The following is a 94,167-nucleotide window of genomic DNA, read 5'->3' as shown; positions in this document are numbered from 1 at the left end:
TATGGCCCTGGTACGAGCGCTGAACAAAATGACGAAAGCAGGTATGCCTGAAAGCGTGCGTATTGCCTGAAAACACAACCCGCTACGGGGGAGACTTACCCGAAATCTGATTTATTCAACAAAGCCATCGAAACAGGCAAATCCAATGGACAAAATAGCCATAACCACTCCTGATTATTTGTCAGCGGCGGGAAGCGTGACCTTCCCGCAGGGAAAAATGATCTCGCTTATTCATTTTTCTGCTTGGCAGTAAGCTCCTCATAGCTGAGCGTGTTGCCCACTACCCGTACCTGACGGAAGCAGAAAGGCACCAGCAGCGCGACGAGCAGCGCCAGACAAATCAGGTAGATAGTGACCTGGCCAAACTGGGTGAACGCGTTACCAATAATGATGCCCCATACTGCGAAGTCGAAATCGGCGAAGGTGCTGTTTTCAAACCCGAGGTTGCCGAGCGCCGGCAGCAGCATCGCCGGCAGGAAGGCGAGGAAGATCCCGCCGATAAACGCGGCGATGATACACCCGCGCTTACCGCCCAGCTTGTCGGCAAAGACCCCGGAGGTGCCGCCGCAGAAGAAGTGCGGCACCATGCCGGGAATAATCAGCGCCATGCCCAGTCCGCCGAGCATGAGCATCCCGACCAGACCGCCCACAAAGGAGCTGATGAATCCCACCACCACCGCGGTGGGGCTAAAGGTGAAGAACACCGCGCAGTCAACGGCCGGGATGGAGTCCGGGATCAGTTTCTGGCTGATGCCCTGGAATGCCGGCACCAGATCGCCGAGGATCAACCGCACGCCGTTGTAGACAATGGCTACGCCAACGGCGAACTGCAGACCGGTCAGCACGGAGAAGATCAGCATATTCTGGTCGGTGATGGTGCTCAGGTACGCCGACCCGGCGACAGCGCTGCAGATGAAGTAGATAACAAACATCACGATACCGGTGGTGACGGTGGTATCGCGCAGAAATCCCCATTTCTCTGAGATTTCGGTATCGGCGAAGGAGTTTGCCGGATTGCCGGTCCGGCTGGCGATCCACGCCGAGAGGTAGTAGCCCAGGGAGCCGAAATGGCCCATGGCGATCCCGCCGTCTTCGGTTACCTGCCTGGTGTAACGCTGGCCAATGGCCGGGGAAATGGCCGACCATGAGCCCAACAGGAATCCGCCGATCAGGATCAACATCCAGCCCTGGAACTCCGCCGCCTGCAGGACGGCGGAGAACAGGCAGGCGAGAAAGAACGAATGATGGCCGGTGAGAAAGATATATTTATATTTGGTGCAGCGGGCTATGATCAGGTTGAAAATAAAGCCCAACAGCAAAATACTCATGGTTTCCACGCCCAGCATTTTCTGGGCGACGGAGACAATGGCTTCATTGTTAGGAATAACGCCGCGGATATTAAATCCAGCTTCGATAATACCGCCCAGCGGGTTGAGATTGGCAACGATAACGCCTGCGCCAGCGCTCAGCATCAAATAGCCTAAAATCGGCTTTAATGTGCCGGTAAGGAGTTTGTTGCCGGGGGAGCGCAGCGCCACTAAGCCAACGAAGGCGATAAGCCCCATCAAAAAAGCGGGTTGACTGAATATTTCCGTTAAGAAACTAAGAATAGCCTGCATGGTCGTTCCCTCTATGCTGATTAAGAGTGAGTCGCAGCAATTTTCATCAGCGCGTCGGTAATATCCTCGGCGATTTTTGCTTTATGGACGTAGCTGCGAATAATGGCGACATGACAGTGGGCCGGAAATTGATTTGCCAGTTCTTTGATCGTGACGTAAAGGTCGGCTTTTTCCCCGACGGCGTTAGCAAAATCGACCGAAGCGACGTCCGCTTTGATACCTAATTCTTCACAGATCTTCTTCACATTATTCGCAGCCATCAATGAACTGCCAATACCGTTACCACAAACCGTTCTGATAACTAACATAATGACTACTCCATTTGTTTTTGGATGAAATGTAAGACTGAATTCACGTCATTTTCCTGCTGAAGAAAAGTCACGATATCTGACTCGATCAGCGAGGCAATCAGTTGGATCATTTTGATATGACTGTCAGCATCGGCGCCGGCGATCGCGATGACGACGGTAACCGGATCGAACTCATCGTGGCCGAAGGTCACTGGTGTGGCGGTGGTGACAAGCGAAAATCCGGTCTGCAATGCCCCTTTTTCCGGGCGGGCGTGCGGCATGGCAATCCCGTCATCTATCACGATGGCGGCGCCAAAATCCTCGTATACTGTCAGCATCTCGTTGACATATTCGGCGCTGCAAATCTGGCGCCTGGCGAGTAATGAACCCGCCAGTTCGATGGCCTCCTCCGCATGGGAAATATTCTGCTTCAGGGCGATTAACGTCGGGTCAAAAATAATATCCATTCTCTTCTCCTGAACGTATTCCTGTTCCTGAGTAAAATCATGACCAAATACATTGATAAAAATGATGGATGAGATCACATCCGCGGTTTTAAATATTGATGGCGATCACATCGACGGCAAAGTGCTGGCTGAAAATCATATAATTAATTTATTTGTTTTTCAGACTGTTATGAAGTGGTTGAGATTTAACGCTGAAATTTGACAGAGAAAAAATGAGAGGCAGAGCGAAATTTTTCAGCAGAAGTGTATTGCTGGTCACAAATATCAGCGGGTCATTTTCTTAAATTTTGACGCCGCTAACAAAAAAGGCCCGCTTGAGCGAGCCTTTTATAAAAACGTGTGCCGATTACAGGCTGGAGACGTTTTCGGTCAGGTATTTTGCCACGCCTTCCGGAGAGGCAGCCATACCTTCTTTTCCTTTTTCCCACTGCGCCGGGCAGACTTCGCCGTGCTCTTCGTGGAACTGCAGCGCGTCAACCATGCGCAGCATTTCGTCGATGTTACGGCCCAGCGGCAGGTCGTTAACCACCTGGTGGCGAACCACGCCGTTGGCGTCGATCAGGAAGGAGCCGCGCAGCGCTACGCCTTCGTCCGGATGCTCGATACCGTAAGCTTTCTGGATTTCACGTTTGATGTCGGCAACCATCGCGTATTTAACCGGGCCGATACCGCCCTGGTCTACCGGGGTATTACGCCATGCGTTGTGCACGAACTCGGAGTCGAAGGAAACGCCAACCACTTCCACGCCGCGTTTCTGGAATTCTTCGTAACGTTTGTCGAACGCGATCAGCTCAGACGGGCAAACGAAGGTGAAGTCCATCGGCCAGAAGAACAGAACGGTAGGTTTACCGTTGGTGTGCTGTTTGAAATTGAATTTCTCAACGATCTCACCATTACCCAGCACAGCGGCTGCAGTAAAATCCGGCGCTTGACGAGTGACCAGAACCATTTGATTCTCCTGTAATTACTAAGGTTATTTGGAACGCAACGCGGGCAAGTATAGAGCCTGTCCGCCAATAACACAAAGAGGCGCTGACAATCGTTCAGCCAGCTTTTACCTATCAATGTCGCAGCGATTACAGCTGTTTGTTTTTCGCCTGACGCATCATCTGCGGATAAAAGCGCCAGAACTGCCCCTCCAGCCGGTCGTAGTGAGTATCCAGATCCTGCCAGGAGTCGCGCAGCGCCTCGAGACGCGGGCGGCGGCTGGCCATGCCATTGAGCACGCGCTGAATAAAATCCATCTCCTGATAGCGCTCCAGCCAGCGCTCCGACCACAGGTATTGATTGAGATTGACGAAGCGGGGCGGCGAGTCGGGCAGGATCGGCACGATCTGCCGCTCGGCGTAGCGCACGAACTCGTCCAGCGGCAGGTCAGGGGAGAGTTGCGCCCAGTGCTGCGACAGGAAATGATCCCACATGACGTCGAGGGTGATGGGGGCGACGCGGCGGGTCTGCGGGCGAAACCACTCCCGCGCCTCTTTGACTTCCGCCAGGTTGTCAGTCAGCACGTCAATTCGCCGATGCATATAGATGCCATCGACGATCGCCGCCGGATAGTCGCCCTGCGGGTTGCCGCGCACAAAGTCGGCCATCAGATTGCCGGGCAGCGAACTGTCGGCGAGATGGGCCAGGTGCAGGTGGGCGAGAAAATTCATAGCGACGACATCCTTTAAATACTTTATGGCGAGCAGAGTGAGCGGTGTAGCGCTGCGCGTCGCCCTGAACGGCAGCCCCGGTGCCCGAATGGCGTGCTGTCTGGCCGCGCGCGGCCCTCTGCCACCGGTGATGCATTCGGCTGCCGCATGGCGGCATTCGGAATGATTTGGAATATAGATTATGTCATTCGTCCGGAGGGGTAAAGGTTGCAGGCAGAACGCCCCGGCACTAGACTACCCGCCTCTTTATTCAGTCTGAGTTACCGTCATGCGCGTTACCGATTTTGCTTTTGAACTACCCGAATCTCTGATCGCCCACTATCCGATGCCTGAGCGCAGCAGCTGCCGCTTACTTTCCCTGGACGGGCCGACGGGCGCGCTGACGCATGGCACCTTCACCGACATCCTCGATAAGCTCAATCCTGGCGATCTGCTGGTGTTTAACAACACCCGGGTGATCCCGGCGCGTTTGTTCGGTCGTAAGGCCAGCGGCGGCAAGATCGAAGTGCTGGTGGAGCGGATGCTGGATGATAAGCGCATCCTCGCCCATATTCGCGCCTCGAAAGCGCCGAAGCCGGGCGCCGAGCTGCTGCTGGGCGACGACGAGAGCATTCAGGCCACCATGCTGGCGCGTCACGGCGCGCTGTTTGAAGTGGAATTTAACGACGAGCGCCCGGTGCTGGAGATCCTTAACGGGATTGGCCATATGCCGCTGCCGCCCTACATTGACCGCCCGGATGAAGACGCTGACCGCGAGCTCTATCAAACCGTCTACGGCACCAGGCCGGGCGCGGTAGCCGCCCCGACCGCTGGTCTGCACTTCGACGAACCGCTGCTGGATAAACTGCGCGCCAAAGGCGTTGAGATGGCGTTTGTCACCCTGCACGTGGGCGCGGGTACCTTCCAGCCGGTGCGCGTCGACAGCATTGAAGAGCACACCATGCACTCTGAATATGCGGAAGTGCCGCAGGAGGTAGTCGATGCGGTGCTGGCGGCGAAGGCGCGCGGCAATCGCGTGATCGCGGTGGGCACCACCTCGGTACGCTCGCTGGAGAGCGCGGCGCAGGCGGCGAAAGACGCCCTGATTGCGCCGTTCTTCGACGATACGCAGATTTTCATCTACCCGGGTTATCAGTACCAGGTGATCGATGCGCTGGTAACCAACTTCCATCTCCCTGAATCCACATTGATTATGCTGGTGTCGGCGTTTGCGGGTTATCAGCACACCATGAACGCCTATAAGGTAGCGGTGGAGCAGAAATATCGCTTTTTTAGCTACGGGGATGCGATGTTTATCACGTACAATCCGCAGGCTATTTCTGAGCGTCCCTGAAGAGGCCGGCCCGCCGGCTTTTTGGACGCCATGACGCATTTTTTTAGCCACGGAATCATTCCGTGGCGAGTATGAAAACGTCGGACTGTTTTTCTGACGCAGGAGCAAGCATGAAATTTGAACTGGATACCACCGACGGTCGCGCCCGCCGCGGTCGCCTGGTGTTTGAGCGCGGCGTGGTGGAAACACCGGCCTTTATGCCCGTTGGCACCTACGGCACCGTCAAAGGGATGACGCCGGAAGAGGTGGAAGCCACCGGCGCGCAGATTATTCTCGGCAACACCTTCCACCTGTGGCTGCGCCCGGGTCAGGAGATCATGAAGCTGCACGGCGATCTGCACGATTTTATGCAGTGGAAAGGACCGATCCTGACCGACTCCGGCGGCTTCCAGGTGTTCAGCCTTGGCGATATCCGTAAGATCACCGAGCAGGGCGTGCATTTCCGCAACCCGATCAACGGCGATCCGATTTTCCTCGATCCGGAAAAATCCATGGAGATTCAGTACGATCTCGGCTCTGATATCGTGATGATCTTCGACGAATGTACGCCGTATCCGGCGGACTGGGATTACGCCAAGCGCTCAATGGAGATGTCTCTGCGCTGGGCGAAGCGCAGCCGTGACCGTTTCGATAGCCTTGGCAATAAAAATGCGCTGTTCGGCATCATTCAGGGCAGCGTTTACGAAGATTTACGTGATATCTCGGTGAAAGGTCTGGTAGAGATTGGCTTTGATGGCTACGCTGTCGGCGGTTTGGCGGTCGGCGAGCCGAAGGAAGACATGCACCGTATTCTGGAGCACGTCTGCCCGCAGATCCCGGCCGATAAACCACGATACCTGATGGGCGTCGGGAAGCCGGAAGATCTGGTGGAAGGGGTACGTCGCGGTATCGATATGTTCGACTGCGTCATGCCGACGCGCAACGCGCGTAACGGCCACCTGTTCGTCACCGACGGCGTGGTGAAAATCCGCAACGCGAAGCACAAAAGCGATACCGCGCCGCTGGACGCCGAGTGTGATTGCTATACATGTCGCAATTATTCACGCGCTTACTTGCATCACCTTGACCGTTGCAACGAAATATTGGGCGCGCGTCTCAATACCATTCATAACCTGCGCTACTATCAGCGTTTAATGGCTGGTTTACGCAAGGCTATCGAAGAGGGTAAATTAGAGAGCTTCGTGACCGATTTTTACCAACGTCAGGGGCGCACCGTGCCTCCTTTGAACGTTGATTAATTTTAATAATGAGGGAATTTCAATGAGCTTTTTTATTTCTGATGCGGTAGCGGCAACGGGTGCACCGGCGCAGGGCAGCCCGATGTCTCTGATTCTGATGCTGGTGGTGTTCGGTCTGATTTTTTACTTCATGATCCTGCGTCCACAGCAGAAGCGCACCAAGGAACATAAGAACCTGATGAACTCCATCGCCAAAGGTGATGAAGTGCTGACCAACGGCGGTCTGGTCGGTCGCGTGACCAAAGTAGCGGAAACTGGCTACATTGCTATCGCGCTGAACGATACCACTGAAGTGGTTATCAAACGTGACTTCGTTGCTGCCGTTCTGCCGAAAGGCACCATGAAGGCGCTGTAATCTAACTTTTCCCAAAGGGAACTGCCGTGTTAAACCGTTATCCTTTGTGGAAGTATGTCATGCTGGTCGTCGTCATTGTCGTCGGCCTGATCTATGCGCTTCCCAACCTGTATGGTGAGGATCCGGCTGTTCAAATCACTGGCGCGCGCGGCGTCGCCGCCAGTGAGCAAACGCTGATCCAGGTCCAGAAAACTTTACAAGAAGAAAAAATTACCGCGAAGTCTGTGGCACTGGAAGAGGGCGCTATTCTTGCGCGCTTCGACACCACTGATACCCAGCTGCGCGCGCGTGAAGCGCTGCTTACCGTGCTGGGTGACAAATACGTCGTGGCGCTAAACCTTGCTCCGGCAACCCCACGCTGGCTGGCGGCACTCTATGCCGAACCGATGAAGCTGGGTCTTGATCTGCGCGGCGGCGTGCACTTCCTGATGGAAGTCGACATGGACACCGCGTTAGGCAAACTGCAGGAACAGAACATCGATAGCCTGCGCAGCGAGCTGCGCGACAAAGGCATTCCTTACGCGACCGTGCGCAAGGAAGACAACTACGGTCTGAGCATCGTCTTCCGCGACAGCGCGGCGCGCGACCAGGCTATCTCTTATCTCAGCCCTCGCCATCGCGATCTGGTGATCTCCTCTCAGGGTGACAACAGCCTGAAAGCGGTGATGACCGATGAGCGCCTGAAAGAAGCCCGTGAGTACGCGGTTCAGCAGAACATTAACATTCTGCGTAACCGTGTGAACCAGCTAGGCGTCGCCGAACCGCTGGTTCAGCGTCAGGGCGCTGACCGCATCGTCGTTGAGCTGCCGGGTATCCAGGATACCGCGCGGGCGAAGGAGATCCTTGGCGCGACCGCGACCCTCGAGTTCCGTCTGGTCAATACCAACGTTGACCAGTCCGCCGCCGCCTCTGGCCGCGTACCGGGCGACTCGGAAGTGAAGCAGACGCGTGAAGGCCAGCCGGTGGTGCTGTACAAGCGGGTGATCCTGACCGGTGACCATATCACCGACTCGACCTCCAGCATGGATGAGTACAACCAGCCGCAGGTCAACATCTCGCTGGACAGCGCGGGCGGTAACATCATGTCCAACTTCACCAAGGACAATATCGGCAAGCCGATGGCGACCCTGTTCGTGGAGTATAAAGACAGCGGTAAGAAAGACGCCAACGGTCGGGCTATCCTGGCGAAAGAGGAAGAGGTGATTAACATCGCCAACATCCAGTCGCGTCTGGGTAACAGCTTCCGTATTACCGGTATCAGCAACCCGAACGAAGCGCGCCAGCTGTCGCTGCTGCTGCGTGCCGGCGCGTTGATTGCGCCGATTCAGATCGTCGAAGAGCGGACTATCGGCCCAACCCTTGGTATGCAGAACATCAAGCAGGGTCTGGAAGCCTGTCTGGCCGGCCTGGTGGTCTCCATCCTGTTCATGATCCTCTTCTATAAGAAGTTCGGTCTGATTGCGACCTCGGCGCTGATTGCCAACCTGGTGCTGATTGTCGGCATTATGTCCCTCATCCCGGGGGCGACGCTGACCATGCCGGGCATCGCGGGTATCGTGTTAACCCTTGCGGTGGCGGTCGATGCTAACGTTCTGATCAACGAGCGCATCAAAGAAGAGTTGAGCAACGGGCGTACCGTTCAGCAGGCGATTGACGAAGGTTATCGCGGCGCGTTCAGCTCGATCTTCGACGCCAACGTGACGACGCTTATCAAAGTGATCATCCTGTACGCGGTCGGTACCGGTGCCATTAAAGGGTTTGCGATTACTACCGGTATCGGTATCGCGACCTCAATGTTTACCGCTATCGTCGGCACCCGTGCCATCGTGAACCTGCTGTACGGCGGCAAGCGCGTTAAAAAGCTGTCTATCTGAGGAGTGCGTTGTGGCACAGGAATATACTGTTGAACAATTGAACCACGGCCGTAAAGTCTGGGACTTTATGCGCTGGGACTACTGGGCCTTCGGCATTTCAGGTTTTCTGCTGATTGTGTCGATCGCCATCATCGGCGTCCGCGGCTTTAACTGGGGTCTCGATTTCACCGGCGGTACGGTGATCGAAATTACCCTTGAGAAGCCGGTCGATCTCGACCAGATGCGCGATTCCCTGCAAAAAGCGGGCTTTGAAGAGCCGCAGGTGCAGAACTTTGGCAGCAGCCGCGACATCATGGTACGTATGCCGCCGGTGCATGACGCCAACGGCAGCCAGGAGCTGGGCAGTAAGGTCGTGACGGTGATTAACGAATCGACCAGCCAGAACGCGGCGGTGAAGCGCATTGAGTTTGTCGGCCCGAGCGTCGGTGCGGACCTTGCGCAAACCGGCGCCCTGGCGCTGATTGCCGCGCTGGTCTGTATCCTGATCTACGTCGGCTTCCGCTTCGAATGGCGTCTGGCGGCGGGGGTGGTTATCGCCCTGGCGCACGACGTGGTGATCACCATGGGCGTGCTGTCGCTGTTCCATATCGAAATCGACCTGACCATTGTGGCCTCGTTGATGTCGGTTATCGGCTACTCGCTGAACGACAGTATCGTGGTATCGGACCGTATCCGTGAAAACTTCCGTAAGATCCGCCGCGGTACGCCGTACGAGATCTTCAACGTGTCGTTGACCCAGACGCTGCACCGTACCTTGATCACCTCCGGGACCACCCTGATGGTGATCCTGATGCTGTTCCTGTTCGGCGGCCCGATTCTGGAAGGCTTCTCGCTGACCATGCTGATCGGTGTTTCCATCGGTACGGCTTCTTCTATCTACGTCGCCTCCGCGCTGGCGTTGAAGCTGGGCATGAAGCGCGAGCATCTGCTGCAGCAGAAGGTGGAAAAAGAAGGGGCGGACCAGCCGTCAATTCTGCCGTAATACGGTTCAGTTGAAATAAAGCAATCCCGGCCCAGGCGGCCGGGATTTTTTTTGCCCGCGACAAAACCTGCTGACAGTATGCTGTCAGGAGCCCTCCCATACACTCCTTTTGAACTCAATAACGAGCAGGAGGAAGTATGAATAACGTGATTAACTGGTTTGAAATTCCGGTCGCCGATATGGATCGCGCCGTCGCGTTTTATGAGCCGGTGATGCAGGTGACGCTGCGTCGCGAAACCATGGACTGCGCCGAGCTGGCGGTGTTCCCGCATCAGGACCCGGCCCCCGGCGGCGCGCTGGCCAAATTTGAGGGTATCGCGCCTTCAGCGCAGGGCGCTATTATTTACCTGCATACAGACCATCTTGCCGCCACACTCGACCGCGTCGCCTCGGCGGGTGGGGCGTGTGTTTTCGGGCCGCTGACGCTGCCGAATAATATTGGCACCATCGCGCTGTTTACTGACAGCGAGGGCAACCGCGTCGGCCTGCATCAACCGGCTTAACCTGAACTTTTTGTGAAGTGAAACATGACCCGACGCGCCGACCGTTTATTTCAGATTGTGCAGATCCTGCGCGGCAGGCGGCTCACCACCGCCTCGCTGCTGGCGGAGCGGCTGGGCGTGTCGGAGCGCACCGTGTATCGCGATATTCGCGATCTCTCCCTCTCCGGCGTGCCGGTGGAGGGGGAGGCGGGTAGCGGCTACCGGCTGCTGGCGGGCTACGATCTGCCGCCGCTAATGCTGACCACCAAAGAATCCGAAGCGCTGATCGCCGCGATCCGGCTGCTGAAAACCTGGGGCGGCGAGGCGCTGTCGCAATCGCTGGAATCCGCACAGGAGAAGATGCTGGCGATCCTGCCGGAGGCGCGCCGACGCCAGGCGGAGCAGACCCGCCTGTTTGCCCCCGATCTCGGCGCCCATCGCTATGCCAAAACCTTCTTTGACATCATTCATCAGGCGGTCTCCGGCCAGCAGGTGCTGGCGTTGCGCTATCAGGATGAGTCCGGTCGGGTGACCGAGCGCGACGTGCTGCCGCTGGGGCTGTTTTTCTGGGGGGAGCGCTGGCTGCTGGTAGCCTGGTGTGAGCTGCGCAATGATTATCGCAACTTTCGCCTCGACCGCTGTCTGGCGGTCAGGGCGACCGAGCGTCGATTCAGCGAGTGCGCCGACCGCTCGTTAAATGATTTTCTGCGCAAGGTTCGGTGCGACGTGTGGGAGAAATAAAAACGCCCGGATGGCCCGGGCGTTGTCTTGCCGTTTCAGCAATTAGAAGTTGTAACCAACCACGAAGTAACCACCCCAGCCGGTTGAGCGGACGCTGAAATCGCCATCGCCGAAGTTCAGCTTGGCATCGTCAGCCCACTGGCCGCCGTTATGGAAGTAACGGGCCACTACCGAGTAGTGCCAGTGCGCGTAGTTCAGCGCCAGGATGTGGCTGGAGGCGATGGAGTTGCTGGTGCGCGCGTGCTTCCCGTTCAGATCGTAGAAGTTGTCATCGCCGAGGTCAGAACCCCAGTCGAAGTTGGTGAAGCCGATGTAGCTCAGCGAACCGCCCCACAGGTCGGTCAGCGGCACAAAGTATTTCACTTTGAAGCGGTAGCCGTCCCACTCGTTCTCATTGGACGCGCCGTAGTTCTGCCACTGGTATTTGGCGTAGACGTTCAACGACAGGCTCATCGGCAGGCCGGTGTCGATATCGGTACCCAGACCCATATACCAGGTGCTCTGCTCCTGGGAATCATTGCGGCCCATATCGTAGATATAGTTGTTCGCGAAATACCACTCTTTGAACGGCCCGAAGCTCAGATCGGTGTTGGTCAGCTTGTCGATAGAGAAGCGCGGTTCGATCTCCATAAACAGCGGAGAACCGTTGTTCCAGATACCTTTTGCCGTGCTATTGCCGCCGAAGAACACCGGAGCATCGATATAGCCGTAAAAATCAAACCAGTCTTTTTTGGCGAACGCTTCGTATTCCAGATAGGTATCGTTACGGATCTGCGGTCCGAAACGGGTGTGGTAGCTCCCTACCACGTTAACACTCTGGTGCCACCAGTCAGACAGATACTGCGGTTTGTCGTTTTCTGCCGCGCCCGCGGTAAAAGAAGTGGAGAGCGCCACAACCGCACCCGCTGCCAGTAATGTTTTTTTCATAGTAATGCCACTGTTTAAATTGAGCCTGAAGGCGTTAAAAGAAGTGCCGAAGCGTTTCTAAATATTTCGTCTTTCTGTGGAGGTCTATTATAGGAATCATTGCTCACAAAAATACGTGTTGTTTCACATAACCAGAACATGCGTAATCGATTGCGTTCACGATTCTATGCATTTCTTGACAAAATGCTACTGAAAATCGCGATGCAGAACGATTTCTAATGAACTCTTGTGAAAAGTTGTAAGTGGAGAAGAATGACGGGGCAGGATGTCGCCGGGCAGGGGAAAGCCCGGCGCAAAGGCTTACTGTGCGGCGGCGGGCTGGATATCGTGGACGCGAATAAAACCGACTTTGTCCGGCGTTACGTTCAGGCGCAGCGGGATGTTGACATCGCTGGGGGCGAGGATGCTGGCCGGGGCGCTGATCAACTGATCCTGAACATTCACTTCCTGGTAGCTGTGGGTAGTGCCGGTGATCTGTCCGGAGGCGACGGTGGCGGTAAAGGCCGGCAGCGGATCGTTGGATTCGCCCTGAATACGTAACGTCAGGCGTGACCCGTCGCCATCCGGCGTAATGCTCGCCACCGACATGCGCAGGGTGCCGATCTGGCTCTCCAGCCGCGCCGGGGTTTTCGCCTCCGGCAGCAAATAGACGCCGCGGGTAGATTTCGCGTTCAGCGCGTTTTGCTGGGTAATTTTGATCGTTTGCTGATTGAGCTGGGTCATCTCCTGGCTCAGGGTGCTCACGCTCTGGTGCATCTGGCGGATTTCGCTTTGCTGGGCGCAGGCGGTAAGGGTAAACAGGCTGCCCGCGATGGCGAGTTTCAGGTAACGTCTTGTCATGGTCAGGATTCCGTTTGCAGAGGATGCTTAATGGTAGCCAAACCGCCTGTCTCTCCCATAGATCCTTTGTCTCAAAAGCTCTTTCTTTGTAGTCAGGTCACTTCGCGGTAAACTACCCTTCAGTTTAACTACCTGTCAGGACGCGCTATGCATTGCCCTTTCTGTTTCGCCGTGGATACCAAAGTGATTGACTCTCGTCTGGTGGGGGAAGGCTCTTCCGTGCGTCGCCGTCGGCAGTGTCTGGTCTGTAATGAGCGCTTTACCACCTTCGAAGTGGCGGAGCTGGTGATGCCCCGGGTGGTGAAGAGTAACGATGTGCGTGAACCCTTCAACGAAGACAAGCTGCGCAGTGGGATGCTGAAAGCGCTGGAGAAACGTCCGGTCAGCGCCGATGACGTCGAAATGGCGGTCAACCATATCAAAACCCATCTGCGCGGAACCGGCGAGCGCGAAGTGGCCAGCAAAATGATCGGCAATCTGGTGATGGAACAGCTGAAAAAACTGGATAAAGTCGCCTATATTCGCTTCGCGTCGGTCTATCGCAGCTTCGAAGATATCAAAGAATTCGGCGAAGAGATCGCCCGCTTACAGGACTAAGCCATGCAGGACGAAATGTACATGGCGCGTGCGCTTAAGCTCGCCGCCCGCGGTCGCTTTACCACCCATCCTAACCCTAACGTTGGCTGTGTCATTGTAAAAGACGGCGAGATCGTCGGCGAAGGGTTCCACTATCGCGCCGGCGAGCCGCACGCCGAAGTGCACGCCCTGCGGATGGCGGGGGAACAGGCGCGAGGCGCCACCGCCTATGTCACCCTTGAGCCCTGCAGCCACCACGGCCGTACGCCGCCGTGCTGCGATGCGCTGATTGCCGCCGGCATCAGCCGCGTGGTCGCCGCGATGCAGGATCCGAACCCGCAGGTGGCGGGGCGCGGCCTGTACCGTCTGCAGCAGGCCGGTATTGAAGTCAGCCACGGGCTGATGATGAACGAGGCGGAAGCGCTGAACAAGGGCTTCCTGAAGCGGATGCGCACCGGTTTTCCCTGGGTGCAGCTCAAGCTGGGTGCTTCGCTGGACGGCCGCACGGCGATGGCCAGCGGCGAAAGCCAGTGGATCACCTCCCCGCAGGCGCGACGCGACGTGCAGCGTCTGCGCGCACAGAGCCATGCCATCCTGACCAGCAGCGCCACCGTGCTGGCGGACGATCCGGCGCTGACCGTGCGCTGGCAGGAGCTGAGCGCCGATACCCAGGCGCTGTATCCCCAAGAGAATTTGCGCCAGCCGCTGCGCGTCGTCATCGACAGTCAGAACCGCGTCACGCCTGAGCATCGTATTGTGCAGCAGGCGGGGGAAACGCTGTTTGCCCGCCTGGGCGCCGATGAGCGCCAGTGGCCGGACAGCGTGCGCACGCTGCTGGTTCCGGAACATAACGGCCATCTCGATCTGGTGCTGCTGATGATGCTGCTTGGCAAACAGCAGATCAACAGCGTCTGGGTGGAGGCGGGGGCCACGCTTGCCGGGGCGCTGCTGCAGGCGGGGCTGGTCGACGAGCTTATCGTCTATATTGCGCCTAAACTGTTAGGCAATGCGGCGCGTGGATTATGCGCGCTGCCGGGGCTTGAAGAACTGAGCCAGGCGCCCCATTTTAAATTCAATGAGATACGTCAGGTTGGCCCGGATGTCTGCCTGCATTTAACCACTGCGTGAGGCTTTCCTGATTATTAGGAAGCAGCGCTCAGAATAATATGATAAAATCCGCCCCCCTTGCGGGGCACATGAACCCGAAGGAAGAGTATGAACATTATTGAAGCTAACGTTGCTACCCCGGACGCTCGCGTCGCCATCACCATTGCGCGTTTCAACAACTTTATCAATGACAGCCTGCTGGAAGGTGCGATTGACGCCCTGAAACGCATTGGTCAGGTAAAAGATGAAAACATCACCGTTGTTTGGGTTCCAGGCGCGTATGAGCTGCCGCTGGCGGCTGGCGCACTGGCGAAAACCGGTAAATATGACGCGGTGATCGCGCTGGGTACGGTGATTCGCGGCGGTACCGCCCACTTTGAATATGTGGCAGGCGGTGCCAGCAATGGCCTGGCGCACGTCGCTCAGGACAGCGAAATCCCGGTAGCCTTTGGTGTTCTGACCACTGAAAGTATTGAACAAGCCATTGAGCGCGCTGGCACCAAAGCCGGTAACAAAGGCGCAGAAGCTGCGCTGACCGCGCTGGAAATGATTAACGTATTGAAAGCCATCAAGGCCTGATTTTTGTAAGGGGAATTCCGTGAAACCTGCTGCTCGTCGCCGCGCCCGTGAGTGTGCCGTTCAGGCGCTCTACTCCTGGCAGTTGTCCCAGAACGACATCGCTGATGTCGAATACCAGTTCCTGGCGGAACAGGACGTAAAAGATGTTGATGTTCTGTATTTCCGCGAACTGCTGTCCGGAGTGGCGACTAACAGCGCGTACCTCGACGGCCTGATGAAGCCCTACCTGTCCCGTCAGCTGGAAGAGCTGGGTCAGGTGGAAAAAGCGGTGCTGCGTATCGCGCTGTTTGAGCTGTCCAAACGCGATGACGTACCGTATAAAGTGGCCATCAATGAAGCTATCGAACTGGCGAAAACCTTCGGCGCTGAAGATAGCCACAAGTTCGTCAACGGTGTGCTGGACAAAGCGGCTCCGGTAATTCGTCCCCACAAGAAGTAAACTGCAGGCCGGGTTTTGCGAGGGTCGTCTCGCAACCCGGCCTTATTTATTATTTTGCTGAGGCATAACGTATGGCATGTGGCGAATTCTCCCTGATTGCCCGTTATTTTGATCGCGTTAAAAGCGCTCGTCTTGATGTCGAGACCGGTATCGGCGACGACTGCGCTCTCCTGAATATTCCCGAGAAAAAAACGCTGGCAATCAGCACCGACACTCTGGTGGCGGGCAATCACTTCTTACCCGATATCGACCCGGCCGACCTCGCCTATAAAGCCCTGGCGGTGAACCTGAGCGACCTCGCAGCGATGGGCGCGGAGCCGGCGTGGCTCACCCTGGCGCTGACCTTGCCGGAGGTGGATGAAGCCTGGCTGGAAGCCTTCAGCGACAGCCTGTTTGTCCAGCTTGACTACTACGATATGCAGCTGATTGGCGGCGACACCACCCGTGGCCCGCTCGCCATGACTCTGGGTATCCACGGCTTTGTGCCGCCTGGGCGCGCTATGAAACGTTCAGGTGCGAAGCCGGGAGACTGGATCTATGTCACCGGTACCCCGGGGGACAGCGCCGCCGGCCTGGCGCTGTTGCAGAACCGGCTGACGGTGGATACGCCGACTGACGCCGACTATTTGCTGGCCCGTCACCTGCGTCCGATGCCCCGCGTGCTGCAGGGCCAGGCGCTGCGCGACCTGGCGACGTCGGCGATCGATCTCTCCGACGGCCTGATCTCCGATCTGGGTCATATTCTCAAAGCCAGCGGCTGTGGCGCGCGCATCGATCTTGATGCCATGCCGTACTCTGACGCGATGCTACGCCAGGTTGATTCTGAGCAGGCGCTGCGCTGGGCGCTCGCCGGTGGCGAAGACTACGAGCTGTGCTTTACCGTACCGGAACTGAACCGTGGGGCGCTGGACGTGGCCCTTGGCCATCTTGGCGCGCGTTTTACCTGTATCGGACAGATTGCGCCGGAGAGCGAAGGTCTGCAGTTTATCCGCGACGGTAAGCCGGTCACGCTTGATTTAAAGGGATACGATCACTTTGCGTAGTCGAGACGAGGCGCTTAGCCGCCTGAGTATGCGTAATCCATGGCATCTGCTGGCGACCGGTTTTGGCAGCGGCTTAAGCCCGGTGGTGCCGGGCACGATGGGGTCGCTGGCGGCGATCCCGTTCTGGTATCTGATGACTTTTCTCCCCTGGCAGCTCTACTCGCTGGTGGTGATGATGAGCATCTGTATCGGGGTCTATCTGTGCCATCGCACGGCCAAAGATATGGGCACCCATGACCACGGCAGCATCGTCTGGGACGAGTTCGTCGGGATGTGGATCACCCTGATGGCGCTGCCGACCCTGGACTGGCAGTGGGTGGCCGCCGGCTTCGTCATTTTCCGTATCTTCGATATGTGGAAACCGTGGCCGATTCGCTGGTTTGACCGTAATATTCACGGCGGAATGGGGATCATGGTGGACGATATCGTCGCCGGCGTGATCTCCGCCGGCGTGCTGTATGTTATTGGCCATCACTGGCCCATCGGTCTGCTTTGACCGCTTCTCCCCGGCAGCGCCATGCTGTCGGGGAAACCACGCCCGTCACTTAAATCCCACCACCGGATGCGGCTGATAGGGCGCCTCCAGTTTGTCGATCTGTTCCGGAGATAGCGTCAAATCCACCGCCTGCAACAGGTCATCGAGCTGTTCCTGACGCGACGGACCGATAATTGGCGCGGCGACGCCGGGCTTGCTTAACAGCCAGGCGAGGGCGACCTGCGCGCGACTGGCGTCGAGCTCTTCCGCCACGTCCGCGAGATTCCCGGCGATCTGCGCGTCGTTCTCTTCGCTGGTGCTGTAAAGCGATTTGCCGAACTCATCCGAGACCAGCCGGGCGGTGGTCTCACCCCATGGGCGGGTCAGCCTGCCGCGCGCCAGCGGGCTCCACGGGATCACCGCCACGCCGTTACGCTGGCACAGGGGCAGCATCTCATTCTCTTCTTCCCGGTAAATCAGGTTGTAGTGATCCTGCATGGTGACGAAGCGCGCCCAGCCGTTCTGCTGCTGAAGCGCCAGCGCCTGGGCAAACTGCCGGGCATGCATGGACGAGGCGCCGATATAGCGCGCTTTGCCGGCTTTCACCACCTCGTCCAGCGCTTCGAGCGTCTCTTCAATCGGGGTGCTGTAGTCCCAGCGGTGGATCTGCAACAGGTCGACATAGTCCATACCGAGACGGCGCAGGCTGTCGTCGATAGAGCGCAGGATCTGCTCCCGGGAAAGCCCTTCCGCCAGATCGCCGACCTGGTGATAGACCTTGGTGGCGACAACCACCTCGTCGCGGCGGGCAAAGTCGCGCAGAGCGCGGCCGACGATCTCTTCGCTACTGCCGTCGGAGTAGCTGTTTGCGGTATCGAAGAAGTTGATGCCGCCTTCAATGGCGTGCTGGATGAGCGGGCGACTGCTCTCTTCCGGAAGCGTCCAGGCGTGTCTGCCGCGGTCCGGCTCGCCGAAGGTCATGCAGCCGAGGCAGAGTCGGGAAACACGTAAGGCAGTATCGCCGAGGGGGATATAGTGCATGGTGCGCTCCTGCTATTCATCAAGGGTATCCCTTAAGCATAGCAGGAGCGGGAGGGGCGATTATGCCAGCCAGTCGAGGATTTTGGCTTCAATACCGGCGGCATCGAGGCCGAGGTCGGCGCGGATCTCTTCCTGAGTGCCCTGCGGAATAAAGACGTCCGGCAGGCCAATATTGAGCACCGGTACCGCCCGGCGATGGGCCATCAGCACTTCATTCACGCCGCTGCCGGCGCCGCCCATAATGGCGTTCTCTTCCAGCGTCACCAGAACGTCGTGCTCGCCTGCCAGCTGCAGGATCAGCGCGGTATCCAGCGGCTTCACAAAGCGCATGTCCACCAGGGTGGCGTTGAGTTTGTCCGCCACCGCTGCGGCCTCCGGCAGCAGGGTGCCGAAGTTGAGGATCGCTACCTTCTCGCCCTGGCGTTTCACTACCCCTTTGCCGATCGGCAGCGATGCCAGCGGCTCCAGCGTCGCGCCGGTGCCGCTGCCGCGCGGATAGCGCACCGCGCAGGGGCCGTCGCTGTAGTGGTAGCCGGTGTACAGCATCTGGCGGCATTCATTTTCATCGCTCGGCGTCATCACCACCATATCCGGAATACAGCGCAGGAAGGAGAGATCGAACGCCCCCTGATGCGTCTGGCCGTCTGCGCCGACAATCCCGGCGCGGTCGATGGCAAACAGCACCGGCAGCTTCTGAATAGCCACATCGTGGATCACCTGATCGTAGGCTCGCTGCAGGAAGGTGGAGTAGATGGCCACCACTGGTTTGTAGTCGCCAATCGCCAGTCCGGCGGCGAAGGTGACTGCATGCTGCTCGGCGATGGCGACATCAAAGTACTGATCGGGGAATTTCTTCGAAAATTCCACCATCCCTGAACCTTCGCGCATCGCCGGGGTGATGGCCATTAGCTTGCTGTCTTTGGCCGCCGTTTCGCACAGCCAGTCGCCGAAGATTTTCGAATAGGAAGGGAGACCGCCGCTGCTTTTGGGCAGTACGCCGCTGGTATGGTCGAACTTTGGCACCGCGTGGAAAGTGATCGGGTCTTTCTCGGCGGGCTCATAGCCGCGGCCTTTTTTGGTCATAATATGCAGGAACTGCGGGCCCTTCAGGTCGCGCATGTTCTTCAGGGTGCTGACCAGACCGAGCACATCGTGGCCATCCACCGGGCCGATGTAGTTAAAGCCCAGCTCTTCAAACAGCGTCCCAGGCACCACCATGCCTTTGATATGCTCTTCGGTCCGCTTAAGCAGTTCTTTAATCGGCGGTACGCCGGAAAAGACCTTTTTGCCGCCTTCGCGCAGGGTGGAGTAGAGCTTACCGGAGAGCAGCTGCGCCAGATGATTATTCAGCGCCCCGACGTTCTCGGAGATCGACATTTCATTGTCATTCAGCACCACCAGCAGGTCGGGTTTGATATCCCCGGCGTGGTTCATCGCTTCAAACGCCATCCCGGCGGTGATCGCCCCGTCGCCAATCACGCACACCGCGCGCCGCTGTTTATCCTCTTTCGCGGCGGCGATAGCCACCCCGATGCCAGCGGAAATGGAGGTGGAGGAGTGACCGACGCTCAGCACGTCGTACTCGCTTTCACCGCGCCACGGGAAGGGGTGCAGGCCGCCTTTCTGGCGAATGGTGCCGATTTTGTCGCGGCGGCCGGTCAGAATTTTATGCGGGTAGGCCTGGTGACCGACGTCCCAGATCAGGCGATCGAAGGGCGTGTTATAGACGTAGTGCAGCGCCACGGTCAGTTCCACCGTGCCGAGGCCAGAGGCAAAGTGACCGCTGGAGCGGCTGACGCTGTCCAACAGGTAGCGCCGCAGCTCATCACACAGCTTCGGCAGGCTCTCTTTTGGCAACAGGCGCAACTCCTGGGTGGAATCTACCAGCGCCAGGGTCGGGTATTTGGCAATATCAAAACTCATCAGAGACTCATTTATTGTTTATTTATCGCGCTGAATAATGTAATTCGCGAGCGCTTCCAGTGCCGAAGTATCCAGAGATTGTGCGGCCAGTTCATCTAACGAACGGCGGGCATCAGCGATCAGGTCGTGCGCTTTCTTCCGGGCTTGCTCAAGACCCAGGAGGGCGGGATAGGTGCTTTTACCCAATTGCTGGTCGGCACCCTGACGTTTGCCAAGAGTCGCAGTATCCCCTACCACGTCGAGAATGTCATCCTGGACCTGGAAGGCCAGGCCGATATTTTCCGCATAGCGATCCAGCGCGGGCAGGGCGGCACGCCCGCGCTCGCCGGCGCTCAGCGCCCCCATGCGGACGGCGGCGCGGATTAGCGCGCCCGTTTTGTGGCGGTGGATACGTTCCAGCGCCTGCAGATTCACCTGCTGTCCTTCCGCCTGTAGATCCAGCGCCTGGCCGCCGCACATGCCCGCCACGCCGCTGGCCTGCGCCAGTTCGGAAACCATCGCCAGACGATCCCGGTCAGGGACGTCCGTCATCGGCGCATCACTGAGTATAGAGAACGCCAGCGTTTGCAGGGCATCTCCCGCAAGAATTGCGTTGGCTTCGCCAAATTTAATATGGCAGGTCGGCAGTCCGCGACGCAGATCGTCATCATCCATCGCCGGCAAATCATCATGCATCAGAGAATAAGCATGAATGCATTCGACCGCGGCGGCAGGGGCATCCAGCGTGGTGCGGCTCACGCCGAACATCTCGCCGGTAGCGTAGACAAGGAAGGGACGCAGGCGTTTACCGCCTAAGAGTGCGCCATAATGCATCGCTTCCACCAGCGGAGTGTTCTGAAAGGGCTGCGGCGCGATAAAACGGCGCAGCGCCTCGTTAGCCTGTTCCACACAGGCCTGCAATTGTTGCGGGAAATCCATTTATTCAGCGTCCGGCGTAAAAGGCGTGGTCGGGGAATCTTCACTATCCGCCAGCAGGATCTGCACGCGCTGTTCGGCCTGCTGCAGCTGGCTTTGCCCCTGGCGGGCCAGCTGGACCCCGCGCTCAAATTCGCTGAGCGCTTCTTCTAACGGCAAATCGCCGCTTTCCAGACGGTTTACGATCTGCTCCAGTTCGCCCAGTGCAGTTTCAAAGCTGGCCGGGGCCTCATTTTTCTTTGGCATAGTGAATATAGACTCTTGTTATTTCGCGACGGCAATACCGGGTATGGTAACGAAGTCACGCGTGTAAGCAAATAACGCGCAATGGTGATATAATCCGCGCCCAGGATGCAGGCACCGGTGTGCGCTGCTTTACAACTTTTGCTTAAAGCCCCGTCGGGCTTGCCAACGAACTATTGTCGCCATGAAGTTTATCATTAAATTGTTCCCGGAAATCACCATCAAAAGCCAATCTGTGCGGTTGCGCTTCATTAAAATCTTAACCGGGAACATTCGTAACGTTCTCAAAAACTATGACGAGACGCTGGCCGTCGTTCGCCATTGGGATCATATCGAAGTTCGCGCGAAAGATGAAAATCAGCGCCCGGCTATTCGCGATGCGCTGACCCGTATTCCCGGCATCCACCATATTCTGGAAGTCGAAGACGTACCGTTCACCTCGCTGCACGATATTTTTGAGCAGACGCTGCCGCTGTGGCGCGAGGCGCTGGAAGGCAAAACCTTCTGCGTGCGGGTGAAGCGTCGCGGCAAACATGAATTCACCTCAATTGAGGTGGAGCGCTACGTCGGCGGCGGCCTGAATCAGCATATTGAAACGGCGCGCGTGAAGCTGACCGACCCGGACGTTACCGTCAATCTTGAGATTGAAAACGATCGCCTGCTGCTGGTGAAAGGCCGCTATGAAGGTATCGGCGGTTTCCCGATCGGCACGCAGGAAGATGTGCTGTCGCTGATTTCCGGCGGCTTTGACTCCGGCGTCTCCAGCTACATGCTGATGCGCCGCGGCTGCCGCGTGCACTACTGCTTCTTTAACCTTGGCGGCGCCGCCCATGAGATTGGCGTCCGCCAGGTCGCGCATTACCTGTGGAACCGCTTCGGCAGCTCTCACCGCGTTCGCTTTGTGGCGATTAACTTTGAGCCGGTGGTCGGCGAAATCCTTGAAAAAGTGGATGACGGCCAGATGGGCGTGGTGCTCAAGCGCATGATGGTCCGCGCCGCGTCAAAAGTCGCGGAACGCTACGGCGTGCAGGCGCTGGTCACCGGCGAAGCGCTGGGCCAGGTCTCCAGTCAGACTCTCACCAACCTGCGCCTGATCGACAACGTTTCCGATACCCTGATCCTGCGTCCGCTGATTTCGCATGATAAAGAGCACATCATCGACCTGGCCCGCGAGATCGGTACGGAAGATTTCGCCCGCACGATGCCGGAGTACTGCGGCGTGATCTCCAAGAGCCCGACCGTGAAGGCGGTGAAGGCGAAGATTGAAGCGGAAGAAGAACACTTCGATTTCAGCATCCTCGATAAAGTGGTGGAAGAGGCGAGCAATATCGATATCCGCGAAATCGCCCAGCAGACGGAAGAGACGGTGGTGGAAGTGGAAACCGTGAACGGCTTTGGTGCCAACGACGCGATCCTCGACATTCGCTCCATCGACGAGCAGGAAGACAAGCCGCTTAAGGTCGAGGGGGTTGAAGTTGTTTCTCTGCCGTTCTACAAGCTGAGCACCAAGTTTGGCGATCTCGATCAGAGTAAAACCTGGCTGCTGTGGTGCGAACGCGGAGTGATGAGCCGTCTGCAGGCGCTTTATTTGCGCGAGCAGGGCTTCAGCAACGTGAAAGTTTATCGCCCGTAACAGGTTGTTATGATGCAAAAGGCCTTCCCTGATGGAAGGCCTTTTTACTATTGGCAGGGGAGTGTATTAGCGCAGGGTCAGCGCCAGGTCATTGAGTTGATCGATGACAATATTCCAGCCCTCGAAAAATCCCATCTGCTCATGCTGCTCGCGGGTTTCATCATCGGCATGCAGCACCGTAGCCGTATAGCGACACCCGCCCTGTTCATCGGCAAAAGTGATGATGGCCGTCATCGCGAAGGGGGAAACGGCGGGGCGATAATCCGCCGTCAGCATCGAGGTCATGACGATTTTTTGTTGCGGGATAACCTCAAGAAAACAGCCGGGGTTATCGCTGCGTTCACCGTCAGGGCCGTGCATCACGGTGTGAAAGGCCCCGCCGGCGCGAAAATCAAAGGTCAGAACCTCGGTTTGCCAGGGCTTCGGGCACCACCAGGTTCGGAGTAATGCCGGGTCGGCCCACGCGCGCCACAGGGCTGCGGCGGGCGCGCTGAGCAGGCGGCTGATAACAAGATCGCGAGAATCGGTTGCGCTACGGGACATGCTACGACTCCTCAGGAAAAGGGGGAGCCAGTCCGCGGCGCGGACCGGCTATCAGGCTTCGTAGTAATTATAGATGCCGGCGGCCATCACCAACTGTGAGGCGACCTCATACGCTTTCTCGCGCCCCACCAGCAGATCGATCATTTTCAGGGCGAAATCAATCGATGTCCCTGGACCCTGGCTGGTTAACAGATTCACCCGCGGATCCCAGACCACCCGCTTATCCTGCCACTGATCGGCGGGGATCTGCGCCTTCAGCGCTGGAAAACCGGTCATGTTGCCGATCGGGAACAGATGATGAGGTACCAGCACGGTCGCCGGAGCGGCGCAGATAGCGGCCACAATGCGCCCAGAGAGATGAAACTGGCGGACGGTTTCCACCAACAGCGGGCTGTCGCGAAAGCACTCCGCTCCCTTGAGGCCGCCCGGGAGGACGATAATATCGAAATCGCCATCGGCCACCTCGACCAGAGGAGCATCCGCCAGCAGCTTGACGCCGCGCGAGCAGACGATGGTCAGGCCGCCGTCGCTGGCGACGCTGGCGGTGGTCACCTTCACCCCGCCGCGGACCAGCAGGTCGATAGTGGTGACCGCTTCGGTCTCTTCGCTACCAGGGGCGAGGCAAATCAGTGCCGACGCGCTCATATTCATTCTCCTTACGCTTGACCAGTTCAAATAAGCGGGCGTTTTCCGGTACGGCAACGCCGTGGGCGCGGGCGCGGTTGAGCAGAAAACCGGTGATATAGTCGATCTCCGTGTGCCGCTGGGCGCGAACGTCCTGCAGCATGGATGAGATATTTTCTGCCGTACTTTCAATCACCTGTTCGACATAAAATAGCAGGTTTTCCGCCGAGGTATGAATACCTTCGCGCTCCATCACTGCCGCCACCTCGCGACAAATGGCCGCAACTTCCTGCGGATAGTCGCGCAGATCGCCATTTTTACACCCTTTTATCGCGGTCAGGGGGTTAATCACGCAGTTAACCGCGAGTTTGCGCCAGGTGGCCGAGAAAATATTGTTGTGCCAGGCGACATCCGGCAGCACGTTCTGCAGCACTTCAGCGAGGTAGCTGTAGTCCTGTTCGTAGCTTTTCGCCGGCCCGATATGCGTGGTGCCCTGGGCGACGTGGATGATGACATTCCCGTCCCGGCGAGCCGCCTGGGTGGTGGAGGCCAGCAGCAACGGCTGTTTCACGCTGCGCAGCTCCTCGACGGTTCCCATGCCGTTATGCACCAGCACAATCGGCGTGGTGTCCGGCAGGATCGCGGCCAGGTGCTTCACCGCGTTTGAAACCTGCCAGGCTTTTAAAGTGACAATCAGCAGCTCGCTGCTGGCAAGAAAATCGGGATCGTTGGCCGTCAGCGACTCGTTGAACACCGAGCCGTCGGTTTCAATGACGTTGACGCTACAGAATGGCTGCGGCACGCGCAGCCAGCCCTGGACTTCATGTCCCTGTTTGCACAACGCGGTCAGCCATAGTTGCCCCAGTGCACCGCATCCCAGTACGGTTACTTTCATTGTTCCTCCTCATCTGCCGCTACCCCAGGCGCTGATGACTAAAGTCTATCTCGTCGCTTTTCGCATCGTCGCACGGAAAGGGAGTTTCGGCGTCGTCGGGCAGCATGGGGAAAATAGCGCGAGCGTTGCGTAATCAGCTAAGCTTCCGGGATAACAAGTTGAGTTATGCCGCGTTGCAGGTATTATGCAACGCAAAAGAAACGGAAGGAGAGGAAAAGATGCCATCTTTCGATATTGTCTCTGAAGTTGATCTTCAGGAAGCCCGTAACGCGGTAGACAACGCGAGCCGCGAAGTTGAGTCGCGTTTTGATTTTCGTGGCGTTGAAGCCACGTTTGAATTAAACGACGCCAACAAGACCATTAAAGTACTGAGCGAGTCTGACTTCCAGGTGAACCAGCTGCTGGATATCCTGCGCGCCAAGCTGCTCAAGCGCGGCATTGAAGGCACCTCCCTCGACGTGCCGGAAGATATCGTACACAGCGGTAAAACCTGGTTTGTTGAAGCGAAGCTGAAGCAGGGCATTGAAAGCGCGGTGCAGAAGAAGATCGTTAAACTGATCAAAGACAGCAAGCTGAAAGTGCAGGCCCAGATTCAGGGCGAAGAGATCCGCGTGACCGGTAAGTCCCGCGACGATCTGCAGTCGGTGATGGCGCTGGTGCGCGGTGGCGATCTGGGACAACCGTTCCAGTTCAAAAACTTCCGCGACTAAGGCGGCCGACAGACAGCAAAAAGCGGGGAATTCCCCGCTTTTTTTATACCCCTTTGATGAGCTGCTCTATCTCGAAGCGGTTGGTGACTTTGCTGTCGATTTTGATATACACCGAACGCTCCTCGGGCACCACCAGCGCCTGATGAACCCCGCTGGCATTCAGCAGACGCGCCTGCAGCGCGCTGTCGACCACCACGCCGTCCGGTACCTCTACCCGCAGGCTGCTGACGTAGGGCGGCTCGCTCATGGTGCTGGCCACCAGCAGCCACAGCATCGCCAGCAGGGCGCCCAGCAGAAACACAGTCTGCGAATCAAAGAAACCATCGACCCAACCGCCAAGGGCGCCGCCAATCGCCACCCCGAGGAACTGGCTGGTGGAGTAAACGCCCATCGCGGTGCCTTTGTAGCCCGCCGGCGACTCTTTGCTAATCAACGACGGCAGCAGCGCTTCCAGCAGGTTAAACGCCAGGAAGAAGAGCTGAACGCCCGCCACCAGCTCCCAGAAGTAGCCTCCGGCGCCCCAGAGGACAATCTCCGCAATCAGCAGGATGGCGACGCAGAGCAAAAAGACGCGCTTCATCTTACGCTTCACTTCGGCGTAGATGATAAACGGCACCACCGAGATGAAGGAGATAACCATGGTGACCAGGTAAATCTTCCAGTGCTCGGCGGCCGGGAAGCCGGCGGCCTCCAGCTGTCCGGGCAGCGCGACAAAAGTGGACATCAGCATGATGTGCAGGCACATGATGCCAAAGTTGAGCTTCAACAGGCGCGGCTCCGCCAGCACCTTGCTAAAGCAGCCCTTCACCATCCCGGATTCGCGGTTAAGCACGTGGTTCTGGCTGTTGGGAACCACCCACAGGGTGAGCAGAATGCCGACGGTCGCCAGGATGGCGATCATCCAGAACAGGGCGTGCAGACCCAGCTGATGGGTAATAATCGGCCCCAGCACCATGGCGATAGCGAAAGTGACGCCGAAGCTGACGCCAATAAACGCCATCGCTTTAGTGCGGTTCTGTTCGCGGGTGAGATCGGAGAGCAGGGCCATGACCGCGGCGGCGATGGCGCCGGAGCCCTGAAGGGCGCGGCCAAGAATGATGCCCCAGATGGAGTCGGTGAGCGCGGCGATGACGCTGCCGAGCACGAAAATAAGCAGGCCGCCGACGATCAACGGCTTACGGCCAATACGGTCAGATAACAGTCCAAAGGGGATCTGGAACACCGCCTGCGCCAGACCGTAGATGCCGATCGCCAGGCCAATCAGCGCTTCACTGGCGCCCTGCAATGCCATGCCATACGTGGTCAGAACCGGCAGGACCATAAACATGCCAAGCATGCGCAGGGAGAATACCGTCCCCAAACCCCAGGTCGCGCGCAGTTCCCCTGGCGTCATTTTGTTATCGTTCATTACCACCTCAATATAAAAACTGCGCCTAGTGTAGCGGCGGGGGTAAGAAGCGTAAATAAATGTTTGTTTAACAGATATTACGGGGCTGTTGCGCGATGCGACAAGTTGGTAAAAATCAATAAACCAGTGGAGGAGGACTCCACTGGCGAGGGGGAAAATTAAGGTAAAGTAAAGTCAACCCACTGGCTGCCGGCATCAGCCGATTTGACGCATTGCTCGACCCAATAGACGCCGTGCAGACCGGCTTCGACGTCCGGATACCAGAAGTCTTGCAGGAAGGCGCGATCGTCACGGTCCGTAGCGTCAATCGCCTGCGCATAGCGGCGATAGAGGTTGGCCCAGGCTTCAAACAGCCCTTCCGGATGACCGCCGCCGATGCGATCGTCCGCCAGCGCGTTTGCGCTCAGGTAGGGCATCCCGCGTTCCAGAATGCGCGCCGGCTCGCCCTGCACCTCATAGCTGAGCTGGTTAGGATGCTCATCCCACCATTCGATACTCGCTTTTTCGCCGACGATGCGTACTTTTTGCGAGTGCATGGCGCCGCTGTTCACCGCGCTGGTCCACATCGAGCCAACCGCGCCGTTGTCATATTCCATCAGGACAAAGGCGTTATCTTCCAGCGGCGCGCGAGAGGGAACAAAGCTCTGGCGGGAGCACATCAGCCGTTTGATATTGAGCTGTGGCGCCATGGTTTCGGCGACAAACAGCGGATGGGTGGCCAAATCTCCCAGCACATAGCTGGGCCCGGCGAACTTCGGCGTCACGCGCCAGCGGGTGGATTCTGCCTGCAGCTCCACGGCCTGGTTATGAAAGCCGTGGGCGAACTGCATATTGACGATGCGGATCTCGCCGAGCAGCCCATCGGCAATCATCTGCCGCGCCTGCTGGATCATCTGATAGCCGGCATAGCCGTAGGTGACGCCGACGATTTTGTTCTGTTTTTTACTCAGGTCCACCAGTTCGCGTGCCTCTTCGGCGGTAAAACAGAGGGGCTTTTCACAGATGACATGGAGGCCCGCTTCCAGCGCCGCTTTGGTGATGGCGAAATGGGTATTATTCGGGGTGGTGACCGAGACGACCTCGATCCCGTCAGGACGCTGAGCCTCTTCACGAAACAGGGTCTGGTAGTCGGCGTAGCAGCGCTCCGGCGCGATGCCAAGCTGCTCACCGAACGCGCGCCCGCGCTCGGCATCGACGTCAAGCGCGCCGGCCAGTAGGGTGTAAACATTGTCACGCAGCGCCGCACAGCGGTGGCTGTAGCCGATCTGGCTGGTTCCCCCGCCGCCGACCATGCCCCAACGCAGGGAACGGGATAAGGGTTTCAGACCGTTTAACATGGTGCTCTCCTTTTTGAAATCATTCGCACTCTGAGGCGCTCAATGCCGACGCCTGCGGCAACGCGCATCCGGATAGACTGACCTAAACTTAAGGAAATATTTGTTCTGTTTCAATTGCATTGTGGAATTTATTTTTCATATATGCGAAGGGGATCGAATAAGCAGAAGTTTATTTTCCGCTGGGTTGGAAAGGAGAGGGGAATCAACGGCGACGGGTACAGGCCGGAATGTGGCGGAATGCTTTTCGTTACAGAGCAAGATGAAATAAATTTTCTTTTTAACCTCAACGTGCGGTGCAATCCGCAGATTGCACCGGAGGAAGACGACGACATTACGCTCCGCGCACAGATGCGGGGGCTGGCGAAGCGGCGGGAGGATTACCGGCCGCAAAGATACCCTTCGCCGCCAGGCCTGCGACGGTGAGGGCTGCCGGGATGCCGAGGATCAAAAAGACGCTTTCGAAGGGCAGGTTGAGCGCCATCATCTCAGCGCCAGCAAAGGCGCTGAGGATCGCGCCGATCCGCCCGACGCCGTGCATCCAGCTGGATCCCGTCGCTCGCGCCTGCGTGGGGTAGTAACGGGCGGAGAGGGCGTTCATGCCGGTATTGGCGCCGTTCAGGCAGGCGCCGCTGATAAACGCCAGCATACAGAGCAGGGCAAAGCTGCCCGCCGCGTAGCCCATCGCCATGGTAAACAGGCCGCCGACGGCGTAGATCATCCCCAGCGCGCGATGGGGATTGATGCGGTCCATCAGCCAGCCGGCAAACAGCGAGCCGAGGGTACCTCCCGCCTGGTAGATGGCCGTCATGACGGCCGCCTGGCTGACGGTAAGCCCGACCTCCTTAACCAGCGTTGGCAGCCAGCTGCCGAGAATATAGACGAGGAACAGCCCCATAAAGTAGACCAGCCATAGCATCAGCGAGCCAAAGCCATACTGGCGGGAGAGCACAATGCGCATCGCATTCCCGGCCGCCGGCTGCGCCGGCAGGATAAACGTCACGTTGTCGCTGATTTGTCCGGGATAAAGACGATTGAGGATGGCGCGAATGCGCGCCGCAGGCGCTTGTTTTATCACCAGAAAACGAACCGATTCCGGCAGCCGCCAGATAAGCAGGGGGGCAAACAGCAGCGGCAGAATGCCGCCGAGCGCCATCAGCGAGTGCCAGCCAAACTGCGGGATCAGCCATGACGCGGTAAATCCTCCGGCCGCCGCGCCGAAGGTGAAGCCGCAGAAGATGACGGTAATAATAAATGAGCGCTGGCGTTCCGGAGCGTATTCCGACACCAGCGTCCCGATGTTCGGCATCGCGGCGCCCAGTCCGAGGCCGGTCATAAAGCGGAAGAACATCATCTGCTCAATGTTGTGCGAGAAGGCGGTGGCGATGGTCCAGAAGCCGAAGAAGAAGACGCTGTTGATGATGATCTTCTTGCGTCCCAGCCAGTCGGCGAGCGGGCCAGAGAAAATCGCGCCCAGCGCGAGGCCGATCAGCGCGGCGCTAATCACCAGGCCCAACTGGTGGTTGCTTACCCCCCACTCCAGCTTCAGCGTCGGGGCGATAAAGCCCATGATCGCGATATCAAACCCATCAAGAGCGATAACGCAAAAGCCGAGAAAAATAATCTGCTTTTGAAAGCGGCTCAGAGGATTACGGTTAATTAACTCTCTGACATCCAGGCGTTGAGTCTGTGTCATAGCGTATTCCTTATGCGCAGGAGCGCAGGTAGGGCTGCGCGGCATTGAACAGTAATTGCGCCCGCTGGAGGGGCGGCAGGGCGCCCTGCTCACTGTCCAGCGGCACTTCGAGGGAGACCGGTAGCGTTGCCGGCAGTGCCGCCATCAGACCGTGCAGATCCAGACCGCCTTCCCCCGGCACGTTGCGCGCTGAGCGGGCCTGGCGGATGAGCTCCTGCTCGCTTTCCGGCCGCTGCGCCGCGCCATCGCAGAGTTGCATATAGTTCAGATGATGCGCGGGCAGGCTGGAGAGGGCGGCGAGCGATTCCCCCGCGCGCCAGAAATGAAGGGCGTCCACCAGGATGCCGATATCTTCCCGCCCGCTGGCGGCGATCAGCGCCTGCGCATCGGCGATCGTGCGCAGCTGGGTCCAGGGCATCGGCTCAAGGTTCATGGTCAGGCCAAATGAGCGACCGGCTGCGGCGAGAGTGGCCAGGTTGTCGGCGCTGCGCTGCAGGTTGTCGTCATTCCCGGCGACTAACACCTGTCCGGCGCCAAGCCGCGCGGCGGTCTCCATAAAGCGCTGCAGCCGATCGTCGAGGGTAAACCCCGGGCTGAGGCGGACGATCTCCACGTCCGAGACGCGGATGCCGGTTTCCATCAGCGCGGCCAGGGTCGCGCGGACGGCGGGGGTATCGCCCAGCATGTTGTAGTCCGGGTCGGCGGGTGTGGCGGGCAGCAGCCGCAGTCCCACGTGGGTAAAACCGGTTCTGGCCGCTATCCGCACCTGTTCGGGGGGAGGGACATCGAGCAGGCTCAGCGCGGCGAGCGATAGGGTACGCATGTTCATAAAGGGCTCCGGTACAGTTGCAGGTGAAGTTAGCCAGGGGTGTTGCCGTCCCTGGTTTTTATTGCTTTGTTTTTATTGTGTTTGCCGCCAGATTTTTGCCCACCAGGTAGCCGAAGGTCATAGCCGGCCCGAGGGTGATCCCTCCGCTGGGGTAATAGCCGCGCATCACGCTCGACATGTCGTTGCCGATGGCGAACAGACCCGGTATCGGCTGCTGCTGCCCATCCAACACCCGAGCGTGCTCGTCGGTTTGTAACCCGCTAAAGGTGCCCAGCGAGCCGGGCAGAATGCGCACCGCGTAGAACGGCCCTTCGCGCAGCGGTCCGAGCGTCACCTGATGGTCACCCTGCGCGCGGTTATAGGCCGATGCGCCGCGGTGAAAATCGATGTCTTCACCGGTGCTGGCAAAATGGTTAAAGCGTGCAACGGTTTCCGCCAGCGCATCGGTATCGATGGCGCACCGCTTCGCCAGCTCGGCAAGGGTGTTTCCTCGCCGCAGATAGCCGGTACGCAGCCAGGCGGTAGGGGAGAACGGAAAGGGCCTGGCGTGGCCCAGGCCATAGCGGCGCAGCGCGCGCCGATCGGCCAGCAGCCAGGCCTGCGGCGTGTCGCCCGCGGGCGTCGCCGCCAGCAGGGCGGCGATAAAGTCGTGATAGGAGTCGGCCTCGTTAACAAAGCGTTTGCCGTTAGGCAGGACGGCGATCACCCCGGGCTTGGCGCGTTCCACCAGATGGGGAAACATCAGCTGCTGGCCGCTGGCGAGGGTGACGCGGGACACCGGCGCCCAGGCCAGCGGGTGGCGCAGGCGGGTATCGAACTGGCCGCCGGCGGATTCGCCAAGGCGGATCCCCTCGCCCTGATTGTCAGGCGGCGCGGCGGAGAAATGGCCGTAACCCTCCGCGGCATGAGGCACCACCTGCGCCAGGCGCTGCCGATCGTGGGGAAAACCGCCGCAGGCCAGCACCACGGCGCCCGCTTCGACGAGTATCTCCCCGCCGTCGCTGCGCAGCACTGCACCGGACACTCCCTGCGGACCCTGCAGCAGTCTGACCGCCGGGGCGTTGAGCTGAAAACGCACCCCGGCGTCGAGGGCGGATCGCAGCAGACGGGCGACCAGCGCATTGCCATTGACCAGATGCAGCCCTCGTCCGGCGCGCAGCCGCTGCCAGCCGTGGCGCAGCAGGCGGCGGGCGGCATACAGCGCAGAGTGCGGCGAGCGGGTCGCGTTGAAAAAATGCGCCATGTCCGCGCCGCCGGCGATGCCCATCCCGGCCAGGCTGATGGTCTCCAGCGGCGGGCGCAGTCGGTGGAGCCAGTCGCCGAGCAGGCGGCCATCGTAGGGCTGAGCGGTGACCGACCGCCCACCGTTCGCCGCGCCCGGCGACGCGTGAAAGTCCGGCATGGCGCTGCCCGACAGAAACTTCACCGCCGTCCGTTGATGAAAAAAATCCACCATTTCCGGCCCGTAATGCAGGAAGGTCTGCAGGCGAACGTCGGCGGCTTCTCCCCCCATCTCATGCTGCAGATAGGTCAGCGGGGCATCGGCCGCTTCGTCGATGCCCTCCGCTCGCGCCAGCGGGTTGCGGGGGATCCACAGCCAGCCGCCGGACCAGGCGCTGGTCCCGCCGAGCACTGACGCTTTCTCCGCCACCATGACGCTGGCGCCGTGCACTGCCGCGGTGACCGCGGCAGAGAGTCCCGCCGCGCCGGATCCGACCACCAGCACATCCACCTTCACAGGCCCGCTCATGATGGACTCCTTATTGCAATGGTGAAAAAGCGGTGGGGCGCATCAGCACCGATTCGAGGCGCTCCACGGCGGCCAGTTCGCGGTTTTTCCGCGAGAAGGTCTGCCAGCGCTCGTCCTGGGCCATCCGTGCGCGGCGTACCAGGCGATCGTCCAGGCTTTCGTAAGCCCAGATGTGCACTACCTGATTGACCACGCCGATCTCGGTAAAAAAGAAGCCGATCAGTTTGCCAAGATGGTCAGTTTGCACCGCCAGGGCATCGCTTTGGTACAGCGCCAGCCAGTCGGCCATTTTCAGCGGATTGATGGTGTAGGTGCGTTTTTCGTAGATCATGATGTTTTCCTGATTAGTGGGTGGCGGGTTGCACCAGATGGCAGGCGGCGAGGTAGCCAAACGTCAGCCCCGGGCCAAGGGTGATGCCGGGACCCGGGTAGGTGCCGGCCATCAGCGAATCCATGTCGTTTCCCACCGCGTACAGACCCGCAATGGGGTTGCCTTCAGCGTTGACGACCTGGGCATCGGCGGTGGTGACCAGACCTCGAGAAGTCCCCAGATCGCCGGTATAGAGTTTGATGGCATAGAACGGCGCGCTGAGTAGGGGAGCGTTGCAGGCGTCAGGATGACGGCCCGGATCGCCCATCGCCCGGTTATAGCTGTTGCCGCCTTTGGCAAACTCACGGTCCACACCCTGCGCGGCGTCACGATTGTAGCGGGCGACCGTCTCGCTCAGGGCGTGGGCATCCAGCCCAAGCTGCTGCGCCAGCGCGGCCAGGGTATCGGCTTTATGCAGATAGCCAGCGGCGATCAGGGCGTCATTGTTCACCGGCGCCGGGCGCGCCAGCCCGAGGCCGTAACGCTTCATCGCCTGCGCGTCGCACAGTAAAAAGCAGGGGGCATTCTCCGCTGCACGCTGCATCGCGCTGGCAAAATGGTGATAGGAGCTGGACTCGTTAACGAAGCGTACCGCTTGCTGATTGACGGCAATCACGCCCGGCTTGGCCCGGTCGGTCACCAGGTGGGGGAAGCGCTCCTCGCTACCGTCGGCCCGGGTCAGCACCGATACCGGCGCCCAGAAAAAGTTGGACGCGCGATCGGCTCCCTCGCGAGCGTTAAGTGCCGCCGCAAGACGCAGCGCAGCGCCATCATTGGCTGGCGGCGACATGGTGAAGTGCTCTCGGGTGTGAGGCCGATAGCGCGCCGCCAGCGCGCCAGCGGCAAAGCCGCCTGCGGCTAGCACCACCCCACGGCGGGCGTGTAGCGTCTCTTTTTGCCCCTGATAGTCAATCTCTACCCCGGTGACCGCGCCTTGCGATTCGCACAGCGCCAGCACATTGACATTCAGCCGAAGGCTCATGCCTTTACGCAGCGCCGTGGTCGCCATGCGGGCAATCAGCGCATTGCCCATCGCCAGGCGGGTGCCGCGAGGATATTTCACCCGGTCGCGGGCGTAGCGCAGCAGCAGCCGGGTGCAATGGGCCAGGGAGCGCAGCGAGCGACGCATATCGAGAAAATGTTGAATGTCGACGCGGTTGACCATCATCCCGCCAAACAGCAGCATCCCCGGCGGAGGCGAGCGCAGGTCGCGAAACGCGTCCCCCAGTTCACGGCCGTCATACTCGACCACCTCCAGCGCCCGACCGACGTCGACGGCGCCGGGCTCATCCGGATAGTAATCGGGTGAGAGCGGGCGCAGGCTATATTTCACCGCCCCCTCGCGCTCCAGAAAGGAGAGGGCCTCTCGCCCGGCGCGGACAAACGCCTCGGCGATATCTTCGCGGTAGTGGGCCTCGCCGATAATGGTTCGTAGATAGGTTTTGATCGCTTCGGCGCTACCGCTTTTGCCCTCGGCGCGCGCCTGGTCGGTATCGTGCAGCCACACGGCGCCGCCGGAGATGGCCGAGGTGCCGCCGAACTGACCGGCTTTCTCCAGCATCAGCACCGACAGCCCTTTGCAGCTGGCGGTGACCGCGGCGGCAAAGCCAGCGGCGCCACTGCCGATGACGATCACATCCCAGCTTTTCATGCCGCCGCTCCCTGCGCCGACGGGATGGCGCCGATAAACTGGCCCATCAGCGTCATCTGCGCCAGCGCCATTTCCGGCCCAGTCTGTACCCGGCAGCCGCGGGCGGCGGCGAAGGTGAGCAACGGCGTCATCACCGGAGCGGTGACAACGTCGGCCACGTGGGTGGCGCTGTCGAGCGTCTCCAGCAGCGCCTGGGGTAGGGGCAGTGCATCAAACCCGGCCATGCCGGCCGGCGAGCCGTTGATCAGCAGATCGACACCGTGCAGGCTGTCCGGCAGCGTGCTCAGTTGCACCGCCGGAAAGGCCTCAGTCAGAAGATCGTGCAGGCGTTGCCGGGTGGCCGGGTTTTGATCGTGCAGCGCCAGTTGGCGGATCCCCGCCTCGCACAATCCCCAGGCGATGGCGCTGCCGACGCCGCCGCAACCGGAGAGCAGCGCCTGCTTATCTGCCGGCTGAAAACCCTGTGCCTCGGCGGCAAGCTGAAATCCGACGCCGTCCAGCATATCGCCCTGTAACCGGCCATCCGCCAGCTTGCGGATCACATTGATGGCGTTGAGTCGGCGAGCGCGCGGCGTAAGTTCGTCGACCAGCGCGGCGGCGCGTTGTTTATGCGGTACCGTCACCAGCACGCCGCTCATGTTCTGCCAGCCGCGCAGGGCGTTGAGGTAGGCGGCCACCGCGTCCGGGACGATATCCACCGGGATCATGACGCTGTCCATGTGCTGTTCGGCAAAGTAGCGGTTGAAGTTATCCGGTGATTTCACCTGGGCGATCGGATGACCAATCACGGCGACAACCTGGGTAGTTCCACTGACCATTTCAAACCTCATTTGTTAAATGAATGTTGTGAAAGTATTTCAGCGGAAGCTGGGAGCGACAACGCAGAATTCGGACATGTTGGTTGTTAATCGCACCATCGCTGCGATAATCGCAGGAAATCGATAATGATGTTGCAAAAATGTGAGCGAATATGCAAAACACCATTCATCCACGCGATCTGATCGTCGGTTTACAAAAAGGGTTGGCGTTGATCCAGCTTTTTTCCAAAAACTGCCCAAAGCTCACTGTTGCCCAAGCGGCGAAAATGAGCGGTCTGACGCAAAGCGCGGCACGACGTTTTTTGTTGACGCTGCTGCATGATCGTTATTTGCAAACCGATGGGCGCTATTACTGGCTTACCCCGAAGACCCTGCGGCTTGGCCAGGCCTATGTTGATTCGGCGCAGTTTCCACGCATGGTGCGACCGATTGTCGAATACATCGCCAGCCGGACCGAAGAGCACGCCTCGGTGGGGGTGGTGGATGAAGATGAGCTGGTCTATATCGCCCGCAGCCGGCATACGCCGTTTAACTCCACGTCGGTTCGGCTAGGGGAGCGGGTGCCCATCTTCTGTACCGCCGGGGGGCGATTATGGCTGGCTTCGCTGCCGGAAGCAGAGTGTGAAGCGGTTCTGCAGCGCATTACCCGGGAACAACGCACGCCCTATACGGTGACCGACGTCGCGCCGCTGATGGAGAAAATCGCTCAGGTGCGGCGTCAGGGATACGCCACTATTGAACAGGAGTTTGAGATTGGCATGCTGGTGCTGGCGGTACCGTTAACCGACAGGGAAGGAACCTGGTGGGGAGCGCTAAGTCTGACCAGCCATCAATCGCGGACCTCGCTGGAAGCGTTATGCCGTGATCATCTCGATCTGCTCTACAGCGCGCAGGCGATGCTGGTGGGGTAAACAGGGCAGCCGATGCGCTGCCCTCGGCAAGATGTCGCTTAGGCTGATGCTTTGTTCAGGAAACTGCTCCAGTCGCTGGCGGCGTTATCGACAAAGGTGTTCCAGCTGTTGCCGGCGGTATTGACGAAGCTTCCCCAGTTATCCTTACCAGCGGTCACAAAAGTTTCCCAATTTGACTGACCGGTCAGGAAGGAACCAAACGCCATTGTGCTGTCGCAGACGAACGAGGCGAATGCGTTGCCAGAGGTGAGGACAAATGAGGTGAAACCGATGCCCGAGTTGGCGACGAAGCTGGCGAAGCCGCTGGCCGCGCCGAACAGGTTAAAGCCGCCGGAGATGTAGTCCATTTCGTTCAGTGTTAACTCTTTCATTGCAATTCCTTGTATTGAATATTTCCAAAACGGGCGTAAGCCCGAGGCGAAAGGTAGCACCGTAGAGCTGAACGGGGCGAGCGACGTCCGGTTGGTATAAGCTCATTTTTTCCTCATTTATTAGCGGGTAGCTACGAAAACGGTGTGGGGGAGGGGAGGGAAGTATGAATTGAGAAAGGAAAAAGACGTGAAACAGAAAAGAATAAGCCCCGTAAAAACGGGGCTTTATATCATACTGGAGCCGGTGATTATCTCACATAAGCCAGCAGACTATGTGAATCCGGCACCATAAAGTCAACGGACATCATCACGGACAGCGCAGTGATGGCGACGATGGAAAAGACGAAGAGCTTACGCGCCCAGACTTTATCATCTGCCACTTTGTAGCCGCGCAGCGCCATGCCCAGCCACCAGACGCTGACCGCTGCCGCTACGACCAGGTATTTGTACCCGGCATAGCCGCCCAGCGAGAGCATCAGGGTCGCAACGGCAAAGGCGACGATGTACAGCGTAATATGGTTTTTGGCGACCGATATACCTTTCACTACCGGCAGCACCGGAATATTCGCCGCCTGATAATCCTTGAAGCGGAAAATCGCGATGGCGTAGGAGTGAGGCATCTGCCACAGGCTAAAGATAGCCAGCAGGATAGCCGCACCGCTGTCGAAATCACCGGTCACTGCGCAGTAGCCAATCACCGGCGGCGCTGCGCCGGAGAGTGAGCCAATCAGCGTGCCATAGACGGAGTGGCGTTTCATGTACAGGCTGTAGACGCCGACATAAACCACGAACCCCATCACCCCCAGCCAGCAGGCCAGCGGATTTGCGCCGAACCACAGCAGCATAAAGCCAGCAATACCCAGCAAGGTGGCGTACACCAGCGAAGCTTCTGGCGAGATCAGCCCTTTGACCAGCACCCGGTTTTTCGTCCGTTCCATCTTACGATCGATGTCCCGGTCGATGTAGTTGTTGAATACACAACCCGAGGCGACCACCAGGGATACTCCAAGGAGCGTCCAGACGAACAGCGGATAGTCGATGTGGCCTTTGGAGGCCAGCAGGAAACCGCCGATCACGGAGATCAGGTTGCCAAAAATAATGCCTGGTTTCGTAACTTGCAGGTATTGCTTAAACATACTCGCCGCTCTTAGTGCATCATCATGTTGTAGTTCAGGTTCCACATAATCCAGATGGAGCCGACAACCACGATCGCAATGATGATTACGGTGAAGATAAATGCGGTCAGGTTCCAGCCTTCATCGGACTTGCTGTTCATATGCAGGAAGTACACGAGATGTACCACGATCTGCACCACAGCGGTCACCAGAATGGTGCCAAGGATAACCGCATGCGAGGCGGAGCCACTCATCACCATGGCGAACGGAATGACCGTCAGGATGATGGACAGGATAAATCCTGTCATGTAGCTCTTCACGCTGCCGTGAGAAGCGCCGCTATGATCGGTAGAATGACTCATTACATCGCCCCCATCAGATAGACAACCGAGAACACGCAGATCCACACCACGTCCAGGAAGTGCCAGAACAGGCTCAGGCACAGGATACGGGTGCGGTTAGTGCTGGTCAGGCCACGGCGTGAAACCTGGAACATCAGCACCGCCATCCAGATAAGACCGGAGGTCACGTGCAGACCGTGGGTGCCGACCAGCGCGAAGAACGCGGACAGGAAGCCACTACGATCCGGACCAAAGCCTTCCATGATCAGGTGATGGAATTCATAGATTTCCATCCCGATAAATCCGGCGCCAAACAACCAGGTCAACGCCAGCCAGGAAACCACCTGGCTCTTGTTGTTTTTGTACATGGCGATAGCCGCCATGCCGTAGGTGATGGAGCTGAACAGCAGCAGTGCGGTTTCAACCAGAACGAACGGCAGTTCGAAAATATCTTTGCCAGTTGGTCCGCCGGCCGTGCCGTTCACCAGAACGGCATAGGTAGCAAACAGCGTAGCGAAGATAATGCAGTCGCTCATCAGGTAGATCCAGAAACCGAATACCTTCATCGGTCCTGTATCATGGTGCCCGTGTTCATGCGCGTGGGCAGTATGCGCAAGAGTATCAGTTGCCATTTTTCAGCCCTGCTTTGTTAATCTCATCGAAATGCTGTTTTTCCAGTTTTTCGACTTCTGCAACCGGTACGTAGTAATCCACGTCCTCGTCAAAGCTCTTAATAATCCATGTCGCTACGATGCCGATGAAGCTGGCGATCGCCATCCACCAGATATGCCAGATCATGGCGAAACCAAATACCGTAGCGAAGGCGGCAATGACGATGCCGGCGCCGCTGTTCTTCGGCATATGAATTTCTTCATAGTGAGCAGGCTGTTTGTACGCTTCACCTTTCTCTTTCATTTCCCAGAAGGCGTCACGCTCGTGAACCTGAGGAACGATAGCGAAGTTGTAGAACGGCGGTGGAGAAGAGGTTGCCCACTCCAGCGTACGGCCACCCCATGGGTCACCGGTCAGGTCACGGTTCTGATCGCGGTCGCGAATAGAGACGTAGAACTGAATCAGCTGGCACAGGATACCGCAGGCGATCAGCGCCGCACCGCAAGCTGCAACAACCAGCATCGGGTGGAACTGCGGATCGATCTGCTGGCTCAGACGACGGGTCATCCCCATGAAGCCCAGCACGTACAGCGGCATAAACGCCACGAAGAAGCCGATGATCCAGAACCAGAAAGCGCGTTTGCCCCAGGTTTCGTTCAGGGTGAAGCCAAAGGCTTTCGGCCACCAGTAGGTCAGACCGGCGAAGCAACCGAACACCACACCGCCGATGATAACGTTATGGAAGTGCGCGATCAGGAACAGGCTGTTGTGCAGAACGAAGTCTGCGCCCGGTACCGCCAGCAGCACACCGGTCATCCCACCGACGGAGAAGGTGACGATAAAGCCGATAGTCCACATCATCGCCGAGTTGAAGACGATGCGGCCCTGATACATGGTGAACAGCCAGTTGAAGATCTTAACCCCGGTCGGGATCGCGATAATCATGGTGGTAATACCGAAGAAGGCGTTTACGTTCGCGCCAGCACCCATGGTGAAGAAGTGGTGCAGCCAAACGATGAACGACAGAACGGTAATACAGACGGTTGCCCACACCAGAGAGGTGTAACCGAACAGACGCTTACGCGAGAAGGTCGCGGCGATTTCGGAGAAGACCCCGAACACCGGCAGAACCAGGATGTACACTTCCGGGTGACCCCAGGCCCAAATCAGGTTGATGTACATCATCATGTTGCCACCCATATCGTTGGTAAAGAAATGGGTGCCCAGGTAACGATCCAGGGTCAGCAGCGCGATGGTGACGGTCAGAATTGGGAAAGAGGCGATAATCAGGATGTTAGCGCACAGAGATGCCCAGGAGAATACCGGCATCTTGAACATGGTCATGCCCGGGGCGCGCATCTTGATAATGGTCACGAAGAAGTTAATACCGGTCAGGGTAGTACCGATACCGGAGAGCTGCAGCGCCCAAATCCAGTAGTCGACCCCTACGCCAGGACTGTATTCAATTCCCGACAGCGGCGGATAAGCCAGCCAACCGGTCTGCGCGAACTCACCGACGCCCAGAGACAGGTTAACCAGAATCACGCCCACAACGGTGAACCAGAAGCTCAGGTTGTTGAGGAACGGGAAGGCTACGTCGCGTGCGCCGAGCTGAAGCGGAACCACCAGGTTCATCAGACCGATAACGAACGGCATCGCCACGAAGAAGATCATGATAACGCCGTGGGCGGTAAAGATCTGATCGTAGTGATGAGGCGGCAGGAAGCCTGCTTCCCCGGCCGAGGCCAGCACCTGCTGGCTACGCATCATGATGGCGTCAGCAAAGCCACGCAGCAGCATGACGATTGCCACGATAACGTACATGATACCGAGACGTTTGTGGTCGACAGAAGTCAGCCACTCGTTCCATAGGTAGGACCACTTACCGAAGTAAGTGATGGCTGCCAGAAGCGCCAGTCCCCCAATGATAATCGCAGCCACCGTTACCACGATAATAGGTTCGTGGTAGGGCACTGCATCCAGTGTAAGTTTTCCGAACATCGTTTTCTTCCTCGGCCCCTTAGTGAGCGGTTTCCGCGTGGCTCATGTCCATGCCTTCCATCCCGTCGTGAGCGGCATGCTCGCCTTCAGGTTTGGACATGTTCATGCTCTCGTGAGACATGAATTTGTTCACAACATCTTTGAACAGATCCGGTTTCACGTTAGAGAAGTATTCCACTTTGTTGTATTCGCTAGGCACAGCCACTTTCTCGAACGCGGCCATAGAGTCCATGGCGTTCGGAGACTGTTTCGCTTTTTCAACCCACTGATCGAAAGTTGCACGATCCGGGGTAGCAATCGCTTTGAACTTCATACCAGAGAAGCCCGGGCCACTGTAGCTAGCGGAGATACCGTCATAAGTACCAGCTTCGTCAGCAATGAGGTGCAGCTGAGTCTGCATCCCGGCCATTGCGTAGATCTGGCTGCCTAAGCGCGGAATAAAGAACGAGTTCATCACCGAGTTAGAGGTCACTTTGAAGTGTACCGGTACGTTCGCCGGGAAGGCGATTTCGTTAACGGTAGCAATACCCTGTTCCGGATAGATAAAGAACCATTTCCAGTCCATCGATACGACTTCGATGGTGATTGGTTTCTCGTCATGGACAAGCGGTTTGCTTGGCTCCAGTGCGTGAGTGGTTTTCCAGGTCAGAACGGCCAGGAACAGGATGATCAGAATAGGTACCGTCCAGACCACAGCTTCCACTTTATTGGAGTGTGACCAGTTCGGGCTATACTTCGCATCTTTATTGCTCGCGCGATACTTCCAGGCAAATCCTACTGCCATCAAGACGGCGGGAATAACGACAATCATCATCAGGCCGAAGGCCGTCAGAATCAAAGAGCGTTGCTCCAGTCCAATCTGTCCTTTTGGGTCAAGGAGTGCAGAATCACAACCACTGAGTAATACAGTACCTGCGATTAATGACATCCATCCCAAACTTTTATTGTATTTCCTGAGTCTCATTGAACGACCTCAATTCCACGGGATCTGGTGGCGTTTAAAGTGTATGGGCATTTTACGGTAAGGTTGCATTACTGTAAACATGATTGGATCTCTGTCAGTTCTGTGTTAGCGGCTTCTGCTTGGTTTGTCACATATGTTACGTAGTGTTACGTAATCGCTTGCAAAGCCTGATTTTCGTGGGATCGATAACGAAAGGGATAAGAAAAGGTGTACTTAGCGGCGAATGGGCATAACCACCCAAAAATTAGAACAATTGTTTAACATTTAATTATCAAATAAAAGACATTGTGGAAACGTGAAATAAAAACGGCGTAGCTGAATCGGTTAAATTATTTAAAGAATCGAATGAAAACTGTCAATAATTTCCAGAAAACAAAAACGCACAAAACAACAAATAGCGCGGCGGGCAATATAAAAGCGTTAATAAGCCGTTATAATTACGTTTCGTAATTACAACGGCTAATAATGATGCAGCGTCCTTAAATCAGGTGGGTTTTACGCAGCGCCAGGTAGTCGAGCAGGCCGCCGAACAAAATACCGCCAACGGCGGTCAGCGCGGCAACCTCCAGCAGGCCGGACAGGAAGCTGAACGACGTATAATCCAGCGCGTTGAGGATCAGCAGACCCAGCCATACCGCCAGCAGCAGGCAGCCCAGCGTCAGGATCCCCAGCGCCAGCGCATAGGCCTGCGGATATTCGCTACGCGGTATAAAGCTTGCCGTGCGTTGGGTATGCTCGAGCGTTTGTCGGCACAGCAGCAGCAGCGCGATCCCCGGCACCGCCGCGACCACGGAGAAGAGATAGAAGGCGGACCAGCCGTGGGCCTCGACAAACCAGCCGGCAATCGGCCCGACGTACACGCGGCCAACCGCGGACAGCGCCGAGAGCAGCGCGAACTGGGTGGCGGAGAACGACTTGTTGCACAGCGTCATCAGCAACGCCACAAACGCCGCCGTCCCCATTCCCCCGCACAGATTTTCAAAGAATACCGCGGTCGCCATGGAATAGAGGTGCTTATCGGTAATCGACAGCAGCCAGTAGCCGGCGTTGGAAACCCCCTGCAGCAGACCGAAGATCAGCAGCGCCCGGAACAGCGTCAATCGCTGCATCAGGACGCCGCCGTACAGGGCGCCAAGAATGGTGGCGAACAGGCCTAAGGTTTTGTTCACCATTCCCACCTCGCCGGCGTCAAAACCGACGCCGCGGATGAGAAAGGTGGTGGTCAGACTCATGGCAAACGCATCGCCAAGCTTATAAAGAACGATGAGCAGCAGAATCAGCCAGGCGTTGTTACGGCCGAAAAAATCGCGCAGTGGTTCAGCTACCGCCTGCTCCAGCGACCGGGGAACCGGGATAACATCGCTTGGCTCGGGCGCCAGCAGCGTGGCGATGATGCAGGGCACCAGCAGCGCCGCCATCAGCCAGTACATGCCCTGCCAGCCGAGATAGCGGTCGGCGATCCACAGGGCCAGACCACCGGAGACCAGCATCCCGAGGCGATAGCCCAGCACGCTGATCGCGGCGCCAGCGCCGCGCTCTTCCGCTGGCAGAACGTCGGTTTTCCAGGCGTCAAAGACAATATCCTGCGACGCCGAACAGAAGGCGATCACTACCGCCAGCGCCGCCATCCAGCGCAGCTGGGAGGCAGGTTCGAGAAAACCCATCGCCGCGATGGCCAGCAGAAGCAGGACCTGGGTGGTCACCAACCAGCCGCGACGGCGCCCGAGAAACGGCGGCGTGTAGCGGTCCATCAGCGGGGACCAGAGGAATTTAAAGACATAGGCCTGGCCGACAAGCGATAAAAAACCGATCGTTTTCAGATCGATGTTTTCCACCGTCATCCAGGCCTGCAGGGTACCGGAGGTGAGGGCCAGCGGCAGACCGGAGGCGAAGCCGAGGATCAGCAAAATCGCTGATTTAGGCTGCTGAAAAATGCGTAAGTAGTGACTGGACATAGCATAAAGCACGAACCCGGCGGAGGCCGGGTTCGTGGTGGCATTAACGCGCGTTTTGCTTGATGAAATCGTGGATGCTGGTGTCCTGCGCCATATCGGCGATGGTATCAGTCAGGACGCTGTTGACGGCATCAGCGATGTTTTTGTTCGAGGCCTGGAAGGCACCTTCAACCGAGTAGCTGGCGCGGTAGTTTTTGGTCATCTTCGTGCCGTTTGCCGCGGTGGCGATGATGGCGATATCGGCTTTGGTGGCGATGTTGTAGCGCACGTTGCCCTGGGAGACGTCAGCGTAGAGTTTGTTGACGATGATCTGCAGATCGACTGCGCCGTTCGGGCCAATCATGTAGCCGCGCGCGGTCATTTGTTTCTCCAGCACTTCCTGCAGCAGGAAGCGCAGATCGCGGGAGGCGGTAAGGGTGACCTGTTGGTTGTCGCGCGTCACTTTCGCCAGCGCCTGGTCCGGACGCTGGTCGGCGCCGTTGATGCTGACGGTCACGCCCATAAGGCTAGGATCCTGCTGCGGCAGCGTGATTTTCGGCGATACTTCAATGGTGGTCGGCGGCGTGGCGCATCCTGCCAGCATAAACATGGCGACCAACGGGAAAAGGATCTTCTTAAGCATGTTCAGGTCTCAACGCATGGTGTTGTTATAAGGAAAATTACCGCCATCATAGCATTGCCAACGGCAAGGGGAAGTGGCAACGCGTGTAAATCCATCGCCCTGGCGGTTTTCTGAGCGTCCCGCCACGGTTAATCGCTCTTTCCCCGGCGGATCTGGCGACCAGAGCCAGTAAACGTGATACTTTTGAATGAAAATATCAGAACAATGCTAATTTTTTGTTGTTTTCTCCTAATGGAAGCGGTAAAAGCGGCTAACATTTAAATGGAGTGGCGGCATCTCAGCGTTGTCGGAGGAGAAAATTCATGATGATACGTGAACAGATCGAAGCAAAACTTAGAGCAGCGTTCGACCCGATGTATCTCGAAGTCGTGGATGAAAGTTATCGTCACAACGTCCCAGCGGGCTCTGAAAGTCATTTTAAAGTGGTGTTAGTGAGCGATCGCTTCACTGGCGAGCGTTTCCTAAATCGCCACCGTATGATCTACGGCACGCTAACCGAGGAGCTGTCGAATACGGTGCACGCCCTGGCGCTGCACACCTACACGATTAAAGAATGGGAAGCGCTACAGGATACGGTTTTCGCCTCGCCGCCGTGCCGCGGCGCGGGGAGCATCGCCTAGAAATCCCATTTGCAACCGCTGGCGCTTTTCCAGTATGTTGCTTGCAGATTTAGCAAAAACGGCCTACGGGCCGTTTTGTTTTGCCTGGAAAATGCGCAAACTCAGCGCTTTTGCGGACAAAATTGAGCGGGAAATGTGAAAAATGCCGCAGCACCAGGCGACAACCGTTCTCGACTCACAAAAGTGATGCCGCTATAATGCCGCGTCTTATATATGAATGTCTTCGGGATGATTCTGACGACAGGGAATGTGTTTCTGATTTGAAGAGGGCATCCCGGTTCTGCGAAGCCACCTACACGTGCTTCCAGAGTTGACCGAGCACTGTGATTTTTTTGAGGTAACAAGATGCAAGTTTCAGTTGAAACCACTCAGGGCCTTGGGCGCCGTGTAACGATTACTATCGCCGCTGACAGCATCGAGAATGCTGTCAAAAGCGAGCTGGTCAACGTAGCGAAAAAAGTTCGCATTGACGGCTTCCGTAAAGGCAAAGTGCCGATGAATGTTGTTGCTCAGCGCTATGGCGCTTCCGTTCGTCAGGACGTGCTGGGCGACCTGATGAGCCGTCATTTCGTTGACGCGATCATCAAAGAAAAAATCAATCCGGCCGGCGCGCCGAACTACGTTCCGGGCGAATACAAACTGGGTGAAGACTTCACCTACGCGGTAGAGTTCGAAGTGTATCCGGAAGTTGAACTGCAGGGTCTGGAAGCGATCGAAGTAGAAAAACCGGTTGTTGAAGTGACCGACGCTGACGTTGACACCATGCTGGAAACCCTGCGCAAGCAGCAGGCAACCTGGAAAGAAAAAGAAGGCGCGGTTGACGCTGAAGATCGCGTAACCATCGACTTCACCGGTTCCGTAGATGGTGAAGAGTTCGAAGGCGGCAAAGCTTCTGACTTCGTACTGGCGATGGGCCAGGGTCGCATGATCCCGGGCTTCGAAGACGGTATCAAAGGCCACAAAGCGGGTGACGAGTTCACCATCGACGTGACCTTCCCGGAAGAATACCACGCAGAAAACCTGAAAGGTAAAGCGGCTAAGTTCGTTATCAACCTGAAGAAAGTTGAAGAACGTGAACTGCCGGAGCTGACCGAAGAATTCATCAAACGTTTCGGCGTGGAAGATGGTTCCGTCGCTGGCCTGCGCGCTGAAGTGCGTAAAAACATGGAACGCGAGCTGAAAGGCGCTGTGCGTAACCGCGTGAAGTCTCAGGCTATCGAAGGTCTGGTTAAAGCTAACGACATCGACGTTCCGGCAGCTCTGATCGACAGCGAAATCGACGTGCTGCGTCGCCAGGCTGCTCAGCGTTTCGGTGGCAACGAGAAACAGGCTCTGGAACTGCCGCGCGAACTGTTCGAAGAGCAGGCTAAACGCCGCGTAGTGGTTGGCCTGCTGCTGGGCGAAGTGATTCGCACCAACGAGCTGAAAGCTGACGAAGAGCGCGTGAAAGGCCTGATCGAAGAGATGGCTTCTGCTTACGAAGATCCGTCAGAAGTGGTTGAGTTCTACAGCAAGAACAAAGAGCTGATGGACAACATGCGCAACGTGGCGCTGGAAGAGCAGGCTGTTGAAGCCGTGCTGGCGAAAGCCAAAGTGTCTGAAAAAGCCACTTCCTTCAACGAACTGATGAACCAGCAGGCGTAATTTCGCCGCGATTGTTCAAGGTTCGGGCAAAAACCCGTTGCCGAAAGGCGGCGGGTTTTTTTTTTAGCTAATGATAGCCTCAGGCACGGTGCTAAAACGCATTTACCATGATAGCGTTACAGCAAAAGCTTGTTATGCTTGAAATATGGCAACGCCATCCCCATTACCGAGGGAGGCAACTGCATCCGCAATCGCACGCGTGTTGAAGAGGCGGTGACGCGTTCAGCGGATAGAAACTGTGGCTGATAATCCGTCCGTAAGGTTACAATCAGTGCAGCAGGTATTTTAAAATTACTCCAGGAGACGGAAATGTCATACAGTGGCGAACGAGACAACTTTGCACCCCATATGGCCCTGGTGCCGATGGTCATTGAACAGACCTCACGCGGTGAACGTTCTTTTGATATCTACTCCCGTCTGCTTAAGGAACGCGTCATTTTTCTGACCGGCCAGGTCGAAGACCACATGGCAAACCTGATCGTGGCGCAGATGCTGTTTCTGGAAGCGGAAAACCCGGAAAAAGACATTTACCTGTACATTAACTCTCCGGGCGGGGTGATCACCGCCGGGATGTCGATTTATGACACCATGCAGTTCATCAAGCCGGACGTCAGCACCATCTGTATGGGCCAGGCCGCGTCCATGGGCGCGTTCCTGCTGACCGCCGGGGCGAAGGGCAAGCGTTTCTGCCTGCCGAACTCCCGCGTGATGATCCACCAGCCGCTGGGCGGCTATCAGGGGCAGGCGACGGATATTGAGATCCACGCCCGTGAAATCCTGAAGGTGAAAGGACGCATGAATGAGCTGATGGCGCATCATACCGGCCAGTCTCTTGAGCAGATTGAGCGTGACACCGAGCGTGACCGCTTCCTGTCTGCTGCGGAAGCCGTGGAGTACGGACTGGTCGACTCTATTTTGACCCATCGTAATTGATGCCCTGGGCGTAAGGGTGCCGCTTTACGCTTCATCCTTCTCGCCACGTTTGCTGAGCGGTTGGCATTTTTCCGGACGCTTGCCGGGCAGGCAGGCGGCCGGTCGCTTCGCTACCGCCGCGATGTAGCGCGAAGGATTTTGTGTATATACTAATGAAGGGCGGCACAACGCTATATGGCGGCTTGCGCCTGAGAATGGCATTTGCGTCGTCGTGTGCGGCACAAAGAACTTAAAAAGAGGTTTGGACTCATGACAGATAAACGCAAAGATGGATCGGGCAAATTGTTGTATTGCTCTTTTTGCGGCAAAAGCCAGCATGAAGTGCGTAAGCTGATCGCCGGGCCATCCGTGTATATCTGCGACGAATGCGTTGATTTATGTAACGACATCATTCGCGAAGAGATTAAAGAAGTTGCGCCGCACCGCGAGCGCAGCGCGCTGCCGACGCCGCACGAGATTCGCCACCACCTTGATGACTACGTCATCGGTCAGGAACAGGCGAAAAAAGTGTTGGCGGTCGCGGTATACAACCACTACAAACGTCTGCGCAATGGCGATACCAGCAATGGCGTAGAGCTGGGTAAAAGTAACATCCTGCTGATCGGGCCGACCGGCTCCGGTAAAACGCTGCTGGCGGAAACGCTGGCGCGCCTGCTGGATGTGCCGTTTACCATGGCGGACGCCACCACCCTGACCGAAGCCGGTTATGTGGGTGAGGACGTCGAAAATATCATTCAGAAACTGCTGCAGAAGTGCGATTACGACGTGCAGAAAGCGCAGCGCGGCATCGTCTATATCGACGAAATCGACAAAATTTCGCGTAAGTCCGATAACCCGTCGATTACTCGCGATGTCTCCGGCGAAGGCGTGCAACAGGCGCTGCTGAAGCTTATCGAAGGCACCGTCGCCGCCGTTCCACCGCAGGGCGGGCGTAAACACCCGCAGCAGGAGTTCCTGCAGGTTGATACCTCCAAGATCCTGTTTATCTGCGGCGGCGCGTTTGCCGGTCTGGACAAAGTGATTTCCCACCGTGTGGAAACCGGCTCCGGCATTGGTTTTGGCGCGACGGTTAAAGCGAAGTCCGACAAAGCGAGCGAAGGCGAGCTGCTGGCCCAGGTCGAGCCGGAAGATCTGATCAAGTTTGGTTTGATTCCGGAATTCATCGGCCGTCTGCCGGTCGTGGCGACCCTGAACGAGCTGAGCGAAGAAGCGCTGATCCAGATCCTGAAAGAGCCGAAAAACGCCCTGACCAAGCAGTATCAGGCGCTGTTTAGCCTTGAAGGCGCAGAGCTTGAATTCCGCGACGAAGCGCTGGATGCCATTGCCAAGAAAGCGATGGCGCGTAAAACCGGCGCCCGTGGCCTGCGTTCCATTGTGGAAGCGGCGCTGCTGGACACCATGTATGATCTGCCTTCGATGGAAGATGTCGAAAAAGTGGTCATTGATGAGTCGGTTATCGCCGGTCAGAGCAAACCGCTGCTGATCTACGGCAAACCGGAAGCGCAGCAGGCATCTGGCGAATAATTAGCCATTTCACTCAAGCAGTTAACAAAAAGGGGGGATTTTATCTCCCCTTTTATTTTTCCTGCATTCCCGCCGTTGAATGTGTGGAATACATCCCCATATACTGGATTACATATTAACGACGATGCAGTGGAGTGTGGCGTCGTCGGCTACCTGGCGGACTTTAAACTAAGAGAGAGCTCTATGAATCCTGAGCGTTCTGAACGCATTGAAATCCCCGTATTGCCGTTGCGCGATGTGGTGGTTTATCCGCACATGGTCATACCCCTGTTCGTAGGGCGGGAAAAATCTATCCGTTGCCTCGAAGCGGCCATGGACCATGATAAAAAAATCATGCTGGTTGCGCAGAAAGAAGCGTCGACGGATGAGCCGGGTGTAAACGATCTTTTCACCGTTGGAACCGTGGCGTCTATTTTGCAGATGCTGAAGCTGCCAGACGGCACCGTGAAGGTGCTGGTCGAAGGGCTACAGCGTGCACGCATTTCTGCGCTGTCTGATAATGGCGAGCATTTCTCGGCGAAAGCGGAGTATCTCGACTCGCCGGCGATTGACGAACGTGAGCAGGAAGTGCTGGTTCGTACCGCTATCAGCCAGTTTGAAGGCTATATCAAGCTGAATAAGAAGATTCCACCGGAAGTGCTGACGTCGCTGAACAGCATCGACGATCCGGCGCGCCTGGCGGATACCATCGCGGCGCATATGCCGCTGAAGCTGGCGGACAAGCAGTCCGTGCTTGAGATGTCCGACGTCAACGAACGTCTGGAATATCTGATGGCGATGATGGAATCGGAAATCGATCTGCTGCAGGTTGAGAAGCGCATTCGCAACCGCGTCAAAAAGCAGATGGAGAAATCCCAGCGCGAGTACTATCTGAACGAGCAAATGAAAGCGATTCAGAAAGAACTCGGCGAGATGGACGACGCCCCGGACGAAAACGAAGCGCTGAAGCGCAAGATCGACGCGGCGAAAATGCCGAAAGAGGCGAAAGAGAAAACCGAAGCGGAACTGCAGAAGCTGAAGATGATGTCGCCGATGTCTGCGGAAGCGACCGTCGTGCGTGGCTACATCGACTGGATGGTGCAGGTGCCGTGGAATGCGCGCAGTAAGGTCAAGAAAGACCTGCGTCAGGCCCAGGAGATCCTCGATACCGATCACTATGGTCTGGAGCGCGTGAAGGATCGCATCCTTGAGTATCTCGCGGTGCAGAGCCGGGTGAACAAAATCAAGGGGCCGATCCTCTGCCTGGTGGGACCGCCGGGGGTAGGTAAAACCTCGCTGGGGCAATCTATCGCCAAAGCGACCGGCCGGAAATACGTCCGCATGGCGCTGGGCGGCGTGCGCGATGAAGCGGAAATTCGCGGTCATCGTCGAACCTATATTGGCTCGATGCCGGGTAAACTGATCCAGAAAATGGCGAAAGTGGGGGTAAAAAACCCGCTGTTCCTGCTGGATGAGATTGACAAAATGTCTTCCGACATGCGCGGCGACCCGGCTTCTGCGTTGCTTGAGGTGCTGGATCCGGAACAGAACGTGGCCTTTAACGACCACTATCTGGAAGTGGATTACGATCTCAGCGACGTGATGTTCGTGGCGACTTCCAACTCCATGAACATTCCGGCGCCGCTGCTGGACCGTATGGAAGTGATTCGCCTCTCGGGTTACACCGAAGATGAAAAACTGAACATCGCCAAGCGTCACCTGCTGCCGAAGCAGATCGAACGCAACGCGCTGAAGAAAGGCGAACTGACCGTCGACGACAGCGCCATTATCGGCATTATTCGTTACTACACCCGTGAAGCGGGCGTTCGTAGCCTGGAGCGTGAAATCTCCAAGCTGTGCCGTAAGGCCGTTAAGCAGCTGTTGCTGGATAAATCGCTGAAACACATCGAAATTAATGGTGAGAATCTGCATGATTATCTCGGCGTGCAGCGCTTCGACTATGGCCGCGCCGATAGCGAGAACCGTGTCGGTCAGGTGACCGGTCTGGCGTGGACGGAAGTGGGCGGCGATCTGCTGACCATCGAAACCGCCTGCGTACCGGGCAAAGGCAAACTGACCTACACCGGATCGCTGGGCGAGGTGATGCAGGAGTCGATTCAGGCTGCGCTGACCGTGGTACGTTCGCGGGCGGACAAGCTGGGCATTAACGCCGACTTTTACGAGAAGCGTGATATTCACGTCCACGTACCGGAAGGGGCGACGCCGAAGGACGGTCCGAGCGCGGGGATTGCCATGTGTACGGCGCTGGTCTCCTGCCTGACCGGCAACCCGGTACGCGCCGATGTGGCGATGACCGGGGAGATTACGCTGCGTGGACAGGTGCTGCCGATCGGCGGTCTGAAGGAAAAACTGCTGGCGGCGCATCGCGGCGGTATTAAGACTGTTCTGATTCCTGATGAGAACAAACGTGACCTTGAAGAAATTCCGGATAACGTTATCGCTGATTTGGATATCCATCCGGTGAAACGAATCGAGGAAGTTCTGACACTTGCGCTGCAAAACGAACCGTTTGGCATGCAGGTTGTGACCGCGAAATAGTGATTCTGCGCAAATTGCGCTAATAAAAATAGGGCTGGTAAGTCATTTCGGACTTGCCAGCCTTTTTTTGTGTAGCTAACTTAGATCGCTGGCAGGGGGGTCATCGACAACTGCTGTTGTAAGGGCATGACAGTCCTGATATAACTGCTGCGCGGTCGCACTATGAAGGACTCTGGTGCGATATAAATTATAAAGAGAGGAAGAGAACAGTGAATAAATCTCAACTGATTGACAAAATTGCTGCGGGTGCGGACATTTCTAAAGCTGCAGCTGGACGTGCGTTAGATGCTTTAATCGCTTCTGTTACTGAATCTCTGCAGGCTGGGGATGACGTTGCGCTGGTAGGTTTCGGTACCTTTGCTGTTAAAGAACGTGCCGCCCGTACTGGTCGCAACCCACAAACAGGTAAAGAAATTACTATCGCTGCCGCAAAAGTGCCGGGCTTCCGTGCTGGTAAAGCGCTGAAAGACGCGGTGAACTGATCGGCTTTCCCGTCAGGGAATGTGACGAAGTACAAGGGCGCATCGTGAGATGTGCCTTTTTTATTGCCTTTTCAGACCACTTTATGTGTGTTTATCGCCACTTGTGGGCTGACAATCACCCTGTTTTCTTGTCAAAATACGTCCTCACGCGCGGCGGCCATCACGTGCTATGCTGCGCGAGCTAAAGTCATCTACAGCGGAGCGTTGTTACACCATGATGGACAACCTACGCACGGCCGCCAACAGCGTCGTGCTCAAGATTATTTTCGGTATCATTATCGTCTCGTTCATTTTGACCGGGGTGAGTGGTTACCTGATTGGCGGTGGCAAAAACTATGCCGCAAAAGTGAATGGCCAGGAGATTGGCCGTGGGCAGTTTGAAAACGCCGTCGCCAGCGAACGTAACCGTATGCAGCAGCAGCTTGGTGACCAGTTCTCCGAGCTGGCGGCGAACGAAAACTACATGAAAACCATGCGCCAGCAGGTGCTGAACCGCCTGATTGACGAGTCGCTTCTGGATCAGTATGCCCGCGAGCTGGGCCTCAGCATCAGCGATGAGCAGGTGAAGCAGGCGATCTTCCAGACGCAGGCGTTCCAGACGAACGGTAAGTTCGACAACCAGCGTTTCAGCGGTATTGTCGCCCAGATGGGGATGACCACCGATCAGTACGCCCAGGCGCTGCGTAACCAGCTGACCACGCAGCAGCTGATTAACGCCATTGCGGGTACCGACTTCATGCTGCCCGGCGAGTCCGATCAGCTGGCGGCGCTGGTGTCTCAGCAGCGTGTCGTTCGCGAAGCGACCATCAACGTCAACGCCCTGGCGGCAAAACAGACCGCCAGCGATGAGGAAATCAACGCTTTCTGGCAGCAGAATCAGGCCCGTTTTATGGCGCCGGAGCAGTTCCGCGTAAGCTACATCAAGATGGATGCCGCCAGCATGCAGGAAAACGCCTCTGACGAAGAAATTCAGTCATGGTATGACCAGCACAAAGATCAGTTCACTCAGCCGCAGCGTAATCGCTACAGCGTGATTCAGACTAAAACTGAAGCTGATGCGAAAGCGGTACTGGCCGAGCTGCAAAAAGGCGCCGATTTCGCCACGCTGGCAAAAGAAAAATCGACCGATATTATCTCTGCCCGCAACGGCGGCGATATGGGGTGGATGGAAGATGCTTCTACCGTGCCTGAGCTGAAAGACGCCGGCCTGAAAGAGAAAGGCCAGCTCTCCGGGGTGATCAAATCCTCGGTTGGCTTCCTGGTGGCCCGTCTGGACGATGTCCAGCCGGCGCAGGTCAAGCCGCTGGCTGACGTGCGCAATGACATTGCGGCGAAAGTGAAGCAGGAGAAAGCGCTGGATGCTTACTATGCGCTGCAGCAGAAGGTGAGCGATGCGGCCAGCAACGATAATGAATCGCTGGCGGGCGCGGCGCAGGTCGCCGGACTGCAGGTGGTGGAAACCGGCTGGTTTGGCCGCGATAATCTGCCGGAAGAGCTGAACTTTAAACCGGTCGCTGACGCTATTTTCAACGGCGGTCTGGTCGGCGTGAACGGCGCGCCGGGCAGCAACTCCGACATCATTACCGTTGACGGCGATCGCGCCTTTGTTCTGCGTATCAGCGAGCACAAAGCCGAGGCGGTGAAACCGCTGGCCGAAGTGAAGGCACAGGTCAGCGATATCGTTAAGCACAATAAAGCGGAACAGCAGGCGAAGCGGGATGCCGATAAGCTGCTGGCGGCGCTGAAAGACGGCAAAGGCGATGAGGCGATGAAGGCGGCTGGCCTGAGCTTTGGCGCACCGCAGACGCTTTCCCGTACCGGCCAGGATCCGCTGAGCCAGTTGGCATTTACTCTGCCGCTGCCGCAGCAGGGCAAACCGGTCTATGGCGTTGGCAGCAACATGCAAGGCGATGTGGTGCTGGTGGCGCTCGATGAAGTGAAAGCAGGCAGCATGCCGGAAGAGCAGAAGAAGGCTATGGTTCAGGGGATTACCCAGAACAATGCCCAAATCGCTTTCGAGGCGCTGATGAGCAACCTGCGCAAGGCGGCGAAAATTAAGCTGGGCGACAGCATCGACCAGCAGCAGTAATTTCGCGTCGTTTCGCAAAAATACGCAACACCATGTAATCCTCAAGGGCCGCTTTCGCGGCCCTTTCCATTTCTGTGATTTGCCTTTTGTCGGCCATCCGCACTGACGCTATCGTAGCCTTGCTGTCTATACACAAGGAGATATCAGCATGAAATATGGAATAAAAGCACTGATGGCCGCGGGCGTTCTGGTTTTCGCGGTAGGCGCACAGGGCGCGCTGGCTGCCCCCGCCAGCGGCAAAGCGGCGGTAACCAAAGAGCATGTCCAGGCGTCCTCTTCGGCGAAGGCGAAAGCGGAGCCCGGCGAGGCCGACAACGGGGCGACCAAAGTCAGCATTAACCACGCCAGCGCCGAACAGCTGGCGCAGGCTCTGAATGGCGTGGGGTTGAAAAAAGCCCAGGCGATTGTCAGCTACCGTGAGGAGTACGGACCGTTCAAAACCCTTGATGATCTGAAGCAGGTCCCAGGGATGGGCAGCGCGCTGGTGGAGCGGAATTTATCCCATCTGACGCTGTAAATTTTTTGCCAGCGCTTGCACAGCGGTGATTTTTTGCCAGGATAAAGAGGTTGCATCAAGTGGTGTGACCTCTTACCTCATAAACAACAATAACAGAAAGGCATTGATGCTATGCAGACACAAATTAAAGTTCGCGGCTATCATCTGGACGTCTACCAGCATGTGAATAACGCACGCTACCTGGAGTTCCTTGAGGAGGCCCGCTGGGATGGTCTGGAAAAGAGTCCGGCATTTCAGTGGATGACCGAGAAAAACATCGCCTTCGTGGTGGTGAATATTAATATTAACTACCGCCGTCCGGCGGTCCTGGGCGATGTGCTGACGGTGAGCAGCAAACTGGAGCAACTCAACGGCAAAAGCGGCACGCTCAGCCAGGTGGTCACTCTCAACCCCAACGGCGAGGTGGTGGCCGATGCGCTGATTACCTTCGTCTGTATCGATTTGAAAACCCAGAAGGCGCTGCCGCTGGAAGGGGAACTGCGTGAGAAACTCGACCAGATGAACTTGCGCTGACAACCGTCGCGTGCGTGCGTGCCGGGCGGTGGCGCACCTCGACCCACGGAAGGTGATGAACCCCTTGCCCCGGTAAGCGTAGCGCTACCGGGGAAGTTGAACTGAAGCTTTTGGAAGATACCTCTGCGGAGGCTATGCCTGTGTCAGCCCGGTTTTTTGCTTCATCACCGCCATTACCCCGACTTTATCGGCCAGATACTGGTTAAGCCCGTTAGCGCGCAGGTTGCAGGCGGCGCACTGGCCGCAGCCATCGCCCTTAATGCCGTTGTAGCAGGTAAGGGTTTCCCGGCGCACCAGATCTAACTGACCCCAGTATTCGGCCAGCGCCCAGGTCTCGGCTTTGTTCAGCCACATCAGCGGTGTTTCAAAGCGTATGTCTTTCGCCATTCCAAGGCTGACGGCGTGGTGCAGCGCTTTGACAAACTCATCGCGGCAGTCCGGGTAGCCGGAGAAGTCGGTCTCGCACACGCCGGTGATGATAGCTTCGGCTTTTACCTGATAGGCGTAGATGGCCGTCAGGGTTAAAAACAGAATATTGCGCCCCGGGACAAAAGTGTTGGGAATGCCCTCGGCATCAGGCTGATAGTCCGGTACCGGAATGTTATCGCGGGTCAGGCTGCTGACCGCCAGTTCATTGAGCAGGGTAACGTCCAGCACTTTATGCGCGACGGCGCCAAGTTTCAGGGCGAGTTCGCGCGCAACGTCGATTTCCGCGCGGTGGCGTTGGCCATAATCAAAAGTGACGCAATGCACTTCATCATACTGTTGCAGAGCCTGCACCAGACAGGTGGTTGAATCTTGTCCTCCGCTGAAGACAACTACGGCGCGTTTCATGGCAATTCCTGACTAAATGAGTAAAGGCGATATGGTAGCGCCAGACGCCCGCCACCACCAGCTCTGTCACGTCGACGCCGGCAGCCAGGCGCTGGCGAAGTCGAACCATCCGCGGGCGTTGAGGCGCAAGCCATTGACTCCCGGTGGGGCGCTGATCCGATAGTTGTATTTAAACAGCGGCGTCATGATGGCGTCTTCCATCAGGCTGTTAAATACGTTGCGCAGCGCATCGTTGCGGCTGCGGGCTTCCGGTTGCGCCTGTACCGCGTCTAATGTCGCCTGCAGATGGGCATATTGCGCCCCGGTCAGCAAATTGGGCCACAGCATATCGCAGCGCAGCCACTGCTCCAGGGCATACTCCGGCGCTTCGCCGATCAGGCGGTCGCCCATCATCAGGTCGGCCTGCCCCAGATGCTGGCAGCCTTCCCAGTTTTTGGCGTCATGGAACAGCAGCGTCAGCTCGCAGCCGAGCACAGCCAGCCGCTGTCTCAGCTGTTCGGCCATGGCGTGGAGTTCGACCGGCAGATGGTAGAGCAGCGTGAGCCTGGCCGGCAGCGGCACCGCGCTGTTTTCCGGCCCCTGCGGGATGGACCATCCCGGCAACACCTCATGGCTTGGCGTAATCAGATCCTCGTCGAGCGGCAGCGTGTCCAGCAACGACGAGCGGTGAATTATCGATACCAGCCGCTGGGCCTGCGCTTTGCTAAGCCGAGGGCTGTGACGCAGGGTCAGATAGCAGAAGCCAAGACTGATGCTATTGCTGACCTGGCGCAGGTTATGCAGCTCTTCGCGATCGCCAATAGTGATCTGCACCGGGTGGCGGCAGCTGGTCCCGAGATCGCGATCGAAGAGCTGGGGGGTGATCCAGTACTCCACCGCCTGGATCAGCGGATGCCGCAGGTGGTAGCGGGGATGGTTCTCCAGGCGGACGAGTTCCGGACTAAACCGCTTCAGGCGGAACGGTCCGCAGCCGATGGCCGGATCGTCAGGATGGGCCAGCACGCTGCAATAGCTGGCGAGGCGGAACGGCAGCCAGTAGTCAGGACGATGCAGCGTGATGGTCAGGCACTGGGCGTGAGTGACATCGATGCGGCTGATGCTGGCGAACAGAGTCCGCAAGGCGGGCAGATCCAGCAGCAGCAGTAAGCGCTGCCGCAGCTGTGCGGTTTCCACCGCATCGCCGTTGTGCCAGCACAGTGTGGAGCGGATATAAAACTGCCAGCGCAGGCCGTCAGGGGAGACCTGCCAGTGGTGCGCCAGATCGCCGATCGGCATATTGTCACCTTCGTCGAAGCGCGTCAGCCCGGCATAGATCTGCCCGGCCAGATGCTGCTCGGCGCGTCCGGGCAGAAAGCCGGGATGCAGCGGCTCCAGCGGGCGATAGTAGGGAATACGCAGCGTCGGGGTATTGTTTTGCCATTGACCGCCCAGAAAGGGGTGGAGCAGGGCTTTCAGCTCCACCGGGGCCAGCTGCGCCAGCTCCAGCGCGTTTTGCTGCTGACCTTTATGCAGCGCCTGCTCCATCATCTCATTGCGCAGACGTTCCGGCGTTTTGTAAAAAGAGAGCAAGCCGCGCTTGCCGCGCCCGGAGCTGGCCTGCCAGCTTAACCATCCAGCTTCCTGCGCCTGACGCAGTAGGGTACGGACGTGGCGTTCGCTGCAAAAACAGCGTTCCGCCAGCTCGCCGACGGTGACCTGCTGCGGCGCCCCGGCAGAGGGCTGCCACAGCCGCTGGTACTGGTTTAAACGGTGTAAGAGTCGCATAAGCGCTGTCGCCCACCGGGCCGCAATAAACCCGGAATAATTTATATTATCTATTCACTATTACTTCCGTATATCCCAGGTGATACTGCAACACAAGCGAAGCCCATCACACATCGGGGAAAACACCATGGCAAAACTGGCAGCATTTGATATGGACGGCACCTTGCTGATGCCGGACCATCGTCTCGGAGAAAAGACGCTCACCGCGCTGAAACGGCTGCGGGAACGCGATATCACCCTGACGTTCGCCACCGGCCGCCATGCGCTGGAGATGCACCATGTGATGGGTGAATTTTCCCTGGACGCATTTCTGATCACGGGCAACGGGACGCGCATCCACTCTTTGGAAGGGGAGGAGCTGTACCGTCAGGATCTCAATCCCGAGGTAGCGGAAGACGTGCTGCATAGTCGATGGGATACCCGGGCCAGCATGCACGTGTTTAATGACGGCGGTTGGTTCACCGGTCAGGCAAGACCTGAGCTGCTGAAGGCGCATGTCTTCAGCGGGTTTCGCTACCAACTGTGCGATCCGAAACGTATGTCGGCGCATCATGTCACCAAGATCTGCTTCTGCGGCGATCATGACGATCTGCGCCGCCTGCGGATCCAACTGAATGAGGCGCTGGGCCAGCGCGCGTTTCTCTGCTTCTCGGCGATGGACTGTCTGGAAGTGCTGCCGGTTGGCTGCAATAAAGGCGCGGCGCTGGCGAGGCTGAGCCAGCACCTGGGACTCACCCTACAGGAGTGCATGGCCTTCGGCGATGCGATGAACGATCGCGAGATGCTTCGCAGCGTCGGGCGGGGGTTCATCATGGGCAACGCGATGCCGCAGCTGAAAGCCGAGCTGCCGCATCTCCCGGTTATTGGCGACTGCCGGCATCAGGCGGTCTCCCATTTTTTAACGCATTGGCTGGATAATCCTGATCTTCCTTATTCCCCCGAATAGAGAGACCCTTCCAGCAAGCCAGATAGCATTCTATCTGGCTTTTTTTATGTTCTGCCGACCAGCCGGGCGATCTCCGCCTGCCAGGGGGCGATATCGCCGATGTTGGCCGCCACCCACTGCGGGTTGTAATAGCTTTCCAGATAACGCTCGCCGCTGTCGCACAGCAGGGTGACGAGGGAACCCGTGCGTCCTTCCTCGCGCATCCGCGCGGCCAGCTGCAGCATGCCCCACATGTTGGTCCCGGTCGAGGCGCCGACTTTTCGGCCAAGCTGCGTTTCCAGCCACAGAGCAGTGGCCACGCTCGCCGCATCCGGCACGCGCAGCATCTCATCGACAACATCGGGAATAAACGATGGCTCGACGCGCGGGCGGCCGATGCCTTCAATTTTGCTGCCGATCGGGCTGCGCAGGCTGGCGTCGCGGGTCTGCCAGTAATCGAGGAATACTGAATTTTGCGGGTCGACAACCATCAGCTGCGTCTCGTAACCTTGGCTGCGAATATAGCGGCCAATGGTCGCCGAGGTCCCCCCGGTGCCGGCGCTCATCACGATCCACGACGGCTGCGGGTGCGGCTCATGGCTCATCTGGCGGAAAATACTGTCGGCGATATTGTTATTGCCGCGCCAGTCGGTGGCCCGCTCGGCGAAGGTAAACTGATCCATATAGTGGCCGTTCAGTTCACGCGCCAGCGTTTCGGAAGCCGCGTAGATTTCGCAGGCGCTCTGCACAAAATGGCAGCGTCCGCCGTAGAACTCGATCTGTTCGATTTTGCGTCTGGCGGTGCAGGAGGGCATCACGGCGATAAACGGCAGCCCCAGCAGGCGGGCGAAATAGGCCTCAGAAACTGCAGTCGAACCCGAAGACGATTCGATAATCGTGGTGCCTTCTTTGATCCAGCCGTTGCACAGGCCATAGAGAAACAGCGACCGCGCCAGACGATGTTTGAGGCTACCGGTCGGATGCGTACTTTCATCCTTCAGATAAATCGGGATCCCCGGAAAACCAGGCAGCGCCAGGCGAATCAGGTGTGTATCGGCGGAACGCTGATAGTCGGCGTTAATTTCACTAATGGCGTGTTTTACCCAGGCGCTATTCATCTCGGATTCCTGTTTGTCATTTTGTGCCCAGCTTAGCGGATTGTGCGGGAAAAATTGTTGCTATTTGGCCTTTCAATTACAATTGCGGGAGTAAATTATTCTCTCTGGTGGCCTTATGTTAGATAAAATTGACCGTAAGCTGCTGGCGCTGCTGCAGGAAGATTGCACCCTCTCTTTGCAGGCGCTGGCCGATGCCGTTAATCTGACCACGACCCCTTGCTGGAAACGCCTGAAACGACTTGAGGATGAGGGTATTCTCCGCGGGCGCGTCGCCTTACTGGATGCGGAAAAGGTGGGGCTGGGGCTGACGGCGTTTGTCCTGATCAAGACTCAGCATCACAGCAGCGACTGGTATTGCCATTTTGTGAGCGAAGTGACGCAGATGGCTGAAGTGCTCGGCTTCTGGCGGATGGCGGGGGAGTATGACTATCTGCTGCGGGTGCAGGTGGCCGATATGAAGCGCTATGACGACTTTTATAAACGTTTGGTGAACAGCGTGCCGGGGCTGTCGGATGTCACTTCGAGTTTTGCCATGGAACAGATAAAATACACCACCGCCTTGCCTGTCGAATAACGGTATTGCGCCGTAACCCATAACAAATCAGGATCTTACTGCTTGCGATTATTTGCACAACTCAGCTGGTATTTCCGCCGGGAGTGGCGCCGCTATCTTGGCGCAATTGCCCTGCTGGCCATTATTGCCGTCCTGCAGCTTGTTCCGCCGAAGGTGGTGGGCATTGTGGTCGACGGCGTGACGCAACAACATTACACCGCGGAGAAGGTGTGGATGTGGATCGGCGCGCTGGTGCTGATCGCGGTGATGGTCTACCTGCTGCGCTATGTCTGGCGCGTGCTGCTGTTCGGCGCCTCTTACCAGCTGGCGGTCGAACTGCGGGAAGACTTTTACCGGCAGCTGAGCCGCCAGCATCCGGCGTTCTATTTACGCCATCGCACCGGGGATCTGATCGCCCGCGCCACCAATGACGTGGACCGGGTGGTGTTTGCCGCCGGTGAAGGGGTGTTAACCCTGGTGGATTCCCTGGTGATGGGCTGTGCGGTGTTGATTGTGATGTCGACGCAGATTAGCTGGCAGCTCACCCTGCTGGCGCTGCTGCCGATGCCGCTGATGGCCCTGGCGATCAAACGCAACGGCGATGCCCTTCACGAACGTTTTCGCGTCGCCCAGGCGGCCTTTTCCAGCCTCAACGATCGCACGCAGGAGAGCCTGACCAGCATCCGCATGATTAAGGCCTTCGGGCTGGAGGATCGCCAGTCGGCGCAGTTTGCCGCCGATGCGGCCGATACCGGAGCGAAAAATATGCGCGTGGCGCGAATTGACGCTCGCTTCGACCCTACCATCTATATCGCCATCGGGGCGGCGAACCTGCTGGCCATCGGCGGCGGCAGCTGGATGGTTATCCACGGCAGCCTGACGCTGGGGCAGCTGACCAGCTTCGTGATGTACCTTGGCCTGATGATCTGGCCGATGCTGGCGCTGGCGTGGATGTTTAACATCGTGGAGCGCGGTAGCGCGGCCTATGGTCGTATCCGCACCCTGCTCGAAGAGGCGCCGGCGGTGGACGACGGGACCGAAACGGTGCCGGCAGGCCGCGGTGTCCTGCAGGTCGCTATCCGCGATTTCATCTATCCGCAGGCGAGCAAACCTTCACTGGAACAGGTTAATTTTACCCTTCAGCCGGGGCAAATGTTGGGCATCTGCGGGCCGACGGGCGCCGGCAAAAGCACCATTCTGGCCCTGCTGCAGCGCCATTTTGACGTCACCAGCGGCGAGATCCGCTTTCACGATCTGCCGCTACCGCGTCTGCAGCTCGACAGCTGGCGCGAACGGCTGGCGGTGGTCAATCAGACGCCGTTTTTATTCTCCGATACCGTCGCCAATAATATCGCGCTGGGAAAACCGGACGCGACGCCGGAACAGATTGAGCGGGTGGCGCGGCTGGCCAGCGTGCATGACGACATTTTGCGTCTGCCCCAGGGGTACGATACCGAAGTGGGCGAGCGCGGCGTGATGCTCTCCGGCGGCCAGAAACAGCGTATCTCTATTGCCCGCGCCCTGCTGCTGGAGGCCGAAATTCTGATCCTGGATGATGCCTTATCGGCGGTGGATGGCCGTACGGAGCACCAGATCCTGCATAACCTGCGCCAGTGGGGAGAGGGCCGGACGGTGATCATCAGCGCCCACCGGCTGTCGGCGCTGACCGAGGCCAGTGAAATTCTGGTGCTGCAGCATGGGCATGTCGCCCAGCGCGGCCGCCATGAGGCGCTGGCCGTGCAGCCAGGCTGGTATCGCGACATGTATCGCTATCAGCAGCTGGAGGCCGCGCTCGACGAGGTTCCCCAGGAGCAAGAGGAGGCCCTGGATGCGTAGCTTTACCGAACTCTGGCCGACGCTTAAACGCCTGCTGGCCTATGGTTCACCGTGGCGTAAGCCGCTGGCCATCGCGGTGGCGATGATGTGGATCGCGGCGGCGGCAGAGGTGAGCGGTCCGCTGCTTATCAGCTATTTCATCGACAATATGGTGGCGAAACATACTCTGCCGCTGAAGCTGGTGGCAGGCCTGGCGGCAGCCTATATCGGTCTGCAGCTGCTGGCGGCGTTACTGCACTATAGCCAGTCGCTGCTGTTTAACCGCGCCGCGGTTGGCGTGGTCCAGCAGTTACGCAGCGATGTGATGGATGCCGCCCTGCATCAGCCGCTCAGCGAGTTTGATACTCAGCCGGTCGGGCAGCTTATCTCCCGGGTAACCAACGATACGGAAGTCATTCGCGACCTGTACGTGACGGTAGTGGCGACGGTGCTGCGTAGCGCGGCGCTGATCGGCGCGATGCTGGTGGCGATGTTTAGCCTCGACTGGCGGATGGCGCTGGTGGCGATCGCGATTTTCCCGGCGGTGCTGATCGTGATGATCATTTATCAGCGCTATAGCACGCCGATCGTGCGCCGGGTGCGCGCCTGGCTTGCCGACATCAACGATGGCTTTAACGAAGTGATCAACGGCATGGGTGTCATTCAGCAGTTCCGCCAGCAGGCGCGTTTTGGCGAACGGATGCGTGAGGCCAGCTACGCCCACTATCTGGCGCGGATGCAGACGCTGCGCCTCGACGGTTTTCTGCTGCGTCCGCTGCTGAGTCTTTTTTCCTCGCTGGTGCTGTGCGGGCTGCTGATGCTGTTCGGCTTTAGCGCGGCGGGCACGATTGAGGTCGGGGTCCTGTATGCGTTTATCAGCTATCTCGGACGCCTTAATGAGCCGCTCATTGAGCTGACCACCCAGCAGTCGATGCTGCAGCAGGCGGTGGTCGCCGGCGAACGCGTTTTCGAGCTAATGGATCGTCCACGCCAGGCGTGGGGCGCCGATGACGCGCCGCTGAGCAGCGGTCGAGTGGAAATCGACCATCTCTCCTTCGCCTACCGCGGGGATCGTCTGGTCCTCCAGGATATCACGCTGGATATCCCTTCCCGCAGCTTTGTGGCGCTGGTCGGGCATACCGGCAGCGGGAAGAGTACCCTCGCCAGTCTGATGATGGGCTATTATCCGTTAACCCACGGGGAGATCCGCATCGATGGCCGGCCGCTCGCTTCTCTTAGCCACAGCGCGTTGCGTCGGGGCATCGCGATGGTGCAACAGGATCCGGTGGTGCTGGCGGATACCTTCTACGCCAACGTCGCGCTGGGCCGGGACATCAGCGAAACCCAGGTCTGGGAAGCGCTGGAGGCGGTGCAGCTGGCGGCGGTGGCGCGCAGCATGAGCGACGGCCTGTACACCCAACTGGGCGAGCAGGGCAATAATCTCTCCGTCGGACAGAAGCAACTGCTGGCGCTGGCGCGCGTGCTGGTGGACACCCCGCAGGTACTGATTCTGGATGAGGCGACGGCAAACATCGACTCCGGTACCGAGCAGGCGATCCAGCAGGCGCTGGCGAAGGTTCGCCAGCATACCACCCTGGTGGTTATCGCCCATCGGCTGTCGACCATCGTCGAGGCGGATACCATTCTGGTTCTGCATCGTGGTCAGGCCGTCGAGCGGGGCAACCACCAGCAGCTGCTGGCGGCGAAAGGCCGCTACTGGCAGATGTATCAGCTACAGCTGGCTGGTGAAGAGCTGGCGGCCAGCGCCAGAGAAGAGTCGCTCAGCGCCTGATGCACCACCAGCAGGCAGCGAAGGCTGGGCGGCCTGTCGTGGTGCAAAAACGTTACATCAAATGCACCGCTGTGGTGCATTTTTGCCCGTTAAATGCCTTTACGCCGGCTAATGCCTGACCTCTCGCCTGTTTTTTGCCATCAAAGGGCCGCTCAGCGGCCTTTTTTCATTTCTGGCATAGCCCTTGCTTTATATCCATCGTGTTAGCTGCGGCCATTACCGAATACTGACTGGAGGGGACTTATGAAGCTGGTTACCGTGGTAATCAAACCATTCAAACTGGAAGACGTGCGTGAAGCCTTGTCTTCCATCGGCATTCAGGGCCTGACGGTCACTGAAGTCAAAGGATTTGGCCGTCAGAAAGGTCATGCGGAGCTCTACCGCGGCGCCGAGTATAGCGTCAACTTTCTGCCAAAAGTGAAGATTGATGTGGCGATCGCCGACGATCAGCTGGATGAAGTTATCGATGTCATCAGCAAAGCGGCTTACACCGGAAAAATTGGCGACGGCAAAATTTTTGTCGCTGAATTGCAGCGCGTCATTCGCATCCGTACCGGCGAAGCTGACGAAGCGGCACTGTAATTTCCAGACCACACAGTGATGGGGAACGAAACAATGAAAATGGCAACAATGAAATCGGGTCTGGGGGCATTAGCCCTTCTTCCGGGGCTGGCGATGGCCGCGCCTGCGGTGGCGGACAAAGCCGATAACGCATTTATGATGATTTGCACCGCGCTGGTTCTGTTTATGACTATCCCGGGGATTGCGCTGTTTTACGGCGGCCTGATCCGCGGTAAGAACGTTCTTTCCATGCTGACGCAGGTGATTGTCACCTTTGGCCTGGTCTGCGTACTGTGGGTCATTTATGGCTATACCCTGGCCTTCGGCACCGGCGGCAGCTTCTTCGGCAGCTTTGACTGGGTGATGCTGAAAAATATTGAACTGAAAGCGCTGATGGGCACCTTCTATCAGTATATCCACGTCGCCTTCCAGGGCTCGTTCGCCTGCATCACCGTCGGGCTGATCGTCGGGGCGCTGGCTGAACGTATCCGTTTCTCCGCCGTGCTGATTTTCGTGGTGGTGTGGATGACGCTCTCCTACGTGCCGATTGCGCATATGGTCTGGGGCGGCGGTCTGCTGGCGACGCATGGCGCGCTGGATTTCGCCGGCGGCACCGTTGTGCACATCAACGCCGCGGTCGCCGGGCTGGTGGGCGCGTATATGATGGGCAAACGCGTGGGCTTCGGCAAAGAAGCGTTCAAACCGCATAACCTGCCGATGGTGTTCACCGGCACCGCTATCCTCTACGTGGGTTGGTTCGGTTTCAACGCCGGGTCTGCCAGCGCAGCGAATGAAATCGCGGCCCTGGCGTTCGTTAACACCGTCGTGGCGACCGCCGCTGCTATCCTGGCGTGGACCTTTGGCGAATGGGCTCTGCGCGGCAAACCTTCACTGCTGGGCGCCTGCTCCGGGGCAATTGCCGGTCTGGTTGGCGTTACGCCGGCGTGTGGTTATATCGGTGTCGGCGGCGCGCTGATCGTCGGTATCGCCTCTGGCCTGGCGGGTATCTGGGGCGTGACTGCGCTGAAACGCTGGCTGCGTGTGGATGACCCTTGCGACGTCTTCGGCGTTCACGGCGTCTGCGGCATCGTCGGCTGTATTCTGACCGGTATCTTCGCGGCGACTTCTCTGGGCGGCGTCGGTTATGCGGAAGGCGTCACCATGGGCCATCAGCTGCTGGTGCAACTGGAAAGTATCGGCATTACCGTGGTCTGGTCCGGCGTCGTCGCTTTTATCGGCTACAAAGTAGCGGATATGACCGTAGGGCTGCGCGTGCCGGAAGAGCAGGAGCGCGAAGGGCTGGACGTCAACAGCCATGGCGAAAACGCTTACAACGCCTGACAGAAAACCCTTCTCCATGTAGCAAAAAGCCTCCCGTAGGGGAGGCTTTTTTTATGCGTTGCGGTTGCGCATCACCCCTTCCTGCACCGTTGAAGCAACCAGCGTGCCATCCTGGGTGTAGAACTCGCCGCGGACGAAGCCGCGGGCGCTGGAGGCCGAGGTGCTTTCGACGCTGTACAGCAGCCACTCATTGATATTAAACGGCCGATGGAACCACATCGAGTGATCGATAGTGGCGACCTGCATGCCGGGCTCAAGGAAACCAACGCCGTGCGGCTGCAGCGCCACCGGCAGGAAGTTAAAGTCCGAGGCATAGCCCAGCAGATACTGATGAATGCGCAGATCGTCGGGAACGGCGCCGTTGGCGCGCAGCCACACCTGACGCACCGGCTCGGCGATATGGCCTTTCATCGGGTTATGAAACTCCACCGGGCGGATCTCCAGCGGCTTATCGCAGAGGAATTTGTCTTTCACCTGCGGCGGCAGGAGATGCGCCAGCTTGCGGGCAATGTCGGTTTCCGAAGGCAGCCCATCAGGGGAGGGGGCGGCCGGCATCGCTTTCTGATGTTCATAGCCGTGCTCTGGCGCCTGGAAGGAGGCGGTCATATAGAAGATCGGCTTCCCGTTCTGGATGGCGGCGACCCGGCGGGCGCTAAAGCTGTTGCCATCGCGCAGCACCTCCACATCGTAGACGATCGGTTTTTGACTGTCGCCGGGGCGCAGAAAGTAACTGTGAAACGAATGCACCAGACGTTCAACGGGCACGGTCTCTTTTGCCGCATACAGCGCCTGGCCCACCACCTGGCCGCCAAAAACCTGGCGCAATCCCAGGTCTTCGCTCTGTCCACGGAACAACCCTTCCTCAATTTTTTCCAAATCTAATAATGCCAGCAGGTTAGAGAGTGCCTGACTCATACTTTTCCTCAGTTAACAATGGCGGCGCCGCGCGCGTAATGTGGCAAAGTATAACCTGGAATCGCAAGTGGTCCGATGGGTGTAATAATCTGAATAACAACCGGTCAACAGGAAGAAATCTGCGATCTGTGCCACACTTATTGACGACACGAAAGTTCCTGCCGGCGAAGCGGCGGAACATCCTCCTGGGTATTAAGGGATGATAAGGAGAACATCATGAAATTTGCCTATATGTTTAGTGCCTTAGCCGTCGCCGCGACGCTGACCGCCTGTGCTAATCACCACTCGAACAATTCTTCGACGCAGGCGGCTGCACCCGACCCTTACGGTATTGCGACGCTGAGCGTGGCGCAGCAGCAGCCGAGCGTCACGGGGACGATTAATATCCGCCAGAGAATCGCTTTGCCGCCGGATGCGGTGCTGACGGTGACCCTGTCGGATGCTTCTCTGGCCGATGCGCCAGCCCGCGTATTGTCGCAAAAAGCGGTGCGTACCGAAGGCAAGCAGGCGCCATTCAACTTTGCACTGCCTTACAACCCGGCAGATATTCAACCGAACGCCCGCATTCTGTTGAGCGCAGCGATTACGGTTAACGGCCAGCTGATGTTCATTACCGATACCGTGCAGACGGTGATCAACCAGGGGGGCACCCATGCCGACCTGACGCTGGTTCCGGTTCAGCAGACCGCCGTGCCTGTCGCACAGTAAGCTCGCTAAGCCCCCGAATGGGGGCTTTTTTTTGGTCTTCAGTAAACCCAGCGATAGCGCTGGAGATCGATATGGCCGCCGCCGGAGACCTGCACCCCTTCGGCCAGCAGCGCCTGACGCTGCCGCTGCAGATCGGGGCCGATGAGGGAGATATCGCCATGGCGATTGACTACCCGATGCCAGGGCAGAGTGGACCCTTCCGGCAGACGCTTCAGCACACCGCCCACCTGGCGCGCCGCGCGCGGCGAACCAGCCAGCCTGGCGACATCGCCATAGGTCGTGACATACCCTTCCGGTATCGACGCCACAATGTGCCAGACACGTTGGGGAAATGTATCGTGCGGATCCATATTCAGTCCTGTTACCCGAAAAACGCCAGCATAAGCGCTGATCTTCAGGCTGTACAGCCTGCCCGATCAGGCGGGTTGTTCGACGGTGAACGTCAGAGCGAGGCCGAGGATCTGCATGCCATGGACATTGTCGGAAGGTGAACTGGCGATGAGGCTCTCAAGGAATTTTAACCGCTGCGAGGTCGCGTTGATGATCAGCTTCGCGCGCAGGCCCGGCATGGTCAGCGACGAGATGGGGTATACCACCCGACCGCTGATGTAGACCGGTAGCTTGCGCAGTTCCACCTGGCGCAGGACGCCGACGGTGGAATAGAGCAGCGCCAGCGGCGTGACCGCCCGCACCGGCGCCTGACTGATGGTCACGAAGTCGAGCATTTTTTCAGGGCGCAGATAATTCACCCCCTGAAAGGCGATGGTCATCCCTTCAATGGCGGGTAAAGGCAGAGTGATGGTCTGTGGTGATGAGTCAGTCATTCGATTACCGTCGAGACAAGGTGCTGATGATAAAAGGGGACGCAAGATGGCTAAGTATGGTGGATATCCCGACTGTGTGCTGAGCGCGCGCTCGCAATCTCACAGGTTGAGCGTGAGTGACTGGTTTTATTCGCATTATTGCGCAATAAACCAGCAGGCAGTCGGGGCGTGCTTGCAATTCACCAGGTCAGCAGGGATAATGCGCCAGCGCGTTGGGTAACAACGCTCTCAATGGGGGCTCTGTTGGTTCTCCCGCAACGCTACTCTGTTTACCAGGTCAGGTCCGGAAGGAAGCAGCCAGAGCAGACGACGTGTGTGCCGGGATGTAGCTGGCAGGGCCCCCACCCAATTCTGGGTAAGTACTTGATAGATAATGTCTAAAGTACAGAAATCTCTCCTCCATAGCCTTAGTGGTACAAAAACTGTGTATCACCAGTAGGCTGCACGATGTCCCTTATGCTCTCCCGTCATGGGATTTGGTACTACCGGAAAGTTAACGTCTTACCCTGTGGTAAACGCCGCGAGTTTCGTCGTTCGTTAGGTACGCGTTCAAAGACTGAAGCGACAAAGCGATCTTTACGCTTTGCAGATCGTCCCTGGCTGAGTACTGAAACCGCCACGACTACAATCGATTTGATCCAATCCCCTCATTCAGACTTGTCGCTTAGCGAGCTAAAACTACATGCTGAGCAGTACGTTGAGTTTAAAAGCCGTGAAGTTTGTGAAAGGGAAGTTTCTTCTATCAAACGCTGTATTGATAAGTACTTTAGCTGCACTGATCAGGTGTTTAAGCGTAGCAGGGCTGCTGAATTCATTAGCGGGCTGGATGTCGCGATTCCTACAAAGAACAAATATGTTAAGAAAATCAGTGGTTTTTTCCGATGGCTGAAACACCGTACTGACTATGATTTTCAAAATCCCTTTGAAGGATTGCTCCAAAAGGATCGCGAGCCAGTTTCCCAAAAGCGAGAGGCATATACCTCTGCTCAGATCAGATGTTTGGAGAATGGGATCAGTGCTTTACCTGACTGGAAGAGATGGATTATTTTGCTTGGTCGATTTACGGGGATGAGGGCTAATGAAATTTGTCAGCTATATCATGGTGATATATTAAAAAATGAGGGAAGGTGGTGCATCAGGATTGATGATCGTCATGATGGACAGGTGGTCAAAACGGAGAACAGTAAACGTACAATACCAATTCATAACAAATTGATAGATATCGGATTTTTGGACTATGTACAGAACCACAAGGGTAGACTGTTCCCGCAGTTAACTTTCTATAAAGGTTCATACAGCCACTACTTCACCCGCTGGTTTAGCGGTTATCGCAAAAAATTAGGGGTTCCAGAGTTTCATTCACTGCGACATTACATTGCCACTAAGTTAAAAAATGCTGGTGTAGTGGAGCATTATGCTGCTGCATTCTTAGGACATGCCGATAATTCAATCACATACAGAAGATATGGTAAGTCAGTCGCTGTGTCTCAACTATATGATTTATTAGAACATATTTGATTCGTCCTAAGCAGCCTCTTCGCTGAGAGCCTGCTTAGTGACGGGAGAGCATAAGGGACATCGTGCAGCCTACTGGTGATACACAGTTTTTGTACCACTAAGGCTATGGAGGAGAGATTTCTGTACTTTAGACATTATCTATCAAGTACTTACCCAGAATTGGGTGGGGGCCCTGCCATCAGCCATTAGTACTAAATTGTGTTGGTTAATCAATTGGTTATAGTGGTAGTACTACAACAGTACTGTACCACTCTCGATAGTACCGTCCAGCACAAAATCTTGCAATTTAACTTTTCTATGGTGTATTAATCCAATAATTTAATGCCATTGTTATGCAGCGGATTGAAAGATAAATAAGCAAATAGCAATATTGGAAAAGGAGTAAAATATGAGGTCTGGAAAAACTATCAAAAAAATTATCATTAAAATACTTAAAGACGATTTAGCCTCAGGAAAAGTGGTGAAAGTAAATGAGTACACATATGAGTATAAATAGAAGTCAAACGTATCTCACAAAAAACATTCACGGCACCTCTGAAATAAAATTAGAAATAACAATTTTATTTTGTATGGGATAACCTCAAAAAAATGTGATATAATAGACATTCTAAATAGATCTCGTCATTAAATTCGATAACTATAATATTTAAAATTAAATCAAGTACCTTTACGGGTCTTTTTTTATTATCTTTATTCCCTTGCGGGGCATGATTTCTCAACAAATCTCGTCAGAATTAACTGATTCATCCAAATGAACCGGATTAACTACTTGAACCAAACGAATTGGTTGGAGTAGTTAATGATAGTACTTACGTAGTGAGTACTTGATAGTTAGGGAATTATTTAATCAATACTATCATTGATTGATGAGAGATATGGTGCAATTTTTTTTCGTCTAAATACTAATAACTAAAACAAAGAAAGGCCGACTCACTGGAACGAATCGGCCTTTCTAAATTAATCAATATGGAGCGTGCAAATGATTAATTCTACATCTATTTATAACAAGTTTAAGTACGTATCTGCTGAGTGTGGTTCAGGTAAAACAACAGCTATATGTAATATAATCAATAACAGTACTGAAAGATATATTTTAGTACAGAATACACAAGAGCTTATTAAACAGACAGCAAAGCAACTTAATAACTGTAAGTATATCATTACGGATACAGTACAAAAAGATGAAAGTGTTATTAATTCAGTCATTCAATTTCTTTCATCAGGAAGTAATAGAACATTACTCATAACTGATAAAACTTTTTTCAAGATACCAGTTGGATTATTATCCGGCTGGAATGTCTATATTGACGACGTTACTAATTTTCACTCTTTTCAAAATATAAATGAATGTAATGCTGACATAAAAAAGGTTATCCTTAATGATTTAATCTATAAAGTACAGTCATTAGATGAAAGAAATATGTATATTGCGGCTGAAAGAAACCCAGAAGTACAGGGGGATGTAGTAAAGAGCATTTTAAATAAACTTTCAGTATTGAATGAAAATGATCTTTTTATAATGAACAATGAGTACTTTACCGATGCGAAAAAGGAACAGCTTAATATTACTGCATGGAAAAATCTCAATAAGTATAAAGACTTAAAAATTACCTTTCTTGGGGCTAATTTCGAAAACTCATTGATCTATAAAGGCAATAAAGAACTCTTTGAACGTACTGAAATTGAAGGATTACAGACACGTAAAACAGAACTTAAAAAAAGATTAAAGGTGTATTACTTCTCTAAAAAATCTAAACTATCAAGAACATGGAAAACGAACAACCCTGATAAATTACAAAAAATATATTCTTTTATTGATAAAGAACTTGAGGGGCAGGATTTCTACTGGACGAAGAACAAAAGCGATTCTTGGAGTCTAAAAAATGGTACAGAGATAAGCCCGGATGCCAGAGGATTTAACCAGTACCAGCACCTGATGAAGTGCGTCTGGCTGGCCTGTATGCGTCCCTCGGAGACAGAGGCTAAACAGTGCAAATTGTTCTTTGAGATTGATGGTGAGGCGATTCACGTAGCGAGGGAGTATGAAAGTTTACACCAGTTTGTACTACGAGGGGTTTCAAGAGATTTTGACAGTACTGAAACGCAGACCGTTTATGTTTTTGATGAATGGCAGGCCAGATCACTTACAGATAACATTGAGTACATAGATCTTGGTATTGATGATGGCAAGCAAGGGCAGAGAGGCAGGCCGCAAGGCTCAATGAACAAGGAAAAGCGTTTCACTCTTGATGATACCAAAGCAAAGAGTTTCCGCCGCTGGAAAGACAGCAATCCAGGGCTTGATTTAGAAGATTTCAGGGAGTTTCTTGCCCGTTCTACCAACGCAAATCTCAGTACTGAAGAAATAAAGGCTATGTGGGACAAATACGAAAATGAAGTACAAAAAAAAGTTAAAAATGAAGTCCAGAACACCATCATAAAAACGAATGAATGTCCGAAAAATAATACCTTATAAAATCTTTAGGTAATAAATTTCGGACATGACAACGAGCGAAAGCGAATTAACTACCTGAAAGCAGGAGCGGCGAAGCAAGCGAACTGTTTCGGGTAGTTAGTGAGAGTGCTCACGCAGTGAGTACTTGATAGCTATTCCATTGTTTATATAGATAAAACAATTAAACAGCACCCGCGTTGCGTGTACTGTTCGCTGGATTCGGTTCTACTGCTGCGTTCCCTTCGGTCACTAGCAGAGCGAACCCAATCGCGTTTTTTTGTTCTGTCAGTAAGTACATAACTGCCTGTTATTTCATTACTTATTTTACAAATAATTCCTTTGTGTACTTGGTGGGGTATCTGCTGTTTCAGGTACTGGAGAAGCACTATCCGTACTGCACAGAGCGAAGCGACCCCGATCCTATCAATCCCCCTTCATGATGGTGTTTCGGACAAAACGCACAGGAAGCCCCTTAACTCGATTCGCATCACTAACACAACTGAACTTACAAAGTCCCGTAAAACGCCTTACCGACGCTTTAAGAGCGTCTGTGTGATGGAATCGCGAGTAGTCATAGTATTGAAATCAGATAGATAACCTACTTCCCGGATTACGAATCCACTTGATCGATTTTACCTATTGATTTGTATTGAATTAATAGATATTGATAGTTTATAACGATCAATATATGCATTATCGATCGTTTATATCGATCATTTTTGAGTGTGCATGTTATTCTTGGGTACCTGAACACGGATGGTTTCAAGTCCGTACTTTTTGGTCTGAAGGAAGCTAACGGGGTTACAAAACTATGAGAGTTGTACAACTGGTAATTTATGGATTTTGGGGGATCTGTCTTTTCGCTGCTGCAATGGGAAAGTTTGGTGATTTCTTCACTGCTGGTACTGGCTTCTGGTCGGTCGTTATGCTTTTCGTCGCTGGATTGTGCCAGCTACTGGCAAGTATTGCCTCGATCGTATGGGCATTTTATGGTACCGGTAATCTCAGAGCTAAATACTTGCCCTATAAGTTCGTGAATAATTATACCGTGCCAGTACTGATCATTGTGCTTGCTTTAGTGGCAAATGCAGCCCGCTCTTCAAGCGATGAAGCCAGAGCACATAAACTTGGTTTTAAAGACGGCAAAGAGTTTGCCACTGCTCGTGAAAATAACATTACGAATGTTGCTGATTACGCCAAATTTGCCGAAGAACAACGCGTCAAAGCAGCAGAAAAGGCGTCTCAGGATGCTGTACTTGCCGCAGAAAAAGAAAGACAGGCAAAAGAGGAAGAAGCTAAATGTCTCGATGATGCTCATTGCTACGCTTCGAAACATAAAGCTGGCGATTATATTTGTAAGGTAGCTGTAGAAAATTCTGCTCAGTACCAATTTAAATGGACTGACGGAATTACCGAACCAAAATTCTCCTCGTATAGCTGGTACGACAAAAGCAGGAAATTAGTCACTCTTTACGGGCACAGAGCACAGGCTCAAAACGGGTTTGGTGCGTTTAAAAATATAGAGTACTCCTGTACGTTCAATGCTGATACTGGTGAAGTATTAAGTACTAACCTTCAATAAGGAATATTAATATGAAAAAGACTTTTATCGCAGTGCTGTTATTTTGTTGCTCTAGTGTGTCAGTTGCGGCTGTACCAGATGGGAAAATAGAAAAACCATTTACTTTTAATAATGAAGTTGTTTGCTTAAAAGAAATTCAGAAACAAATGACGACTTATCTCAAGTCATTTGAAGAAGAAGGTGGGGTTAAGTACAAGTACAATGTTAAATCCGGTTTGTCGTACAAGGATACGATAGGACTACGGTTACAGATCAACCGTGTGGATTCAGGGCTGAATGATAGGGTTGCCGATCTTGATTACTACTGGCTACAGGAACGCGGCAGCATTTGCCAGCCAGCGTATATGGTACTGGATCGTTCTCAATGAGTGCTTGTACTGGCACAAGGTCGCGAAAGCGGCCTTTTTTATTTGCTTGATGCCCGGAATGCGGTCGCTTGTAAGGTTTGGCGGTTTTGCATCCAATTGATTTAAGCTAAGTCACTTTTTAGATATTATATCCTTGATATTAATATGATTCATGAGAGATTATGACCAGAGCACTGGTAAGGCTTGGAGACAAGACCACGAGCGGCGGGGGGGGATCCGCTTCTTCGACGATTATCGAAGAACGAAATATTACCCTGAATGGCGATATGGCATGGTGCCCAAAAGAAACCTGCAATGGTGTATTCCAGATACATAGTACAGCTCAGCACGGGGAAAGTGGATAAAGACTGTGTAGCCATAGAGGATCGCGTCCTCTGTAACTATGTAAGGAATCAGGTTATGTGCAGCACCACGTTGTCAGTGGAGGACATCCGAACTTCGCTGGTAGTCACGGTGTAACTATCTCTTTTAGGGGGTGCTGCTTCTTCTGAGAAAATAGATACATAGGTATGATATGAGTAATGAACTAATTGAAAAAATAAAAGAAGAATGCTTACGCATTGAGGAAGATGCACTTTATTCTTCTAAATCTCATTATAATGCTTCTTCCCCTTGGGAAAAATGCAATTTATTCATTGGGATACCTATAGCTATTTTGTCTGCTATAGCAGGTTTGAGTGCTCTGAAGGATATGACTACCATTACAATAGTAATATCATTTTTACTTACATGTTTAACTGCTATAAATACCGCTTTAAATCCAAGCAAACGAGCAGGGCATCATAAGTCCGCGGCAGGTGAGTATAATAATCTTAAAAACGATGTACGTCTTTTTCGAGAGATTGAATTAATTGAAATCAATTCTCCAGATAAAGAGCTAAAAAACAAAATAAAGGTTTTTTCTGATCGTAGAAATCAGCTAAACATAAGTTCGCCGACTGTACCAAGATGGGCTTATGAAAAAACACAGTCTGATGTCAATGATGGCTTTACTCAATATTCTATCGACAAGGAAAAAGAATGAGCGTTCAGTCATATTTAGATTCTGTAGCGAAGAATGCTATTTTGAAAGATAGTACTATCACAACATCTATCAGTACACTGAAAAATAGACTTGGATATTATTTCGATAGTTCCGATGTAATAAATCATTTCACATTTGGTTCTAACACCCGATATACAATGCTGCCAAGAAGATACGATCCGAAATCTGATGTAGATTATATGGTTGTGTTTAACAATACAGGGCATCAGCCTCAGACTTATCTAAATCGGTTGAAATATTTCGTTGAACGTTATTATTCTTCTTCAGAACGTAAACAAAGCCATCCAACAATAAGGCTAAATCTCAATCATATTACATTTGAATTGGTTCCGGCTGTATATAATGTGTTTTACGGATATCAAATTCCAGCACCAGCAAATAACTTTGAAACATGGATAAGTACTGACCCTAATGATTTCAATAGTAAGCTGACAGATAAGAATAGAAATAATTATTCTTTAATCAAACCATTAATAAGAATACTAAAGTACTGGAACGCAAATGCAGATTATGTTTTTGAGTCATATGATCTTGAGCAAAAAATTGTAGGTATGAATTTTCTTTTTTGTTATAACATCAAAGACTATTTTTATAGTGCTGTTGAGCAGCTCCATTGCTCCTACTGGTCTCCTCAATGGAAGCAAAATGCTGTGAATAAATTAAAAAATACAGTATCATCAGCTAAGGCATATGAAAGTGGTGGATGGCACTATTCTGCTGAATCAGAAATAAAAAAGATTTTGCCTGAAATTTAATCTTAAAATTTCATATAAAGCACAAGTATTTTTTCTTGTGCTTTATTATTTTTAAATTCATCAGGTAGTTATAGTATAAATTTCATATAGAAGAAACTTATTCCTGAGGATAACTTGCTGAAGTGAAAGTATCTGTCATCAGCATCATTTGATTCCCTTTCAGTGGTGTGAATGGAAATGCTACATAGTCCAAATTTCCTTGAGTCATATTAAAGTATAGTTTTTTGTCATCAACCGTTAATTTTGATGCATGTGCAGGATATGTTCCTTCATTTTTAAATGTAATTAAAAAAGCTATAGGAAAGAAGTGCATACAGCTACAATGGCAAAGATGACCATCGTTAAAAAACGAGGTTTGCTGAGCAGTTATCTGTGTTCTGTTAGGATAAAACCAATAATAGAAACCATGAGTATCTTCTATTTTTTTATTTTCGCCTAACACAAATTTTCTTAATGGTGTGTAATATTCACTATCAATAAGAGCATTTTTGCATACTTCTACGGATGTTGCTGCGAGCAGATGACCAACCATTGCACGCAAAAAAGATACTGCATTGAAAGGCGTAGAGATAACATTTCCGTAAAAATGAACACCAGCTAAATATTGCCTAATTAGATTTATAAAGTTCTCGATGGGAACCTTGATCTCATGATCCAAACTCCCAAGTATGTTGCCATTACAATTCTTGCATATGGTTTTAAATGTCGCTCCGGCATGAGCATTTATTGGTTTTATTTCATCAGAGGAATAATGTTCAGAGACTGTTTTTTGAAACATTGGTTGAATAGTAGTTGCACAACGAGGTGGCACATGATCCTTACTCAATAGACCATATGAACCGCAAATGACGCAATGCCCCTCACTAATTCTTGCATGTCTCAAACGTTCAGAAATTTTACCCATAAGAAACCTCGGAATAGCAATCTTGACTGATTTTATCGCAAATGGGTAACCTATGCATTTCTATCATAATCTCCTTTACAGCCTTCGTGTTTAAGAATGTGGCTAAGTTACTCGCCTTTAGTGCAAAAATAATCAAATCCCAGGCCTCCTGATTTTTGGCAAAAAACCTCAAGTAATCTTTTACTCAGGAAAAAGTACAGGCTGTTTTTTTCCGCCTGAATTAAAATCTCGTTCACCTGATCCGCTTCAACCTCACCGACCAAACGCCGTGTACTTAGATCTCAGTACCGAACTTTCCACTAACCCGGTATTACCTAAAATCTGAACGATCAAAAATCTCTTTTAGATATTCTCTCCGTGCATTAGAAGGAAGGATTGTCGTGATGGTCACGCAGATTCATTCCCAGCACTGATCATGAATATCAAAAAAAGTACTGTTTGAGGGTTATCTGATAAGGAGTATTTGATACTGAATTATTGCAGTACTAGAAGGGATGGGTGTTTGGAGTGTGCAAAGGGAGCTTTATGAGTCAGTACCGGTGTAAAATATGAGTATTTTAGTATTTATTCACCATCATCTAACTTATTAAGATATTCAGCAAGAACATCCCCGTGGCATGCGTATGGTTTACAATGACAGCCTAAAGTATGCCCTCTTAAAAGTTTCAGCTTTTCATTAAAATCATCTCCACCACGTAAAAAATTACGGCTAAAATCATAAGCAAATTTTCGGATAACTTCATCACGGTCACCATCTTGACCTATTGCATACGGATTTCCCCACAAAGTTCCACGACCTATATAAGTATCAAAATGCTCACCTTTGTCTTTATTTGAGACAAAAGTTATTTTATCTTGAATGTATCGGACAGGTATCACCTCCGAAAGATATGATTTAAAAGTTGTGAACTTCGGAGAATATGTAGAGTCAAAAATAACTGCATGAGTTAGTTTTTCATCTTGAACAACACTATCAAGTACATTATCACCAAGAAGTTTTAATAATTTTGAATCGAAGAAATTACTGATGAGGTTTGCTGGATCATCAAAGTAAAGAATTTGGTAATCATCCAGTGTTGAAAGTATCTTCGTAAGTTTTCTTTCAAACTTACCAGCAGATGCAAAGTTTGGATGGTACATTATCAGTACTTTTATCATATTAAGTGCTTAACCTCAAAATCAGTATCCCAATGCTTGTTCAAGTATTCTATCACAAGGCGACGGTGGCAGTGATGCGGTTTATGTTCACTGCAAAGCAAGCAACTATTTTCAATCAAAGATTTATCAATACGTTCAATTTTTCTTTTTGCCATTAAATTCAAGAAGTTATCCTCATAAACCTCCCATGAAATGTTCCCTTTTTTGTATGGATTTAACATCTCCTTAGTAGGGGCCAATTCCGGGACATGCATATAGTTAACATTGCATAGTTCTTTTAAGAAATATTTAAGATCATTCTTCTTGGCAAATCCAGATAGTTGAGAAACGTTATTTAACCGCACATCAACTAAGTTTTTAATACTAGGCTGTGACTGGATAAGTGTAAAAAACTTTTCAGCAGTTTTTTCAGTAAACCCAATTGAATATACTTTCATATTTAATCCTGTATTTTAATTAAAGCTGCTAAAAATTTATAACATTCATTACGTTCACTGAAAGGGGCCATGCTTAATGTAGCATAACATTTTCCATAATGGTAATCTCCATCCTCTTTCTGACCATAAGTTGAATATATAATTGTGTCAGTAATGGAAATTTTATAATTTATTTGATTGTATTCAAATAACCCATGATAGCGTTTACGTCCATTGAAGGAAGAATGGCTTACACGAATAACTAAATCCTCAATGATAATAAAATACAGACTATTAGTCTGACCATTAATTAACTGAGAAGGAAAGCAGTCATTCACCCCATAGTGTTGCTGAGGATTGAACCAAAGAGTGTCAGGGTATTCAACAAATTGGTCGAGCTTATTGACGGGATGAGTACCTACTTTTTTCCATCGAAACGAAGTGTCGATGAGAAAGTTCTCGGCCTGTACAGGATGATTAGCTTTTCGTAATAAATGAATGTCAACTACATCAAGTACTTGAGGTATTCTATAATCTTTAAACTGAATTTCTTTTGTCGTTAGAGCATCGTTATCGTCAGGAAGACTGTTCCCAACAGGTCGTATCCATAAATGGGTTTCATCCTCGTGCCATTTTCTTCCTGCAAGGCAATAGTGTTTACGTTTCGCTGAGGCTGCTAATAGTACTAATCGCATGCTTGACATAAAAATATCCTTATCAAAATTATATCAATAAGATGATTCTCAAGAAAAGTCAATGATTGCGAATGATATGTTATAATATTGCAGTTAATTGCCTCAAGCGAGACATTAACATAAGGATGTTAGCTTAACAAAACGTTGGGTAAGTTCGCGGAAGTAGATTAGTTTACTTTTAGTATACCTCAAGCAGACCTACACAGATCTCCATTCAAAGTGGTTCATTAAATTGGTTTTACAACCTAAAACAGACTGTATATAATGAACCACCTAAAGCAGACTGATGGTGGTTATCATGCGTGTATGGGCATATCTAAGAGCATCCACGAAAGAGCAAGATGCGAATAGGGCATTGAAAGAGTTAGAGGCTTTTGCTCATTCACATGATCTGAAAATATCAAAGTACTTCAAAGAGAATGAATCAGGTGCAAGCCTCCAACGTCCTCAATTATTCTTACTCTTAGAAATTGCTGAACGGGGCGATATTATTCTTTGTGAACAGATCGATAGGATCTCTAGACTCACAGCAGAAGATTGGAAAACCCTACGAGCACTCATCGAATCCAAGGGGATCAGGGTTGTATCGTTAGATTTGCCTACGAGCCATCAGCTTTTGCATGTTCAGGATGAGTTCACCGCTCGTATGTTTGAAGCAATGAATTCAATGATGCTCGATATGCTGGCGGCAATCAGTCGCAAGGACTATGAAGATCGCCGCAGACGACAAAAGCAAGGTATTGAAAAGGCCAAACGAGAGAAAAAGTATCGTGGTCGTCCAGTCGATGAGAGCTTGCATCATAAAATACAAGAACTACTGTCTGACGGTAAAAGCTGGAGCAAAATTCAGGCTTTGATCGGTTGTTCAAGGGCTACTATCGCAAAGGTGGCTAAAAACTCATCTCTTACAGAAGAATAGTGGGTAATAAAGGGCATAGTAGGCCAGCAGTGCCAGATTGTTAACGAATATAGCGGTATAGGGTTAAGAAAGGGTACTTGCAGTTTCGTAGTGAACGAATCCTTTCGATATCTATCTACATTTGTGATCAAAATCAATTTAAACACAATATGTAGTGTTGAGTGGTTGATTTTGTCGCTATATGCTGATGTTTCCATGGAAATAGAGGGTTCGATTATGGGCAAAGATCAGCATGTTGTTCCTCATGATGGAGGTTGGGCCGTTAAGGGTGCAGGAAACAGTAAAGCGACCTCCGTTCACTCAACAAAGCAATCTGCGGTGGACGCTGCAAGAGGGATTGCTACAAATCAAAGAAGTGAGCTTGTGATCCATAATAAGGATGGCAGGATCGCAAAAAAAGATTCGCATGGTAACGACCCTTGTCCACCAAAGGACAAGAAGTAACTGAATAAGGGGCTTGTCGCCCCTTTTTTATGTACATCGGTTAAGCACTTCCGACACAATAAATTTCGAAAAGTACATGTCATGTCCGCAACCCTGAAGGCACGTTAACTTGCAAGATTTTGTGCTGGACGGTACTATCGAGAGTGGTACAGTACTGTTGTAGTACTACCACTATAACCAATTGATTAACCAACACAATTTAGTACTAATGGCTGATGGCAGGGCCCCCACCCATTTCGGCCTTCGTAATTTTCCCCTTGTATTTGTGCGGTCTTCTCTGCTGGCCAGAATTTATTTCTGATACAGATCATATATTATTTTTAGTTGCTAAAACACCCTCTACTTATTCCATAATATTTACTTGTCATAAATATGAAATGCTACTGAAATATTAATGTCATTTGCGTGTCATAAATAAAGCGCATCTTATTGGTGGGAATTTGTTGCCAGATCCATGCTATAAAATATATCTCTGGATCAGCATGTTAACTTCGTGTATTAATTATGATGATTTTATTGCACGGGAAGCGTAGCTATGACCACAGTGGTTTTGAATGTAAAAATTGACGCTGAGTTAAAAGAGAAGTTGCGTCATTATGCGGAAGTGAATAACGAGAACCTGGGTACGGCAACGGAAAAGCTGCTGCAGCTGGCTTTTCAGCTGGAGGCGTCAGCAGATGAGGCGGGGGTGACGGAAGAGGACATTGACAGCCAGCATACCGAAGAGGAAGCGACGCCATTAACCCCTAAAGAAATCAAAGCATTAAGAAAACTTCTGAAGAAGAAAAAATGAAACAACAATTCTCTACAGCCAGCAACTATAGCGAAGCCTGCGATATGTTGCGCTCAGGATACGTGAAACACGTTCGCCTGAACTGGAATATCGGTAGTGATGAGTTCTTTCGCATTGCCTCCGACTGGTGTGACACCGGCGCTAAAATTAAAAAAGATGAAGATGGCTTTATTATTTCCTTGAAAGGGTTTCCTATTCCGCGCCAGCATTAATGAAATTGCCTTATTTCCGTCACCGGGTTGCCATAACCAGATGGCAGGATACCCAGGCAATTTTATAAAAACATCTCATATACCTCATGGATGACGGACTTTTGACGGGCTGAAGCCAGCACGTCGATATTTTCTTATATTATTTTCCGCAAACGCGTACTTTCCCGCTGTTCTGCAAGGCTGTGCCACAATGGTTGTAGCGTGGAGAAGGCCTGGCGCAATGCTTCATCCGGCAGCGTAAACGGCAGACGTAAATAGCGATCGAACGCGCCCTCCAGACCAAACCGCGTGCCGGTGCCGATATGGATCCCCTGGCTTTCCGCACGTGCAGAGAACAAAGTGGCTAGCATGTCAGGGAGTTCCACCCAAAAAGAGAGCCCGCCTTCCGGTGGCGTAAAGCGCCAGCGGGGAAAATACTCTTTCATCAGCTCTTCGCACATGTCCCGGCGCGCCTTCAGCATCTCCCGTCGCGGCGGCAGCAGCGTGGCGGCGTTTGCCAGCAGCCAGCTGCAGGCCAGCTGCTCCAGCAGCGGCGTACCCAAGTCCAGAGAGTCGCGGGCCTGAATAAGCGAGGCGATTGTTCGCGTGCTGGCGCGGATCCAGCCGATGCGCAGTCCCCCCCAGAAACTTTTCCCGGCCGAACCGATGGTGATCACCGCGGCGTCGGGATTAAAGCAGGCCAGCGGCGGCGGGGGCGGGGCGTTATACCAGAGGTCGACCATGGTCTCATCGATCACCAGCGTTGTTCGCGTCCTGGCCGCGATGTCCGCGACCCGCTGGCGGGTGAGGGCATCCATACAGCGCCCGGTGGGGTTGTGAAAATCCGGCATCAGCCATGCCAGACGCGGCGCGGTCTGCGCAATGATCGCCGCGAATCCATCGCAGTCCCACCCCTGCTGTGGGAGTGCGACCCCAATGGGCCGGCAGGAGGCGCCCTGAATGGCGCTGATGGCCATTGGATAGGTCGGGGCATCAATGACCACCCGGTCACCGGGGCCGGTGAACAGACGCAGGATTAGCGCGAAGGCGCTGAGCGCGCCGTTGACCACCATCACTTCATCGGGCCGCGTCGGCAGGCCACGTTCGCTGTAGCGCCGGGCAATCGCTTCCCGTAGCACCGGGAGCCCCTGCTGATCGTAACCGGTCTGGGCGAGATAGGACGGCAGCAGGGTCATGGCATGCTGAAAGGCCTGATGGACCTCCGGACCGGCGCTGAGGGCGGCGGTAGAGAGATTGATCGTCGAGGGGGTCGCAGAGGGCGGCGGCAGGTCGGCAGGGCGTTCCGGCAAAACAATGCGCGACCCGCTCCCCTGGCGGCTTTGGAGAAATCCCTCCTCCCGCAGCTGGCCGAGGGCGCTGGCGATGGTCGTCCGGCTGACGTTGAGGGCCGCCGCCAGCTCGCGCTCGCCGGGCAGGCGCGTCTGTAGCGTCAGACGGCCATCGAGGATCAGCAGGCGGAGCGCTTCCGCCAGCTGGCGCCATAGCGGTGTGCGTGAACTGGACTCCTGCCAGTTGCCGAGCAGGCGTACCAGGGACTGTGTTCCAAAGCGTCGGGCTGACATAGCGATCCACTTTTCCAAAACTGGCCATTAATTATCAGTCCATTTTTGCTGATGATGAGGGCATTCGCAATGATGTTGAGGAAAAAATATGCTTCGTCGGCTGCTGCAGTTATATATCGGTCTGGTGCTCTACGGCGTGTCCACGGCGCTCTTCGTGCATGCTAATCTCGGCGCCGATCCGTGGGACGTCTTTCATCTTGGAGTGGCTAAACAGCTGGGGATCAGTTTCGGGACTGTGATTATTCTGACCGGCGCCGCGGTGCTGCTGCTATGGATCCCGATCCGGCAGATGCCGGGGCTCGGCACGGTGAGCAATGTGATCGTGCTGGGGCTGGCGGCGGACGCCACGCTGGCCGTCCTGCCGCCGCTGGAATCGCTGGTGGCGCGCAGTGCGCTGCTGGTGGTGGCGATTGTGCTGAACGCTATCGCCACCGGGATGTACATTGGCGCGGGGTTTGGCCCGGGTCCGCGCGATGGCCTGATGACCGGCCTGCACGCCCGCACCGGCTGGTCATTGCGCGGTATCCGGACGGCGATCGAGCTTTCCGTGCTGCTGATTGGCTGTCTGCTGGGGGGCAAGTTTGGCGTCGGAACCGTCATTTACGCGCTGTCGATTGGACCGCTTATCCAGCTGTGCCTGCCGTGGTTCAGTCAGCCCGTCAACCGCAACGCGGTCAGCCCTCCCCGGGAAATAGTCTCCTGAATTAACCCATCGCCCTCTTCATCACGGAGAGGGCCTTTCATCGCTTACAGGCCGCTCAGGCCATGAAGCATCATGTAGATCCCCACCACAATAATCAGTAAGCCTGAAAACCAGGGAGCCTTGCGCGAGAGGTCGTTAAGCCACGGCCAGCGGCGGGCGGCATGTTTAAGGCTCAGGGCGGCGATAGCCCCTGAAGCCACCAGCGTCAGCGCCAGACCGACGCTAAAGCCCAGCACCAGCGTGGCGCCCAGCGAGAATTTCTTCAGCTGTAAACAGATAAGCAGCACGGTAATGGACGCCGGGCAGGGGATCAGCCCGCCGGTCAGGCCAAACAGCACGATCTGCCCGGTCGTCACCTGACGGCCATCAAAGCGCCGGTTGATCTCCTGGGCATGGGCCCGCTGATGCGCGTCCTGCCACTCCTCCGCCACCAGCGGCGCGGCGGATGAGGACGCATGGTGATGGTCATGGTGGTGATCATGTTCGTGGTGATGATCATGTTCGTGGTGGTGCTCATGTTCATGGTGGTGCTCATGTTCATGGTGGTGATCATGGTGCGTGTGGGGCTGCGATTCGCGCCAGGTGCGCCAGAGCATCCAGCAGGCAATCAGCACAATGACAATCCCTGAGACCAGCTGAAACCAGGGTTCAGAGGTTTGGGCGTTCCAGCCGCGGCCAAACCACAGACCGGCCATGGCGATCAGCCAGACCACCGCCGTATGCGAAACCGTGGCCGCCAGCCCCAGCAGTACCGCCTGTTTTAAGGTTCCTCGCACCGCCACGATAAAGGCGGCCATCATTGTTTTTGAGTGCCCGGGTTCGAGGCCGTGCAGCGCGCCGAGCAGTATTGCGCTGGGAATAAACAGCCAGGCATTGCCCTGCTGCAGAAGGGAAGTGAAATCGTTCATATTGGGATCCTTGCCAAAAGTGCCTTTATCCTACTCCCCCCCAGTAGTAAAATACTACCCCCCAGTAGATAAGGCGGCTAATAAAAAGGATCATGGTATGCTGGCAGGCGTTGCTGACCACGCAGGTCGGTAATCCCGGACAGAAAAAAACGGTGGATCGCGTAATGTCACACACAGTGAGAGACAAAAAGAAGTTACTGACCCGGCTGAAGAAAATTCAGGGGCAGAGTACCGCATTAGAGAAAATGCTTAATCGCGAGCATGAGTGCGCTGAGGTGCTACAGCAGCTGGCGGCGATCCGCGGCGCGGTCAATGGCATGATGCTGCAGGTTATCCAGGGACATCTCACCGACCATGTGGTGAAAGAGCCAGACGAGACGCAGCGTGAGGCGGATCTGGAGACGGTGATGCAGGTGATTAAATCCTATCTGAAGTAGCCTCCGGCAGAGGGCGGCGAAGAGGCCGCGCCCGCTGACCTTCTGCGCAGGCCGCCTGCCGCTTAATGCGCATGGAGGTTCTCTTCCGCCCACAGAATAAACGACTCTTTTGGCAGCGCTTTGCTGTACAGCCACCCCTGGGCGTACTGAACGCCATGCTGTCTCAGCCAGTCGCGCTGGCTTACGGTTTCAACCCCTTCGGCGACGGTGGCCAAATTGAGCGCCTTGGCCATTTCAATAATGTGCGGCGTCAGCGGCCGGTACTCGAGGGTATCGACAAAGGATTTATCGATTTTCAGCGTGTCGACGTCCAGCTTCTGCAGATAGCTCAGGCTGGAGTAGCCGGTACCGAAATCGTCAATCGAAATGCGGTGCCCGGCCTCGCGGTAGTGTGCGATCACCGGCATGGTGGTCTCCGGGTCGACAAACCCGCGCTCGGTGATCTCAAGGATAATCTGTTCGGCGGCGATCCCCCAGTGCTGCAGCTGATCGTGTAATAGCTTGGGTAGGGTGGGAGAGCGTAAGTCATCCACCGACAGGTTGATGGAGATATGCACTTCCGGCCGCTGCCTCAGCCAGGGGCCCAGGTCGGCAAAAATTTTCCTGACGATATCTTCCGTCAGCTGGGTGATCAGTCCGGTTTGCTCGGCCAGGGGAATGAAGATATCCGGCGATAAAAAGGTGCCGTCGGGTTGCTGCCAGCGCGCCAGCGCTTCGGCCCCGGCGATTTTTCCGTCCTGCAATGAAATAATCGGCTGATAGTGAACCTGAATCGCCTGGGAATTGAGGGCGTCCAGCATACTGTTGCGCGGTGAACGCAGGTGTCTCAGCAGGCGCAGCAGCAGCCAGGTGGCAAGCAGGCTGGTGAAGATGCCGACAGGGAGCCAGAAGATCAGCTGCTGGCGAATACGCTGCTGTAGCGGCAGCGTGGATGACCAGGTCACAATGCCGGATCCCAGCTCGGGAATGCGCTGGATCCGGTAGACCGTATTATCCAGGGTCAGCATATTCAGGTGCGGATCTTTAATCCGTTGCCAGACCTTCGCCGGCAGCGGCTGGCTGCTGATCACCATTTTCAGATGGTCCAAACCAAACAGCATGGTATGGATCTTCTCCTCGCTGGCGGGCACCACATCAATGAAGGAGATGGGATCGATCATTACCATATGCTGCCGGCTGGCCATGGCCGTCATCTGGTGATTAAGGCCAAGATCGTTAATCGAGGTCAGCCAGGTGCGATAGCCGTCGGGGGCAATGTGATCCGGTGGCGGGAAGGTCACCGCAACGCTATGGTCTTCCAGGGAGGAGCATTGCGGTACGGAATCTTCCAGCCAGAGCACTTCCTGCACGTAGCGATGGGTATAGGCGATCCGGCGGAGGGTGAGCAGATGCTCAGGGCTACAGGAGGCGGCAGAGTGTGAGTCGGCCTCCCGCAGTGCTTCCCGGGCCTGATCGGCGACCTGCAGCGTGCGGACGACAATACGGTTGGAATAATCATCCAGCTCACGATAGAACTGCATTTTGGCCTGCCGCGCCGCCTGCCAGATGCTGAGCGAGATAGGCAGGATGATGGCCAGTATCAGCACTCCTGTAAACAGCGCCATCAGATGCCGGGTCCTCATGCCTGTATCCTTATCGTTCGCCGGGTGTCATCAGTATATGCGAAAGATAAACCGGGCGCAGCGGGAGAAACCGCGCTGCGTGGGGAAAAAAACCGGCATCACAATAGCCTGCGATGCCGGGTGAGAAGGATGATTCCGATGCAGCAGAATAAAAATGAGGGTGTGAATGCCGGGCAGGATGTATTCCGGCATTCAGTCGCAGCATACGCTGCGCAGATGACAGCAATATGTTGGCTTAGTGCGCGTCCGGCGCCGTGATATCGGCGCTGATGCGCAGATCGTTCTCATCAAACACCATGCAGAAGCGGTCATCGAAGGCCAGATTAATCTTCTGCCACGGGCGGAAATGGACGTCGCCGGGCAGCAGAACCTTGACGTTATCGTGACCGTAGCACTGGCCGAACAGGTAGGTATTGTTGCCCAGACGCTCCACCACTTCACATTGAAACTCCACCACGGTACCGGTGGAGACTTCCGGCGTGAGGTGCTCTGGCCGGATCCCCAGCGTGACCGCGGCGCCGGGCTTCAGCGGTTGGGTGGCAACGTTCAGGGTGAGCTGTTGGTCCTGGGCGAGGGTGACCGTTAAGCGCTCTGCCTGCCAGTCGCTGACGGTGGCCGGCAAAAAGTTCATCTTTGGCGAGCCGATAAAACCGGCGACGAATTTGTTGACCGGATTGTAGTACAGCGCCATCGGCGAACCCATTTGTTCGACCTTCCCGTAGTTCATGACTACGATTTTATCGGCAAGCGTCATCGCCTCCACCTGATCGTGCGTGACATAGACCATGGTGGTCTTCAGCTCCTGGTGCAGGCGGGCAATATGCAGGCGCATATCGACGCGCAGCTCGGCATCGAGGTTAGAAAGCGGCTCATCGAACATAAACACCCGGGGATTACGCACGATAGCGCGGCCAATGGCCACACGCTGCCGCTGGCCGCCGGAGAGCTGCTTCGGTTTACGATCCAGCAGGTGAGAGAGCTGCAGCGTTTTGGCCACCATTTCCACCTGGCGACGGATCTCCGCTTTCGGCACTTTATTCACTTTCAGCCCATAGCCCATATTCTCCGCCACCGTCATGTGCGGATAGAGCGCATAGGACTGAAAAACCATCGCCACGCCGCGGCGGGCGGGGACTACATCGTTCATCACCTCATCGCCAATCAGCACTTCCCCGTCACTGACCTCTTCCAGCCCGGCAATCATACGTAACAGCGTCGATTTTCCACAGCCGGAAGGGCCGACGAAGACCGCAAACTCGCCATCTTCAATATCGAGATTGACCTGGTGCAGCGTCACCGTGCTGCCGAACCTTTTGGTGACATTCCTCAGTCGTATATTGGACATCCACATTCCCCGAAGTGAGTAGCCGTTGTTTGCCGTTGGCGTGTCGCTGATTTGAGTGTGTTTGTATTACGTGTAACAAATCAGCGTGACGATATTCAACAGCGCTAAAATCATGTCCTGACTATAACTTCCGCGGTTTTTGCGCCATACAGCGGCGTTTCATTTCTGCAAGGATGATCACACAACTGGCAGCTTATGGTAGTTTTATCCCCAATCAAAGCGTAGCGTATAACAAAAGCGAACCAGAGTCTGTTTTCTATGTAACAAGGCAGTTTGAAATGATTTTTTTTCTAACTGGCAGACGTAAGTCAAATAAAAACCATTAAATTGTTATACCTTCACATGAGGTTGATAATGAAAAAGAACACGCTTGCTGCACTGATCCTTACCACCCTCGCGGCGGGGCAACTTACCAGCCTGCAGGCGCATGCCGCCGGGCAGCTCAACGTTTGGGAAGACATTAAAAAATCCACTGGCATCAAAACCGCGGTCAGCGATTTTGAGAAGCAGTACAACGTGAAGGTCAATCTGCAGGAGATGCCTTATGCCCAGCAGCTGGAAAAGCTGCGCCTCGATGGCCCGGCGGGCATTGGGCCGGACGTGCTGGTGATCCCGAATGACCAGCTCGGCGGCGCCGTCGTTCAGGGACTTCTCTCGCCGCTCAACGTTGAGCAGGCGAAACAGGATGCCTTTACGCCAGCTTCTATCAACGCCTTCCGCATGGACAACGCGCTGTATGGGATCCCGAAAGCGGTGGAAACCCTGGTGCTTATCTACAACAAGGACCTGATCGACAAGCCGCTGGACAGTCTGCAGGCCTGGCTGGACTACTCGAAGACCCAGCGCGAGCAGAACAAATACGGCCTGCTGGCCAAGTTTGATCAGATCTACTACAGCTGGGGGGCGATTGGCCCGATGGGCGGCTATATCTTCGCGAAGAACGACGGCGGCGGTTTTAATCCGCAGCAGGTGGGGCTCAATACGCCCGGCGCCGTGGAAGCCGTGACCTTCCTGAAAAAATTCTATGCCGAGAAGGCCTTCCCCGCAGGGATCCTCGGCGATAACGGGCTGAACGCCATTGATTCGCTGTTTACCGAGAAAAAAGCGGCGGCGGTGATCAACGGCCCCTGGGCCTTCCAGCCGTATGAAGCCGCCGGTATCAACTATGGCGTGGTGCCGCTGCCGACCCTGCCGGACGGCAAGCCAATGAGCTCCTTCCTCGGCGTTAAGGGCTACGTGGTATCGACCTGGAGTAAAGACAAGGCGCTGGCGCAACAGTTTATCGAGTTCATCAACCAGCCGCAGTATGTAAAAGCCCGCTATGTCGCCACCGGCGAAATCCCGCCGCTGAAGGCGATGATTGACGACCCGGTGATTAAAAATGACGAAAAGGCCAGCGCCGTCGCCGTTCAGTCGGCTCGGGCGATGGCTATGCCGGGCATTCCGGAGATGGGGGAAGTGTGGGGGCCGGCCAATGCCGCGCTTGAACTGAGCCTCACCGGCAAGCAGGCGCCGCAGGCCGCGCTCGATAATGCGGTGAAACAGATCAAGATGCAGATTGAAGCGATGCAGGCCAGCAATCAGTAATTTACCGTCACGTGAAGTCACCGAGCGGGAGGGGGACCTCCCGTTTGTAGAAGGAGTCGAGTGTGAGCATCCATTCCAGCGAAAATTTTAGCGACGCGCGCGGGCCCGGGCGCCATGCGTGGTGCGGCCTGTTGCTGGCAATCGTGCCGGGTTTCGGCCAGTTTTATCATCGCCAGTGGCTGAAGGGGCTGGTCTTCCTGGTGCTGCTGAGCAGCTTTTTGGGTATTTTTTACGATTTCCTGCGCGAGGGGCTGTGGGGGCTCTATACCCTGGGTGAAGAGGTGCCCCGGGATAACTCTATCTTCCTGTTAGCGGAGGGGATTATCAGCGTGCTGATCGTCGCTTTTGGCGTGCTGATCTATTTTCTCTCGCTGCGGGACGCGTGGCTGAACGGCAAAAAACGCGATGAAGGGGTCGCGCTGAACAGCGTGCGTAAGCAGTACCAGATGCTGCTGAGCGACGGCTTCCCGTACCTGATGATCACCCCGGGCTTTATTCTGCTGGTCTTTGTGGTGATCTTTCCCATTCTGTTTGGTTTTGCCATCGCCTTCACCAACTACAACCTGTACCACACGCCGCCGGCGAAGCTGGTGGACTGGGTGGGGCTGAAAAACTTCGTCAATATTTTCACCCTCTCCATCTGGCGCTCCACCTTTCTGGATGTGCTGCAGTGGACCGTGGTGTGGACGCTGCTGGCGACCACCCTGCAGTGTACGGTGGGCGTGCTGTTGGCGATTCTGGTGAACCAAAAAGATCTGCGCTTTAAGCCGCTGATCCGCACCATCTTTATTTTGCCGTGGGCGGTGCCGGGGTTTGTCACTATCCTCGTCTTTGCCGGGATGTTCAATGACTCCTTCGGGGTGATTAACAACGCGATCCTGTCATTCTTCGGCATCAGTCCGAAGGCATGGCTAACCGACCCGTTCTGGACCAAAACCGCGCTGATCATGATGCAGACCTGGCTTGGCTTTCCGTTTGTCTTTGCCATGACCACCGGCGTGCTGCAGGCGATCCCGGACGATCTGTATGAAGCGGCGACGATGGACGGCGCCAGCGCCTTTACCCGCCTGCGCACCATCACCCTGCCGCTGGTGCTGTACGCGATCGCGCCGATCATCATCACCCAGTACACCTTCAACTTTAATAATTTCAACATTATTTATCTGTTTAACAACGGCGGCCCTGCGGTGGCGGGATCTAACGCCGGCGGGACGGATATTCTGGTGTCGTGGATCTATAAGCTGACGATGTCCTCGTCGCAGTACGCCATCGCGGCGACCATCACTATCCTGCTGTCGATCTTCGTCGTCGGCCTGGCGCTGTGGCAGTTCCGCGCCACCAAATCCTTCAAAAATGATGACATGGCGTAAGGGAAGCAACATGGCTCAATCACCCAGTATTAAACGCGAAAAGTGGATACGACTCTCTCTTACCTGGCTGGTGGTTATCCTGGTCTCGGTGGTGATTATCTACCCGCTGGTCTGGACCGTCGGGGCGTCGCTGAACGCCGGCAATAGCCTGCTCAGTACCTCGATCATTCCGGAAAACCTGTCGTTCCAGCACTATGCCGATCTGTTCAATGGCAATGTGAATTACCTCACCTGGTACTGGAACTCGATGAAAATCAGCTTTCTGACCATGGTGCTGACCCTGATTAGCGTCAGCTTTACCGCTTACGCCTTCTCCCGCTTCCGCTTTAAAGGGCGGCAAAACGGGCTGATGCTGTTCCTGCTGCTGCAGATGATCCCGCAGTTTTCCGCGCTGATTGCCATCTTTGTGCTGTCGCAACTGCTTGGCCTGATAAACAGCCATCTGGCGCTGGTGCTGATCTACGTCGGGGGAATGATCCCGATGAATACCTGGCTGATGAAGGGGTATCTCGACGCGATCCCTAAAGATCTGGATGAGTCCGCCCGCATGGACGGCGCCAGTAGCTTTCGCATATTTATTGAGATCATCATGCCGTTGTCGAGGCCGATCCTCGCGGTGGTGGCGCTGTTCTCCTTCACCGGCCCGCTGGGGGATTTCATCCTCTCCAGCACCATCCTGCGTACCCCGGATAAATACACGCTGCCTATCGGTCTGTATAACCTGGTGGCGCAAAAAATGGGGGCCAGCTACACCACCTACGCGGCGGGGGCGGTACTGATTGCCGTGCCGGTCGCGATCCTCTATCTGGCGTTACAAAAATACTTCGTCTCCGGCCTGACCTCGGGCAGTACTAAAGGATAAGCACATGAAAAGATTTACACCCGCATGGCTTGCGGTTTGTCTGGCATGCAGTTTTTCCCTCCCTTCGCTGGCAGCGGACGCGCTTGAAACCCGCGCCTTTCAGGGTATGCCGGCGGACTTTATTAAAGGCGCGGATATCTCCACGCTGCTGGATGCCGAAAAGCACGGGGCAATTTTCTACGACCAGAATAACCAGCGTAAGGATCCGATCGCCATTCTGAAAGAGAACGGCGTCAACTATGTTCGCCTCCGCCTGTGGGTGGATCCGCAATCGGCAAGCGGCGAGGGCTATGGCGGCGGGAATAACGATCTGGCCACTACCCTGGCGCTGGCGAAACGGGCGAAAGCCCAAGGAATGAAGCTGCTGCTCGACTTCCATTACAGCGATTTTTGGACCGATCCCGGCAAGCAGTTCAAACCGAAGGCCTGGGAAAAGATGGATTATCCGCAGCTGAAAACGGCGATTCATGACTATACCCGGGATACCATCGCCCGCTTTAAGCAGGCGGGCGTCCTGCCGGATATGGTGCAGATCGGCAATGAGATTAACGGCGGTATGCTGTGGCCGGAAGGGAAAAGCTGGGGGCAGGGGGGCGGCGAGTTTGACCGGCTGGCCGGGCTGCTGAACGCGGCCATTGATGGTCTGAAGGCGAATCTGCGCAATGGCGAGCAGGTGAAAATCATGCTGCATCTGGCTGAAGGGACCAAGAACGATACCTTCCGCTGGTGGTTTGACGAAATAGAGAAACGTCATGTGCCCTATGACGTGATTGGTTTGTCGATGTACACCTACTGGAACGGGCCGATCAGCGCCCTGAAGGCCAATATGGATGACATCAGCAAACGCTATAACAAAGACGTCATTGTCGTCGAGGCGGCCTATGCCTATACCCTGGCCAACTGCGATAACGCGGAAAACAGTTTTCAGGCCAAAGAGGAAAAGGACGGAGGCTATCCCGCCACCGTGCAGGGGCAATATCGCTATATTCACGATCTGATGCAGGCCGTAATAGATGTTCCCGACCAGCGCGGCAAAGGTATTTTTTACTGGGAGCCGACGTGGATTGCCGTGCCGGGAAATACCTGGGCCACCCCGGCGGGGATGAAATATATCCATGACGAATGGAAAGAGGGTAATGCGCGGGAAAATCAGGCGCTATTTGACTGCCAGGGAAAAGTACTGCCGTCGGTAAAAGTATTTAATTAATTATTTGTCGTTCTTTTCAGGAAGTTTATTATGAATAAATTTGCACCTTTACATCCAAAGGTTAATACGCTGCTGCATGGCGCGGATTATAATCCGGAACAATGGGAGAATGACCCCGACATTATTGATAAAGACATTGCCATGATGCAGCAGGCAAAATGCAATGTGATGTCGGTGGGCATATTTAGCTGGGCGAAACTTGAGCCGCGCGAAGGGGTATTTGATTTCGCCTGGCTGGATACTATTCTCGATAAACTGTATGCCGCCGGCATTCATGTATTTCTGGCCACCCCGAGCGGCGCGCGTCCGGCGTGGATGTCTCAACGCTATCCGCAGGTTCTGCGGGTGGGGCGCGATAGGGTGCCGGCCCTGCACGGCGGCCGTCACAACCACTGTATGTCATCGCCGATCTATCGTGAGAAGACCCTGAAAATTAATAGCCTGCTGGCGGAGCGCTATGCTGCGCACCCGGCGGTGCTGGGCTGGCATATTTCCAATGAATATGGCGGAGAATGTCATTGCGAGCGCTGCCAGACCCGCTTTCGCGACTGGCTGAAGACGCGGTACCAGACCCTGGAGAACCTCAACCAGGCCTGGTGGAGCACCTTCTGGAGCCATACCTATACCGACTGGTCGCAGATTGAATCGCCTGCGCCGCAGGGTGAAACGTCGATCCACGGTCTCAACCTTGACTGGCATCGCTTTAACACCGCTCAGGTGACCGATTTCTGCCGCCATGAAATCGCCCCGCTGAAGGCGGCGAATGCCGCCCTGCCGGTGACCACCAACTTTATGGAGTATTTCTACGATTATGACTACTGGCAGCTGGCGGAGGTGCTGGACTTTATCTCGTGGGACAGCTATCCGATGTGGCACCGCGACAAAGACGAAACCGCGCTGGCCTGCTACACCGCGATGTATCACGACATGATGCGCAGCCTGAAGGGCGGCCAGCCGTTTGTGCTGATGGAGTCCACGCCGGGTGCGACT

95 protein-coding genes, 1 other RNA gene and 1 pseudogene (1 of these 97 running past the window's edge) are annotated in these 94,167 nt (G+C 55.1%); 53 read left to right on the top strand and 44 right to left on the bottom strand.

Translation table 11 applies throughout. The features are described 5' to 3' along the window. A partial coding sequence (locus MKS11_RS09175) for a hypothetical protein (RefSeq protein WP_223349232.1) occupies positions 1-70 on the top strand: 70 nt, incomplete at its 5' end. 157 nt (positions 71-227) lie between these two features. On the opposite strand, the gene MKS11_RS09170 is transcribed toward MKS11_RS09175, so the two are convergent. The 3 genes from MKS11_RS09170 to MKS11_RS09160 are packed head-to-tail and all read right to left on the bottom strand — an operon-like array spanning position 228 to position 2,376. Continuing rightward, positions 228-1,619, bottom strand: coding sequence for a PTS ascorbate transporter subunit IIC (locus MKS11_RS09170; protein ID WP_004204848.1), 1,392 nt, complete (start codon positions 1,617-1,619; stop codon positions 228-230). Positions 1,620-1,639: 20 nt separating this feature from the next. Beyond that, positions 1,640-1,927 carry a PTS sugar transporter subunit IIB gene (locus MKS11_RS09165; RefSeq protein WP_017898931.1) on the bottom strand — a complete coding sequence of 96 codons (288 nt, stop codon included), beginning with the start codon at positions 1,925-1,927 and terminating at the stop codon, positions 1,640-1,642. A gap of 5 nt (positions 1,928-1,932) precedes the next feature. After that, on the bottom strand, positions 1,933-2,376 hold the full coding sequence (locus MKS11_RS09160; protein WP_004204845.1) for a PTS sugar transporter subunit IIA: 444 nt from the start codon (positions 2,374-2,376) through the stop codon (positions 1,933-1,935). 55 nt (positions 2,377-2,431) lie between these two features. Between MKS11_RS09160 and MKS11_RS09155 the strand changes: the two genes are divergently transcribed. Further along, on the top strand, positions 2,432-2,578 hold the full coding sequence (locus tag MKS11_RS09155; RefSeq protein ID WP_032446996.1) for a hypothetical protein: 147 nt from the start codon (positions 2,432-2,434) through the stop codon (positions 2,576-2,578). 144 nt (positions 2,579-2,722) lie between these two features. On the opposite strand, the gene MKS11_RS09150 is transcribed toward MKS11_RS09155, so the two are convergent. Beyond that, positions 2,723-3,325: a peroxiredoxin gene (locus MKS11_RS09150; protein ID WP_004178733.1), complete on the bottom strand. Its 603-nt coding sequence runs from the start codon at positions 3,323-3,325 to the stop codon at positions 2,723-2,725. A 127-nt stretch (positions 3,326-3,452) separates the two neighbouring features. Beyond that, a complete protein-coding gene (gene acpH / locus MKS11_RS09145; protein ID WP_004204843.1) occupies positions 3,453-4,034 on the bottom strand; it encodes an ACP phosphodiesterase in 582 nt (193 codons plus the stop codon). 88 nt (positions 4,035-4,122) lie between these two features. Here acpH and MKS11_RS09140 point away from each other — a divergent pair. The 8 genes and pseudogenes from MKS11_RS09140 to MKS11_RS09105 all read left to right on the top strand — a co-directional run bounded on the left by MKS11_RS09140 (position 4,123) and on the right by MKS11_RS09105 (position 11,039). Further along, positions 4,123-4,238: pseudogene (locus tag MKS11_RS09140) on the top strand (hypothetical protein). 64 nt (positions 4,239-4,302) lie between these two features. Further along, a complete protein-coding gene (gene queA / locus MKS11_RS09135) occupies positions 4,303-5,367 on the top strand; it encodes a tRNA preQ1(34) S-adenosylmethionine ribosyltransferase-isomerase QueA (protein ID WP_004204841.1) in 1,065 nt (354 codons plus the stop codon). Positions 5,368-5,477: 110 nt separating this feature from the next. After that, positions 5,478-6,605, top strand: a complete 1,128-nt coding sequence (gene tgt / locus MKS11_RS09130; RefSeq protein ID WP_002890395.1) for a tRNA guanosine(34) transglycosylase Tgt — start codon at positions 5,478-5,480, stop codon at positions 6,603-6,605. A gap of 22 nt (positions 6,606-6,627) precedes the next feature. Next, on the top strand, positions 6,628-6,960 hold the full coding sequence (yajC, locus tag MKS11_RS09125; protein WP_002890398.1) for a preprotein translocase subunit YajC: 333 nt from the start codon (positions 6,628-6,630) through the stop codon (positions 6,958-6,960). A 26-nt stretch (positions 6,961-6,986) separates the two neighbouring features. Then, entirely contained in the window at positions 6,987-8,834 is a 1,848-nt protein-coding gene (gene secD / locus MKS11_RS09120) for a protein translocase subunit SecD (RefSeq protein WP_004204840.1), read from the top strand. Positions 8,835-8,844: 10 nt separating this feature from the next. Further along, entirely contained in the window at positions 8,845-9,816 is a 972-nt protein-coding gene (gene secF, locus MKS11_RS09115) for a protein translocase subunit SecF (protein ID WP_004204839.1), read from the top strand. Between the two features lie 137 nt (positions 9,817-9,953). Beyond that, entirely contained in the window at positions 9,954-10,319 is a 366-nt protein-coding gene (locus MKS11_RS09110; protein WP_004204838.1) for a VOC family protein, read from the top strand. Between the two features lie 24 nt (positions 10,320-10,343). Further along, on the top strand, positions 10,344-11,039 hold the full coding sequence (locus MKS11_RS09105) for a YafY family protein (RefSeq protein ID WP_004204837.1): 696 nt from the start codon (positions 10,344-10,346) through the stop codon (positions 11,037-11,039). Positions 11,040-11,081: 42 nt separating this feature from the next. Here the strand turns inward: MKS11_RS09105 and MKS11_RS09100 are convergent, their stop codons facing one another. Both MKS11_RS09100 and MKS11_RS09095 read right to left on the bottom strand, forming a co-directional pair. Further along, entirely contained in the window at positions 11,082-11,966 is an 885-nt protein-coding gene (locus tag MKS11_RS09100; protein ID WP_004204836.1) for a nucleoside-specific channel-forming protein Tsx, read from the bottom strand. A gap of 300 nt (positions 11,967-12,266) precedes the next feature. Next, positions 12,267-12,806, bottom strand: a complete 540-nt coding sequence (locus MKS11_RS09095) for a DUF3251 domain-containing protein (protein ID WP_004204835.1) — start codon at positions 12,804-12,806, stop codon at positions 12,267-12,269. 147 nt (positions 12,807-12,953) lie between these two features. On the opposite strand from MKS11_RS09095, the gene nrdR reads away from it, so the two are divergent. From nrdR to pgpA, 6 genes are all read left to right on the top strand, one after another. Further along, positions 12,954-13,403, top strand: a complete 450-nt coding sequence (gene nrdR, locus MKS11_RS09090; protein ID WP_002890417.1) for a transcriptional regulator NrdR — start codon at positions 12,954-12,956, stop codon at positions 13,401-13,403. A 3-nt stretch (positions 13,404-13,406) separates the two neighbouring features. Next, positions 13,407-14,510, top strand: a complete 1,104-nt coding sequence (gene ribD / locus MKS11_RS09085; protein ID WP_004204834.1) for a bifunctional diaminohydroxyphosphoribosylaminopyrimidine deaminase/5-amino-6-(5-phosphoribosylamino)uracil reductase RibD — start codon at positions 13,407-13,409, stop codon at positions 14,508-14,510. Positions 14,511-14,597: 87 nt separating this feature from the next. Beyond that, positions 14,598-15,068, top strand: coding sequence for a 6,7-dimethyl-8-ribityllumazine synthase (ribE, locus tag MKS11_RS09080; RefSeq protein WP_001021161.1), 471 nt, complete (start codon positions 14,598-14,600; stop codon positions 15,066-15,068). A gap of 19 nt (positions 15,069-15,087) precedes the next feature. Continuing rightward, on the top strand, positions 15,088-15,507 hold the full coding sequence (gene nusB, locus MKS11_RS09075) for a transcription antitermination factor NusB (protein ID WP_004204833.1): 420 nt from the start codon (positions 15,088-15,090) through the stop codon (positions 15,505-15,507). Positions 15,508-15,578: 71 nt separating this feature from the next. Then, a complete protein-coding gene (thiL, locus tag MKS11_RS09070; protein WP_048323155.1) occupies positions 15,579-16,550 on the top strand; it encodes a thiamine-phosphate kinase in 972 nt (323 codons plus the stop codon). Next, the gene (pgpA, locus tag MKS11_RS09065; protein WP_004177266.1) at positions 16,543-17,046 is read left to right on the top strand and encodes a phosphatidylglycerophosphatase A; all 504 of its coding nucleotides are present in this window, start codon (positions 16,543-16,545) and stop codon (positions 17,044-17,046) included. Before thiL ends, pgpA begins: the two co-directional genes overlap by 8 nt. Before the next feature lie 45 nt (positions 17,047-17,091). Here pgpA and MKS11_RS09060 read toward each other — a convergent pair whose 3' ends face one another. The 4 genes from MKS11_RS09060 to xseB are packed head-to-tail and all read right to left on the bottom strand — an operon-like array spanning position 17,092 to position 21,150. Further along, entirely contained in the window at positions 17,092-18,066 is a 975-nt protein-coding gene (locus MKS11_RS09060; RefSeq protein WP_048294247.1) for an aldo/keto reductase, read from the bottom strand. A gap of 60 nt (positions 18,067-18,126) precedes the next feature. Further along, the gene (gene dxs / locus MKS11_RS09055) at positions 18,127-19,989 is read right to left on the bottom strand and encodes a 1-deoxy-D-xylulose-5-phosphate synthase (RefSeq protein ID WP_004204827.1); all 1,863 of its coding nucleotides are present in this window, start codon (positions 19,987-19,989) and stop codon (positions 18,127-18,129) included. Positions 19,990-20,007: 18 nt separating this feature from the next. After that, a complete protein-coding gene (ispA, locus tag MKS11_RS09050) occupies positions 20,008-20,907 on the bottom strand; it encodes a (2E,6E)-farnesyl diphosphate synthase (RefSeq protein ID WP_004204826.1) in 900 nt (299 codons plus the stop codon). Beyond that, complete coding sequence (gene xseB, locus MKS11_RS09045) at positions 20,908-21,150, bottom strand: exodeoxyribonuclease VII small subunit (RefSeq protein WP_004204824.1); 243 nt, start codon at positions 21,148-21,150, stop codon at positions 20,908-20,910. It lies immediately after the preceding gene. Positions 21,151-21,331: 181 nt separating this feature from the next. On the opposite strand from xseB, the gene thiI reads away from it, so the two are divergent. After that, positions 21,332-22,780, top strand: a complete 1,449-nt coding sequence (thiI, locus tag MKS11_RS09040; RefSeq protein WP_004204823.1) for a tRNA uracil 4-sulfurtransferase ThiI — start codon at positions 21,332-21,334, stop codon at positions 22,778-22,780. Between the two features lie 66 nt (positions 22,781-22,846). Here thiI and MKS11_RS09035 read toward each other — a convergent pair whose 3' ends face one another. Genes MKS11_RS09035 through panE form a run of 3 tightly spaced genes read right to left on the bottom strand, consistent with a single transcriptional unit; the run spans position 22,847 to position 24,842 of the window. After that, positions 22,847-23,323, bottom strand: a complete 477-nt coding sequence (locus MKS11_RS09035) for an SRPBCC family protein (RefSeq protein WP_048323159.1) — start codon at positions 23,321-23,323, stop codon at positions 22,847-22,849. A gap of 51 nt (positions 23,324-23,374) precedes the next feature. Then, on the bottom strand, positions 23,375-23,968 hold the full coding sequence (gene yajL / locus MKS11_RS09030) for a protein deglycase YajL (protein WP_004204820.1): 594 nt from the start codon (positions 23,966-23,968) through the stop codon (positions 23,375-23,377). Continuing rightward, complete coding sequence (panE, locus tag MKS11_RS09025; RefSeq protein ID WP_017898925.1) at positions 23,931-24,842, bottom strand: 2-dehydropantoate 2-reductase; 912 nt, start codon at positions 24,840-24,842, stop codon at positions 23,931-23,933. The genes yajL and panE overlap by 38 nt, the downstream gene beginning before the upstream one ends. A 218-nt stretch (positions 24,843-25,060) precedes the next feature. Here panE and MKS11_RS09020 point away from each other — a divergent pair, with 218 nt between their 5' ends. Next, the gene (locus tag MKS11_RS09020; protein WP_002891465.1) at positions 25,061-25,552 is read left to right on the top strand and encodes a YajQ family cyclic di-GMP-binding protein; all 492 of its coding nucleotides are present in this window, start codon (positions 25,061-25,063) and stop codon (positions 25,550-25,552) included. Positions 25,553-25,595: 43 nt separating this feature from the next. Here the strand turns inward: MKS11_RS09020 and MKS11_RS09015 are convergent, their stop codons facing one another. The 8 genes from MKS11_RS09015 to MKS11_RS08980 form a co-directional block, all read right to left on the bottom strand. Continuing rightward, positions 25,596-26,960 carry an MFS transporter gene (locus MKS11_RS09015; RefSeq protein ID WP_004204817.1) on the bottom strand — a complete coding sequence of 455 codons (1,365 nt, stop codon included), beginning with the start codon at positions 26,958-26,960 and terminating at the stop codon, positions 25,596-25,598. A 158-nt stretch (positions 26,961-27,118) separates the two neighbouring features. After that, complete coding sequence (locus MKS11_RS09010) at positions 27,119-28,297, bottom strand: Gfo/Idh/MocA family protein (protein ID WP_004204816.1); 1,179 nt, start codon at positions 28,295-28,297, stop codon at positions 27,119-27,121. Positions 28,298-28,628: 331 nt separating this feature from the next. Next, a complete protein-coding gene (locus tag MKS11_RS09005; RefSeq protein ID WP_017898923.1) occupies positions 28,629-29,990 on the bottom strand; it encodes an aromatic acid/H+ symport family MFS transporter in 1,362 nt (453 codons plus the stop codon). A gap of 10 nt (positions 29,991-30,000) precedes the next feature. Continuing rightward, positions 30,001-30,819: a sugar phosphate isomerase/epimerase gene (locus tag MKS11_RS09000; protein WP_087771475.1), complete on the bottom strand. Its 819-nt coding sequence runs from the start codon at positions 30,817-30,819 to the stop codon at positions 30,001-30,003. Positions 30,820-30,877: 58 nt separating this feature from the next. Further along, entirely contained in the window at positions 30,878-32,569 is a 1,692-nt protein-coding gene (locus MKS11_RS08995; protein WP_087771474.1) for an FAD-dependent oxidoreductase, read from the bottom strand. A gap of 10 nt (positions 32,570-32,579) precedes the next feature. Beyond that, the gene (locus MKS11_RS08990; RefSeq protein ID WP_004204812.1) at positions 32,580-32,900 is read right to left on the bottom strand and encodes an NIPSNAP family protein; all 321 of its coding nucleotides are present in this window, start codon (positions 32,898-32,900) and stop codon (positions 32,580-32,582) included. Between the two features lie 13 nt (positions 32,901-32,913). Then, positions 32,914-34,590, bottom strand: a complete 1,677-nt coding sequence (locus MKS11_RS08985; RefSeq protein WP_087771473.1) for an FAD-dependent oxidoreductase — start codon at positions 34,588-34,590, stop codon at positions 32,914-32,916. Next, positions 34,587-35,408, bottom strand: a complete 822-nt coding sequence (locus tag MKS11_RS08980; protein WP_057213663.1) for a shikimate dehydrogenase — start codon at positions 35,406-35,408, stop codon at positions 34,587-34,589. Before MKS11_RS08980 ends, MKS11_RS08985 begins: the two co-directional genes overlap by 4 nt. Positions 35,409-35,560: 152 nt before the next feature. Between MKS11_RS08980 and MKS11_RS08975 the strand changes: the two genes are divergently transcribed. Further along, positions 35,561-36,319 (top strand): IclR family transcriptional regulator C-terminal domain-containing protein, encoded by a 759-nt coding sequence (locus MKS11_RS08975; protein ID WP_004204808.1) that lies wholly within the window; start codon positions 35,561-35,563, stop codon positions 36,317-36,319. 38 nt (positions 36,320-36,357) lie between these two features. Here the strand turns inward: MKS11_RS08975 and MKS11_RS08970 are convergent, their stop codons facing one another. From MKS11_RS08970 to MKS11_RS08935, 8 genes are all read right to left on the bottom strand, one after another. After that, entirely contained in the window at positions 36,358-36,690 is a 333-nt protein-coding gene (locus tag MKS11_RS08970) for a hypothetical protein (RefSeq protein ID WP_017898918.1), read from the bottom strand. Between the two features lie 248 nt (positions 36,691-36,938). Further along, a complete protein-coding gene (cyoE, locus tag MKS11_RS08965) occupies positions 36,939-37,826 on the bottom strand; it encodes a heme o synthase (protein WP_002891629.1) in 888 nt (295 codons plus the stop codon). An 11-nt stretch (positions 37,827-37,837) separates the two neighbouring features. Next, positions 37,838-38,167: a cytochrome o ubiquinol oxidase subunit IV gene (locus MKS11_RS08960; RefSeq protein WP_002891634.1), complete on the bottom strand. Its 330-nt coding sequence runs from the start codon at positions 38,165-38,167 to the stop codon at positions 37,838-37,840. Continuing rightward, the gene (locus MKS11_RS08955) at positions 38,167-38,778 is read right to left on the bottom strand and encodes a cytochrome o ubiquinol oxidase subunit III (protein WP_002891635.1); all 612 of its coding nucleotides are present in this window, start codon (positions 38,776-38,778) and stop codon (positions 38,167-38,169) included. Before MKS11_RS08955 ends, MKS11_RS08960 begins: the two co-directional genes overlap by 1 nt. Continuing rightward, a complete protein-coding gene (cyoB, locus tag MKS11_RS08950) occupies positions 38,768-40,759 on the bottom strand; it encodes a cytochrome o ubiquinol oxidase subunit I (protein WP_004204804.1) in 1,992 nt (663 codons plus the stop codon). The genes MKS11_RS08955 and cyoB overlap by 11 nt, the downstream gene beginning before the upstream one ends. 19 nt (positions 40,760-40,778) lie before the next feature. Then, the gene (gene cyoA / locus MKS11_RS08945; RefSeq protein ID WP_004204802.1) at positions 40,779-41,723 is read right to left on the bottom strand and encodes a cytochrome o ubiquinol oxidase subunit II; all 945 of its coding nucleotides are present in this window, start codon (positions 41,721-41,723) and stop codon (positions 40,779-40,781) included. 479 nt (positions 41,724-42,202) lie between these two features. Next, the gene (ampG, locus tag MKS11_RS08940) at positions 42,203-43,678 is read right to left on the bottom strand and encodes a muropeptide MFS transporter AmpG (protein WP_087771472.1); all 1,476 of its coding nucleotides are present in this window, start codon (positions 43,676-43,678) and stop codon (positions 42,203-42,205) included. 43 nt (positions 43,679-43,721) lie between these two features. After that, positions 43,722-44,300, bottom strand: a complete 579-nt coding sequence (locus MKS11_RS08935) for a lipoprotein (protein WP_004204800.1) — start codon at positions 44,298-44,300, stop codon at positions 43,722-43,724. A 302-nt stretch (positions 44,301-44,602) separates the two neighbouring features. On the opposite strand from MKS11_RS08935, the gene bolA reads away from it, so the two are divergent. The 9 genes from bolA (at position 44,603) to MKS11_RS08890 (ending at position 55,160) form a co-directional block, all read left to right on the top strand. Beyond that, the gene (gene bolA / locus MKS11_RS08930) at positions 44,603-44,920 is read left to right on the top strand and encodes a transcriptional regulator BolA (protein ID WP_002891649.1); all 318 of its coding nucleotides are present in this window, start codon (positions 44,603-44,605) and stop codon (positions 44,918-44,920) included. 345 nt (positions 44,921-45,265) lie between these two features. Further along, positions 45,266-46,564 (top strand): trigger factor, encoded by a 1,299-nt coding sequence (tig, locus tag MKS11_RS08925; protein WP_004204798.1) that lies wholly within the window; start codon positions 45,266-45,268, stop codon positions 46,562-46,564. Between the two features lie 309 nt (positions 46,565-46,873). Then, on the top strand, positions 46,874-47,497 hold the full coding sequence (gene clpP / locus MKS11_RS08920; RefSeq protein ID WP_002891804.1) for an ATP-dependent Clp endopeptidase proteolytic subunit ClpP: 624 nt from the start codon (positions 46,874-46,876) through the stop codon (positions 47,495-47,497). A 249-nt stretch (positions 47,498-47,746) separates the two neighbouring features. Beyond that, positions 47,747-49,021, top strand: a complete 1,275-nt coding sequence (gene clpX / locus MKS11_RS08915; protein WP_002891807.1) for an ATP-dependent protease ATP-binding subunit ClpX — start codon at positions 47,747-47,749, stop codon at positions 49,019-49,021. Positions 49,022-49,204: 183 nt separating this feature from the next. Next, on the top strand, positions 49,205-51,559 hold the full coding sequence (gene lon / locus MKS11_RS08910; protein WP_004151336.1) for an endopeptidase La: 2,355 nt from the start codon (positions 49,205-49,207) through the stop codon (positions 51,557-51,559). A 209-nt stretch (positions 51,560-51,768) separates the two neighbouring features. Next, positions 51,769-52,041, top strand: a complete 273-nt coding sequence (gene hupB, locus MKS11_RS08905; RefSeq protein ID WP_002444653.1) for a nucleoid-associated protein HU-beta — start codon at positions 51,769-51,771, stop codon at positions 52,039-52,041. A 214-nt stretch (positions 52,042-52,255) separates the two neighbouring features. Next, a complete protein-coding gene (gene ppiD / locus MKS11_RS08900; protein ID WP_017898913.1) occupies positions 52,256-54,130 on the top strand; it encodes a peptidylprolyl isomerase in 1,875 nt (624 codons plus the stop codon). 148 nt (positions 54,131-54,278) lie between these two features. Then, on the top strand, positions 54,279-54,647 hold the full coding sequence (locus MKS11_RS08895) for a helix-hairpin-helix domain-containing protein (RefSeq protein ID WP_048294255.1): 369 nt from the start codon (positions 54,279-54,281) through the stop codon (positions 54,645-54,647). A 111-nt stretch (positions 54,648-54,758) separates the two neighbouring features. Further along, complete coding sequence (locus MKS11_RS08890) at positions 54,759-55,160, top strand: YbgC/FadM family acyl-CoA thioesterase (protein ID WP_017898911.1); 402 nt, start codon at positions 54,759-54,761, stop codon at positions 55,158-55,160. Between the two features lie 132 nt (positions 55,161-55,292). Here MKS11_RS08890 and queC read toward each other — a convergent pair whose 3' ends face one another. Together queC and MKS11_RS08880 are read right to left on the bottom strand one after the other, a co-directional pair. After that, complete coding sequence (gene queC, locus MKS11_RS08885) at positions 55,293-55,994, bottom strand: 7-cyano-7-deazaguanine synthase QueC (RefSeq protein ID WP_087771469.1); 702 nt, start codon at positions 55,992-55,994, stop codon at positions 55,293-55,295. Positions 55,995-56,060: 66 nt separating this feature from the next. Then, a complete protein-coding gene (locus MKS11_RS08880) occupies positions 56,061-57,758 on the bottom strand; it encodes an SgrR family transcriptional regulator (protein ID WP_087771468.1) in 1,698 nt (565 codons plus the stop codon). 127 nt (positions 57,759-57,885) lie between these two features. Here MKS11_RS08880 and cof point away from each other — a divergent pair, with 127 nt between their 5' ends. Beyond that, entirely contained in the window at positions 57,886-58,704 is an 819-nt protein-coding gene (gene cof, locus MKS11_RS08875; RefSeq protein WP_032455636.1) for an HMP-PP phosphatase, read from the top strand. 44 nt (positions 58,705-58,748) lie between these two features. Here cof and MKS11_RS08870 read toward each other — a convergent pair whose 3' ends face one another. Further along, on the bottom strand, positions 58,749-59,801 hold the full coding sequence (locus MKS11_RS08870) for a PLP-dependent cysteine synthase family protein (RefSeq protein ID WP_087771466.1): 1,053 nt from the start codon (positions 59,799-59,801) through the stop codon (positions 58,749-58,751). 115 nt (positions 59,802-59,916) lie between these two features. Here MKS11_RS08870 and MKS11_RS08865 point away from each other — a divergent pair, with 115 nt between their 5' ends. From MKS11_RS08865 to amtB, 5 genes are all read left to right on the top strand, one after another. Next, the gene (locus MKS11_RS08865; RefSeq protein WP_004204786.1) at positions 59,917-60,375 is read left to right on the top strand and encodes an Lrp/AsnC family transcriptional regulator; all 459 of its coding nucleotides are present in this window, start codon (positions 59,917-59,919) and stop codon (positions 60,373-60,375) included. Between the two features lie 42 nt (positions 60,376-60,417). Further along, positions 60,418-62,190 (top strand): SmdA family multidrug ABC transporter permease/ATP-binding protein, encoded by a 1,773-nt coding sequence (locus MKS11_RS08860; protein ID WP_060656948.1) that lies wholly within the window; start codon positions 60,418-60,420, stop codon positions 62,188-62,190. Then, positions 62,183-63,961, top strand: a complete 1,779-nt coding sequence (locus MKS11_RS08855) for a SmdB family multidrug efflux ABC transporter permease/ATP-binding protein (RefSeq protein ID WP_004204783.1) — start codon at positions 62,183-62,185, stop codon at positions 63,959-63,961. The genes MKS11_RS08860 and MKS11_RS08855 overlap by 8 nt, the downstream gene beginning before the upstream one ends. A gap of 243 nt (positions 63,962-64,204) precedes the next feature. Further along, positions 64,205-64,543 (top strand): P-II family nitrogen regulator, encoded by a 339-nt coding sequence (gene glnK, locus MKS11_RS08850; protein ID WP_002891893.1) that lies wholly within the window; start codon positions 64,205-64,207, stop codon positions 64,541-64,543. A gap of 33 nt (positions 64,544-64,576) precedes the next feature. Beyond that, positions 64,577-65,863 (top strand): ammonium transporter AmtB, encoded by a 1,287-nt coding sequence (amtB, locus tag MKS11_RS08845; protein WP_004204781.1) that lies wholly within the window; start codon positions 64,577-64,579, stop codon positions 65,861-65,863. Positions 65,864-65,914: 51 nt separating this feature from the next. Here the strand turns inward: amtB and tesB are convergent, their stop codons facing one another. Further along, complete coding sequence (tesB, locus tag MKS11_RS08840; protein WP_004204779.1) at positions 65,915-66,778, bottom strand: acyl-CoA thioesterase II; 864 nt, start codon at positions 66,776-66,778, stop codon at positions 65,915-65,917. 216 nt (positions 66,779-66,994) lie between these two features. Between tesB and MKS11_RS08835 the strand changes: the two genes are divergently transcribed. After that, entirely contained in the window at positions 66,995-67,486 is a 492-nt protein-coding gene (locus tag MKS11_RS08835) for a YbaY family lipoprotein (protein ID WP_002891903.1), read from the top strand. A gap of 38 nt (positions 67,487-67,524) precedes the next feature. Here MKS11_RS08835 and MKS11_RS08830 read toward each other — a convergent pair whose 3' ends face one another. Both MKS11_RS08830 and MKS11_RS08825 read right to left on the bottom strand, forming a co-directional pair. After that, positions 67,525-67,836, bottom strand: a complete 312-nt coding sequence (locus MKS11_RS08830) for an MGMT family protein (RefSeq protein ID WP_087771465.1) — start codon at positions 67,834-67,836, stop codon at positions 67,525-67,527. Positions 67,837-67,902: 66 nt separating this feature from the next. Further along, a complete protein-coding gene (locus MKS11_RS08825; RefSeq protein WP_017898905.1) occupies positions 67,903-68,310 on the bottom strand; it encodes a hypothetical protein in 408 nt (135 codons plus the stop codon). Positions 68,311-68,551: 241 nt separating this feature from the next. On the opposite strand from MKS11_RS08825, the gene ffs reads away from it, so the two are divergent. From ffs to MKS11_RS08790, 7 genes are all read left to right on the top strand, one after another. Continuing rightward, an RNA gene (gene ffs / locus MKS11_RS08820) (signal recognition particle sRNA small type) lies at positions 68,552-68,648 on the top strand. 109 nt (positions 68,649-68,757) lie between these two features. Next, complete coding sequence (locus MKS11_RS08815; RefSeq protein WP_064359624.1) at positions 68,758-69,828, top strand: site-specific integrase; 1,071 nt, start codon at positions 68,758-68,760, stop codon at positions 69,826-69,828. Between the two features lie 979 nt (positions 69,829-70,807). Continuing rightward, positions 70,808-72,304, top strand: a complete 1,497-nt coding sequence (locus MKS11_RS08810) for a hypothetical protein (RefSeq protein ID WP_064359625.1) — start codon at positions 70,808-70,810, stop codon at positions 72,302-72,304. Between the two features lie 790 nt (positions 72,305-73,094). Then, positions 73,095-73,865 (top strand): hypothetical protein, encoded by a 771-nt coding sequence (locus MKS11_RS08805; protein WP_021313719.1) that lies wholly within the window; start codon positions 73,095-73,097, stop codon positions 73,863-73,865. A gap of 11 nt (positions 73,866-73,876) precedes the next feature. Then, on the top strand, positions 73,877-74,233 hold the full coding sequence (locus MKS11_RS08800; protein WP_021313720.1) for a hypothetical protein: 357 nt from the start codon (positions 73,877-73,879) through the stop codon (positions 74,231-74,233). Between the two features lie 514 nt (positions 74,234-74,747). Continuing rightward, positions 74,748-75,257: an SLATT domain-containing protein gene (locus tag MKS11_RS08795; protein ID WP_071995107.1), complete on the top strand. Its 510-nt coding sequence runs from the start codon at positions 74,748-74,750 to the stop codon at positions 75,255-75,257. Beyond that, the gene (locus MKS11_RS08790; RefSeq protein WP_073972307.1) at positions 75,254-76,033 is read left to right on the top strand and encodes an SMODS domain-containing nucleotidyltransferase; all 780 of its coding nucleotides are present in this window, start codon (positions 75,254-75,256) and stop codon (positions 76,031-76,033) included. The genes MKS11_RS08795 and MKS11_RS08790 overlap by 4 nt, the downstream gene beginning before the upstream one ends. Positions 76,034-76,130: 97 nt before the next feature. Here MKS11_RS08790 and MKS11_RS08785 read toward each other — a convergent pair whose 3' ends face one another. The 4 genes from MKS11_RS08785 to MKS11_RS08770 all read right to left on the bottom strand — a co-directional run bounded on the left by MKS11_RS08785 (position 76,131) and on the right by MKS11_RS08770 (position 79,215). Further along, on the bottom strand, positions 76,131-76,937 hold the full coding sequence (locus tag MKS11_RS08785; RefSeq protein ID WP_284109501.1) for a chaperonin: 807 nt from the start codon (positions 76,935-76,937) through the stop codon (positions 76,131-76,133). A gap of 564 nt (positions 76,938-77,501) precedes the next feature. After that, positions 77,502-78,095, bottom strand: a complete 594-nt coding sequence (locus tag MKS11_RS08780; RefSeq protein WP_021313722.1) for a DUF4326 domain-containing protein — start codon at positions 78,093-78,095, stop codon at positions 77,502-77,504. Beyond that, complete coding sequence (locus tag MKS11_RS08775; protein WP_021313723.1) at positions 78,092-78,532, bottom strand: DUF488 family protein; 441 nt, start codon at positions 78,530-78,532, stop codon at positions 78,092-78,094. The genes MKS11_RS08780 and MKS11_RS08775 overlap by 4 nt, the downstream gene beginning before the upstream one ends. Before the next feature lie 2 nt (positions 78,533-78,534). Continuing rightward, positions 78,535-79,215: a dual OB domain-containing protein gene (locus MKS11_RS08770; protein ID WP_064359626.1), complete on the bottom strand. Its 681-nt coding sequence runs from the start codon at positions 79,213-79,215 to the stop codon at positions 78,535-78,537. A 289-nt stretch (positions 79,216-79,504) separates the two neighbouring features. Between MKS11_RS08770 and MKS11_RS08765 the strand changes: the two genes are divergently transcribed. The 4 genes from MKS11_RS08765 (at position 79,505) to MKS11_RS08750 (ending at position 81,574) form a co-directional block, all read left to right on the top strand. Further along, positions 79,505-80,125: a recombinase family protein gene (locus tag MKS11_RS08765; RefSeq protein WP_031285360.1), complete on the top strand. Its 621-nt coding sequence runs from the start codon at positions 79,505-79,507 to the stop codon at positions 80,123-80,125. A gap of 216 nt (positions 80,126-80,341) precedes the next feature. Beyond that, positions 80,342-80,569, top strand: coding sequence for a DUF2188 domain-containing protein (locus MKS11_RS08760; RefSeq protein ID WP_001572622.1), 228 nt, complete (start codon positions 80,342-80,344; stop codon positions 80,567-80,569). Between the two features lie 535 nt (positions 80,570-81,104). Next, positions 81,105-81,362, top strand: coding sequence for a hypothetical protein (locus tag MKS11_RS08755; protein ID WP_004204776.1), 258 nt, complete (start codon positions 81,105-81,107; stop codon positions 81,360-81,362). After that, complete coding sequence (locus MKS11_RS08750; RefSeq protein ID WP_004142688.1) at positions 81,359-81,574, top strand: hypothetical protein; 216 nt, start codon at positions 81,359-81,361, stop codon at positions 81,572-81,574. Before MKS11_RS08755 ends, MKS11_RS08750 begins: the two co-directional genes overlap by 4 nt. 134 nt (positions 81,575-81,708) lie before the next feature. Here the strand turns inward: MKS11_RS08750 and MKS11_RS08745 are convergent, their stop codons facing one another. Beyond that, positions 81,709-83,136, bottom strand: a complete 1,428-nt coding sequence (locus MKS11_RS08745; protein WP_053810703.1) for a PLP-dependent aminotransferase family protein — start codon at positions 83,134-83,136, stop codon at positions 81,709-81,711. A gap of 88 nt (positions 83,137-83,224) precedes the next feature. On the opposite strand from MKS11_RS08745, the gene MKS11_RS08740 reads away from it, so the two are divergent. Next, positions 83,225-83,839, top strand: a complete 615-nt coding sequence (locus MKS11_RS08740; RefSeq protein ID WP_017898903.1) for a YitT family protein — start codon at positions 83,225-83,227, stop codon at positions 83,837-83,839. Between the two features lie 44 nt (positions 83,840-83,883). Here MKS11_RS08740 and MKS11_RS08735 read toward each other — a convergent pair whose 3' ends face one another. Then, on the bottom strand, positions 83,884-84,747 hold the full coding sequence (locus MKS11_RS08735; RefSeq protein WP_032455639.1) for a nickel/cobalt efflux protein RcnA: 864 nt from the start codon (positions 84,745-84,747) through the stop codon (positions 83,884-83,886). 164 nt (positions 84,748-84,911) lie between these two features. Between MKS11_RS08735 and MKS11_RS08730 the strand changes: the two genes are divergently transcribed. Beyond that, positions 84,912-85,184 carry a metal-sensing transcriptional repressor gene (locus MKS11_RS08730; protein WP_004204767.1) on the top strand — a complete coding sequence of 91 codons (273 nt, stop codon included), beginning with the start codon at positions 84,912-84,914 and terminating at the stop codon, positions 85,182-85,184. A 62-nt stretch (positions 85,185-85,246) separates the two neighbouring features. On the opposite strand, the gene MKS11_RS08725 is transcribed toward MKS11_RS08730, so the two are convergent. Both MKS11_RS08725 and MKS11_RS08720 read right to left on the bottom strand, forming a co-directional pair. Beyond that, positions 85,247-86,806, bottom strand: coding sequence for an EAL domain-containing protein (locus MKS11_RS08725; protein WP_048294260.1), 1,560 nt, complete (start codon positions 86,804-86,806; stop codon positions 85,247-85,249). Positions 86,807-87,041: 235 nt separating this feature from the next. Continuing rightward, complete coding sequence (locus tag MKS11_RS08720; protein ID WP_023319854.1) at positions 87,042-88,151, bottom strand: ABC transporter ATP-binding protein; 1,110 nt, start codon at positions 88,149-88,151, stop codon at positions 87,042-87,044. Positions 88,152-88,505: 354 nt separating this feature from the next. Between MKS11_RS08720 and MKS11_RS08715 the strand changes: the two genes are divergently transcribed. From MKS11_RS08715 to MKS11_RS08695, 5 genes are all read left to right on the top strand, one after another. Then, entirely contained in the window at positions 88,506-89,738 is a 1,233-nt protein-coding gene (locus tag MKS11_RS08715; RefSeq protein WP_017898899.1) for a maltodextrin ABC transporter substrate-binding protein, read from the top strand. A gap of 62 nt (positions 89,739-89,800) precedes the next feature. Further along, positions 89,801-91,108: a carbohydrate ABC transporter permease gene (locus MKS11_RS08710; protein ID WP_017898898.1), complete on the top strand. Its 1,308-nt coding sequence runs from the start codon at positions 89,801-89,803 to the stop codon at positions 91,106-91,108. A 10-nt stretch (positions 91,109-91,118) separates the two neighbouring features. Continuing rightward, positions 91,119-91,970, top strand: coding sequence for a sugar ABC transporter permease (locus tag MKS11_RS08705; protein ID WP_004204761.1), 852 nt, complete (start codon positions 91,119-91,121; stop codon positions 91,968-91,970). A 4-nt stretch (positions 91,971-91,974) separates the two neighbouring features. Then, entirely contained in the window at positions 91,975-93,177 is a 1,203-nt protein-coding gene (locus MKS11_RS08700) for an arabinogalactan endo-beta-1,4-galactanase (RefSeq protein WP_004204760.1), read from the top strand. A 30-nt stretch (positions 93,178-93,207) separates the two neighbouring features. Beyond that, positions 93,208-94,167: the beginning of a beta-galactosidase gene (locus tag MKS11_RS08695; protein WP_087771464.1), read on the top strand. The gene runs 1,098 nt beyond the window's last position; the window shows 960 of its 2,058 coding nt (coding positions 1-960); it begins with the start codon at positions 93,208-93,210; its stop codon lies off the right edge, out of view.

It is taken from the genome of Klebsiella sp. K5-45 (assembly GCF_030128605.1).
Classification (GTDB): domain Bacteria; phylum Pseudomonadota; class Gammaproteobacteria; order Enterobacterales; family Enterobacteriaceae; genus Klebsiella; species Klebsiella quasipneumoniae.
This window is presented reverse-complemented; position numbering and strand designations above follow the sequence as displayed.

What these genes read in the sequence shown, in the direction of transcription:
- MKS11_RS09170 (WP_004204848.1), bottom strand. Translation starts at nt 1,619, where the DNA reads ATGCAGGCTATTCTTAGTTTCTTAACGGAAATATTCAGTCAACCCGCT.
- MKS11_RS09165 (WP_017898931.1), bottom strand. Translation starts at nt 1,927, where the DNA reads ATGTTAGTTATCAGAACGGTTTGTGGTAACGGTATTGGCAGTTCATTG.
- MKS11_RS09160 (WP_004204845.1), bottom strand. Translation starts at nt 2,376, where the DNA reads ATGGATATTATTTTTGACCCGACGTTAATCGCCCTGAAGCAGAATATT.
- MKS11_RS09150 (WP_004178733.1), bottom strand. Translation starts at nt 3,325, where the DNA reads ATGGTTCTGGTCACTCGTCAAGCGCCGGATTTTACTGCAGCCGCTGTG.
- acpH (WP_004204843.1), bottom strand. Translation starts at nt 4,034, where the DNA reads ATGAATTTTCTCGCCCACCTGCACCTGGCCCATCTCGCCGACAGTTCG.
- queA (WP_004204841.1), top strand. Translation starts at nt 4,303, where the DNA reads ATGCGCGTTACCGATTTTGCTTTTGAACTACCCGAATCTCTGATCGCC.
- tgt (WP_002890395.1), top strand. Translation starts at nt 5,478, where the DNA reads ATGAAATTTGAACTGGATACCACCGACGGTCGCGCCCGCCGCGGTCGC.
- yajC (WP_002890398.1), top strand. Translation starts at nt 6,628, where the DNA reads ATGAGCTTTTTTATTTCTGATGCGGTAGCGGCAACGGGTGCACCGGCG.
- MKS11_RS09110 (WP_004204838.1), top strand. Translation starts at nt 9,954, where the DNA reads ATGAATAACGTGATTAACTGGTTTGAAATTCCGGTCGCCGATATGGAT.
- MKS11_RS09105 (WP_004204837.1), top strand. Translation starts at nt 10,344, where the DNA reads ATGACCCGACGCGCCGACCGTTTATTTCAGATTGTGCAGATCCTGCGC.
- MKS11_RS09100 (WP_004204836.1), bottom strand. Translation starts at nt 11,966, where the DNA reads ATGAAAAAAACATTACTGGCAGCGGGTGCGGTTGTGGCGCTCTCCACT.
- MKS11_RS09095 (WP_004204835.1), bottom strand. Translation starts at nt 12,806, where the DNA reads ATGACAAGACGTTACCTGAAACTCGCCATCGCGGGCAGCCTGTTTACC.
- nrdR (WP_002890417.1), top strand. Translation starts at nt 12,954, where the DNA reads ATGCATTGCCCTTTCTGTTTCGCCGTGGATACCAAAGTGATTGACTCT.
- ribD (WP_004204834.1), top strand. Translation starts at nt 13,407, where the DNA reads ATGCAGGACGAAATGTACATGGCGCGTGCGCTTAAGCTCGCCGCCCGC.
- ribE (WP_001021161.1), top strand. Translation starts at nt 14,598, where the DNA reads ATGAACATTATTGAAGCTAACGTTGCTACCCCGGACGCTCGCGTCGCC.
- thiL (WP_048323155.1), top strand. Translation starts at nt 15,579, where the DNA reads ATGGCATGTGGCGAATTCTCCCTGATTGCCCGTTATTTTGATCGCGTT.
- MKS11_RS09060 (WP_048294247.1), bottom strand. Translation starts at nt 18,066, where the DNA reads ATGCACTATATCCCCCTCGGCGATACTGCCTTACGTGTTTCCCGACTC.
- dxs (WP_004204827.1), bottom strand. Translation starts at nt 19,989, where the DNA reads ATGAGTTTTGATATTGCCAAATACCCGACCCTGGCGCTGGTAGATTCC.
- ispA (WP_004204826.1), bottom strand. Translation starts at nt 20,907, where the DNA reads ATGGATTTCCCGCAACAATTGCAGGCCTGTGTGGAACAGGCTAACGAG.
- xseB (WP_004204824.1), bottom strand. Translation starts at nt 21,150, where the DNA reads ATGCCAAAGAAAAATGAGGCCCCGGCCAGCTTTGAAACTGCACTGGGC.
- thiI (WP_004204823.1), top strand. Translation starts at nt 21,332, where the DNA reads ATGAAGTTTATCATTAAATTGTTCCCGGAAATCACCATCAAAAGCCAA.
- MKS11_RS09035 (WP_048323159.1), bottom strand. Translation starts at nt 23,323, where the DNA reads ATGTCCCGTAGCGCAACCGATTCTCGCGATCTTGTTATCAGCCGCCTG.
- yajL (WP_004204820.1), bottom strand. Translation starts at nt 23,968, where the DNA reads ATGAGCGCGTCGGCACTGATTTGCCTCGCCCCTGGTAGCGAAGAGACC.
- panE (WP_017898925.1), bottom strand. Translation starts at nt 24,842, where the DNA reads ATGAAAGTAACCGTACTGGGATGCGGTGCACTGGGGCAACTATGGCTG.
- MKS11_RS09020 (WP_002891465.1), top strand. Translation starts at nt 25,061, where the DNA reads ATGCCATCTTTCGATATTGTCTCTGAAGTTGATCTTCAGGAAGCCCGT.
- MKS11_RS09015 (WP_004204817.1), bottom strand. Translation starts at nt 26,960, where the DNA reads ATGAACGATAACAAAATGACGCCAGGGGAACTGCGCGCGACCTGGGGT.
- MKS11_RS09010 (WP_004204816.1), bottom strand. Translation starts at nt 28,297, where the DNA reads ATGTTAAACGGTCTGAAACCCTTATCCCGTTCCCTGCGTTGGGGCATG.
- MKS11_RS09005 (WP_017898923.1), bottom strand. Translation starts at nt 29,990, where the DNA reads ATGACACAGACTCAACGCCTGGATGTCAGAGAGTTAATTAACCGTAAT.
- MKS11_RS09000 (WP_087771475.1), bottom strand. Translation starts at nt 30,819, where the DNA reads ATGAACATGCGTACCCTATCGCTCGCCGCGCTGAGCCTGCTCGATGTC.
- MKS11_RS08995 (WP_087771474.1), bottom strand. Translation starts at nt 32,569, where the DNA reads ATGAGCGGGCCTGTGAAGGTGGATGTGCTGGTGGTCGGATCCGGCGCG.
- MKS11_RS08990 (WP_004204812.1), bottom strand. Translation starts at nt 32,900, where the DNA reads ATGATCTACGAAAAACGCACCTACACCATCAATCCGCTGAAAATGGCC.
- MKS11_RS08985 (WP_087771473.1), bottom strand. Translation starts at nt 34,590, where the DNA reads ATGAAAAGCTGGGATGTGATCGTCATCGGCAGTGGCGCCGCTGGCTTT.
- MKS11_RS08980 (WP_057213663.1), bottom strand. Translation starts at nt 35,408, where the DNA reads ATGGTCAGTGGAACTACCCAGGTTGTCGCCGTGATTGGTCATCCGATC.
- MKS11_RS08975 (WP_004204808.1), top strand. Translation starts at nt 35,561, where the DNA reads ATGCAAAACACCATTCATCCACGCGATCTGATCGTCGGTTTACAAAAA.
- MKS11_RS08970 (WP_017898918.1), bottom strand. Translation starts at nt 36,690, where the DNA reads ATGAAAGAGTTAACACTGAACGAAATGGACTACATCTCCGGCGGCTTT.
- cyoE (WP_002891629.1), bottom strand. Translation starts at nt 37,826, where the DNA reads ATGTTTAAGCAATACCTGCAAGTTACGAAACCAGGCATTATTTTTGGC.
- MKS11_RS08960 (WP_002891634.1), bottom strand. Translation starts at nt 38,167, where the DNA reads ATGAGTCATTCTACCGATCATAGCGGCGCTTCTCACGGCAGCGTGAAG.
- MKS11_RS08955 (WP_002891635.1), bottom strand. Translation starts at nt 38,778, where the DNA reads ATGGCAACTGATACTCTTGCGCATACTGCCCACGCGCATGAACACGGG.
- cyoB (WP_004204804.1), bottom strand. Translation starts at nt 40,759, where the DNA reads ATGTTCGGAAAACTTACACTGGATGCAGTGCCCTACCACGAACCTATT.
- cyoA (WP_004204802.1), bottom strand. Translation starts at nt 41,723, where the DNA reads ATGAGACTCAGGAAATACAATAAAAGTTTGGGATGGATGTCATTAATC.
- ampG (WP_087771472.1), bottom strand. Translation starts at nt 43,678, where the DNA reads ATGTCCAGTCACTACTTACGCATTTTTCAGCAGCCTAAATCAGCGATT.
- MKS11_RS08935 (WP_004204800.1), bottom strand. Translation starts at nt 44,300, where the DNA reads ATGCTTAAGAAGATCCTTTTCCCGTTGGTCGCCATGTTTATGCTGGCA.
- bolA (WP_002891649.1), top strand. Translation starts at nt 44,603, where the DNA reads ATGATGATACGTGAACAGATCGAAGCAAAACTTAGAGCAGCGTTCGAC.
- tig (WP_004204798.1), top strand. Translation starts at nt 45,266, where the DNA reads ATGCAAGTTTCAGTTGAAACCACTCAGGGCCTTGGGCGCCGTGTAACG.
- clpP (WP_002891804.1), top strand. Translation starts at nt 46,874, where the DNA reads ATGTCATACAGTGGCGAACGAGACAACTTTGCACCCCATATGGCCCTG.
- clpX (WP_002891807.1), top strand. Translation starts at nt 47,747, where the DNA reads ATGACAGATAAACGCAAAGATGGATCGGGCAAATTGTTGTATTGCTCT.
- lon (WP_004151336.1), top strand. Translation starts at nt 49,205, where the DNA reads ATGAATCCTGAGCGTTCTGAACGCATTGAAATCCCCGTATTGCCGTTG.
- ppiD (WP_017898913.1), top strand. Translation starts at nt 52,256, where the DNA reads ATGATGGACAACCTACGCACGGCCGCCAACAGCGTCGTGCTCAAGATT.
- MKS11_RS08895 (WP_048294255.1), top strand. Translation starts at nt 54,279, where the DNA reads ATGAAATATGGAATAAAAGCACTGATGGCCGCGGGCGTTCTGGTTTTC.
- MKS11_RS08890 (WP_017898911.1), top strand. Translation starts at nt 54,759, where the DNA reads ATGCAGACACAAATTAAAGTTCGCGGCTATCATCTGGACGTCTACCAG.
- queC (WP_087771469.1), bottom strand. Translation starts at nt 55,994, where the DNA reads ATGAAACGCGCCGTAGTTGTCTTCAGCGGAGGACAAGATTCAACCACC.
- MKS11_RS08880 (WP_087771468.1), bottom strand. Translation starts at nt 57,758, where the DNA reads ATGCGACTCTTACACCGTTTAAACCAGTACCAGCGGCTGTGGCAGCCC.
- cof (WP_032455636.1), top strand. Translation starts at nt 57,886, where the DNA reads ATGGCAAAACTGGCAGCATTTGATATGGACGGCACCTTGCTGATGCCG.
- MKS11_RS08870 (WP_087771466.1), bottom strand. Translation starts at nt 59,801, where the DNA reads ATGAATAGCGCCTGGGTAAAACACGCCATTAGTGAAATTAACGCCGAC.
- MKS11_RS08865 (WP_004204786.1), top strand. Translation starts at nt 59,917, where the DNA reads ATGTTAGATAAAATTGACCGTAAGCTGCTGGCGCTGCTGCAGGAAGAT.
- MKS11_RS08855 (WP_004204783.1), top strand. Translation starts at nt 62,183, where the DNA reads ATGCGTAGCTTTACCGAACTCTGGCCGACGCTTAAACGCCTGCTGGCC.
- glnK (WP_002891893.1), top strand. Translation starts at nt 64,205, where the DNA reads ATGAAGCTGGTTACCGTGGTAATCAAACCATTCAAACTGGAAGACGTG.
- amtB (WP_004204781.1), top strand. Translation starts at nt 64,577, where the DNA reads ATGAAAATGGCAACAATGAAATCGGGTCTGGGGGCATTAGCCCTTCTT.
- tesB (WP_004204779.1), bottom strand. Translation starts at nt 66,778, where the DNA reads ATGAGTCAGGCACTCTCTAACCTGCTGGCATTATTAGATTTGGAAAAA.
- MKS11_RS08835 (WP_002891903.1), top strand. Translation starts at nt 66,995, where the DNA reads ATGAAATTTGCCTATATGTTTAGTGCCTTAGCCGTCGCCGCGACGCTG.
- MKS11_RS08830 (WP_087771465.1), bottom strand. Translation starts at nt 67,836, where the DNA reads ATGGATCCGCACGATACATTTCCCCAACGTGTCTGGCACATTGTGGCG.
- MKS11_RS08825 (WP_017898905.1), bottom strand. Translation starts at nt 68,310, where the DNA reads ATGACTGACTCATCACCACAGACCATCACTCTGCCTTTACCCGCCATT.
- MKS11_RS08815 (WP_064359624.1), top strand. Translation starts at nt 68,758, where the DNA reads ATGTCCCTTATGCTCTCCCGTCATGGGATTTGGTACTACCGGAAAGTT.
- MKS11_RS08810 (WP_064359625.1), top strand. Translation starts at nt 70,808, where the DNA reads ATGATTAATTCTACATCTATTTATAACAAGTTTAAGTACGTATCTGCT.
- MKS11_RS08805 (WP_021313719.1), top strand. Translation starts at nt 73,095, where the DNA reads ATGAGAGTTGTACAACTGGTAATTTATGGATTTTGGGGGATCTGTCTT.
- MKS11_RS08800 (WP_021313720.1), top strand. Translation starts at nt 73,877, where the DNA reads ATGAAAAAGACTTTTATCGCAGTGCTGTTATTTTGTTGCTCTAGTGTG.
- MKS11_RS08795 (WP_071995107.1), top strand. Translation starts at nt 74,748, where the DNA reads ATGAGTAATGAACTAATTGAAAAAATAAAAGAAGAATGCTTACGCATT.
- MKS11_RS08790 (WP_073972307.1), top strand. Translation starts at nt 75,254, where the DNA reads ATGAGCGTTCAGTCATATTTAGATTCTGTAGCGAAGAATGCTATTTTG.
- MKS11_RS08785 (WP_284109501.1), bottom strand. Translation starts at nt 76,937, where the DNA reads ATGGGTAAAATTTCTGAACGTTTGAGACATGCAAGAATTAGTGAGGGG.
- MKS11_RS08780 (WP_021313722.1), bottom strand. Translation starts at nt 78,095, where the DNA reads ATGATAAAAGTACTGATAATGTACCATCCAAACTTTGCATCTGCTGGT.
- MKS11_RS08775 (WP_021313723.1), bottom strand. Translation starts at nt 78,532, where the DNA reads ATGAAAGTATATTCAATTGGGTTTACTGAAAAAACTGCTGAAAAGTTT.
- MKS11_RS08770 (WP_064359626.1), bottom strand. Translation starts at nt 79,215, where the DNA reads ATGTCAAGCATGCGATTAGTACTATTAGCAGCCTCAGCGAAACGTAAA.
- MKS11_RS08765 (WP_031285360.1), top strand. Translation starts at nt 79,505, where the DNA reads ATGCGTGTATGGGCATATCTAAGAGCATCCACGAAAGAGCAAGATGCG.
- MKS11_RS08760 (WP_001572622.1), top strand. Translation starts at nt 80,342, where the DNA reads ATGGGCAAAGATCAGCATGTTGTTCCTCATGATGGAGGTTGGGCCGTT.
- MKS11_RS08755 (WP_004204776.1), top strand. Translation starts at nt 81,105, where the DNA reads ATGACCACAGTGGTTTTGAATGTAAAAATTGACGCTGAGTTAAAAGAG.
- MKS11_RS08750 (WP_004142688.1), top strand. Translation starts at nt 81,359, where the DNA reads ATGAAACAACAATTCTCTACAGCCAGCAACTATAGCGAAGCCTGCGAT.
- MKS11_RS08745 (WP_053810703.1), bottom strand. Translation starts at nt 83,136, where the DNA reads ATGTCAGCCCGACGCTTTGGAACACAGTCCCTGGTACGCCTGCTCGGC.
- MKS11_RS08740 (WP_017898903.1), top strand. Translation starts at nt 83,225, where the DNA reads ATGCTTCGTCGGCTGCTGCAGTTATATATCGGTCTGGTGCTCTACGGC.
- MKS11_RS08735 (WP_032455639.1), bottom strand. Translation starts at nt 84,747, where the DNA reads ATGAACGATTTCACTTCCCTTCTGCAGCAGGGCAATGCCTGGCTGTTT.
- MKS11_RS08730 (WP_004204767.1), top strand. Translation starts at nt 84,912, where the DNA reads ATGTCACACACAGTGAGAGACAAAAAGAAGTTACTGACCCGGCTGAAG.
- MKS11_RS08725 (WP_048294260.1), bottom strand. Translation starts at nt 86,806, where the DNA reads ATGAGGACCCGGCATCTGATGGCGCTGTTTACAGGAGTGCTGATACTG.
- MKS11_RS08720 (WP_023319854.1), bottom strand. Translation starts at nt 88,151, where the DNA reads ATGTCCAATATACGACTGAGGAATGTCACCAAAAGGTTCGGCAGCACG.
- MKS11_RS08715 (WP_017898899.1), top strand. Translation starts at nt 88,506, where the DNA reads ATGAAAAAGAACACGCTTGCTGCACTGATCCTTACCACCCTCGCGGCG.
- MKS11_RS08705 (WP_004204761.1), top strand. Translation starts at nt 91,119, where the DNA reads ATGGCTCAATCACCCAGTATTAAACGCGAAAAGTGGATACGACTCTCT.
- MKS11_RS08700 (WP_004204760.1), top strand. Translation starts at nt 91,975, where the DNA reads ATGAAAAGATTTACACCCGCATGGCTTGCGGTTTGTCTGGCATGCAGT.